The organism is Shinella sp. Sh6, from assembly GCF_055392685.1.
The window spans coordinates 824,900-932,684 of the sequence record NZ_AP044005.1 but is presented as its reverse complement, the minus strand read 5'-3'; the positions used below and the strand labels follow the sequence as shown (position 1 = coordinate 932,684).

The window sequence follows — 107,785 nt, the reverse complement described above, 5'->3', positions numbered from 1 at the left end:
CGCGGTGAGGAAGGCGACCTCGCGCTTGGCGACGCGCAGCCGCGTCATCAGCGCAGCCTCCGTCACCTCCCCCTCCTCCGTCCGCCATGCGGCGCGGGCGCGGGCGATCGCCGCCTCGATGGCCGGCAGGATCGGCTCCTCCAGCGCCCGGGCGAGAAGGCCGGGATCGATGCGGGCGGTATCGCGGAGATACGGCGAGAGCGAGAAGGCCGCGACGATGAAGTCCTTCAGCGGGCCTTCCTCGCCAAGAAGCCGGGCGATGGCGGCGTGGTCCCGGCCCCAGTCCTTGAGGTCGGAAAGGACCGATTTGGCCTCCGTCTGGCTCAGGGGCCGGATCGGGCTGGCCGAAAGATCGGAAAACCGCGTCGCTTCCGTCACGCTCATGATGTCTCCTCGCCGTGTCGGCGAAAAGGTGTATCAGTCCGGAAGCACGGGGAAAACCATCCTCACGGTCAGCCCCCGATTGTTTTCCCGCCCGGGATGGGTGGCATCCAGCTCCAGCCGGCCGTGATGCATTTCCATGACGGCGCCGACGAGGGAAAGGCCGAGGCCCGTGCCGGGCTTGGAGCGGCTGGCATCGAGCCGCACGAAGCGCTTGACCACCTCCTCGCGCTTGTCGTCCGGCACGCCGGGGCCGCTGTCGGCAACGGAGAGGACGACGTCGCCGCCGCGTCTTGCAAGCGAGACGCGGATTTCCGGCTCGCCGCCGCTGCCCTCGGCATATTTGATCGCGTTGTCGATGAGGTTGCCGAGCGCCTGGCCGACGAGCTCGCGGTTGCCCTTGATCTCGATGCCGTCCGCAATCTCCGTGACGAGGCCGAGGCCGGCATCTTCCGTGACGGGCTCGTAAAGCTCGGCGCTGTCATGGGCGATGCCGCTGATATCGACCGCGCTCATTTCCGCCGGCGCCTGCCCGGCCTCGACGCGCGAGATCATCAGCAGCGCGTTGAAGGTGCGGATGAGCTGGTCGGATTCGCCGATCATCTCCTCCAGCGCCGTGCGGTGCTCGGCAACATCGCCCGCCGCAAGCGCGGCCTCGGCCTTGTTGCGCAGGCGCGTCAGCGGTGTCTTCAGGTCATGCGCGATGTTGTCGGAGACCTGTTTCAGCCCCTCGTTCAGCTTCTCGATGCGGCCGAGCATGGTGTTGAGCGATTCCGACAGGCGGTCGAACTCGTCGCCCGAGCCGCTCGTCGGCAGGCGTTGCGAGAGGTCGCCGGCCATGATGCGCTGGCTGGCGTCCGACATACGGTCCATGCGCTTCAAGGCGTTGCGGCCGATGAGATACCAGATGGCGAGCGCCCCGACGCCCATCACGCCGAGCGCCACCATCAGCGCCTGGCGCACGAGGTTGCGGAACGTCTCAGGTTCCCCGAGGTCGCGGCCGACGAGGACGCGCAGTCCGTTGGAGAGCACGATCACCTGTGCATAGGCCATGGGGCGGCTGGTGCCGCGCGCCTCCTCCTGGTAGCGCTGGTAGCGGAAGGGCGTGTCCGTCCAGCCTTCCGTGTCGAGCACGCCGGGCTGGATGGCGGCGACGTTGCCGGCCAGCACTTCGCCGCTCGGGCTTGCGATGATGTAGAGGTTGGCGCCCGGCTGGCGGGCGCGGCGCTCCAGCGTGCGCAGGAGGCCGTTCATGCCGCTGTTGTCGAAGATGCGCTCGATCTGGCCGGCCTCCTGCGCCACCGCCTCGTGCATCTGCTGCTGCAGCAGCCGTTCCGACATGGAGGAGACGTAGAAGACGAGGAAGGCCGCGCAGGCGGCGAAGAGGAGGAGATAAACCGCCGAAAGACGCACCGCCGTGGTGCGGTAGAGGGCGGTCAGCCGGCCGAGCAATCGCTGCATGGGTTCAGCCCGCCGCCTCGTCCTTCATCATGTAGCCCGCCCCGCGCACGGTGCGCAGCAGCGGCTGGTCGAAGTCCTTCTCGATCTTCGAGCGCAGCCGCGAGACATGGACGTCGATGACGTTGGTCTGCGGGTCGAAATGATAGTCCCAGACGTTTTCGAGCAGCATGGTGCGCGTCACCACCTGCCCCGCATTCTTCATGAGATATTCGAGCAGGCGGAATTCGCGCGGCTGGAGGAGGATTTCCTTTCCGGCGCGCTTGACGGTGTGGGAGAGGCGGTCGAGCTCCAGGTCGCCGACCCGGTAGACCATGTCCTGCTCGGGCGTGCCCTTGCGCCGGCCGAGCACCTCGATGCGGGCGAGAAGCTCGCTGAAGGCGTAGGGCTTGGGAAGATAATCGTCGCCGCCGGCGCGAAGGCCGGTCACGCGGTCGTCCACCTGGCCGAGGGCGGAGAGGATGAGGACGGGGGTGTGGATGTTGCGCCGGCGCAGCTCGGTGATCAGCGACAGGCCGTCGCGGCGCGGCAGCATGCGGTCTATGACCAGCACGTCGTAGCTGTTCTCGGTGGCAAGGAACAGGCCGCTTTCGCCGTCGCTCGCATGGTCGAGCACGATGCCCGCCTCGCGGAAAGCCTTCGACAGATAGGCCGCCGCCTCCAGATCGTCTTCAACAATCAATATCTTCATGGCCTCAACCCTAGCGCATGATGCCCCGAGTCGGAACGGGACCGTTTTAAAGGGCGAACCTGCCCCTCACCTGCCTGCCGGCATCCTCTCCCCGCAAGCGGGGCGAGGAAGGAAAGCCTCGCCGTTTTCCCCCTTCTCCCCGCCTGCGGGGAGAAGGTCCCGGCAGGGGGATGAGGGGCAGGCCTGATACGGCAACGCCGCGAAACCTTCCGGTCCCGCGGCGCCGCACGCAGTCATCGAGCCGATCAGCCCTGGTCGATCGGCAGCGCCAGGAAGCGGCTGCCGTCCTTGGTCTCGATCTGGAACAGCGCCTTGGAGCGGCCGTCCTTGCGGGCGCCCTCGATCACCTTCATCACGTCGTCGGCCGACTTGACGGCCTGGTTGTTGACGGAGGTGATGCGGTCGCCTTCCTTGAGGCCGCGGTCGCTGGCGTCGGAGTCCGGATCGACGGAGGAGACCGTCAGGCCGTCGTCGCCGGGCGTCACCGAGATGCCGAGGTCGGCGAGCGCCTGTTCGCTGTTCTCCTCGGCAGGTGCAGCCTCGTCGGTGCTCGTCGAAGCCTGGATCTGCTCGCCGGCAAGCGTGCCGATCTCGACCGGGACGTTCTGGGACTTGCCGTCGCGCCACAGCGTGACGTCGACCTTCGTGCCGGGGGCGATGTCGGCCACGCGGCGGGCGAGGTCACGCGGGTCCTTGACCGGCTCGCCGTCGAGCGCCGTGATCACGTCGCCCTTCTTGATGCCTGCCTTGGCGCCGGGGGAATCGGCCTGCGGCTCGACGACGAGGGCACCGGCGGCGTCGGCAAGGCCGAGCGAGTCGGCGATGTCGCGGCTCACCGGCTGGATCTGCACGCCGAGCCAGCCGCGATCGACCTTGCCGTCCTTCATCAGGTCGGCGACGACGCCCTTGGCGACGGTGGAGGGAATAGCGAAGGCGATGCCGACATTGCCGCCCGACGGCGAGAAGATCGCGGTGTTGATGCCGACGACCTGGCCGTTGAGGTTGAAGGTCGGGCCGCCCGAATTGCCGCGGTTCACGGCGGCGTCCACCTGGAGGTAGTCGTCATAGGGGCCGGAGCCGATGTCGCGGCCGCGGGCCGAGATGATGCCGGCCGTCACCGTGCCGCCGAGGCCGAACGGGTTGCCGACGGCCACGACCCAGTCGCCGACGCGGATCTGGCTGTCGTCGGCAAAGCTCACATAGGTGAACTTGCGCTTGTCCTTCTCGTCGACCTTGAGGACCGCGAGGTCCGTGCGGGTGTCCTTGCCGACGAGCTTGGCGTCGAGCTCGGTGCCGTCGTTCATCACGACGGTGAAGGCCGCGCCGTCCTTGACGACGTGGTTGTTGGTGACGATGTAGCCGTCCTCGGAGATGAAGAAGCCGGAGCCCTGCGCGGTCGGGCGCAGATGCGGCTTGTGGCCGGGGCCGCGGCGGTCGCCGAAGCGGCGATCCGGGCCGCGGTCGCCGTGCGGATCGTCCTGGCCGCCGAATTCACGGAAGAAGCGCTTCAGCGGATGGTCGTCGGGAAGCTCGTCGAAGCCGCGGCCGCCGAAGTTGAAGGAGAAATTGCTCTCGTCGTTGGCCGGCTTCACGTCGGACTGGACGCGGACGGAAACGACGGCGGGGGAAACGGCCTGCACGACATCGGCGAAGCTCGCGACCTGCGGAGCCTGGACGGAAACGGGATCGGCGAAACTCTGGTTGATGCGCGCGGGAATGCCGGTGGCCAGCATGACGGCCGCAAGGCCGGCGACCGTGGAGGCCTTCAGCGCGGTCTTGAGGCCCGGACGGAATGCGGAGATCTTTGACATTCTTGCACCTTTTCTCTTGTCTCGTGGCTGCGTTCGGCAACCGATGGAAAAGAGATAGGCCGGGACACATTACGGTGCACTATCCGCGGCATGAATTTTTCGTAATGTTGGGAAAAACCTAGTCGCCGCGCAGGGCGTGTTCCAGCTCGGCCTTTTCCGTCTCGGAAAGCGGCGTTCCGGTCGGCTTGCCGCCGCGCCGGCGGGCGAAGAGCAGCATGGCCGTCGCCCCGGCGAGCGCCAGCACGACCGGCGCGCCCCATAAAAGCAGCGTCTCGCCGCGAAGGCGCGGCTTCAAAAGCACGAACTCGCCGTAGCGCGAGACGACATAGTCGATCACCGCCTCGTCGCTGTCGCCGTTCTTCAGCCGCTCGCGCACGAGAAGGCGAAGGTCGCGGGCAAGGTCGGCGTTGGAATCGTCGATGGACTGGTTCTGGCAGACCATGCAGCGAAGCTCGGCCGAAAGCGCACGCGCACGCGCCTCCAGCGCCGGGTCGGCCAGCACCTCGTCCGGATTGACGGCGAAGGCGGAGGGGAGCGCAGAGAGGAAGAAGACGGCGGCAAGGACGAGGCGGCGCATCATTCGGCCGCCTCCAGCACGGGCTTGACCTTGCGCACCTTCTGCGGCGCGCCGACGCGCAGCCGCCGGTCGAAGAGCGAGACCGCGCCCCCCGCCATCATGATCAGCGCGCCGATCCAGATGCACAGGATCATCGGCTTCCACCAGACGCGCACGACCATGCCGCCGTCGGCCATCGCGTCGCCGAGCGAGACATAGAGCTGGCTGAGGCCGAAGGTGCGGATGCCGGCCTCCGTCGTCGGCATGCGCCGCGCCATGTAGAGGCGCTTCGAGGACCAGATGTCGGTGACGGTCACGCCGCCGCGCATGACGTTGAAGTGGCCGGATTCTTCCGTGTAGTTCGGCCCCTGCCCCTGCCGCATGCCTTCGAAGACGAGCGTATAGCCGCCCGATTCCACCTGCATGCCCGGCTTCATCTCCACGACATGTTCCGTCTGGAAGGCCGTCGCGGCGACGATGCCGATCACCGTCACGCCGATGCCGATATGGGCGAGCGTCGTGCCGAAGGCCGAGCCCGGCAGGCCGATGAGCCGGCGGAAGGCGACGCTGCCCTTGACCTTGCCGATCCCGGCGCGAAGCCACAGGTCCGTCACCGCGCCGGCGATCATGTAGAAGCCGATGGCGAGGCCGAAATAGGCGAGCACCGGCCCGCCGCTATGGATGTAGAGGACGACGGCCGCCAGCACGAGGCCAACGCCGACGGCCGCGAAGAGCCGCTGGCCGGCCGCGAACACGTCGCCGCGCTTCCAGGCGAGCAGCGGGCCGAACGGCACCGCAAGCAAAAGCGGCAGGATGAGGCCGCCGAAGGTGAGGTTGAAGAAGGGCGGGCCGACGGAGATCTTCTCGCCCGTCAGCGCTTCCAGCACCAGTGGATAAAGCGTGCCGGTCAGCACGGTCGCCGCCGCGGTCGTCAGGATCAGGTTGTTGAGGACGAGCGCGCCCTCGCGCGAGATCGGCGCGAAGAGACCGCCGGCCTTCAGCGTCGCGGCCCGGAAGGCGAAGAGCGACAGCGCCCCGCCGATGAAGAAGACGAGGATGCCGAGGATGAAGACGCCGCGCGTCGGGTCCGTCGCGAAGGCATGCACCGAGGTCAGCACCCCGGAGCGCACGAGGAAGGTGCCGAGCAGCGACATGGAGAAGGTGAGGATCGCCAGCAGCACGGTCCAGATCTTCAGCGCCTCGCGCTTTTCCATGACGAGCGCGGAGTGGAGGAGCGCCGTGCCGGCAAGCCACGGAATGAACGAGGCGTTCTCCACCGGATCCCAGAACCACCAGCCGCCCCAGCCGAGCTCGTAATAGGCCCAGTAGGAGCCCATGGCGATGCCGGCGGTCAGGAAGCTCCAGGCGGCGAGCGCCCAGGGCCTGACCCAGCGCGCCCAGGCGGCATCGATGCGCCCGTCGATCAGCGCGGCGATGGCGAAGGAGAAGCAGACGGAGAAGCCGACATAGCCGAGATAGAGGAGCGGCGGGTGGATCGCGAGGCCGATGTCCTGCAGCACCGGATTGAGGTCCCGCCCCTCGGCCGGAGCCGGTGCAAGGCGCAGGAACGGATTGGAGGTGAGCAGGATGAAGAGCGCGAAGGCGACGGAGATGAGGCCCTGCACCGCCAGCACGTTGGCGCGCAGCCGTTCCGGCAGGTTGGCGCCGAAGGTCGCGACCAGCGCGCTGAAGAAGGACAGGATGAGCAGCCACAGCATCATCGAGCCCTCGTGGTTCCCCCACACGCCCGAGATCTTGTAGATCAGCGGCTTCAGCGAATGCGAGTTCTCCCAGACATTGGCCACCGAGAAGTCGGAGACGACATAGGCGAAGGTCAGCACGGAGAAGGAGAAGAGCACGAGGAAGAAGCCGGCGAGCGCCGCGGCGGGCGCCACGGCCATCAGCGCGCGGTCGCCGCGCGCCGTGCCGATCACCGGCAGCACGAACTGGACGATCACCGTCGCCAGCGCCAGAACGAGGGCATAATGTCCGAGCTCGATGATCATTTGATCGTTTCCTTGCCGGAAAGTTCGACGCCCTGCGCCTTGAGGCGGTCGGCCACGTCCTTGGGCATATAGGTCTCGTCATGCTTGGCGAGTACCGTGTCGGCGACGAAAAGCCCGTCCGTGCCGAAGGCGCCCTCGGCCACCACGCCCTGCCCCTCGCGGAAGAGATCCGGCAGGATGCCCGTATAGGTCACCGGCACCGTCGCCAGCGTATCGGTCACCGTGAAGGTGATGGTCGAGCCTTCGCCGCGCCTGACCGTGCCGTTCTCCACGAGCCCGCCGAGGCGGATGCGCGTTCCGGGCGCGACATTGGCCTTGGCGAGGTCGCCCGGCACATAGAAATAGGCGATCGACTGGCTGAAGGCGAACATGACGAGCAGCACCGCCGCCACGAGGAAGGCGACGCCGCCGCCGATAACCGCCAGACGTTTCTGCTTGCGTGTCATTGTCCGCTACCCTCGGCCGAAATCGACAGGTCCCGGGCGAGCGCCAGGAGCTGTTTTCCGTTTTCGCTGTCCGCCGGGAAGGTTTTCAGCGCCGTCCTTAGCGCCGCCTGCGCCTTCGGTTTTTGATTTAACACAACATAGGAACGGATGACGCGCATCCATCCCTCGAAATTGTCGGGATTTTCCTCAAGCTTCGCCGCAAGCCCCTCGACCATGCCGGCGATCATCTGCTGGCGGTCGCCGGCCGACATGTCCTCGGCCGCCGCCACGTCGTCGGCGGTCGGGTTGCCGGGCGCGCCGTCCGTCTGCGTGGCGGCCTTTCCGTCGAGCGCCGCGATATGGGTCTCGACGAGCGGCAGCCAGGCGGCGTCCTTCGGCGAATCCTTCACCAGCGCCTCGAAGGCGGCGCGCGCTTCGGGGCGCTTGCCCTCCTGCTCCAGTGCAAGCGCGAGATAGTAGCGGGCGCGCGGATTGTCCGGCTTCAGCTTCAGCGATTCCTCCAGCCGGGCGCGCGCATCCGTCGTCACGATGCCGTTCGAGAGCGCGATCAGCGCCTCCGCATAGCCGTCGAGCCGGTCGGTGGTCGGGCCGAGAAGGCGGATCGCCTGCTGGAAGGCGTTCGCCGAATCCTCCATCCGCCCGCTGCGATAGTAGATCGGCGCGAGAAGGTCCCAGCCCTCCCCGTCGTCGGGATTGGCCGCCAGATGGGTCTCGGCCTTCGCAACGAGGATGCTGATATCGCTGCCCGGATGAGCGAGGCGCTCGGCGAGCGGCTGGGCCGGAAGGCCCGGCTGGCCGGTCGCGAGATAGAGACAGAGACCGATGGCCGGCAGCGCGACGATGATGAAGGCCTGCGCCAGCCGGTTGCGCCGTGCCGGCGCGTCGCGGCGGCTTTTCTCCGCCTTCGTCGCCGTGATCAGCCGGCGCGCGACTTCCGCGCGGGCAAGCTCGGCCTCGCCGGCGGCGATGAGCCCGGTCGCCTCGTCGCGCTTCAGCTCCTCGAGCTGGTCGCGGTAGACCTCGACGTCATGGCCGGTGTCGTCCGCCGCCGCCCCGGGGCGCCGCAGAAGAGGAAGAAGCAGGATGGCGGCGACGGCCGCCGTCAGGAAGGCGACGAGAATCCAGAACAGCATGACCGTTCAAATACTGGAAGCGCAGGACGTTTCCAATTCCCAAGGGAACAATGACGCAAAATTGAGGCGTTTCGCCGCAACGGCCCGCGATTGTCAGGAAAGCGGCGTCCACGCACCGTCCGCATTGCGGCAGGCCGCCCCGCGCGTCGTCGTCTCGCGGCCGGAGACGGTCAGCGTATGGCTGTACTGCCGGCAGTTCTGCGAACCGACCTGATAGGGCGCCGCCGCCACGACCGAGCCGCTGACGCCGCTTCCCTGCCAGGTCACGGGCTGGCCGCCGGGGGCGGCCTCCAGCGCGCGGTACTCCGCTTCGAGCGCGCGCTGCGTATCCGCCTTGGAAAGCTGGGCAGCCGTATTGCGGCTGACGAGCCCGCCCTGCAAGGCCGTGATATAGACCGCCGGCCCCTCGGGCTTCCTGGAAAGAAGGCCGCCACCGCCCGCCGGGCCGCTGCCCGACGTCGTTGCGCATCCCGAAACCGAAACTGCCAGAAGGAGGGGGAAAAAGGCGCCGCGCAAACCCGTCTTCATCCGCTGGGACCGTCTCTCTCATGCCGGGGCGGACAGGCCGCGCCGTGGTTCCGTCATCCCGCGGTCCTCATTCCCGCGGGCCTTATCCTTTTTGCATTGTCCGCCGCCTCAGGCAACATCCTTTGTGACGGCGGGCAGGACGAGCCGCGCCATCAGCCCGCCGCCGGCCCCCCGGGAAAGCCCGAAGGTCCCCTGGTATTCGGAGGCGATCTCGCTGACGATGGAAAGGCCGAGGCCCGTGCCGGGCTTGCTCTCGTCGAGCCGCTTGCCCCGCTTCATCGCCTCGCCGATCTCCTCCGGCTCGAGGCCCGGCCCGTCGTCCTCCACCTCGATGACGATCCAGCCCTTGCGCGCATCGTCGCTGCCGCGCGTGTCGGCGGGCGCGGCGAAGGCGCGGGTCGTGACGGTCGTGCGGGCATGGCGCGCGGCGTTTTCGAGGAGGTTGCCGACGGTCTCCTCGATATCCTGCTGCTCCATCGCCAGCACCAGCCCCGGCGGATCGACGCTGAGCGGAAACTGCTTGTCGGCGTTCAGCCGCCGCATCACCCGCACCAGCCGCTCCAGCACCGGCTGCGTCTCGGTGCGGGCAAGCACGGATTCGCGCTGGGCGGCGATGCGCGCGCGGTTGAGGTAGGATTGCACCTGGCTCTGCATCGCCTCGGCCTGCGTCTTCACGAGCTCGCCCTGCGGGGCGGATATGAGGCGCGATTCGTTGAGCAGTACGGCGATCGGCGTCTTCAGCGAATGGGCAAGGTTGCCGACCTGCATGCGCGCGCGCTCGACGATGCGGCGGTTGCTGTCGATCAATGCATTCACTTCGCTCGCCAAAGGCAGGATTTCCCTCGGGAAATCGCCGTCGAGCTGTTCGCTCTCCCCCGCCCGGATCTTCTCCAGCGCCTTGCGCGCCCGGTCGAGCGGCTTGAGGCCGATGAGGATGGCCGCCGCGTTGAGCAGCAGGCTGCCGAAGCCGAAGCCGGCGAGCGCGAGATAGAGGCTGCCGGAAAAGTCCTTGATGTCCGCCTCCAGCACGTCCCGGTTGCCGACGACGCGGAAGCGCGCCGTGCGGCCCTCGTCGTCGAGCACCACTTCCGTCTCGCCGACCTCCACCTCGTTGCCGAAGGAATCGACGGTCGTGTAGAAGCGCTCGTAGCGCGTATCGAAGGGAATGCTGTCCGTGTCGGGAATGGGAATGCTGCCGCTGCCGAGCGAGGAGGACGTCAGCGCCTCGCCCTCCAGCGCCCCGCCGATGGGCTCGACGATCCAGTACCAGCCCGATTGCGGCTGGAAGAAGCGCAGGTCCCCGAGCTGCGGCGTGCCGGCAAGCCGCGTGTTCTCGCCCGCCGAAACCGAGTTGATGACGTTGTAGAGCTGCGCGCGCAAAAGATCGCGAAAGCTCTTCTCCGCGCTCTGCCGGTAGAGCGTCGAGATGACGACGGCGATGACGACGAGCGCCACCGCGGCCCAGAGGGAGGCGAGGAAGAGGACGCGGAAGGTGAGCGAGCGGGAGCGCCTGGCCTTATTTTCCATTGGCCGGCGCTTGCATCCGGTAGCCGAGGCCGCGCACGGTCTCGATCAGGTCGACGCCGATCTTCTTGCGCAGGCGTCCGACGAAGACCTCGATGGTGTTGGAATCGCGGTCGAAATCCTGGTCGTACATGTGCTCGACCAGCTCGGTGCGCGAGACCACCTCGCCCATGTGGTGCATGAGGTAGGAGAGAAGGCGATATTCGTGGGAGGTGAGCTTCAGCGTCTCGCCGTTGACGGTCGCCTTGGAGCCCTTGGTGTCGAGCCGCACCGGCCCGCAGACGATGTCGGGGCTCGCATGGCCGGCCGCCCGGCGGATGAGCGCCCTTATGCGCGCCAGCACCTCCTCGACATGGAAGGGCTTTGCCACATAGTCGTCGGCCCCGGCGTCGATGCCGGCCACCTTGTCGCTCCAGCGGTCGCGCGCCGTCAGGATCAGCACGGGCATGCCCTTGCCGTCGGCGCGCCATTTTTCGAGAACGGTGATGCCGTCCATTTCCGGAAGGCCGATGTCGAGGATGATGGCGTCATAGGGCTCGGTGTCGCCGAGATAGTGACCTTCCTCGCCGTCGAGGGCCTGGTCCACCACGTAGCCGGCTTCCTTCAGGGCCTCGCTGAGCTGACGGTTCAGGTTGACGTCGTCCTCGACCACCAGAATGCGCATTCGCCCTCTTCCTATCCCCTGTTACACGCCTTGCCCTGCGGCCTTACATCGGCACGCGAACGGTCACCTTGCGCGGCCGCGCATTGCCGTTGCCGGGCACCAGTACGGTCACCACGCAGCTGTCGCCGTCCGGCTTGGCGGAAAGAAGCTCACCGCCGGTCTGCGCCACCACACGCTGCGCCGCATTGCTGCAATCGCCGCCCACGCGCACGACGTTCCGCGCAGCGCCCATCTCCATGGGGGCCGGAAGCATCAGGCTGGCCGCAAGCGCGGATATGAGAAGTGGCGAGGCCATGAACATACTTTCAGGTGCGGATCACTATGATGCAAGCAATAAACGATCCACGCTGAATGGCAAATGAATGCGGCCGCCGGCCGCCCGAAGAAGGTAGCCGGCGGCGGATCGTGCATTGAATTCAGGGAATTACGAGGCCCCCCGCACAGTCCGATTCAAGGATGCGGCCCTCACATCACCCGGTGGCGCGCCGAAATCCGCCCGAAAAGGGCGACGAGGCCGCCGACGGTGCCCACCGCCGCGACGATGAGGTCGGCAAGGTCGCCCTCGTCGCCCGCGGACATCTCGAAGCCCGCCACCTTGGCGAGCGAAGCGAGGATGGCGATGAGGGCGCCCCAGACGGTACGGGACTGATACCAGGCTTTCATGTCGGTCATCGGCTTTCCTTTCCTAGAGCGGGAGAATGGCCTGCGCCGGCAGGCCGAGCGGGATTGCCCGGCCAAGCTGGCGCACGCGGATGGCAAGGCTCGTCTGCGGCGCGCCGAAATCGGCAAGCTCCTCGGCGGCCGCATAGAGATGGGAGGGCGCGGCGGTCTCGACCGTGCGCACCGCCGTCGCGCCCGAGAGGATTTCCAGGCGGTAGGCTTCGTTCGGCTCGTCGAGCGGGATCTCCGTGGCGAGCCAGCTGTCCGAATCGATCCGGCCGCGACGGATCCATGTGAGGAGGATCGCCCCGTCCGCCCCGCGACGGGCGCGCAGGTGCACCGGCGAGAGCGGCGTCAGCGCCCGCTCCCCGCCGGCAAAGGCGAAGGGGCCGGCCTGCCCCGGCGGCGTTCCGATGGCGTCGACGAGCCAGTTGGATTGCCGTCCCACCTCCTCCACGTCGAGCCCCAGCGGGCGCACGGCATCGTCGAGCAGCACCGCCGTCGCGCCGACGGCATGCCCCGCGGCCATCGCGTCCTCCGTGCCGCAAAGTGCGCGCAGCAGGCCGGAAAGCCGCCAGCGCCCCGGCGCGATCTCGCTCGCCTCGCGGAAGCCGACGATCTCGAAGGCGCCGTTTGCGGCAAGGACCGCGATGCGGTTCGCCCCGTTCAGCACCGCCAGCGTGTCGACCGAGGCAAGCCCGCCGGCCGGAAGGTCGATTACCAGCGGCCGGTTCACGTCGAAGCGTCCGACGACGCCCGGCTCCAGCGCTTCCGCAAGCGTGCCGATGCGCGCCGGCCGGTCGAGCCGGGTGCGCACGCGATACCCCTCGCTGCTGTCCGAGCTGGAGACGACCATGGCGCGCCAGGGCTGCGCATAGGCCGCGACGCGCGCGAAATCCTGCGGGCCGCCCGAGCCCAGCACCGGCAGGTCGAGGAAGACGACCTCCGGCGCGAAGGCATCGCCCGGCCCCGCCCCGTTGACGGGCTGCTTTTCCTCGCCGTCCGGGGCCGGCGCGCCGCTGTCGCCCGCCGCGATGGCGCGCGCCTCCACCTCGCGCATCAGCCCGTCCGTGATTTCCGTGATAAGAAAGCGCCCCGCCGGCCCATCCTTCAGGCGCACCACGTCGCCGGGCGTGAAGGAAAGCGCGGTCGGCGGCAGGCGGAAGGTGACGCTCCGCTGGCCGGAACGATTGTCGCGCAGCGCCGTCTCGACGCTCGCCGCCGCGGCCCCCGCATGCAGCACCGCCGGAAGCGAAAGGCGCAGCACCCGGTCCGTGTCGCCGGCCATGCGGCGCGAGCGGGCGGTCACATGCGCATAGGCGTCCGTATCGTCGAAATGATCGAGGATCGCTTCGCCGGCAAGATCGCTGATATGCGCGCGGGTCTCCTCGAAGAGCGTCTCGTCCGGCCGCTCGGCGAGCACGTCGAGCGTTGCCGGCGGCAGCGCCGATTTCAGCCGCGAGCGGAAGTGGATCCTGCCGTCCGCCTCCAGCGCGTCGATCTGGAAGGCCTGCATGATCGGCTCGATCAGCCCGCGTGCCGAGGCCTGCTCGGCCTGCACGAAGCCCGGCAGGTCGCCGGCAACGCCCGAGACGTCGAAATCGGTGAAACCGTGGTCGGTGAGGATGGCGGCGATGACGTCCGCCGCCGTGCCCGCGCCGAGCCGGCCGGTCAGCCAGTGCCCGCGCTGCCAGTTGCCGCCGTCCGCCCAGAGGCCGGCATTCTCCGGGAAGGCCGGATAGGGCCGCGCGTCCCAGGTCCACAGGAAGATGCGGCCGGGATCGACCATGCCCGGCTCCGGCCCGTCGCCCTGCCACCAGGCATGATGGGCGTCGAGGAAGCGCCGCTGCACGCCGTCGCTGCGCGCCCCGCCGGAATGGTAGGGCAGCGCATTCTCCGCGCTCTTCGGGTCGACGAAGACGTTCGGCTGGTTCGCGCCCTTGTCGACCGCCGGGCAGCCGAGCTCGGTGAACCAGACCGGCTTGGAGCGCGGCACCCAGGCGGTCGGCGCGGAAAGCTCCGCCCCGCCCGGCGCCCGCTCGTAATGCGGCTTCGTCCACCAGTTCCGGAGGTCCTTGTAGCGGAACACCCAGGGCTTTCCCGCCGCCCCGTCGGCGATCGGCGTGCGGATGCGCGCCTGCCGGTCGGCCGCGCTCGCATAGTACCAGTCGAAGCCCTCCCCGCCCGCAATGAGGCTGCGCATCGCCGCCGCGTCCTCCGGATGGCGGAAGCCGTCCGGATTGCCGGCGACGATATCGCCGTCCTGCCAGTCGGAGAGCGGCATGTAGTTGTCGATGCCGACGGCCGAGATGGCGGAGGAGGCCCAGAGCGGGTCGAGATGGTAGCGCACCTCGCCGCTGCCGTCCGCCGGCTGGAAGCCGAAATACTCGCTCCAGTCCGCCGCATAGGTGATCTTGGTGCCTGGCCTGAGGATCGCCCTTACATCGGCCGCGAGCGTGACGAGCCCGTCGACGAAGGGAAACGTCCCCGCCGCGTCGCGCAGCCACGTCAGCCCGCGCATCTCCGAGCCGATGAGGAAGCCGTCGACCCCGCCGGCCGCCTCGGCGAGCAGCGCATAATGCAGGATCAGCCGGCGGAACCCGTCGTCGCCCGAAGGCCCGTTGACGGTCTCGCCGGAAACGGTGAACTGGCTCCTCTGCGCGCTGCCGAGGAAAGCCTGGACCTGCGTGCGCGCCGCGCTCGTCCCGTCGGCGCTTGCCGGATGGCAGGTGATGCGCCCGCGCCAGGGATAGGCCGCCTGCCGCGTGCCGCCATAGGGGTCGGGCAGGCCGTTGCCCGCCGGCACGTCCATCAGCAGGAAGGGATAGAGATAGACCTCGATGCCGCGGGCCTTGAGGTTCCTGATGGCCGCGATCACGCTGTCGTCGGAGGGCGTGCCGCCATAGGCGGGCTTGCCGTTGCTGCGGCTCACCACATGGGCGCCGCCGCGCGCGATGCCCGAGACGCGCCACGGCCGGCTCTCGACGCCGCGCGCGGCGGTCTCCACACCGGGCAGGACGCGGCAGGCGCCGGCCCGAAGGTCCGTGCCGAACCAGCCGACGACGAGCCCGACGCGTTCGAGATTGGGGCAGAGGCGCTGCAGTTCGCCGATCGAGGCCTGCCAGTCGGTCGCCGCCACCAGCATGTTGCGGTTGGTGTTGCGCGCCGAACCCGAGCCGAGCCGTTCCGTGACCAGCCGCGGATCGTAGCCGTGCTCGCTGGAGCCCGGAATGACGGTGACGGCGCGGATGGCGCCTTCCAGCGTGCCGACCGGCCGCACCACCTCGAACTGCAGCACGGGGATGCGGTTGCCGTAGGTGTCGAGCGGCAGGTGCTCGAAGACGACATAGGCAAGCCCGCGATAGGCCGGCGTCCTTCCCGCCCCCTGCCTGGCCTCGATCAGCGGATCGGGCGCCTGCGTGCGCGTGCCGCGGTAGATGCGCATCTCGACGGCGGTAAGGTCCATCTCGCGCCCGTCCGCCCACACCCGGCGGATCGAGGCGATGGGCCCGTCGCAGACCCCGACCGCGACATTGGCATAGTAGCGGTAGGTCTCCACGCGCGGGCCCCGCCCCTTGCCGCCGCGCCGCTCGACGGTCACCTCCTCCTCGAAGCGCGTCGCCCAGATCAGCGTGCCGCCGACCCGCGCCGTGCCGTAGACGCGGCTTATCGCCGTGCCCTCCTCGGCGCCCGGCACGCGCCCGTCGGTCAGCCGCGCCCCGGAGATCGTCTGCGTGCCGCTGATCAGCGAGCGGTCGACGATGGAGCCGGCAAGCGCCCCGACGGCCCGGCCGACGATCGCGCCGACGGGACCGAACACGCCGCCGAGCGCAGCGCCCGCAGCCTGGAAGAGAAGTGTCGCCATGGATCAGGAAAGCTCCGGAAAACGGAAGACGCCGGCGATGCGCCGGCGCCAGCAGGGCACGAGCGGCGATTCGATTACCGCCGCCTGCTCGTAGGCATGGATGAAACGCCCGTCCGGCGCGGCGATGCCGGCGTGCTTGGCCGCGACATCCTCCCGCCAGCGGAAGATCAGAAGATCGCCCGGCCGCATTTCCGCGACCGCCAGCGCCGGCCCGCAGTGGCGCAGGGCAGCCTCCAGCAGCCGCTCCTCGCCCGCCCGCTCCGCCCAGTCCGCCGCATAGGGCGCCGGCACCTCCGGCTCCGCCCCGTAAAGCTCCCGCCACACACCGCGCACCAGCCCCAGGCAATCGCAGCCGACGCCTTTCAGCGAGGCCTGATGCCGGTACGGCGTGCCGATGAAGCTGCGCGCGACAGCAAGGACGCGCTCGCCGGTCGTTGTCCGCGGCCCCTCACCCATAAAGCGGCCTCCCGTCGTGCACGGTCTCCCCGTCGGCATAGCCGTAGCTGAAATCGCTGCCCGGCATGTGCGGAAATCCTTGAAAATTGAGCCCGTTGGCGAACTTCGAGCGACAGGTGGAGAAGCGCTTGTCGCAGCCTGCCGTCACCTCCAGCGTGTCGCCGACGGCAATTCCCGTCGCCATCGGCAGCCACAGCGCCAGTTCGTCCGTCCCGTCCGCCCTGCGATGGTCCTCGATATCGGCCGAAAGCCCCGCCGCCGCGCCGCTCGAAAAGGCGATCACGCCGTGGCGGAAGAAGCGCTCGGCAAAACCGGAAAGCCCGCTCACCGAAAGATGCATGTCGTCCCGCACCGCCGTCACCGTCGCCGTGGCGCGGAAGGCGGCGAGGTTCACCCGGCAGCGCCCGTCCCCCAGCACGGCATCGCACTGGCGCCCGTAGATGCGCCCGCGCACCTGGTCGAGCCGGTGCGTCAGCCGCCGCAACTCGGCGCGGAACTGCCCGCCCTCGCGCCGCACCTCGCCAAGCTCGGCCGTGCGCAGCAGGAGCCGCTCGGCCGGATCCTGCCAGTTGACCGTATAGACCTCGACCTTCGCCCCGTCGTAGCGCCCGGCCGAAAGATCCTCGGCGCGGATCGCCTCGGCGGAAAAGCCGCCGGAAAGGTCGCCGCCCTCGGCCGAGAGCCCGTTGCCGTCCTCGCTCTCGCTCGCGGAAAAACCGCTCGCCGCAAGGAAGGCGAGGCCGTCGAAGGCAAGGTCGCGGTCGTGGTCGGTGAAACCCATCGCCACGCCGTCGCGCCGCGTCACCTTCCAGCAATGGCAGAGCGTCGTCGCCTCGCCGTCGAGATGGGCCTGGAGCGCCTCCGGGATCGTCCTCATGGCCGAACCTCCACCAGCGGAATGGACGGGATGCGCCCCGCATCGAACTGGGCAAGGTCGATATCGATGCGGTCCGTGTCGAAGCGCACCGGCACGTCGAATTCGAAGCCGGCCCGCACCGCGCCGGAAACCGGAACCTTGCCCGCCACGAAAGTGACGGTCCCCGTCGCCGCATCGACGGTATAATCTGCCGCCGGCACGAGGCTCCCCGCCACCGAGACGACGACGCTGCCGGCCACCGGCTTTTCGATCAGCCGCACCGTCTCCCCGCCCGCATCCGCATAGCGCTTGACGAGCCGGAAGGCCGCCGTCTCGCCGTCGCCGTTGCCGAGAAGCTGGTCGGTCGCGGAAACCGCCGCGCCGGGCGCGCACGATTTATGGTCCACCGGATCGCGGAAGCGGAACCCGAAGAACTGCCCCGCCCGCGCCTCGAAGAAGGCGAGCACGGCATAGAGATCGTCGAGCGAGCGCACGCCCGAGCCCGCATCGTAGCGCCGCCGGGCATCCTGCCAGCGGCGGTTGCGGTTCTCCCGCCCGTTGGAAAGACTGACGATATCCGTCCGCCGCACCGGCCCCCCGCTGGTGCCAAGCGCGACGCGCAGCGGAAACCGCACCTCATGAAATCCTGCCATCCGATGTCTCCGTAAAATATGCCGCCCCCGCCCCTCATCCCCCTGCCGGGACCTTCTCCCCGCAAGCGGGGAGAAGGAGGAGAAGGCAAGGCCTTCCCGAACGATGGTCGCTGGTGATGCAGGAAACCCGCGCAGCCTGCCCCTTCGCCCCGCTTGCGGGGAGAAGGTCGCGGCAGCGGGATGAGGGGCAATCACCACACGGCCCCTCACAAACTCCGCTGCCCCCGCCCCACCGCGCGGGTCAGCATGGCGGCGATCTGGCCTTCCGACTTGCGGAAGCTCGCCGCGTCCTGCGCCGTCACGTTGAAGACGATCTGCGCCCCGCCGCCGCCACCGCCCGCCGCGACGCCCAGCGCCCCGTCCGGCCCGCGCTTCAGCGGCAGGATCGCCTCCGCCCCCGCCTCACCCATCAGGCCGAGCCCGCCGGCGCTGCCGAAATAGGTCGGCGCGGAAACCACCCCGCCCTTGGCAAACGGCGTCACGCCGCCGAGAACGCTGGAGATGCCGGAGGAAAGCAGCCCCTCCAGCGGCTTCAGCCCGGCGGAGAGCGCGATGTCGCTCATGCGCAGCGCAAGCCCGCGCAGCACGCTTTCCAGTCCCTTGCCGTCCACCACCGCGCCCTTCAGCGCGCCGGTCAGCGCATGGCCGAAGGAGCGCGAGCGCGCCTCGAGGTCGTCGAAGACGTCCGAAAGCGCCTCCGCCTCCTCCCGCGCGCCGGCAAGGGCGCCCGGGGTGATTTCGTCATCGGAATTCGCCATGGTTCACTCCGTCCCGTCGGGAAAGGCCAGCATCAGCGCGGCAAGCGCCGCCCGGCCCGGCACCGCCGGCGAGGGCCGCAGCAGCCCGAGCGCAAAGCCGAGCTCGCGCGGCGTCATCGCCCAGAAATCCTTCGCGGAAAGCCGCATGCGGCAGAGCCCGGCATGAAGCGCCGCCTCCCAGGGAAAGGCAGGCGCCTCATCGGGCGCGCCGGATGCGGCGCTCAAGGGTGCGGCGAAGCCGCCTCCCTGCCCGGCCCGAAGGTCGCGTGCAGCAGTTCGGCGGCGATGCGCGCGAAGCCCGCGAGCCCGTCCGCCACCGCCATGCCCGCCACGTCCTCGTCGGAGAAAAGGTTGCCCGCCCCGCGCAGCCCCGCGCCGATGATGCGGATGAGGTCGTCCGCCCTCAGCCTTCCGGAGGAAAAGCGCTCCGCCAGCCCCGTCAGGCTGTCGACCGCAAATGCCGTCTCCAGCTCGGCGAGCGCGCCGAGCGTCAGGCACAGCACCCTCGTCTCGCCGTCGAGATGGGCCTCGATCTCGCCGCGATGGCGGTTCGCCCGCGCGCCCATCACAGCGCCTCGAAGGTCAGCGCGCCGGCCGATTCCAGCGCGATCTCGAAGGCCACCTCGCCGTCATGCGCGCCGGAATATTCGAGCGCGGCGATCTGGAACGGCCCGGCGACCGTGCCGAAATCCGGTATGACCACCTGCCAGCCGGCAATGGTTCCGGCGAAGAACAGCGAGCGCACCAGCGCGTCGGACGCCTGGTCCTTGAAGATGCCGCTGCCGGAGACGGCCGCGCGCTGCACACCGGCCCCGCCGAGCAATTCGCGCCAGCGCCCGGCCGATTCCGCATCCGTCACGTCGACGAGCTGGGCATTGAAGGCGAGGCGCTTGGAGCGCAGCCCCGCCGCGGTGACGAAGCCTGCGCCGTTGTCGATCTTGAGCAGGAGGTCCCGCCCCTTCTGTGCCGTCATTGCCAGGGTCCTTTCCTAAAAACCGTGGTTCAGCTTTCCGGTTCCGTCACCGCGCGAAACCGCAGCTCCGCCCGGTGGAAGCGGGATTTTTCCGCGCGCCGCAGCCGCGTGTCGCGGTGGAGGAGCAGCACGAGAGAATGTCCGTCGAGAATGAGCGGCGCGTCGTGCAGCGCGTCCCGCACCAGGGCGGCGATCACCTGCGCCTCGCGGTGCCCGCCCGCGCCGGACCAGACCTCCAGCGTCACGGAATGCGCCTCGCCCGCCTCGCTGGCGGTCGAATGGTCGGCGCTGTCGATGCCGGCGATCACCACCAGCGGCGAAGCCGGTGCGTCGATCCGCCGGTCCGTGATGCCGTTCGCGCCGACGAAGGCCGCCAGTGCCGCGTCGCCCGAAAGCCGGGCGAAGATCGCCTTCTGCAGGGCCGATGCCGCGCTCATGGCTTTTCCTCCTCGCAGTCGCAGACGAGGTAACGCCCCGTCTCGTCCGGGTCGCGAAAGGTAAGAACCGTGAAAATCCGCTCGCCCTTGCGAAAACGCATGCCGCCCGCAAGGTCGGCGCGATGGCGCAGCCAGATGCGGTGCGTCACCGTCACCGGCAGCGTCCCCGCCACCTCTGCGGCACGCGCCGAAACCGGCTCGATGCGTCCCCAGACCGTCGTAAGCGCGGCAAAGCTCCGCTCCACCCCGCCCTGCCCGTCCGGCGCCTCCTCCGGCCGCTCCAGCACCAGCCGCGCGGCAAGCGCGCCGGGATCGATCGCCCGCATCACAGCCTCCGCATCCGGTAGGGTGCGACCAGCCGGTCGTAGCCGGCGGGCACCGCCCCCGGCTGGTCGCCGGGGGAGACCGCGCCGCGCAGCTCGAACATGGCGGCGACATGCAAGAGCAGCGCCCGCTTCAGCATGTCCGGCACCTCCGCGCCCGTCTCGCCGAAACCGGCGGTGAAATCGATCTCGATGCCGTTCAGCGCCCGTTCGGTCGCAGGCTTTTCCGCAAGGACCAGCCGGGCCGGCCGCGCCGTCCCGTCGAGCACATGGCCGCTGGCATCCACCTCGACCGGCGCGCCCTCGGCGTCGTAAACCGTCACCAGATCAATGGTTTGCACCGGCCCTCTTACGATCTGAATCACCCGCCCCTCCGGCCAGTCGTCGAGATAGAGGCGCAGCGGCCGCGCAATGAGGCAAAGCCCGGTCGCGGCCTCCAGGTACTCGCGCGCGGCGCGGATGAGCGCTGAGACCAGCGCGTCCTCCTCATCCGTATCGAGGCGCAGATGCGCCTTCGCCTCGGCAAGCGTGATCGGCTCCGCCGCGGGCGGCAACAGTTCGGCAATGGTCATGATCGGCCTTTTCGCTGAAGGAGGGATGCGGGCGCGGCCGGGAGGCAAACCGCGCCCGCGGCACCGGCGGCAGGGAGCCGCCGGTGCGAGAGAATTCCGAAAGAGGAAAACAGAGCCGCGCAGTCCCTTCGCCCCGCTTGCGGGGAGAAGGTGCCGGCAGGCGGATGAGGGGCGACCGGCACGGCCGACGCCGCAGGATAGCCCCTCACCCCGGCCCTCTCCCCGCAGGCGGGGAGAGGGAGAAGATCGGCGTCAGCTCACGGCGAACTTCACCAGCTTGATCGCCTCGAAGTTCTGCACCCCGCCGCCGACGCGCTTGGTGGTGTAGAACAGCACATAGGGCTTGGCGGAATAGGGATCGCGCAGCACGCGCACGCCCGTGCGGTCGACGACGAGGTAGCCGGCGCGGAAGTCGCCGAAGGCGATGGAGAAGCTGTCGGCGGCGATGTCCGGCATGTCCTCCGCCTCGGCGATGGCAAAGCCCATCAGCGAGGCGGCCTGCCCGGCGGAAGCCGGCGGGCGCCAGAGATAGTTGCCGTCCGCATCCTTGAACTTGCGGATCGCTCCTTGCGTCTTGCGGTTCATCACGAAGGTGGCGTTCTGCCGGTGCCCGGCCTTCAGCGCGTAGATCGTGTCGATCAGCGCGTCGGAGGGATTGGAGGCCTTGAAGCCGCCCGCCGCCCCGGTGGCGACATAGCCGAGATTGCCCCAGCTCCAGCTCGCATCGGCGACCGCCGTGTAGCTGAGGAAGCCCGTCGGCTTGTTGGTGCCGTCGCCGGAGACGAAGGCGGTGCCCTCCTGCTCGGCGAAGACCATGTCGACCTCCGAAGCGATCCAGCTCTCCACGTCCACCGCCGCGTCGTCGAGCAGCGCCGGCGTCGCCGCCGGCATGGCGTAGAGCTCCATGGTCGGGAAGGAGAGTTCGGCAAGCTGGGCATTGCCGGTCTGCGGGCGGGATGCCGTCTCCGCCACCCAGCCGGCCGCCATGCCGGAGGTCGCGAAGGGCTTCTTCAGCACCGCGCCGGAGACCTGGCGCACGGTCGCCAGCGCACGGATCGGCGAGGCGGCGGAAAGCCGGCGGCCGATATCGGTATCCGTCTCGGGCGGCACGAGATAGCCGCCGTCCGCCGCCGAGCCGACGGACATCGCCTTCTCCTCCAGCGCCCTCAGCGCGCTGTCGTCGCCGCGGCGCATATAGGCGGAGAAGGCCGCCTTGTGCTCGGCCGCCTCGAAGCTCGTCTCGCCGCCGCCGAGCGCCGGGCGTGCCTTCTTCAGCGCGAGCTGGTCGAGCGCGCGCTTGTGCTCGTCCATGGCGCGGTTGATGCGGTCGACCTTCTCGCGCGTCACGACGTCGGCCGTCAGCTTCTGCTCGATCTCGCCGAGCCGCCGGTCGTTCGTCTCCTTGAAGGCCTCGAAGGCCTCCATGAAGTCGTCGAAGGCGGCGGTCATGGTTTCCGGCACGGCCTTGGTCTCCGGCGCGGTCTTCTGCAAATCGCTCATGCGTTCTCTCCGTTAGCGTTTCATCATCCGGGCCGCCCGGCGCATGGTGCGCACGAGCTCCGTTTCCCTGTCGCGGAACCACCGCGCATTCTTCACGTTCGACACCCGCGCCGAGGGCAGCATCGGGAAGGTGACGATCGAGATCTCCCAGAGGTCGGCCTCCAGGATCCGGCGCACGCCGCTTGCCCGCTCCGTCCGCGAACGCACCGTCTGGAAGCCGATGGAAAGCCCGTCGAGCGCGCCGGATTTCATGAGGCTCAGCACCTCGCGCGCCCGCGCCACGCCCGGCGACAGCACGCCCTCGACATAGAGCCCCCGCGCATCCTCGCGGATCGTCCGCCAGCGCCCGATGGGCTCGGCCGGATCGTGCTGGAAGAGCATGCGCACGCCGGAGGGCCCGCGCTTTTCCAGCGAGCGCACGAAGGCCCCGGGCGCAATCGCGTCCTTGCCGAGGTCCACCTCGCCGAAGAGGCTCGCATAGCCGGAAAACACCCCGTCGCCGGAAACGCCCGCAAGCGTCAGATCGGCATATTTCTTCGTCCGCCAGACCGGCAGGTCGTCGGTTGTCATTGGTCTCTCCGATGATGTGATTGAAAGCGCGCGGAAGCGGCCGCTATTCCCGAAGCCGCTCTGCCAGCCGCGCCAGCACGCCGAGCCCCCACCAGGCCGAAAGGCTCGCCGCCGCCGATCCCGCCAGCAGCATTTCCGAGGGCCCGAGATAGGCGGCGATGCCGAGCCTGACGCCGATCCACAGCCCCGCCGGCCCGCCGAAGACGAGCCCGCAGGCCAGCCCCGTGAAGAACCGGCACCCCGCCTCGCGGCGCGTCTTGGGCAGAAGATAGATCAGCGAGACCGCCGCCCCCGCGGACGCCCCGATGAACCGGGCCGTCCAAAGCCCGCCGTCATTGCCGAAGTCAGCCATTGTTAAGCCTTTCGGATTATTATGGAAAACAGCAAGAAGCGGCCGCACGGACCGCAAACCTGCCCCCTCACGCGGAGTCGGGCAGCGGAAATTCACGAGTCTTCCGAATCCCTTGCGAAGATTTCCTCGAATTTCGATTCAACGCGTTCAGGCGAAGAATCCGCAGGACGGCAAAGTGATTCAAGGCGTCAAGCCAATCGCCTGATTTCCTACAGAAATCGCCCCTCACCCTACCCCACCAAAGTTCATTGTTTGAGGAAACCAGCCCGGCATACCCCTTCGCCCCGCCTGCGGGGAGAAGGTCGCGGCAGCGGGATGAAGGGCAGCGCCCCAACGACACCCCCCTCTGCCCTGCCGGGCATCTCCCCCACAAGGGGGGAGATTGGCAAGACGCCTGCTCTTTGTTCCTCTTTTGATGGGAAGGAAGCCAGCTCTCCATCCAATCTCCCTCCTTGTGGGGGAGATGCCCGGCAGGGCAGAGGGGGGTGAAAGCCACACCCGCCCCACTCCCTCAATACCCCACCGCCCGCCGCTTTTCCTCGTCCGTCAAGAACCCCGCCGCCGCCACCCGCGTCCAGAGCTCGGAGCGCTCGGCGACGAGCCCGCTCACCTGGTCGAGGTCCGGCACCAGCCGCAGCCCCGCGCCCTCCCCGTCCAGCCATGCCGCGAAAGACGCCGCCGTGCGCTGCACCAGCGGCAGCACCGTCAGCCGCCAGAACGCCCGGTTGGCCTCCTGATAATTGGCATAGGTCGCGTCCCCCGGAATGCCGATCAGCATGGGCGGCACGCCGAAGGCGAGCGCGATGTCGCGCGCCGCGCCGTTCTTCGCCTCGACGAAATCCATCTCGCGGGGCGAAAGCCCCATCGCCTTCCAGTCGAGCCCGCCTTCCAGCAGCATCGGTCTTCCGGCACGCGCGGCGCCCGAATAGCCTTCCTCCAGCTCGCCCTTCAGCCGGTCGTACTGGTCGGGCGAAAGGTTGCCGCCCTCCTTCGGCTGGTAGACCAGCGCGCCGGAAGGCCGCGCCGAATTGTCGAGCAGCGCCTTGTTCCAGACGGCCGCCGCGTTGGAAAGGTCGAGCGCCATGGAGGCCGCCTCCAGCGGCGCGAAGCCGAGCCGGTCGTCGAGCGGGTGGAAGAGCCGCAGATGCAGGATCGCCTCCCCCTCGCCCGCCGCATGCCGGCGCACATTCGTGCCCGTGCGGTATTCATAGGCGACCGGCCACCCGTCCCGTCCCTCGACGATCTGCACCCGGTCGGGCCGCAGCAGATGCAACTCCCGCAAGTCCCCGCCGAGCCGCACGCCCTCGACGAAGGCGTTGCCGGAAAGGAGCAGGTGCCCGTAGAGCGTCTCGAAGAAATCCGTGCCCGCCATGCGCCCGTTCGGGCGGGCAAGCAGCGCGAGGCGCGGGTCCTCCGGCCGCTCCGCCTCGCCCTCATAGGCAAGCCAGGGCACCGAGGCCGCCGCCTCCGCGATCATCCGCACCGCCCGGTGCGCGACCGGGTTCTTCATGAACCCCTCGCGCGACAGCGAGGCATAGGACCGGCTCGACCAGTGCGCCCGCCCCTCGCTCGTCAGCGTGAAGAAGCCCGACGCCTTGGTCTCCGCCGCCCCGCGGCGGCGCGTGAGGAAGGAAGGTAGCTTCATGATGGTCCTCGATCGTGTGAATTGATTGAAGCGCCGTGCCGGATGGGTGGATCCTCGGGTCAAGCCCGAGGATGACGGAGGGGAGGAGAGGTCAACCGTCCATCGAGCGGCAGGGCACATGGAGCCGTTGTGACTATCCGCCATCCTTCTCGTCTTCCGTCATCCTCGGGCTTGACCCGAGGATCCACCCACCCGGCACGCCCCTACCCGCCGAGCGCCACAAAAAACGCCCGCCCGTATCCCGCGACCAGCTCCGCCCGGTCCAGCCCGTTGACGATCCGCCGCGCGCCGACCCAGTCGGCCTCGCCTACAAAAAAATGTTCCGCCAGCCGCCGCCCGGTAAAGGCCCCAGCCAGCATTCCGGCGAACAGGATCTCCACCGCCGGCCCCGTCTCCATCGCCAGCTCCGGCCGCGTGAGGAGGTCGAGTCCCGTCAGCGCCGCCAGTTTTTCATAATTCCGCCGATGCGTGATCTGCACCAGCCCGCGCCCGAGCCAGCTATGGCCCGTCTCGTCGCGCCGCCAGTAGGGCGCGGAGACCTGCGGCAGGCGCCCCGCCGCGAAGGCCGCGTCGAGCCGCGCGATGGCAACATCGTCGGTGGCGGCGAAGGTCTCGCGCACCGGCCGCATGCGCCCGCCCGTCTCGTGGTGGGCCGTCGCCAGCATATAGGCGAGGAAGCGCCGGTCGGCCGTCCTCCCGTCCCGCTCGAAGCGGTCGAGGAGCGCCGTCATGCCGGCCACCTGCCCGCGCGACAGACGCCCGCCGTAGAGCGGCCCGCGCACGGCGCCGAAGAAGGCCCTGCGGTCGATGCCCATCGTCATATCCCCCGCACCCGCGGCTCGCCCAGCCGGTCGAGCACCAGCGCCGTCAGCGCCCAGACGAGGGCGTCGAGCCTATCCGGCGAGCGGCCGGCGGAAAGCCCGTCCGGGCCGAAATCGCACATCTGGTCCTCCAGTTCCGCGAAGGCGCCGGCATGGGCGACGCGCCCCTGCTCGTAGAGCGCGGCCACCGGCTCGGCGCGCAGGAATTTCCCGCGCGTCGCCCGCACGGTCGAGACCGGCAGGCCCGCGTCCACGCTTTTCAGCATCGCCGTCACCATGTCGCCGCCCTGGTTCACCTCGGCCACAACCCGGTCGGCGTCGAACCGCCGGAAGGCGCGCACCACCGCGCCCGCCCAGCCGGCGGGGCTCGCCCCCGTCACCGAGCAATCGGCCAGCACCACCGCACGGCCCGCGCCGTCCAGCCCCGCGACGACAATGCCGCAGACGGAAGCAGCGGATGCCGTCGCCGGCGGGTCGACCGCCACGACGATGCGCGAGAGCGGCCCCGGCGCCTTCAGGCGGATCGCCTCCAGCCGCGAACGCGCCCACAGCGCGTCCTCGCGGTCGGCGATCAGCTCGCCGTCCAGTTCCTGCCGCCCCAGCCGCGTGCCGCCGTAGCGGTCCGCCATCGCCGCGATGAAGCCGGGCGAAAGATTCCTGGCATTATCGGAGGTCGCGATGCGCCGCACCGCCGTCCGCCCGTCGCCGGCCAGCGCCCGCAAAAGCGGCACCGGCCGCGGCGTCGTCGTCACCAGCACGCGCGGGTCGTCGCCGAGGCGCAGGCCGAATTGCAGCATGTCCCAGGTCTCCTGCGCGTGTTTCCATTTCCCGAGCTCGTCGCACCAGGCGAAGTGGAACTGCGGCCCGCGCAGGCTTTCGGGGTCTTCCGACGAGAAAATCTGTGCGATGGAGCCGTTCGGCCAGACGAGCCGGCGGCGCGAGGCCTCGAATTCCGGCCGCGCCCGCCCGGCGATGCGGCAGATGCCGGAAACGCCGTCGATCATCACCTCGCGCGCATCGCCCAGCGTCTCGGCGACGAGCGCGATGCGCAGCTCCGGTCGCGACAGCGCCAGCGCCTGCACCCATTCCGCCCCCGCCCGCGTCTTGCCCGACCCGCGCCCGCCCATCAAAAGCCACACCCGCCAGTCGCCCGGCGGCGGCATCTGCGCGAGCCGGCGGGTGAAATGCCACCGCCGCAACTGCCGCGCATCACGAAGCCGAGCCGCCGCAACGGAGCCACAAGGAGCATGGGCGGGAAACCCTCGCCCCCCGCCGATCTCCCCCCTTGAGGGGGAGATGCCCGGCAGGGCAGAGGGGGGTACCCCACCCACCTGCCCTCCCGAAAGAACCGCGCTGGCCGTGCCGTCGCCACCCCCCTCTGTCGGCTTCGCCGACATCTCCCCCTCAAGGGGGGAGATCGGCGGCGTCCGTGGCAACGTATCCGGTTCCCTGCCGCGCTGCGAAAATCCGCCCTCCAGCGCATCCGTCCGTTCCAGCAAATCGGCCCGCCGGCCTTCGATTTTGCTCAAGCCCGCCGCCATCTTGTCCATCTGCTTGTCGAATGCCTTGCGAACCGCCTGCAAGCCCCGCCGCCCCTTACGGTCCGGCGCGCGCGTCGGCGGCAGCAGCGCCGCCAGCCCCGTCTTCCCGCAGCCACTCTTCCTTCGCCGCATCCAGCCGCTCCTTCACCCGCGCCTCGACGAGCCGGTCGAACTCCTCGGCCAGCGCCGCCTCGTCCTCCGGCAGGCCGGCGGCTGCTTCCGCCTCCACCCGCTCGGCGATCAGCGTGCGCTGCAGGCTGTCGATCTTCTCCAGCGTGCGCACGATCAGCGAGACGGCCTCAATGGCGGCCTTGGCGTCGGTCTGCGCCAGCTTGCGGGCGGCCTCGTCCTCGGCCGCGCCAGCATCCCGCTCGGCCAGCGCCTTCTGGCTCTGGAAGCGCTGGAAGCGCTCGCGCAGTTCCTTGGTCATCTCCAACAGCATGGCCTGCATGTCGAGGAAGGGATCGCAGGGCGCCTCGGCCTTGGTATCGAGCAGCAGCGCCGCCCCGCCCGCAAGGTCCGCCCCGCAACCGCGAAACCCGTCATAATCCGCTTGCGGCTCCACACCGAACAGCGCCAGATCCTCATCCATCGCAAAGCCCCAAACGAAAAAGCGCCCGGACCCAATGGGCCGAGCGCCTGTCAAAACCTATCTCAAAGCCGGCCGCGGGCGGAAACCGCCAACCCCTTCCAGCCTCCGGAAAGCCCGGCGATCCCTTCCGCCCGCACCTTTCCGACTATGCCATAACCCTATCAGATGACCGTGACGCCGTCAAGGACTATTTTCCTATATTTTTATCAGAGGCCCGCCGCCTTGCGCAGATCGTCGTTCATGCGCGCCTGCCAGCCTTTGCCGGTCGCCTTGTAGTGCCTGATGATATCGGGGTCGAGGCGAACCGAGATCTGCTGCTTCGGGTTATCCATTGCCGGGCGTCCGCGCTTGGCCTTCGCGCGATCGATCGCCGCGGCAAGCTCCGGCAATGCCTCGCGGAAGGGCCTTGCCTTGCGAAAATCGTCTTCGGTCCATTCGGGACTCTCCGGATCCTCGGCAATGCCCTTGCGGATATGATCTTCCTCCGCATCGGAAATGTCATGGGGACGTTTTGCGATAGTGCTCATAGAGCCTCCTCTCGTTCCGGCTTGCCGCCCGCATGGAGATCAGCGAAACGGCCTCGTGGCCGAGCGTGGCGAAGACGACGACAAGCGTGCCGTCGCGAAAGAAGCCGATCGCCTTCCACCGCCCCGAATGGGCGGGAACGATCAGCGCATCCTCGAAGAAATCCATCTCCAGCACGGCGAAATCGTGGCCGTGCTTTTCAATATTGCCGAGCCGCTTCACGTCGTCATAGAGGATTTCCATAGATTTCCTGTATCACATTTAATCCTCGCATGGAAGATATAGGATGAAAATCCTATTTCCCCTCGCCCACTTCCAGCGGCCAGGTCACGAGGTAATCCTCGTAGTCCTCGATATCGATGCCCTCTTCGCTCACCGTGCGGCCGCGGGCGGAGATGCCGGCCTGGTGCACGGTGTCGGGATCGCCCGAGACGAGCGGGTGCCACCAGTAAAGGTCGTGGCCGTCGCGGATGAGGCGGTAGCCGCAGGTCGGCGGCAGCCAGGAGATTTCCGCGACGCTCTCCACGGTGAGGCGGATGCAGTCCGGCACGGTCGCCTGCCGGTTCTCGTAGTCCTTGCAGCGACAGCTTTCCCCGTCGAGCAGCACGCAGCGGATGGAGGTCCAGGCGATCTCGCCGGTCTCCCAGTCCTCCAGCTTGTTGAGGCAACAGAGCCCGCAGCCGTCGCACAGGCTCTCCCACTCGCCGTCGGTCATCTCGGCGAGCGCCTTGGTCTTCCAGAACGGCAGGTCGTCCGTCTTTGCGGCATCGTTCGTCGTCATGCCCGACCCCTGGACCCCTCGGGCGCAAAGGTCAAGAGCGGGCGGCGGTAACCCTTCCCCGCAAAATCCGTTCTGCTGCCGTCAAAAGCCTGATATCGTACTAGAATAAACCGATGGTGACAGGACGTTAACCGGCAGGCCGTCAGTGTCACGGCGCGAGGGACGAGAAGCAAGAGACCGCGATCGTGGAAGACGACGACCAGGAGAAGACGAAACCGCGCCGCCGCCGGCGGCACATCTTCCTGCGCATCGATTCCTGGATCGATTCGGCAGTATGGAACGCCGGTTTCCGCGCGGGCGAGATCTGGGAGGAGATCACCATCTTCTCCCGCCGCTTCCATGCCAAGGGCTGGAAGAAGGCGGTCTTCGAGGTCGCCGGCGAGGCGATGAACCTCGGCACCGCCGGCTTCATCCTCCTGCTCGCGCTCGCTCTTCCCGCCTTCGAGGAGACCAAGGGCGACTGGCGCGCCCAGAGCGATTTCGCCGTCACCTTCCTCGATCGCTACGGCAACGAGATCGGCCACCGCGGCATCATCCACGAGGATTCCGTGCCGATCGACGAGTTGCCCGATAGCCTCATCAAGGCGGTGCTGGCGACGGAGGACCGCCGTTTCTTCAGCCATTTCGGCATCGATTTCCTCGGCCTTGCCCGCGCCATGAACGAGAACGCGCGGGCCGGCGGCGTCGTACAGGGCGGCTCCACGCTCACCCAGCAGCTCGCCAAGAACCTGTTCCTGTCCAACGAGCGCACCATCGAGCGCAAGATCAAGGAAGCCTTCCTCGCCCTCTGGCTGGAGGCGAACCTCTCCAAGAAGGAGATCCTGCGGCTTTATCTCGACCGCGCCTATATGGGCGGCGGCACCTTCGGCGTGGCGGCGGCCGCGCAGTTCTATTTCGGCAAGAACGTGACGGACGTGAACCTTGCCGAATCCGCCATGCTCGCCGGCCTCTTCAAGGCCCCGGCGCGCTACGCCCCGCACGTCAACCTGCCGGCCGCCCGCGCGCGCGCCAACGAGGTGCTGACCAACCTCGTCCAGGGCGGGCTGATGACGGAAGGCCAGGTCATCGCCGCGCGGCGCAACCCCGCCAGCGTCGTCGACCGGGCGGAAAAGACCGCGCCCGATTTCTTCCTCGACTGGGCCTTCGACGAGGTGCAGCGCATCGCCAGGCCCTTCCACCAGCATTCGCTCATCGTGCGCACCACCATCGACATGGGCCTGCAGGCCGCCGCCGAGGAGGCCATCGAGACGGGCCTTCGCCAGTACGGCGAGAGCTACCGCGTCAAGCAGGGCGCGCTGGTGATGATGGAGAACGGCGGGGCCGTGCGCGCCATGGTCGGCGGGCGGGATTACGGCGAGAGCCAGTTCAACCGCGCCACGCGCGCGCTTCGCCAGCCGGGCTCCTCCTTCAAGGCCTATACCTATGCCGCCGCGATGGAGGCCGGCATGAAGCCCGAGACCACCATCGTCGACGCGCCGATCAGTTGGGGCGGCTGGTCGCCGCAGAACTACGGCCGCAGCTATGCCGGCCGCATCACGCTGATGACGGCGATGGCGAAATCGATCAACACCGTGCCGGTGCGCCTTGCCAAGGAGAAGCTCGGCACCAAGCCCATCGCCGCGCTCGCGAAAGCCATGGGTGTCGAGACGCCGATCCGCACCGACAAGACCATGCCGCTCGGCACCTCGGAGGTGACGGTGCTCGACCAGGCGACGGCCTACGGCGTCTTCCCGGCGGACGGCCTGCAGTCGCGCCGCCACGGCATCAGCCAGATCATCGACTACGACGGCGACATCCTCTACGACTTTTCCCGCGACGAGCCGCCGGCAAAGCGGATCCTCTCCGAGGAGGCGACCTCGTCGATGAACCACATCTTCGTCACCATCCCCGTCAACGGCACGGCGCGGCGCGGCGCGCTCGACCACGGCATCGTCTCGGGCGGCAAGACGGGCACCACGCAGGCCTACCGCGACGCCTGGTATGTCGGCTTCACCGGCAACTACACGACCGCCGTCTGGTACGGCAACGACGACTACACCTCGACCAACAACATGACCGGCGGGTCTCTCCCCGCCATGACCTTCAAGCGCCTGATGGACTATGCCCACCAGGGTATCGAGCTTCGCCCCATCCCCGGCATCGACAACCCGCTGCCCGACGGATCGAAGGCGAAGGAGGTCGCCAAGGCGACCGACGAGAACGCCCTGCCGGCGCTTGTGCGCCCGCGCTCGCTCTCGTCCGATGTCACGAAGCTGCTGAAGGATATCGCCCGCCATTTCCAGGAGGCGGCGCCCCTCAAGGCCGATGGCCGCGTGGCCGCGCTCGACGGGGCGCTTGACCTTGCTCCGGCGAACCGGACAGAGTGACGCAACGCTGATTCCAACGGTCGACCGCCTTGTTCCGAACCCCTCTCGTCATCGCCACCGCGCTCGCCGTCGCCTTCGGCCTCGGCATCCTGAGCTCGATCTATGCGCTGAGGGCGACGGTCGGCTTCGGCGCCATCGCGCTCGGGCCGTGGACGGCCTTTCCCGCCGCCCAGACGGTGGATGCGGACCCTTACGCCAAGGCCCACCGCGCGCGTGACGGCAAGCTCCTGCTCGGCGGGGCCGAGGGCCTTGCCTTCACCGCCGCCAGCGACAGCGAGGGCCGCACGCTGGTGGAAAACTGCCGCTACAGCATCTCCGGCATCACGCCGCCCGCGCGCCTGTGGACGCTGCATGCGGCCGACCGCAGCGGCAATCCGCTCGGCGGCATCCGCAAGGGGCTTCCTTCCGGCCTCAACGCCTGGTCGGTGCTGCGCGCGGCCGACAGCAGCTTCACCATCCGCATCTCCGCCGCCGCGTCTGCGGGCAACTGGCTGGCGGTGCCGGAGGGCAAGGCGCCCTTTCTCCTCGTCATGACCCTTCTCGACACGCCGACCGCCGGCAGCTCCGGCGTCATCGACCTTGCCATGCCCGGCATCGAGCGGCTGGATTGTGCCGATGCGTAGCTTCCTCTACGCCATCGCGATCGGCCTCATCGGCGCGGCGCTGCTCCACATCGTCATCATCCTCTCGCTGCCGAGCTTCACCGGGCGCGACGCCTATACGCGCGTTTCCAGCCTCGGCGAGGCGAACCGCTTCTTTGCGCTCGGCGATGCCGGCGATACGCTCGCCCCCGTCAACGACGATCCGGCGATGAAGACCGCCGTATGCACCTTCTCCGTGGAAGACGGCCCCGTGCGCCTCTTTGCCGAGGGCGACGTGCCCTTCTGGTCGCTCGCCGTCTACGACAGCGCCTCCAACGAGGTCTTCAGCATGAACGACCGCACCTCCGTCACCGGCGCGCTCGATACGCTGGTGGCGACGCCCATCCAGCTCATCGCCATCCGCAAGCAGGTGCCGCAGGAGCTGGAACAGTCGATCCTCGTGGAAATGCGGGGGGATGAGGGCTATGCGGTGCTGCGCACCTTCGTGCCGACGGAAAGCCGGCTGCCGGCCGCAACGGCGTTCCTCGCCAATGCCGGCTGCGAGCCCTTCGCGCCGGATCAGTGATAAAAGCGTCGCCCGTCAGGGCCGGCGGGCGGTGTCCGGCGCGCCGTGCTTTGCCGCCTTGCCGCGCGAGGCGAGCATGGCTGGGGTCAGGCGCTCGTAGCGCACGCCCGTGAAAAGAAGGATCCGGGCCGGGCTTTCCGGCCGTGCAGTCTCGCGCCGCGGCATCCGCTCGCGCCATTCCGTCAATCGTACCACGTCTGCCATTCTCGCCTCCAAAAGAAGAATCGAGACGGATGAAGTACCTCTACAATCTCACCCTGCCCGTCTCAACGGGCCGGTGCATCCGGTTCCGTCCACCGGATGCGGCATCGGGTATCCTCGTCAACCCTGCCGCATACGGGCGGAAACGGCGATACGGGACCAGAAGTTTCCCTTTCACGGGAATGTGTCTGGTGACCGCCCGGCATCCGGAACATCGCACCTTTCCCCTGCGAGGCGGCGGCGCCCGAAAGCGAACCGCCGCGTCCATGGTGGAATCATAACACGTCCGTCGCAACAGACGAGCCGATCCATGTCCCTAAAACTAGCGACCACCGGGTTAACAGGCTGTTAATCTAACCCGAGAGTGCGAAACGGGCTGTTTCCTGCGGAACAGGAGGCGTATTATCTTTTGCAATACACAGGAGTATTACAAATGGCGAAGCCGAGTTTCAGTACACTACCAAGCACGCGCGTTGACCCCGACATACGAGATCAGTTTCTGAAGGCCGCGCAGCAAAACCATCAGACTCCGAGCGAGGCGATGCGTGAAGCCGCACTTCAATATATCAAGCGATCCCGCAATGCCGAACTGGCACGTCAGGCAGCAAATATCAGGGCAAACCGGGAGGATGAAGAAGACGTGATGCGCTGGATCGAGGCTCATAGCGTGGTGATCACGGATGATTGAGCGCGGTTCCATTTACACGGCTGCTGCCAAAGGCCCTTACACGAGCAAGCCAAGGCCGGTAATCGTGATCCAGAACGAGAAAGTGCTATTCGACAGCATCGTTGTTATCCCGACGACGACGTCGTGGATCGATGCTCCCTGGATTCGCATCGCAATCGATCCGACTGAAGAAAACGGTCTGAACGAGCGCACGTATGCCATGTCCGACAAGATCGTGACTTTTCCGAAAGCGAATCTCGGGAAAAAGATCGGCGAACTCGATGAAGGCCATATGAGACTTCTGGAACTGGCAATCCGGGAAGTCCTCGGGCTCTAGATGCGAACGGACATGTATTGTCCAGCTGCTCGACGGGAAGACCAATTCGGATTTGTCCTTTACCCGCCGTTAATCATAAACGCCCTAAGATCGAAACCTGCGGCATGCAATGTGCCGGCGCATCGAAATTTAGAGAAAACCCTTTGTTGCAAGGCACTTGCAAAGAGTGCGCGGCACGACGGCAGACAAGCGTTTCCTCTGATTTTCATGAATGACAACAGGATCGCCAAGGGGCTGGCGGTCGGGACGACAGGTGTTTCGTGGCGGACAGGTTTCGCGAACTGGAGAGACCGCAAGCCGGGCGGCCGAAGGACATCGTGCTGATGGCCACGGTCTCCAGCTTCGAGAGCCTGCGTTTTCCAAGGAAATCCGACCTCTACCAGTTCGGCGAACTCTTCGAGCCGCTCTATTCGGCTTCCAGCGACGAGGCGCGCCGGCAAGCGGTCGCCGCGCTCTCGCGCTGCCCGCAGGTGCCGGAGGAGACGGCCTTCTTCATCGCCTGCCAGCCGATCGACATCGCCGCCATCTTCCTCATGGGCTCGAAAGCCATCGCCGACCGGACGCTGCTGCGTGTCCTGCGCGCGGCCGGACCCGAACACGCCCGCGCCATCGGCCGGCGGGAGGATCTTTCCCCCGTCGTCGTCGAGGCGCTGGTCGGCACGCATCAGGATCAGGCGAGCCGCCGCACCGGCGAGGAGCGCGAGGCCGCCATGCGGGAAGCCGCACGGCTGGAGCGGGAAGAGGCTATTCGTGACGAATTGCGCGCCCTCGTGCGCGCCGCAACGCCTCCGGTGGAGGCACCCGTCCGCCTGGAGCCGGCGACGGCGACCCATCAGGCCCTCCTCGTGCGCTTCGCGCGCACCGGCGAGGTCGGCATGATCGCCGTCACGCTCGCCGACGCCCTCGCCTCCAGCCAATGGCTGTCCGAGCGCATCCTTCTCGATGTCTCGGGGCGGCAGCTTGCCGAGACGCTGCTGGCGCTCGCCATGCCGGAGGCCGACGGCCGCTTCCTGCTGGAATGCATCTATCCGCACCTTGCCGGCGGCGGCGCGGAGGCGCTGCTTGCGGAGATCGACGCCGAAGACGCGATCCGCCGCGTCGAAAGCTGGCAGCGCGCCGACAGCTATACCAGCGGCGCGCCGAAGGCTGCCAATGGCGAGGAAACCGCGGCGCCGGGCGAGACCCGCCGCGCCGCCGCCGGCTGAGCCGTCATCAGAGAACCTTCCTTTCCGCACGAAGCGCGGCCAGCATGGTCGCGACGAACATTCCCGAAATCAGCAATGCAAGGGCAGGCAGCACGATAAACACGGGCGTTCCTCCAGGGTGAAGCACAGGCCGTTGCCTGTGTGTTCGCCTTCTCCCATGCTGCGCAGCACGGCGCTGTTCCCAGCGGAACAGTCCTACCGCCGGAAAAACCCGTCGTCCTGCGGCTCCGCCCCGGCGAAATCGATGAGCCCGGAAAGATCGTCCGCCTCGATGGAGACCACCCAGAGATCGCCGTCGAAGCGCCGCTCGCGGGCGATGGCCTCGGCGACCGCATCCGCATCCGCGCGCTCCAGCCGTGTCTCGAAAAGCCGCCGGCCGTCGTCGTCCTCCTCGAAGAAGCTCTGCGGGGCCGGCGCATGGAGGCTTTCCGTGCCGTTGCGGAACACCTGCCGCACGAACACCGCCCCCGCCTCTTCCGCCCCCTTCGCCTCCACGGCCGCGAAATCGCCGCGGGCGAACACGCGGCGCATCAGGGCGGAAACGAAGATATCGGTACGAAGACGCATCACGGCGGCATACACGCCGGCGCGCAAGCGGGCAATGGGCGCGCTACACCCGGATCGCCAGCCTCAGCCCGCCCCAGTGCCGGCCGTCCACGACGATGGGGGCGGAGATGTCCTTCATCAGCACGAACTGCCCGCCGCCCATGTCGCGCCGGTAGGTCTGGAGGAGGAACGGCTCGGTGTTGCGGCCGGCCGCCAGCCCCACGCGGTCGTTGAAGATGCGGCGGTTGCGGCAGTTGGCGGTGTTCCAGGCCGGATCGCCCGGGCGCTGCGGCTCGGAGAATTTGCGGTTGTGCGTCGGCAGGTAGCCGTTCTCGTCCACGGCGGCGCAGAAGGCGATGCGGTCGTCGGCGGCCACCGCCGGCTCCTGGATCGCCGGCAGCACGCGGTCGGTGAAATCGATAAAGCGCGTCGTCATCTGCACCGGGTCCGTGCCGGGAACCGGCCGGTACTGCCGGTCGAACAGCGCGTCAAGGCCGATCTCGCCGCTGCGCACCGCCGCCGAAAACCGGCGGGAGACTTCTGCGGAAAGCTGCTGCACGAGGCGGATATAGGGCGTGTCCGGCGTCTCGATGCCGGCGCTCGCCGTCGCCTGGATGATGCGCTCGGAGATCGCCACCACCTCGCCGACCTTGCCGGAGGCGCCCTGCAGCACCTCGCTGGAACGGATGATCTCCGCCGAGGCCGCGCCGATGGAGCGGGCGAATTCGCTGCATTCGCGGTCCACCGCACCGGTGGTCGCGGCCAGGGTCGAGGCGCTGTCGAGGATCTTCGACATCACCGCCTCCACGCCGGAAAACGAGCCCTGCACGCCGGAGGCCGTCGCCTTCACGCCCTCGGCCGAAACGCGCGCCCCCTCGCCCGCCGCCTCCAGCCGGTCGATGCGCGCGCGCAGTTCCTGCAGCGTCTTCTGGATCGAGGCGGTCGTGTTGGAGGTCTCCAGCGAGAGCGCCCGCACCTCCGCCGCCACCACGGCAAAGCCCTTGCCCGCCTCGCCCGCGCGGGCGGCCTCGATGGCGGCGTTGAGCGCCAGGAGGTTCGTCTGGCGCGCGATGGTGCCGATGGCGTCCGCCAGCCGGCCGACATCGGCAAGCGCCCCGGAAAAGGCGGAGATCTCCGTGCCGATCTCGTTGGAGGCGGTCACCATGTGGTCGATGGCGGCAATGGAACCGTCGAGACGCGCCGCCTGCTCGCCCAGCACCGTGCGGGCGCTGGCGGCAAGCTGGTCGGTCTCGCCGAGGGCGCGGGCGATGTCGCCGTTCGCCCCGGCGATCGCCGTTGCCGATTGCGTCAGCCGCGTGAAGAGGCCGGCATGCTCGCGCGACTGCGCGGCCGTGTCCTGGATGGACCCGGCGATGTCGACGAGGTGCAGGCCGAGGTCGGAGGCCTCGGCGGCGAGCGCCGCGACGACCGCGCGCAGCGCCCCGGCATCGGCCGGTTCGTCCTCCTCAAGCGGTTCGGCAGTCTCATGCAGGGCAGCAGCAGGCATGGCTCGACGATCCTCCGGTCATCGAAGGATCATCCGGCAGACATGGTTAACGCTTCCTTTAAAAGGCCTGACGCTACGGAAGGTCGTAGGCGTACGACTTTCGTCGTATACGGCGCTATAGCGCGCCGATGTCCTTGAGCTTGTCGAGGACGGCGACATTGGGCTCGCCGGTCACCGGCAGCCGGTAGTGCTTTTCGAAATGGCGGATCGCCGTGCGCGTCTTCTCGCCGATCAGGCCGTCCACCACGACATCCGCATAGGCGATGTTGCTGAGGCCCTTCTGGATCTTCATCACGAGTTCGCTCGGCGCGGGCTTCTCGACGGCGGCGGTGACGCCGGGATCGGTCTCGGCCGCAAGGATCGCCGCGGCGACGGGATCGCCCTCGTCCCCGGCGGCCTGCTTGGCCGCGGGGCGCTTCTCGATGCTCTGCGTCACCTCGTCGAAGGGGCGCTCGGCGGGCGTTACGTCGGCGACGGCGGGAAGGTCGCCCTCCTCGTCCTGACGCTCGATGAGGAAGGTCGTCACGTCCTTCGGCTCGGGCTTCGTGGCCGAGAAGCCGAGAGAGTTTCCGGCAGCGCGGGTGCGCAGGAACGGCGAGGGATGGCCGCCCGGCTGATACCAGAGCGCATTGGCCGCGACGAAGGAGAAGACGACGATGAAGGCGCAGGAGCCCCCCACCACGCTCGGATAGCGCGCGGCAAGCCCGCCGAGCGCGACAAGCCCGGTGATAACGACGTTCGGCCGGCGCTGCGGCTGTCCCCGCCCGCCGGAACGGCCCTTGCGGGCCGGGCCCTTCGGCCCCCGCTCAGGCTGTCTTCTGACGTGCGCGTTCATCTTTCGTGTCCTTGCCATCGTCCGACGGCTGGTAAACGGTCTGCGTGCCGCCCGCAAGGCGCGGCGGGAAATCGACGGTGGACGGCGCGGATGCCCGAAGGTCGCCGTCGCGCGCGATGCCCGAGCCGTCGGCCGGCACGCGCACGGTGATGACCGTGCCTTCGCCCGGCCGGCTTTCCACGGCGAAGCTGCCGCCGTGCAGCGCCACGAGGCCCTTGACGAGCGAGAGGCCGAGCCCGGTGCCCTCGTACTTGCGGGTATATTCGTTCTGCACCTGCATGAAGGGCTGGCCGATCAGCGCCAGCTTGTCGGCGGGAATGCCGATGCCGGTATCGCTGACGGTGAGCAGGAGGTCGCGCCCCTCGCGCGCCGCATCGATGGCGACGATGCCGCCGCGGTCGGTGAACTTGATGGCGTTGCCGACGAGATTGATGAGGACCTGCTGGATCGCCCGCTGGTCGGCCACCGCCTCGCCGATGGCGCGCGGCACGCGGCTCGTGAGCTGGATGCCCTTGTCGCGCGCCTGGAGCCCCAGCATCTGCTCGCAGGCCTTCACGCTGTCGGCGACGGCGAAAGGTTCCGGCAGGAGCTCGTAGCGGCCCGCCTCGATCTTCGAGACGTCCAGCATGGTGTTGACGACGGACAGGAGATGCGAGCCCGACTGGTGGATCAGGGCGACATATTCGCGCTGGCGGTCGTTCTCCAGCTTGCCGAAATACTCGCCGGACAGGATGTCCGAGAAGCCGAGGATGGCGTTGAGCGGCGTGCGCAGCTCGTGGCTGACGGCGGCCAGGAACCGCGTCTTGGCGTCGTTGGCGGTCTCCGCCTCCGCCGCCTTGCGGACGTTCTCGTTGCGGAGCTTGGCTTCTTCGGAAATGTCGCGCGACTGGGCGACGACCGCGGCCAGCGTGCCGTCCGGCCCGGCCAGCGCCGTCATCTCCACGCGCATATGCACGAACTGCTCGACATCGCTTGCAAGGCGCGCCCGGTCGATGCGGATCTCCACGGTCTCGCTGGTCGCGCCCTGGCGCAGGCGGTCGATGGCGGCAAGGAAGCCGATCCGGTCGGAAACGTGGATCTGGTCGAGATAGCCGCGGCCCATCGGCGCGCGCATCCAGGCGAGCATGGCGCTCCTGTCGCGGCCGTGCACGGCGGTCACGAAGCCGCGCGCATCGTGCAGCGTCACGAGGCCGGCGAAGAGATCGTAGGGAGACGCGGCGGGCGGAGCGGCCTCGGCCAGCTCCTCGGCAAAGGTCTTTACCGGCTGCGGCTTCGGCCGGCGCACGCCCGTGGCGGCGGCCGCCAGCAGCGCACCGGCGCCGGCAAGCGCAACACCCGCCGGAAGCGCCGCGGACGCGGGCATGACGGCGGAAAGGGCGAGCGGCAGGCCGGGAACGGCGGCAAGGAGCGCGAGCGTCGTCGCCCGCAGCGGAGCCGATGGGCGCGCATCGGCAGCGCCCGCGCCAGCAACGCCGGTGGCCGCGCCCAGACGGGCCGCCATTCTGTCAGCGATGATGGTCAATTGGCGCAACGCGAAACCCTGCCGTTTTTTGTCTTTTCTGTGCGCTCAAAATCGCATCGGCGACTTAAGGAAACAATAAACGGCGGGGGTGGAAAGCGCGGCAAAAAGGGCCAAAAGTCCCATTTCGGGGCAATCCAAGGGTCATTCGTCCGGCGTGGTTAACGGGGCGTAAGCGCCTCATTTTGCGGCATTTTTCTGTTCGTATTAACTTGTGGGGCAAGGCGGCGCCGGCCCTCCTCCCGGCATTCCGGCGCCTTGGGCACGGTGGCCGCGCCATCATCCTTAACGCGAAACGCTAAAATCCGCCTCAAATGCCCGCAAAGCTGGGAATAGAGACAATTTTACTCAAAACTGGGCAAAACCCGAGCGATTCCGGCAAAGGGGAATTTCCTTCCGGCCCCTATTCTCGCATCAACGGTTCGCCAAGGACCAATCTGCCGAAGGCCGCAAAGAGCCGAGGCGCTAACGAGGATGGCAAGCGATGTGGTTTCTGATCAAGGGAACGTTCTGGTTCTCACTGGTTCTCGTCCTGCTCCCCTTCCTGAATGCGGAATCCTCCGCCAAGCTGGAAAAGGGGCCGACGGTGGCGATCGGCGATACGTTCAGCGCGGCAAGCGAGGCGATCGAGTATGTGAGCGCCATCTGCCTGCAGAAGCCGGACGTCTGCGAGAAGGGTGCCGAGACCTTCGTCGCCCTCGGCCACCGGGCCCGTGAAGGCGCCCGCGTCGCCTACCAGTTCCTCGACACGCAGTTCGCCGACGAAGAGGCCGCCAAGGCCGGCCCGGGCAAGAAGGAAGCGCTGACCCAGCCGCTTCCGGCCGTCGCCAGCGTCGACGCCGACGACGAGGTCATCACCGGCACCATCGCCGTGCCGACCCGCCGTCCCGACCGGAAGGGCTGACCCCTCCGGCATTCAAGTTTCTGCCTGCCTCACTCGTTGCCCCTGCAACCGCCGCACGGACCCGTTCCCTGCGGCGTTTCTTTTTGTCCGGGGCGCTTTTCGGTTCAAATCCCGCGGCCCCTCGCCTATATCAGGGCCAGAAACTTGGACGGACAGACCATGGCCACGCTGCAGGACATCATCGACGACTTCGCCTTCCTCGAGGACTGGGAGGATCGCTACCGCTACGTCATCGAACTCGGCAAGGCGCTGCCGGACCTGCCGGAAGACAAGCGCACGGCGGAGAACAAGGTGCAGGGCTGCGCCAGCCAGGTCTGGCTCGTCAGCCATACCGAAGGCGGCGCCGACCCGGTGATGACCTTCGAGGGCGATTCGGACGCCCATATCGTGCGCGGCCTCGTCGCCATCGTTCTCGCCATCTATTCCGGCCGCCATGCCTCGGACATCGCCGCGACCGACGCCATCGACACCTTCAACGAGATCGGCCTCGTCGAACACCTCTCCTCCCAGCGCGCCAACGGCCTGCGCTCGATGGTCAAGCGCATCCGCGAAGAAGCGGCGACGACGGTGGCGGCATAAGGCCCCTCCCCAACCCCTCCCCACAAGGGGGAGGGACTTAACGCGCGGCACGCTCGGCGTTCAAAAATCGAGGGAAAAGAGAACTGCCAGCCTTTCTCCCCCCTTGTGGGGGAGATGCCGGCAGGCAGAGAGGGTCTTACCTCTCACCCGCCCAACTCCGGCCGATACCCCTCCGCCCCCCAGGCATGCGCCCGGCGGCCCTTCGGCGCGGCCGGGGCATAGTGCCGGGCGAGCGCCATCAGGGCGGCGCGGAGCATCAGCTTGGCGGAGCGGGCCGGCCACTGGCGTTCGCGCTCCACCGTCTCAAGCCCCTTGGCAAAGCAGCAGACGTCGAGCGCGACGCCGGAAAGTTCCGGGCCGATCGCCTCGATGGCGCGGGCGACGCGCAGGCGCGCGGCAAGCGCCGTGTCGGTGATCTCGCGCGCCGCACCCGCCTCGCCCTTCTGGCGGCCGGCGATGCGCGGCTCCCAGGACATGGTCGTGCGCGGCTGGAGCCCGCCGCGGGTGAAATCCGCATGCAGCCGCTCGCCCGCGGCGATCGCGCTTTCCGGCAGGTATGCACCGCCCGTCTTCTCCTTCAGCCGGGCAAGGGCGGCGAGCGGCGATTCGAGCCGGTTCGCCATCGCCGTCTCCCGCGCCCCGTCGCGCAGGACCGTCACCGGCGCCATGTCGCGATGCTGGCCGGCAAAGGGCGTCTGCCCATCGCAGAGCCGGCGCTTCAGGAAGGCCCGCGCCTCCGCCGTGGCCGCAAGCCGGCCGTCGCCCTGCCGGGCGAGGCCGAGGCGCAGCGCCTCGGCCAGGACGCCTTCCGGCAGCGGCATCGTGCGGCCGCCGGCGGCGTGAAGGCCGTCCTCGCGGACAACGGCCTCGCCCGAGGCGAGGAGGAAGCGCAGGAGCCGCGCCAGCCCGTCCGCCGCCGCCCTATTCATGGCTGCCGATCCCTGCCGGGCCGAACACCGAGATCACGAGGCGCTCGATGGCCGAGACGAAGGCGTCGAAGGCCGCGTCGTCGCGCCGGTCCTCCACCACGTTGCAGGCATGGCCCACCGTCGTGCGGTCGCGCCCGAAGGCCGCCCCGATCTCCGACATCGACAGGCGCAGGACGACATGGCAGACATACATGGCGACCTGGCGTCCGTGGCAGGTGGCGCGGCGCCGGTCGCGCCGCCAGAGGGGCCTGTCCCCCGCCATCGCCGTCATTTCCAGGACGAGCTGGCGGACGATGCGGCAGGCGACGCCCGTGGGCACCACGGGCATGGCAAGGCCGCTTTCCGCGGTGCGGGCGCCGCCATCCTCCGGGCGGCCCGCGCCCTTCGTTTCGGGAGCAGGACCGGCAGTACGGCCGGGCGCCGTGCCGGCCCGCCCTTCGGATACGATGAACTGGTGCATGACTGGTCCCTCCGTTGATAGGAATTTATTCATACACCCTAGAGGACGAACGGGGATGAATGAAGCGACAAGCCACAATCATTCGTTGAATTTCCTCAGAAAATCACGATTCCCGTCCCCGACATAGGCTTTTATTCCTCAATTCCGCTCTCAAAGCGCAACGCCGCAACGCAAAAAGGCCGGAACCTTCCGGTCCCGGCCTTTCCATTCCCGCCGTGGATGACGGCGCTTACTTGCCCTTGCGGCGCTGGCCGAGGCCCATTTCCTTGGCGAGGCGCGAGCGGGCCTCTGCATAGGCCGGAGCGACCATCGGGTAATCGGCCGGCAGGTCCCACTTCTCGCGGTACTCTTCCGGGGTCATGCCGTAGTGGGTCATCAGGTGGCGCTTCAGCGACTTGAACTTCTGGCCGTCCTCCAGGCAGATGATGTAGTCGTTCTGCACGGACTTCTTCACCGGCACCGGCGGCTTCGGCTTTTCGGCGGCGACGGGCGCCTCGACGGCGGCCGACGGCTGCGTCGTGTTGTTGAGCGCGGCATGCACATCGGCGATCAGGCCCGGCAGCTCGCCGACCGGCACCACATGGTTGCCGACATAGGCGGCAACGATATCGGCCGTCAGTTCGACAAGCAGGCTGGAGCTGGCGGCGCCAAGGGTTGTTTCAGACATATTCTTCTCCTGTCGGACAATAGGAAGACCGATGGCCCCATCCATCGGCCGGCATTCAATTCCGGTAAAGCGTCTTTTCAGCCGGGCTTGTGGCGAAACATTGCTTATGCGCGCACGAATTTCTAAACCCTGAGAACTCTGGTCAATATAACTTTTTATTACAACGGCCGCCGTTCCCGCCGCATCTTGGCCGGAACATATACCTGGTAATCGTGATCGAAGTGCTTATTCAACTTAAACAGGCAACTTGCAATCGAGCTAAATCAACCGGAATGCTTTACTTCGCCTGAAATATCATTCCGCTATTCAAAGTCCAGAATTATTTTGAAGAATAGTGAATATGCCCACCGGCATCCGAAATGCTTCCGGCTCGACACCGTGGATACTGCCAACTTCCGCACCGAATTATAAACCGAATGTCAACGCTTCTTGCCGGCACACGCCTCGGCCGCGCCAAAGACCACCGCTCCGGTGCCGGATGGACGAAGCCGGCGACCGCGCACGAGGCATTGCGCCTTTCAAGGATGCTGCCGATTGTCTTGCCACAATCGGCGCCTTATCTAAGGGCTCGACAGGAGGACGCCCATGAATGACGTAGCGACTTTGAAGGTCAACAAGACGAAGGACGAGTGGCGGCAGGTCCTGACGCCGGAGCAGTTCCGCATCACGCGCGAACACGGCACGGAGCGCGCCTTCTCCAGCCCCGATTTCGACCTTTCCAAGAAGGGCACCTACCGCTGCATCTGCTGCAACCGGCCGCTCTACCGGTCGGAGGCGAAGTACAATTCGGGCACCGGCTGGCCGAGCTTCACGCAGCCGATCGAGCCCGGCGCGGTGACGGACCACACGGACCATTCCTACGGCATGACGCGCACGGAAATCCGCTGCGCCGACTGCGACGCCCATCTCGGCCATGTCTTCCCCGACGGCCCGCCGCCGACGGGCCTGCGCTACTGCATGAACGGCGTCGCGCTCGGCTTCGATCCGGATTGATCAGCGCTTCGGCACCTTCAGTTCCATGCAGGTGAGGTCCAGCCAGCGGCCGAACTTGATGCCGACCTCGCTGAACCGCCCGACGATGCGGAAACCCAGCTTCTCGTGCAGCTTGATCGAGGCAAGGTTCTCCGCCTCGATGCCGGCGATCATGACATGGACGCCGTTGAAGCTCGCCCGGTCGATCAGCGCCGTCATCAGGCGCTTTCCCGTGCCCGTGCCGCGCGCGTCGCCCCGCACGTAGACGGAATGCTCCACCGTGTGGCGATAGCCGTCGAAGGCGCGCCAGTCGCCGTAGGAGGCGTAGCCGAGGACCTCCTTGCCGCGCAGGGCGGCAAGGACCGGGAAGCCGCGTTCGCGGCGCGCGGCAAGCCACGCCCTGCGGTTGTCGAGATCGACGACGGTGTCGTTCCAGATCGCCGTCGTGTTGGCCACGGCATCGTTGTAGATGGCCATGATCGCCGGGAGGTCCGCCTCCACGGCATCGCGTATCGTCAGGTCCATTGTGCCCCCCGGTTTTCCTGATGGCATACAGGAGGAGCGGGAAGGCTGTCCAGCGTTCCCGCGAGGGCTCAGAGGCCCGAAACGACGCTCGTGACGACCGCCGAATAGTGGACGGCGGCGGCGGCGACGACGAAGCCGTGCCAGATGGCGTTCTGGAAGCGCAGCCTCTCCCAGACATGGAAGACGACGCCGACCGAATAGAGGACGCCGCCGGCGACGATGAGGGCGAGCGTGGCGGTGGAAAGATGCGTCGCCAGCGGCCCGGCGGCAAAGACGCCGCTCCAGCCCATGGCGAGGTAGACAAGGATGGCGAGCCTGTCGTAGCGGCCGGGGAAGAGGAACTTCAGCGCCACGCCCGCCGCCGCCATCAGCCAGATGAACACCAGCATGCCGGCGAGGAACGGATCCTCGATACCGCGCTGCAGGAAGGGGGTGTAGGTGGCGGCGATCAGCACGAAGATCGCCGAATGGTCGAAGCGGCGCAGGTGCCACTTCACCACCGAGACCGGCCAGAGATTGTAGGCGAAGGAGGTGGAAAGCGCGAGGACCAGCCCGACGCCGTAGACCCAGGCGGCGGCGAGCTGCCCGCTCGTCGCCCACACGGTGGCGTAGAAGATGAGCGCCGTCACGCCGACGAGGGCCAGCACCACGCCGACACCGTGCACGATGCCGTCGGCGATCACCTCGTAGCGGTCATAGTTCCATTTGACGCCCTTGATTTCCATGGATGGCCCTGTTCTTCCTCCCGCCCCCATGGTGGCAAGTTCGGGCCGCGCGGGCAAGACCGCCCGCGCCCCGGCCGGATCACGAAAGTTTGCCGCCCGACATGTGCGGCCGACTGTTGAACGATAGCGGACGGAACCGGCATTTACCGCCTCACCGTCAACATTCCATTGACAGTAAATCGCCGATTTGCCGCCTTCCGTGAACAGCCGCACTCGGCCATATTTCCCGGCAGCAGAACGGTTCCGTGGGAACCGACGGGAAACCAACCATGACGGACCTAGACAGACGGACATTCCTCGGCGCCGCCGCCGCAGGTATCGCCGCAGGCAAGGCCGGCCCCATCCGCGCGGAGACCGCCCCCATGACCGAAGAGAGCGCCAACACCAACCATGCCGTCGAGATGCCGGCCTTCGTCGACCATGCCCGCCTCCGCGTGGTCGACCTGCCGATGGTCTCAGCCTTCTACCAGAAGGTCATGGGCCTTTCCGTGCTGGAACGCTCGGCCTTTGGCGAGACGCTCGGCGTTGCCGGCCGCCGCCTTCTCACGCTGACGACGGAGGGCGGAACCATCCGCGCGCCGCGCAATGCGCCGGGCCTCTTCCACACCGCTTTCCTCGTGCCGAACCGCGAGGAGCTCGGCCGCTGGCTCGTCCATGCCGCCCACAACGACGTGCCGCTCACCGGCGCTTCAGACCACCTCGTCAGCGAGGCGATCTATCTCGACGACCCGGAAGGCAACGGCATCGAGATCTACCGCGACCGCGACCGTTCCGAATGGACCTACGTGCCGGACGGCACGGTGAAGATGGCGACGCACCGGCTCGACCTGCAGGCGCTCTACGACGAGGCCCCGAAGGGCGGATGGGACGGCCAGGAGGCCGGCACGGCGATCGGCCACATCCACCTCCAGGTCTCCGATATCCCGCAGGCCGACGCCTTCTTCCGCGACGTGCTGGGCCTCGACATCATGGCGCGCTATCCGGGGGCGAGCTTCTTCGCCACCGGCAAGTACCACCACCACGTCGCCGCCAATGTCTGGAATTCGGCCGGCCGGCCGAAGCGCGAGGCCGGCATGAGCGGGCTTGCGGACTATGCGATCCGCTTCAGGGATCCCGCACGGCTTGCCGCCGCGGCGGACCGGATCGAGGCGCTTTCCCTGCCCGCCGCCCGCTCGGGCGATGCGATCGCGCTGGTCGATCCGTGGGGCATCGGCCTCACGCTTTCCGCCTGAGGCGCCTCAATTGTAGAGGTAGTGCTCTTCCCAGTCCTCGTGCGGCACGACCTTGCCGATGCTGTACTTGAAGGCGTTGACCTCCAGGCGGTCGGGGCTCGCCTCGCATTTGTAGGACAGCCGGTACCATTCGCCGCGGCTGCGGAACACGGCCCCCTTCGTCTTGAAGGTCGTGCCATTGAGCTTGGGATCGCCGAAGGCATAGGCGATCACCTTGTCCGGGCGGAAGCCGCCCTTGGCCTTGCTGATCTGGTCCATCGCCTCGATATCGCAGCGCTGTTCCAGGCGTTCTTCAGGCGTCAGCTTCTGGAGCTGGGTGCGGATGCGTGCGTCTATGGCGAGCGCGGGGGACGCGACAAGCGGCACAAGGGCAAGGCCAAATAGGGCGTTCCGCAGCCCTTTCGGGTCGAGTTTCAACGGTTTGCCTCCTCTTCGCGGCGTCATTCATCCTGACGTCTAAATTCGGGGTTGGGTCGCAATATGTCGATTTGGCGGCGGCTGGCAACCCTTCGACGCTTTCGCGGGCATTTTCCGGGAACTTCCACCACGCCCGTGCGTTCATCGGCGCGAACGGGGCAGAGGGGAAAAACCATGCACGACGTGTCGGGACAACCCGCCGAACGGCGGCTTCTGAAAGGCAGCCTCGACCTGGAGGCGGACCCGGCCGAACCACGGCAGAAACGCTACGGCCTCGACATCGCCGCCGCCTGGGCGGCCATCGGCATCTTCGCCATCATGGCGATGGGCGTCGTCTATCTCATGGCGCCGATCCTCATCCCGCTTTCCCTCGCCATCGTCACCGGGCTCATCCTCGGCGTCGCCGCGGAAAAGCTGCACGAGCTCGGCATTCCCCCGCTGCCGACCGCGCTGCTGCTCGCCGGCGCCTTCGGCTTCGGCCTCTTCCTCGCCGCCGGCCTTCTCGCCGAGCCGATCACCCAGCTTGCAGCCAACGCGCCGGAGCTCGTGCGCGGGGCCTACGACCGCATCACGCCGCTCATTTCCCGCCTCGGCTGGCTGAACATCCGCCCGGAGACCTTCGAGACGGGGCAGATGTCGATGGAGAAGGTGCTGGAGAACACCGGCAGCATCCTCTCCATCCTCTCGGCAAGCCTGACGCCGGCGCTGCTGCAGGCGATGATCTTCTTCGCCGCGCTCGTCCTCTTCCTCTCGGCGCGGCTGAGATTGCGGCAGATGATCATCATGGCCTTTCCCCGCCGCGGCCAGCGCCTCGCCACCATCCGCATCATGAACGCCATCGACAGCGCGCTCGGCTATTATTTCGCCACCGCCGCGCTGGTCTACGGCGCGCTCGGCATCGTCACCACGCTCATCACCTGGGGCGGCGGGCTCGCCATGCCGGCGCTCTGGGGGCTCTTCGCCTTCCTCTCCAGCTTCGTGCCCTTCCTCGGCGTCACGCTGATGACCATCGCGCTGACGGCGGCGGGGCTCCTGACGCACGACACGCTGCTGATGGGCCTCCTGCCGGCGCTCGCCTTCTTCCTCGTGCACCTGACGATGGAAAACCTCATCATGCCGGCGGTGATGGGCAAGCGACTGGAGGTCGACGCCTTCATCATCTTCACCGCCATCCTCTTCTGGACCTGGATGTGGGGCGCCGCCGGCGCCATGCTGGCCCTCCCCCTCTCCATCATCGGCATGACCATCGCCGACGAACTGCGCCCCGCCAAGCGCAAGGCGAAGCGGAGCCTGCCGGGGTAGCAGAGCGTAGGGAACACCCCCCTCTGCCCTGCCGGGCATCTCCCCCACAAGGGGGGAGATCGACTTGGGGCAAGGCGGTGCCACGATCCAATCTCCCCACCTGTGGGGGAGATGCCCGACAGGGCAGAGGGGGGTGAACCTCACCCGCAAACGCTCCCCACCCGAAAACCCCCGCTTGATGCAAGCGCCCCGGCTCTCTATCTCTCAGGTCCCGCCTGTCGATTTGCCGGAGTGAACCCTTGTCCGTCTTCAAAAACCTTCCCGCCGCCCCCGTTGCCGCCAAGGAGCCGGTGTCCGACACCCGCCACGGCATCACCCGCACCGACGACTATGCCTGGTTCCGCGACGAGAACTGGCAGGCGATGTTCAAGGATCCCTCCATTCTCAAGCCGGAGATCCGCAAGCATCTCGAAGCCGAGAACGCCTATATGGCGGCCGCCATGGCCGATACCGAGGCGCTGCAGAAGACGCTGTTTGCCGAGATGCGCGGGCGCATCAAGGAGGACGACAGCTCCGTGCCGGTGAAGGACGGCCCCTTCGCCTACGGCACGGCCTATGTCACCGGCGGCGAGCAGCCGCGCTATTTCCGCGAGAAGCGCGAGGGCGGCGAGCGCAAGCTGCTGCTCGACGGCGACAGCGAGGCCGCCGGCAAGGACTATTTCCGCCTTTCCGGCATCGACCATTCCACCGACCATTCGCTCGGCATCTGGGGCTATGACGACAAGGGCTCGGAATATTTCACGCTGAAGGTGCGCGACCTTGCGAGCGGCAAGGACCATGCCGACGAGATCGTCAATACGGGCGGCGGCGGGGTCTGGGCGCCCGATGCGAAGAGCTTCTTCTACACCGCGCTCGACGAGAACCACCGCCCCTCGAAGATCTTCCACCACATCCTCGGCGAGCGGCAGGAAAACGACCGGCTGGTCTACGAGGAGAAGGACCCCGGCTTCTTCATGTCGGTCGGCGGCTCGCTGATCGACGATTTCATCTATGTCGACATCCACGACCACGAGACGAGCGAATACCGCCTCATCCCGACGAAGGACCTTCTGGCCACCCCCGCCGTCGTCGCCCCGCGCCAGACGGGCCTCGAATATGCGATGACGGAGGGCGGCGACGTCTTCTACATCCTGACGAATGCCGACGGCGCGAAGGACTTCAAGATCATGCAGGCGCCGGTGACGGCGCCGGGCCGCGAGAACTGGACGGAGGTGGTGCCGCACCGCCCCGGCACGCTGATCCTCAGCCACATGGCGTTTGCCCGCCACCTCGTCTGGCTGGAGCGCCACGAGGGCCTGCCGCGCATCGTCGTGCGCGACCGCAGGACCGGCGAGGAACACGCCATCGCCTTCGCCGAGGAGGCCTATTCGCTCGGCCTGTCGGGCGCAGCGGAATACGACACGGACGTCATCCGCTTCTCCTATTCCTCGATGACGACGCCCTCGCAGCTCTTCGAGTACGACATGGCGACGCGCGAACGCACGCTTTTGAAGACGCAGGAAGTGCCCTCCGGCCACAACCCGGACGACTACGTCACCCGCCGCGTCTTCGCCCCCGCATCGGACGGCGAGAGCGTGCCGGTCACCCTCCTCTATCGCAAGGATACGCCGCTCGACGGCTCCGCGCCGTGCCTGCTCTACGGCTACGGCGCCTACGGCATCACCATACCGGCGTCCTTCAACACCAACTGCCTGTCGCTCGTCGACCGCGGCTTCGTCTACGCCATCGCCCATATCCGCGGCGGCAAGGACAAGGGCTTCGCCTGGTACGAGAACGGCAAGATGGACAAGAAGACCAATACCTTCAAGGACTTCATCGCCGCGGCCGACTATCTGAATCAAGAGAAGTTCACGTCCTACGCAAAGATCGTCGCGGAAGGCGGATCGGCCGGCGGCATGCTGATGGGGGCGATCGCCAACATGGCGCCGGAAAAGTTCGGCGGCATCATCGCGGCCGTGCCCTTCGTCGACGTGCTCAACACCATGCTCGACGACACGCTGCCGCTCACCCCGCCGGAATGGCCCGAATGGGGCAACCCCATCGAGAGCAAGGATTTCTACCAGCTCATGGCAAGATACTCGCCCTATGACAACGTGGCGGAAAAGCCCTACCCCGCCGTCCTTGCCCTGTCCGGCCTCACCGACCCGCGCGTCACCTACTGGGAGCCGACCAAGTGGGTGGCGAAGCTGCGCGAGAAGACGACGGGGTCCGAACCCATCCTCCTCAAGACCAACATGGGCGCCGGCCACGGCGGCGCCTCGGGCCGCTTCCAGCGGCTGGAGGAGATCGCGTTCGAATATGCGTTCGCGATCAAGGTGGCGGGGAAGATGTAGGGGCAGAGCCTTCTACGCCGGCGCCAGAATTACCCCCCTCTGGCCTGCCGGCCATCTCCCCCACAGGTGGGGAGATTGAATCGTGGCACCGCCTTGCCCCAAGCCAATCTCCCCCCTTGTGGGGGAGATGCCCGGCAGGGCAGAGGGGGGTGTCACCGCCCCCTACCGGAACGCCCCCACGCAGTCCTGCAAATCCCCCAGCATGGCGCTGGAGCCCTTGAGGCTGGTGCGCACGTCGCCGATGCGCAGGAACCGGCCGCGCTTCAGGGCGTCGATCACCGCACGGTCGCTGCCGAGGTCGTAGGCGATCTCCTGCCGGCCATAGGCCCTGCCGGCCACGTCGTAGCCCCGGCCGTCGTCGATCCAGTAGGTGCCGTCCTTCGCATAGCCGTCGGCATAGTCGTAGGCCGCGTCCTGGAAGCCGAAGGTCAGGTGGCCGTTGGCATACCAGCGGAAGGCGGCGGAGCGGCCGCCGTCGCGGCGCACGGCGCTGCAGTTGAGGAAGCGCCGGCTGCCGTCGAAATCCGCGACTACGTCCCAGCCGCCGACCGTGCGCACCGCCCGGTAGGGATCGGCATCCGCGCCGTAGTCGTCATCCTCATGGCCGGAGGCGCCGGCATCCGGATAGCTCTCCGTGGCGGCCGCCTGGACCGTATGATCCTCCTCGGCCGGGAAGTCGCGCAGCGCGTCGCGGTAGCGGTCGAAATAGCCGAGGCGCCGCACGTCGACGAACGCGAACTCGTAATCCTCCAGCGTGCGCACGGAATTGTCGCGGAAGCGCACGAGGCCGCGGAAGCGCAGGCACCCATCGCCGCAGTCGACCGTATCGACATATTCGCGGGCATTGTCGTCCGGCGTCTTCACCGCGATGCCGAAGCCGTGGCGGCGCGCGTCGTCGATGGCACGGAACATCAGCGATTGCGCATAGCCGCGGCGGTCCTCGTCGAAATAATCGTAGATCGAGCGCTCCTCGCTGGGGCTGAGGTCGTCCTGGCCGGAGACGTAGATCCGCCGCTCGGGAATGCTCGCGGCGGTGATGACATTGCGCAGCCGCTCATGCGAATAGACGGTCGTGAAATAGGAGAGATCCTCGCAGCTTTCCGGCGGCGCCCAGAAGCGGATGTCGATCAGAACGAGCTGGCCGTCCTTGTAGACGTCGGAGAGGCGCCGGTCGCGGTCGTTGCCGGAAAAGACCATGCGCCCGCAGGGATCGTGCCGGTCGTTGGAAAGCGTCAGGTACGGCAGGTTGCCGATATCCTCGTGCGTATCCTCGAAGCGCTTGCCGAGCAGTTCCACCTTACGCTCGGCGACGGCGGAAAAGATGCCGTCCGGGTAGCGGCTGAGGTAACGGTCGTAAGCCTCGCGATTGTCGGAGAGCGAGGCGAAGTCGTAGAAGGCGATCTCAGCCGCGTCGACCTTGCCGTCCTTCGGGCTGAGGGCGAAGCCGCCGTAGTCGTCGTCGCTCTGCCAGATCGCCTGCCGGCCCTGGCTGCGTTCCGTGACGATGTCGCCGACCTTGCGGAAGACCTCTTCCAGCGGCAGGCCCGGAATGCTCGCCGCGTCGGCGAAGGCCGAGGCGAAGGGGCTGATCGGCGTGCCGTCATAGTCATAGGCCGTGCCGGGGGCCGCCGCATAGGCATAGTGGATGCCGCCGGCGTTCTTCGGCTCGGCGAGCCCGTCGCGGATATCGCGCAGCGTGAGGAAGGGGTTTTCGTGCGGGGCATCGAACAGCACGACCTTGAGGCCCGTGCCGAGCCGGCGCAGCGCATCGGCGACCTCCGAGACGGCGAGCGAGCGGTTGCGCAGGCCCGTCAGCGTACGGCCGGACGCATCCGTCGGCAGAAGGTAGTTCTCGCCGTCGATCTCCACCGCATAGCCGGAGAAATAGACGAAGAGCACCGGGTTCTCCGCCTTCTCCGCCGCGCGCGTGAAATTGTTGAGCGCGGAGAGCATGCCGAGATGGTCGGCGTCGGTGGCGCGTGTCACGTCGAAATCGGCCCGCTCCAGCACCTCGCCGACGAGGTCGACATCGTTCAGCGGGTTTTCCAGCGGCTCGGCATCCTCGTAGTCGCCGTTGCCGATGAGGAGCGCATAGCGCTCGGCGGCGAAGGCCGCGGGCGCCGCAAGCAAGAGAAGACAGGCGGCAAGCGCCCCGACCAGCCGATGGACATTGCGCTGCACGACACCCTCCAGAAAACGGCCGGCCGCACGGCCGGGACCCCGAAACGCAGCTTTCATGCTGCAAGAGGAAACGGCCCGCCCCCGCCGCTTATTCAGCAGGCGGTGAAATTCCATTGCGTCGTGCCCGCAAGGGCGGGCAATCGCATGTGGAGCAAAGGCCCCTCCCCAACCCCTCCCCACAAGGGGGGATTGTTCATCTTGGACTCGCGAGGCGCTTTCTTGCGATGAAGATGTCGATTGTGATCTGAAGCATTTCGAGTGACTTGGAGGCCCGCTTTGTTTTTCGATTGAAGCGGGCCAGCATGTCGCGGAACGAGGCGTTCGAGGACTCGATGAGATGGGTCTGCGCCTTGGTCTGCCGATGCGGCTCGGTCGCCTTGATCCGCTCGAAGGCCAGATGATGGCAGGAGTTGGCGTCGGTGAAGATGGCGCTGATCTGGCCGACGGCGGCCTTGGCCAGATCGTAGATGGCGATGGCGCTGCGCACGCCCTGGTCGCCGATATGGTATGCGACGACCCGGCGTTGGCGACGGCTATAGGCCGTCCAGATCACCGCCCGCCGCTGTTTTTTTGGACATAGGTGTAGATCTCGTCCATCTCGATGACATCGGGTATCCCGGTGTCGGTCGGCTCGGCCTGGGCCAGCTTGTGCTGCAGGACCGCATGCTCCTTGCGGATCCAGTTCAGCACCGTCGCGGGCGAAGCACGAAGCACCCGGCCGATCGCCCGAATGCCCATGCTGTTCATGTACATCTCGATCGCCATGGCCTTGGTCTGGGCGCTGAATTTGGGCGGGCTGTCGGTGCTATAGCGCCCGCAGGCGCGGCATCGGTAGCGTTGATGCCCGGCCTTGCTGCCGCGCTTGATCAGATCTGTGCCGCCACAGCTTGGGCAATCCATCGTGGGCCTCCCCGCAAATCACCTCTATAACAGAATCCAAAAAGCGGTCCGGGTAAACAGTCCCCCACAAGGGGGAGAGACTTAACGCGCGGCGCCCTTAGCGCGAAAAATGGAAAGAAGCGCAAGCGTCTAGCCTTTCTCCCCCCTTGTGGGGGAGATGCCGGCAGGCAGAGAGGGTCTTCCCGCCCGCACGGCAAGCCTTTCACTCCTGCGCCCAAGGCCCTATCTAGAAGGCAGGCGACAGAAGGACGAAGACCATGAGCGGCGCAACGACGGCAGCAGCGGCGGAGACCTCCCCCGTCCTTCCCTTCGACAACAGCTATGCGCGCCTGCCGGAGGCCTTCTTCGCGCCGGTCGAGCCGACGCCGGTGGCGGCCCCCCGGCTCGTCAGGTTCAACCGGCCGCTCGCAGAAGAGCTCGGCCTCGACGCCGATGCGCTGGAGCGGCACGGCGCGGCCTATTTCTCCGGCAACGTGCCGCTGCCCGGCTCCCTGCCGCTCGCCATGGCCTATGCCGGCCACCAGTTCGGCCAGTTCGTGCCGCAGCTCGGCGACGGGCGGGCGATCCTGCTCGGCGAGGTGATCGACCGTGAGGGCCGTCGCCGCGACATTCAGCTCAAGGGCGCCGGCCCGACGCCGTTCTCCCGGCGCGGCGACGGGCGGGCGGCGCTCGGCCCGGTGCTGCGCGAATATATTATCAGCGAGGCCATGCATGCGCTCGGCGTGCCGACGACGCGGGCGCTTGCGGCCGTTTCTACCGGCCAGCCGGTCTATCGCGAGCGCGTGCTGCCCGGCGCGGTCTTCACGCGCGTCGCGGCAAGCCATGTGCGCGTCGGCACCTTTCAGTTCTTCGCCGCGCGGGGCGACAAGGCGAACCTGCGCGTCCTCGCCGATCACGTCATCGGCCGGCACTATCCGGAGCTGGAGGGCGCTGAACAGTCCTATCTCGCCCTGCTCGACGCGGTGGCGGAGCGGCAGGCGGGGCTGATCGCGAAATGGCTCGGCGTCGGCTTCATCCACGGCGTCATGAACACCGACAACATGACGATCTCGGGCGAGACCATCGACTTCGGCCCCTGCGCCTTTATGGACCGCTACGATCCGCGTACCGTCTATTCCTCCATCGACCGCGGCGGGCGCTATGCCTTCGGCAACCAGCCGATGATCGGCCAGTGGAACATCGCGCGCCTTGCCGAGGCGTTGCTGCCCATCCTCGACGACGACGAGGACAAGGCGCTGGAGGCGGCCAACGCCGCCGTCGCCCGTTTCATGGACCGCTTCCAGGAGCACTGGAAGGCGGTGATCCGCGCCAAGCTCGGCCTCGGCGAAACGGAGGAGGAGGCCGACCAGGAGCTGATCCGCGACCTCCTCGTGACGCTCTACGAAGGAAAGGCCGACTACACGCTCGCCTTCCGCCGGCTTGCCGACGCGGCCGAAAGCCCGGAGGCCGACGCCGCGCTCGGCGCGCTCCTCGAAGACGGGGACGCCTTGACGCCATGGCTTGCCGCATGGCGCGCAAGGCTCTCCCGCGATGAAACGGTGCCAACCGCCCGCGCGGCGGCGATGCGCCGCGTCAACCCAGCCTTCATCCCGCGCAACCACAAGGTCGAGAAAGCGCTGGCGGCCGCCGTCGACCACGGCGATTTCTCGCTGTTTATCGCACTGAACGACGTGCTGGCGAAGCCCTATGAGGACCAGCCCCGCTTTGCCGCCTACGCCGAGCCGCCGAAGCCGGGCGAGGAGATTACCGCGACGTTCTGCGGGACGTGATGGCGCGGGAAAGCGCGCGCCGCATATGGAGCCCGCCCCTCATCCCCCTGCCGGGACCTTCTCCCCGCAAGCGGGGCGAAGGGGATGTGCCGCGCCCGCTTCCTCAAACAATATCCGTTGGTGGGGCATGTCCCCTCTCCCCGCTTGCGGGGAGAGGGTTAGGGTGAGGGGCACGCTCCCTATGCGGCGCATCATCAAAGCATGGCTAAAAAGCATAACTTCTTCTCCCCGCCCTTCCCCGGCATTGAAGCCTCCTCGCCCCTGCCCTAGTTTCCTCCACGTCCCTCCTTGAGCCGGACGTCATGTCGGCCCTTCCCGGCCTGCATCACCAACGGAGACCATCATGTTGCTCACGCTGACCGCCGCCCTCATCGCCATCATCGGACTGGTGCTGACGGGCGGAGGGGGATGGTTGCTGTCGCTGGGCGGCAGTCCCTATTACCTCGTCACGGGCATCGCCTTCCTCGCCACGGCCGTGCTGCTGTTCCGCCGCTCGGCGGCGGCCCTCTGGCTCTACGCGCTGATCGTCCTCGGCTCGCTCGCCTGGGCTATATGGGAAGTCGGCTTCGACTGGTGGCAGCTCGGCCCGCGCGGCGGGGTCATCGTGCTTGTCGGCCTGTGGCTGATGCTGCCGGCGATCCGCCGGCCGCTCGGCTTTGCCAGCCCCACAGGCACCGCCTATCCCGCCTCAGCCCTGCCGCTCGCCGTCGCGGTCGTCGTCGCCATCGCCGTCGCCGGCTATTCGATGACGCAGGATCCGCACGACCTCGCCGGCACCCTGCCGACGAAGATCGCCAACGCCTCCCCCGCCCTCGGCGGCAACGTGCCGGCCGGCGAATGGCACCAGTACGGCCGCACACCCTTCGGCCAGCGCTATTCGCCGCTCGACCAGATCAACACGGACAACGTTTCCACGCTCAAGGTCGCCTGGCAGTACCAGACGGGCGACGTGAAGAAGCCCGACGACGTCGGCGAGACCACCTACCAGGTGACGCCGCTGAAGGTGGGCGACACGCTCTACATGTGCACGCCGCACAACATCGCCATCGCGCTCGACGCGGCGAGCGGCAAGGAGAAATGGCGCTACGATTCCAATCCCGGCATGAACCCGGACCGCCAGCACCAGACCTGCCGCGGCGTGACCTACTACGCCGACCCGGCCGCGACCACCGGCACGACCTGCGCGGCGCGCGTCTACCTTCCGACCTCCGACGCCCGGCTGATCGCGCTCGACGCGGAAACCGGCGACGTCTGCACGGGCTTTGCCGAGAACGGCGTGCTGCATCTCGAAAAGGGCATGCCCTACAACCCGGCCGGCTACTACTATTCCACCTCGCCGCCCGTCATCACCGACGGCAAGATCATCATCGGCGGCGCGGTGAACGACAACTATTCGACCAAGGAGCAGTCCGGCGTCATCCGCGCCTTCGACGTCAATTCCGGGGCCCTCATCTGGAACTGGGATTCGGGCAATCCGGACGTCACCACGCCGCTGCCGGAAGGTGACGTCTACACGGTCAACTCGCCGAACTCCTGGTCGGTCTTCAGCTATGACGACGCCCTCGGCCTCGTCTACGTGCCGCTCGGCAACCAGGTGCCGGACCAGCTCGGCATGGGCCGCAGCGAGAATGTCGAGAAATACTCCTCCTCCATCGTCGCGCTCGACATCGGGACGGGTGCCGTGCGCTGGGTGCGCCAGACGGTCCACCACGATCTCTGGGACATGGACGTGCCGGCCCAGCCGGTACTGATCGACATCACCAAGGACGGCGCCACCATTCCCGCCCTCGTCGGCCCCACCAAGCAGGGCGACATCTACGTGCTCGACCGGCGCACCGGCGAGCCGATCGTCCCGGTCAAGGAAGTGCCGGCGCCGACGGGCGCGATCCCGGAGGACTTCACCTCGCCGACGCAGCCCCTCTCCGACCTCACCTTCACGCCGCCGCCGCTGACGGAGAAGAACATGTGGGGCATCACCATGTTCGACCAGATGATGTGCCGCATCGATTTCCTGTCGATGAAGTACGAGGGCCGCTACACGCCGCCCTCGCTTCAGGGCACCATCGTCTATCCCGGCAATTTCGGCACGTTCAACTGGGGCTCGGTGGCGGTCGATCCCGAGCGGCAGGTCATGTTCGGCATGCCGACCTACCTCGCCTTCACCTCCCGCCTCGTGCCGCGCGACCAGATCCCGCCGAAGGGGCAGGACGAAAAGGGCTCCGAACAGGGCCTCAACCGCAACGACGGCGCGCCCTACGGCGTCTATATGGGTCCGTTCCTCGGGCCCCTCGGCATTCCCTGCCAGGCCCCGCCATGGGGCTATGTCGCGGGCGCCGACCTTGCCACCGGCAAGATCGCCTGGAAGCACAAGAACGGCACGGTGCGCGACATGACGCCGCTGCCGCTGCCCTTCAAGGTGGGCGTGCCCGGCATCGGCGGGCCGATCGTCACCAAGGGCGGCGTCGCCTTCCTCGGCGCCGCGGTCGACGACTATATCCGCGCCTACGACGTGACGAGCGGGCGCCAGCTCTGGGAGGGCCGCCTTCCGGCCGGCGGGCAGGCAACGCCCATGACCTATACGGTCGGCGACAAGCAGTACGTGCTGATCGTCGCCGGCGGCCACGGCTCGGTCGGGACGAAGCCCGGCGACTACGTCATCGCCTATACGCTGCCGTAGCACGGCCGGATTCCAGTCTCGCAAAAGCTGCAACCGCTAATGGTTCCCTGAAGTTGTTTCAGGGAGCCATTGTCATGAAGATCGACGGCAGCACGCTTTCCGCCTATGCGCTCTCCCGCCAGCGCACGGCGACGGCCGACAACAGCCTTTCCGGCGGCACGGGCGGCGGCAGTTCTTCATCGGGGCGCAACATCCCGACCGTCGAGCCCACCGCCGCGATGCCCTCCGGCCTTGCCAACGCGCTCTGGCTGACGACGGCCAAGCTGGAGAAATCCGGCAGCGAAAGCGACGACCTCCTCTCCGAATTCATGGACCTTGCGAAGATGACGCCCATCGAGCGGCTGCGCAAGGAGCTCCTCGAGAAGATGGGCCTCACCGAGGACAGCCTCGCGCAGATGCCGGAGGAGCAGCGCGCGGCCATCGAGGAAGAGATCCGCCGCGCCGTCAAGGAACGCCTCGGCATCGACGACACGCAACACGCCGGCGCCATGGAAGGGCAATCCACCGCCGGCACGCCGGAAGCGGAGGCCTGACCAGCCTTCGCTTTCCTGCTACCGGATGCCAGGCCCCTCATCCGCCTGCCGGCACCTTCTCCCCGCAAGCGGGGCGAAGGGATGTGCCGCGCCGGCTTCCCCAAGCAATATCTGTTGGCGGGGCAAGTCCCCTCTCCCCGCCTGCGGGGAGAGGGTTAGGGTGAGGGGCAAACTCCACACGCATTTTCCGCAACAGACCCGATTGACAATCGCCGCGAAAGAGAGAATATCGCGTCCATGATCAAGAGCACGCACATCGCCGCAACGTATTTTTGGCTGTTCCGATAGGAGCGGCTGTTCGATCATGTCAACAAGCCGCCATCAGGGCGGCTTTGTTGTTTTAAGGGCACCTGATGGCAGAAAAACCAAGGAGCCCGAAATGCAAAATACCGTCATCAAGCTCGAACCCCTGCCCGTCGAACGCCCGCCGGTGCTGACTATCCGCGCCGCGCGCCAGGGCGACCTGCAGCAGATCCTCGACATGATCGCGCTGCATGCCGAATGCCACGGCGACACGGCGAAACTCACGGCCGCCGACCTCGACCGCGACCTCTTCGGCGCCCATCCCTGGATCACCGCGCTGGTGGCCGAAGCCGGCGGGCGGCTGATCGGCTACGCCCTGCTCGTGCCGATGTACCGCGCCGCCGAGGGCCTGCGCGGCATGGATCTGCACCAGATCTTCGTGCGCGAGGGCCATCGCGGCAACGGCATCGGCCACCATCTCGTCTCGCGCGCCCGCGAGCATGCCCGCATCGCCGGCTGCGGCTACCTCTCGGTGAGCGCGGCGACCGGCAACTTCAACGCCCACCGCTTCTACGAGCAGATGAATTTCCGCGCCGGCCCCGTCACCGGCATGCGCTACGTGCAGGCCCTCGGCTGACCGCCCCCTTCAAGGAGACCACCATGGCAAAGCGTCTGGCAATCGTGCTCACCGAGGGCTACGCGGACTGGGAATGCGCGCTGCTGATGGCAACGGCGCGCGGGGATTGCGGGGCCGAGACCGTCGTCCTGACACCGGGCGGGGCCGACGTCACCTCGCTCGGCGGCCTCACCGTGCGCTCCGCCGGCCGGGCCGAGGAGGCCGCGCCCGGCGATTTCGACATCCTGGTGATCTGCGGCGGCACGATCTGGCAATCCGGCAAGGCGCCGGACCTTGCCGCGCCCGTCCGCCACTTCCTGAATGCCGGAAAGCCGGTGGCGGGGATCTGCGACGCGACGCTGGAGCTCGGCCGCCTCGGCGTGCTCGACGAACGGGCGCATACCGGCAACTACCGCAGCCAGCTTGCGGACAAGGTGCCCGCCTATCGCGGCGCCGCACTCTACCGCGACCAGCCGCAGGCGGTGAACGACCGCGGCGTCATCACGGCCTCGGGCGCCGCACCCGTCACCTTCGCGAAGGAAGCGCTGGAGGCGATCGGCCTCGGCTCGCCCGACCTCCTCGACTATCTGCGCCTTTACGGCGACGAGCACCGCCCGGCTTCCGCCTGACGCCGCACCTATTCCTGCCCGGCATCGTCCACCGTCTTGTCATCGCCCGTCTCGGCGCGCTTTGCGGCGGCGGCCGCGCGCTCGCTCTCGCGCACCACATGCAGGAACTCGGCGGCGATCGGCGGGGAGACTTCTACCGTCTTCTTCTCTTTGTCGTAGATGCAGACATAGGTGATCTGGCTCTTGGCCTCCGGCGAAAGCCCCTCGACGGCGGCGATGCCGAAGGATTGGGTCCCCGTCGGCTCGACGAAGACGGTGGGCGTTCCGAGCGCCTCGGGAAGGCTTGCAAGGCAGCTCTTCTCCACGTCCGCGCGGAATTCCTCCCAGGCATCGGGCGAGGAGGCATGCGCCGCCGGGGCGGCAAGGGCGAGGGAAAGGACGGCAAGGGGATGAACGCGCATCGAAAGGCTCCGTGTTGCATGAACTTCGGGCGAAATGTCCTTGATCGGATCTCGTTCCGCCCGCCCTTGATCTGACAGGGGAAACGGGAATGATTTTGTCGCCTGTCAGGAAAATTTGGAAGCCGGGCGGTTGCCTCTTCCGGTTGCCGCTCCTATGTTCCGGTCACGGATTTCATTCATAAAATCCCGTCGCCAAGAGGAGACACCACCATGGCTTTCGAACTTCCGCCGCTTCCCTACGATTACGACGCGCTTTCGCCCTTCATGTCGCGCGAAACGCTCGAATATCACCACGACAAGCACCACAAGGCCTATGTCGACAACGGCAACAAGCTGGCGGAGGAAGCCGGCCTTGCGAACCTCTCGCTCGAGGAGATCGTCAAGAAGTCCTACGGCACCAACCAGGGCCTCTTCAACAATGCGGGCCAGCACTACAACCACCTGCACTTCTGGAACTGGATGAAGAAGGGCGGCGGCGGCAAGAGCCTGCCGGGCGCGCTCCAGAAGGCCATCGACAGCGACCTCGGCGGCTATGACAAGTTCAAGGCCGATTTCGTCGCCGCCGGCACCACGCAGTTCGGCTCCGGCTGGGCCTGGCTCTCCGTCAAGGACGGCAAGCTCGCCATCTCCAAGACCCCGAACGGCGAGAACCCGCTGGTCCACGGCGCTCAGCCGATCCTCGGCGTCGACGTGTGGGAACACTCCTACTACATCGACTACCGCAACGCCCGCCCGAAGTACCTCGAAGCCTTCGTCGACAGCCTGATCAACTGGGACTACGTCCTGGAACGCTACGAAGCCGCCACGAAGTAGTCCTTTTGCGGTTTTTCTGCTTTACGGAACCCCGGCTGGAAACGGCCGGGGTTTTTCCTTGGCCGGCAACACCCCCTCCTTCGTCATGCTCGGGCTTGACCCGAGCATCCACGCGGCACCCACGGCATGGATGGTCGGGTCAAGCCCGACCATGACGGAGGAGAGGTTCGGCAAATTGCGACACAGTGCTCTGGCTAGAAATGGCCCGAGTTTTCTTTTGTCGGCAACATCACCCCCACACCCCGTCATCCTCGGGCTTGCCCCGAGGATCCAGTCGGCACCCGCGGCATGGATGGTCGGGTCGAGCCCGACCATGACGAAGGAGAGGTTCAGCGGGTTGCGGCTCCGGCTTGTTTGGTCGGCGGACACCCACCACCAGACTTTCCTTTATCCTGTCGCTCCCTCGCCCATCGTGCTAACATGTACACAAAGACACACGAGGCCACCATGAGCAGCACCACGATGACGATCCGGGTCAGCACGGACCTCAAGGAAAAGCTCGACAGGCTTGCCGCCGATACGCGCCGCAGCCGCTCCTTTCTCGCAGCCGAGGCCGTTTCGGATTATGTGGCGCGGGAGCTTGCCATCGTCGAGGGCGTCAACCGCGGCCTCGAAGACGTGGCAAAGGGGCGGACGGTTCCGCATGACGAGGCCATGGCCGAGCTCGCCGCCGCCATCGACGCGGCCAAACCGTGAAGCGGCCCGTCCGGTGGTCCCGCTCGGCACTGGACGACCTGAAGGAACAGGTTCGCCACATCGCCGGCGATGACCCTGCCGCCGCGCGCTCGATCGCCGACCGGATCGGCGCGGCCGCCCTCCTCCTCGGCGAACGCGCGGTCGGGCGACCCGGTCGGGTCGGCGGAACCTATGAGAAATCCGTGAGCGGCCTTCCCTATGTCATTGCCTATCGCATCGAGATGGCGAACGGGCGCGAGACCGTCTTCATTCTGCGGGTAATCCATACGGCGCGCGACTGGCCGGCAGGCGGCTGGCCGCGCTAGGGCCTCTCCGCCCACCCCGAAATCCACAATTGCCGCAACCCGTCGCCTTCGCCGCGGAAATGACCGCCGGTCGCCTCGCAGGTCTCCACGCGGTCGGCGCGGAAGTTGCGGAGGGCGCGGCGCAGCTCGCACCAGGCGACGATATTGGCGTTTTCCGAATAATAGATCAGGGCGATGGGACGGATGGTGCGCTCGGTGGGGCGCGCCTGTTCGTCGCGGTAGCGGATCGACAGCGTCTCCTCGTCGCGGATCGCCCGGCGCACGCCCGCAAGGTCGATGCCCTCCGGCTGGCGTGGCGCCGAGCCCCAGGCATGCAGCGCGCGGGCCGAAAGCGTCTGGCGCAGCGGCGGCGGCACGGCGCCGGCGATCTTCTCGCCGACGCGGCGGGCGGCGGCCTTGAGTTCGGCATCCCCTGTGCGCTCCAGCAGCGCGAGCGCCAGCACCACCGCCTCCGTCTCCTCGATGGAGAACATCAGCGGCGGCAGGTCGAAGCCGGGCCGCAGGATATAGCCGATGCCGCGCTCGCCCTCCACCGGCACGCGCATCGCCTGGAGGGCCGCGATGTCGCGGTAGATCGAGCGCACCGTCACCTCCAGCCGCAAGGCGATCTCCGCCGCCGTTATCGGGTGGCGGGCGAGCCGCAGGATCTGGATGATCTCGAAAAGCCGCGATGCCTTGCGCATGCCCCCATCACAACTGACACATCCCTGTCAGTTGCCTTTCGCTAAAGAACGCCCCAAGCGCTTGAAACTGAACGCATCATAGGCCCTTCGCGCGGGGTCCGGCAATGGACAGCTGACATGACCTACAGCGAAAACCTCTGGCTCTTCTTCCTCCTCGTCGCCGGCATCATCGTCGTGCCGGGCATGGACATGGTCTTCGTGCTGGCAAGCTCGCTTTCGGGCGGGCGCAGGGCCGGCCTCTCGGCGACCTTCGGCATCATGGCGGGCGGGCTCGTCCACACGCTCTACGGCGCGCTCGGCGTCGGCCTGCTCCTCCATTTCGCGCCGAAACTCTTCGACGTGCTGCTGGTCGCGGGCGCGGCCTATGTCGCCTATATCGGCTGGCAGCTCTTCCGCAGCTCCATCGTGATCAAGGCGGTGGACGGGCTCGACCGGCGCGGCCTCCTCACCCGCTTCCGCCAGGGCGCGCTGACGAGCCTCATGAACCCCAAGGCCTATCTCTTCATGCTCGCCGTCTTCCCGCAGTTCCTGAGGCCCGAGTTCGGCCCGGTCTGGCGGCAGGCGGCGGTGATGGTGCTGGTGATCTGGGCGACGCAGCTTGCCGTCTACGGCGGCCTCGCGCTCGCCGCCAGCCGCAGCCGCTCCGCCCTTCTCGGCAGCCCCGCCGCCACCCGCTTCATCGGCCGCGCCGCCGGCGTGCTGCTGATCGCGATCGCGGCGTTTACGGTGTGGCGGGGCTGGGGGAGCCTGTGAGGGCGCAAACAGGTTCCCGCCCGCGGCATCAAAAAGATTTTACTGTCCGGATTCGTTCAAAATGCAATCATGCGGTCGCATCGTAAACCGGCGGCGCGTGGAGCGGCCGCCAGAATCGGGAGACCTCGATGAAGTTCAGGACTTTGGCGGTCGCGGCCGCGCTTGCGGTCATCGGCGCGGGCGTCGTCGCAGCGGCGGACGAGCCGCAGGTCGTGCGTCAGGGCATGATGAAGAAGATGGGCGGTGCCGCCGGGGCACTCGCCGGCATCGCGAAGGGCGAGAAGCCCTATGACGCGGAGATCGTCAAGGCATCGCTTTCCACCATGGTGGAGGTGGCCAAGACCTTCCCCGACCAGTTCCCCGCCGGCTCGGAGACCGGCCACGAGACCGAGGCGAGCCCGAAGATCTGGGAAGCCATGGACGACTTCAAGGCGCATGCCGCCAAGCTCGGCGCGGACGCCGAGGCCGCCCTTGCCGACCTTCCGGCGGACCAGGCGGCGGTCGGCGCGGCGCTCAAGACCATCGGTGCCGATTGCGGCAGCTGTCACGAGGTCTACCGCATCAAGAAATAAGCGGTGGACCGGCCTTCCCGAAGCTGCGCGCCGCCCGGCCCTTCCTGCCGGGCCGGCGCCTTTCGGTCCGGATGCGTCACAGGAGGCCCGCATGGCACTTCGCAAATTCCTCGGCGGCATCGTCCTCCTCGCGGCGGCGGGCGCGGGGGCATTCTATTTCATCACCGCGCCGCAGCGCCTTCCCGCGCAGACCTGGGCCTCGGCCGGCGAACCGGACCTTGCCAACGGCGAGCGCATCTTCAATGCCGGCGGCTGCGCAAGCTGCCATGCCGCGCCGGGCGCTACGGATGCAGACCGGCTGGTGCTTGCCGGCGGCCTTGCGCTGAAGAGCCCGTTCGGCACCTTCCATGCGCCGAACATCTCGCCGGACGAGACGGCGGGCATCGGCGGCTGGACGCTGGCCGAGTTCGGCGATGCGATGAAGCGCGGAACGGGACGACGGGGCGAGCATCTCTACCCCGCCTTCCCCTATGCCTCCTATGCGCGCATGACCGTCAAGGATATCGGCGATCTCTACGGCTACCTGAAGACGCTGCCGAAAAGCGCCAGCGTGCCGCCGGGGCACGACCTGCCCTTCCCCTTCAACATGCGCCTGCTGCTCGGCGGCTGGAAGTTCCTCTATCTCAACGAGGCGCCGCGCGTGGTGCTCGCCGATGCCGACGAGACGGTGAAACACGGCCAGTATCTCGTGGAAGGCCCCGGCCATTGCGGCGAATGCCACACGCCGCGCGACGTGCTGGGCGGGCTGAGGACGGACGCGTGGCTTGCCGGCGGGCCGAACCCGGAGGGCGAAGGCCGCATTCCGGACATCACGCCCGTCGAGGGCAAGTTCGGCGACTGGAGCGCGGGGGATATCGCCGGCTATCTCGAAACCGGCTTCACGCCGGACTTCGACAGTGTCGGCGGGGCGATGGTCGCCGTGCAGAAGAACATGGCGCGCCTGCCGAAGGAGGACCGCGAGGCGATCGCGGCGTATCTGAAGGCGGTGCCGGCGCGGTGATGTGAGCGCCGCCCCTCATCCGGCTGCCGCCACCTTCTCCCCGCAAGCGGGGCGAAGGGGTATGCCGGACCGGTTTCCCCAACCAAAGCTCCTTCGTGAGGCAAGTCCCCTCTCCCCGCTTGCGGGGAGAGGGTTAGGGTGAGGGGCAAAGAGCCAATCTCCCCAGCTAATATTACGCATCCCCGCCGGAATGGGCCCAGTCGAAATAGAGGTCCCGCGCCTTGGCGGTGACGGGGCCGGCCTGGAGGTCGCGGTCGTCGAGGCGGGTGACGGGGACGACCTTGGAATAGTTGCCGGAGGTGAATATCTCGTCGGCGCCGGCGAAATCGGCGACCGTCAGCGTCGTCTCGACCACCTCGAAGCCGGCCTCGCGCAGGAGGCCGATGACGCGGCTGCGGGTGATGCCGGCAAGGAAGGTGCGGTTGGCGGCGGGCGTGAAGACGACGCCGTCCTTGACCATGAAGACGTTGGACGAGGCCGTCTCGGCGACGTTGCCCAGCATGTCGCGCACCAGCGCGTTGTCGAAGCCGCGCTTCCTCGCCTCCACCAGCATGCGGGCGTTGTTGGGGTAGAGGCAACCGGCCTTGGCGTCCGTCGGCATGCATTCCACCGTCGGGCGGCGGAAGGGCGAAAGGGTGAGCGAGGAGCCGGCCTTGGCGTCGCCCATCGAGGCCTCGAAGAGGCAGAGCGCGAAGCGGGTCGATTCCGGATCGGGCGCGACGACGCTGAAGGAGCCGTGCTCGGCCCAGTACATCGGCTTGATGTAGATCGCCGTTTTCCCGTCGAATTTCTTCACGCCCTCCCAGGCGAGCGCCTCGATTTCCTCGGCCGCCATCGTCGCCTTGAGGCCGAGCGCCTCGGCGGAGCGGTTGACGCGCCGGCAATGCAGGTCGAGGTCCGGCGAGATGCCGTCGAACCAGCGCCCGCCGTCGAACACGGTCGAGCCCAGCCACATGGCATGGGAGGTGGGGCCGATGAGCGGCGGATTGCCCGAAATCCATTCGCCGTCCACGAAGGTAAAGGTCGCGGAACGCGGTGCGGTATCGACTGGCATCTTGAAAACTCCTTTCACCGTTCTGGGCCGGGCCGGCGGGCCGGTCCGTTCGCAAATGCCTTCCGCCAGCAGGGCCGGCTTGTCCATTCAAGATGTTGAATGGGTGTATCAGGTCTTATCATGAATGGCGTTCTGGCGGGGCCCCGTCCCGCCATGCGATAGAAGGGCAAAGGGAGGCCAGCATGCGCGCGATGTATTACGAAGCCTTCGGGGCGGTGCCGGAAATCCGCACCCTGCCCGATCCGACGCCGGGCGAGGACGGCGTCGTCATCAAGGTGGAGGCGACGGGGCTCTGCCGCAGCGACTGGCACGGCTGGATGGGGCACGACCCCGATATCCGCCTGCCGCATGTGCCGGGGCACGAGCTTGCCGGCCGCGTGGTGGCGAAGGGCAAGGCGGTGCGGCGCTTTTGCGAGGGCGAGCGGGTGACGGTGCCCTTCGTCTCGGGCTGCGGCCATTGCGGCGAGTGCCGCTCGGGCAACCAACAGGTCTGCGAGGCGCAGTTCCAGCCGGGCTTCACCCATTGGGGCTCGTTTGCCGAATATGTCGCCATCGACCATGCCGATCACAATCTCGTGCATCTGCCCGAGGCGATCGATTTCCCCACCGCCGCCAGCCTTGGCTGCCGCTTCGCCACGTCGTTCCGCGCGGTGGTCGATCAGGCGCGGGTGACGGGCGGGGAATGGGTGGCGGTGCATGGCTGCGGCGGCGTCGGCCTCTCCGCCATCATGATCGCCGCCGCGCTCGGGGCCAATCCGATCGCTATCGACATTTCGGCCGAGAAGCTGGATTTCGCCCGGAAGATGGGTGCCGTCGCGACGGTCGATGCCCGAGCCGTGGCGGATGTCGCCGAGGCCGTACGCGAAATCACCGGCGGGGGCGCGCATGCCTCCATCGACGCGCTCGGCTCGCCCGCCACCTGCTTCAACTCGATCAGGAACCTGCGCCGGCGCGGGCGGCATGTGCAGGTCGGGCTGATGCTGGCGGACCACGCGACGCCGCAAATCCCCATGGCGCAGGTCATCGGCCACGAACTGGAGATCTACGGCAGCCACGGCATGCAGGCCTGGCGCTACGACGCGATGCTTTCGATGATGGAAAGCGGCAGGCTCGCGCCGCAGAAGCTGATCGGGCGGCATATCGGGCTGGAGGAGGCCGTGCCGGCGCTGATGGCGATGGATCGGGCGACGGATCTGGGGATCAGCGTGATTACGCGGTTTTGAGGGGGTGACTGCCCCTCATCCCGCTGCCGCGACCTTCTCCCCGCAAGCGGGGAGAAGGGGGTTGGGGTTGACGTTTTCCCTGAAGGCCTGCGTCCTTTCCTTGGGAGGCCCTTGCATCCCGTCCTTCTCCCCGCTTGCGGGGAGAAGGTGCCGGCAGGCGGATGAGGGGCAAACACCCGATTGACATTCCCGCCCCGATACCCGCCAATCGCGGGCGCCACCAGAGGAGAATACCCCCGCCATGTCCCATGCCGCCTATGTCTTCGACGCCTACGGCACGCTGTTCGACGTGCATGCGGCCGTGCGCCGCCATGCGGGGGATGTGGGGCCGAACTACCAGATCTTCTCCGAGATGTGGCGCGCCAAGCAGCTCGAATATTCCTGGACACGGGCGCTGATGGGCGCCTACGCGGATTTCTGGCAGCTTACCGAACAGGCGCTCGACTATACGTTCCAGCATATCGGCGGCGTCGATCCGGCGCTGAGGCAAAAACTGCTCGACGCCTACTGGAAGCTCGACTGCTACCCGGAGGTGCCGGCCGTGCTGAAGGCGCTGAAGAGCCGCGGCGCGCATATCGCGATCCTCTCCAACGGCTCGCCCGCCATGCTCGCCTCGGCGGTGAGGAACGCCGCGCTCGACACGGTCATCGACGACATCTTCTCCGTCGACGCGCTGAAGACCTACAAGACCGCCCCCGCCGTCTACGACCTCGTGACGACGAGTTACCGGCTCTATCCGAATGCCGTGTCCTTCCAGTCCTCCAACCGCTGGGACGTGGCGGGCGCGACGAAGTTCGGCTTCCGCACCGTCTGGATCAACCGCGGCAACATGCCGGATGAATATTTCGATCTCGGGCCGGCGCTGATCCTGCCCTCGCTGGAGAGTCTGTAAATGGCCTGGTCTGCCGCGCAATACCTGAAATTCGAAGACGAACGCACGCGGCCGGCCCGCGACCTCCTCGCCCAGGTGCCGGACGACCTCGTCGCCGGCACGGTCTACGACCTCGGCTGCGGGCCGGGCAATTCGACGGAACTGCTGGTCAGGCGCTTTCCCGGCCGGGGCGTGCGCGGCGTCGACAGTGCGGCCGACATGCTGCGCGCGGCCCGCGAGCGCCTGCCGGGCGTCGATTTCGTCGAATGCGACCTTGCCCGCTGGAACCCGCCGGAGCCCGCCGCCCTGCTCTTCGCCAACGCCGTCTTCCAGTGGCTGCCGGACCATGTGGCGCTGCTCGCGCGGCTGATGGACGGCCTTCGCCCCGGCGGCGTGCTCGCCGTGCAGATGCCGGACAATCTGAACGAGCCCTCCCACCTCATGATGGAGGAAAGCGCGCTCGCCGGAAATTGGCGCGGGGCCTTTTCCGAGGGGACGCCGCGGCGCAAGACCCTCCCCGCCCCCGCCGCCTATTTCGACGCGCTCGGGCCGAAGGCGGCGCGCGTCGACGTCTGGCACACATCCTACAACCACCCGATGGCCGATGCCGGCGCCATCGTCGAATGGGTCAAGGGCACGGGCCTTCGCCCCTATCTCGACCGCATCCCGGCCGAGGAGCGCGACGGCTTTGCCGCCGACTACGAACGCCGCCTCGCCGCCGCCTATCCGCCGATGGCCGACGGACGGCGCCTGCTGCGCTTCCCGCGGCTGTTCATCGTCGCCGTGAAGGCGTGAAGGCCCCTCCCTAAATCCCTCCCCTCAAGGGGGAGGGACTTACAGTGCGGCACTCTCAGCATTAGAGAATTGATGGAAAGACCGGCAGGCAGAGAGGGTCTTTTTAGCCCTCTACCGCCGCAAACTTCCGAGGATGCCGCGCACAAGGGCGCGGCCGAGGGAGGAGGCGACGGTGCGGGCGACGGACTTCATCGCGGCTTCGGCGATCGTCTCGCGCTGGTAGCTGGAGCGGGCCTTGGGCTTTGCGGCGGAAGGCGATGCCGGCTCCTCGTCGCCGAAGCCGGGCAAGGTCCAGCGGCTGCCGCCGGAGGACGGCTGGCTCGCCTCCTGCTTTGCGGCCTCCTGCGCGGCGACGGCTTCGGCCGCCTTCTTGGCGCGCGCCGTCAGGATTTCGTAGGCCGATTCCCGGTCGACATCCTCGTCATAGAGGCCGGCGACGGGGCTGACGCCCATGATCTCCTTGCGCTCGGCATCCGTGACCGGGCCGAGGCGCGAGGACGGCGGACGGATCAGCGTGCGCTCGACCATGGAGGGCGAGCCCTTGCCTTCGAGCGTGGAGACCAGCGCCTCGCCGGTGCCGAGATTGGTGATGACCGTGGCGCAGTCGAAATCCGGGTTGGGGCGGAAGGTATCGGCCGCCGTCTTCACCGCCTTCTGCTCGCGCGGCGTATAGGCGCGAAGCGCGTGCTGCACGCGGTTGCCGAGCTGGGCCAGCACCGTTTCCGGCACGTCGAGCGGGTTCTGCGTGACGAAATAGACGCCGACGCCCTTGGACCGGATGAGGCGCACGACCTGCTCGACGCGCTCGGTGAGGACCTTGGGCGCGTCGTTGAAGAGCAGATGCGCCTCATCGAAGAAGAAGACGAGCTTCGGCTTGTCGGGATCGCCCACTTCCGGCAGCACCTCGAAGAGCTCGGAAAGCATCCAGAGCAGGAAGGTGCCGTAAAGGCGCGGGTTCATCATCAGCTTGTCGGCGGCCAGCACCGAGATCGCCCCGCGCCCATCGTTCGTCGTGCGCATGATGTCGGAAATCTTCAGCGCCGGCTCGCCGAAGAACTGCTCGGCGCCCTGCTGCTCGAGGATCAGGAGTTCGCGCTGGATGGAGCCGACCGAGGCCTTGGAGATGAAGCCGAACTGGCTGGAGAGCGCCCCGGCATTCTCGCCCATATAGTTGAGCAGCGCCTGGAAATCCTTGAGGTCGAGCAGCGGCAGGCCGCCCTGGTCGGCGATCTTGAAGGCGATGTTGATGACGCCTTCCTGCGCGTCCGTCGCGTTCATCAGGCGCGAGAGGAGGAGCGGGCCCATCTCGGAGATGGTGGTGCGCACCCGATGGCCCTTCTCGCCGTAGAGATCCCAGAAGATCACCGGGAACTGCTGGAACTCGTAAGGGGTGAGGCCGATCTGGTCGGCGCGCTTCTGAAGGAAATCCTTCGCCTCGCCGATGGCGCCGATGCCGGAAAGGTCGCCCTTCACGTCGGCGCAGAACACCGGCACGCCGGCATTGGAAAACCCTTCGGCGAGGATCTGCAGCGTCACCGTCTTGCCGGTGCCGGTCGCGCCCGTGACGAGGCCGTGCCGGTTGCCGAACTTCAGCTCGAGATATTCGGGCTTGTTGTTCGTGTCGTCCGGCTTGCGGCTCGTGCCGATATAGAGCTTTCCGTCCTGAAGAATGGGTTCCGCCACGTTGAAACTCCTTGGCTGCCGGTCCCTTCACGATTCGCGGCCGGTTGTCGCCCCGGCCATGTTTTCATTGAATCGTCTCACGCAGGTTATAAGGATAGTCCGGCGGGCAAACAACACGCTTTCAGGGCCTTGCGGATGAGGCCGCCCGCGTGCCGCACCCGCTTGAGTTTGCCGGGGATTTCATTTACCTTGACGTTAACGTCAATTCGTTCGGAGGATTTTGCATGAACGATCTCGTCACCCGCGTTGCCGATGCCGTCGGCATCGAGCCGGCACTCGCCGAAAAGGCCATCGGCATGATGCTCGGCTTTCTCCAGCGGGAAGCTGCCGACGGCCCGGTCGCCAAGATGATCGAGGCCATTCCCGGCGCGTCCGATCTCGTCGCGCAGTATAACGGCGAAGGTGCGGGCGGCGGCCTTCTCGGCGGCCTGATGAACGCCATCGGCGGCGGCGGCGTGATGGCGCTCGGCCAGCAGCTCATGAGCCAGGGCCTCGGCATGGGCGAGATCACCGGCCTTGCCAAGGAAACCATGGCCGTCGCCCGCGAACATGCCGGGCCCGACGTGGTCGACGAGGTCGTGGCCTCGGTGCCGGGGCTCAGCCAGTTCGTCTGATCGGGTGGGGCCGTGCGACAACGGCCCCTCATCCCGCTGCCGCGACCTTCTCCCCGCAAGCGGGGCGAAGGGGTAGGACGCACCGTTTTCCTCAAGCAATACCCGTTCGTGGGGCAAGTCCCCTCTCCCCGCTTGCGGGGAGAGGGTTAGGGTGAGGGGCAAACCATTGATCTTCTTGCCTACCGCCGCCGCGCAAACACCAGCGCGGCGGTGAAAACGGCAAGGCCGAGGCCGACGGAGAGCGGGCCTGCGGTCGGCCCGCCCGCCTCCATGATGGCGCCCGTCAGGCCCGAGCCGGTGGCGCTTCCCGCCGCATAGACGAGCGCGAAGGCGGCCGAGCCCGCGACCAGCATGGCGCCGCTGTAGCGTTCGCCGAGCATGGTCAGCGCGCAGGTATAGAGCGAGAAGACGGCCGCGCCCATCACGGCGAACACCACCAGGATCGCGATTTCCGAGGTCAGCATCGGCAGGACGAGGTAGCTTGCGGCAGCGGTGCCGACGGCGGCGAGCGCCACCCGTTCGCGCGGCAGCCGGTCGAGCAGCACGCCGATGAAGGGCTGGGCAAGCGCCGTGGGCAGCGCCAGCACCGTCACGCTGACGGCGGCGAAGGCCTCGCTGTAGCCCATCTTCACGAAATAGACGGGCATGGCGGAGATTGCCGCGATATCGGCGAAGCCGAAGACGAAGACCATGCCGACGAGAAGCGGCGCCGCCTTGAAGAAGCGGAAGACGTCGGCCGTGGAGGACGGCTCCGGCACCGTCTTGGTGGAGAACATCAGCATGCCCGTCGCGAAGGCGACGATGGCGAGATAGACCGCCGTCAGCGCGAAGCCGAGCCCGCCGGCGCTGCCGAAGAGCGGAATGGCGAGCGGCCCGGCGGCGAAGCCCGCGCAGATGCCCATGCCGTAGAGGCCGGAGACGCGGCCGCGCAGCCGGTCCGGGCAAGCGGCGTTGAGCCAGGCTTCGCCGAGCATGAAGATGACGCTGGCGAAGAAGCCGAGCAGGAAGCGCGCAAGGCTCCAGACGGTGAACGAGGCCGAAGCCGCGAAGGTGGCAAGGCAGAGCGAGCAGATGGCGAGGCTGGCGATGATGAGCCGGTCGGCGCGCCAGCGCGCGGTGAGCCCGCCGATGAGCAGCGTCGAGGCCCCCATGCCGGCGGCATAGGCGATGGCGTTGACGCCGATCATCGAGGAGGAGTAGCCGCGCGCCTCCAGCGTCAGCGAGACGAGCGGATAGGTGAGCCCCTGCGCCACGGAAAAGGCGGTCGCGCCGAGCACGACGGCGACAATGGCCGGCCAGTCCGGCGAAAGGACGGTCGAAGACGAGGTCTGCATGAAGGGCTCCCTGCCGCATCGCAAGGCGGCGCGCGACCATATCCGCAGGAACGCCCCGTGGGAAGCGCCCTCCCCGCGCTAGGCGATGCGCGGATCGGCGCGGAAATCCTCGCGGGAAAAGCCGATGCGGCGCGGCGGGTGATCGCACAGCGCCTGCATGCCGAGGGCGGAGAGCCGGATGCGCCAGGTCTGGCGCTCCACCGGCTTCGGCGCGGCGAAGGCCTTCGCCGTCAGCAGCGCCATGTTGGCGCCGCCGGCCGGGTCGCGCACCGAGCGGTAGAGGATGGCGGCAAGGCCTGCCGCGCGCGCACCGTCGGCGAGCGACTGGCAGGCGGCGTAGTCGGTCGGGTGGGTCCACAGGCCCGCATCCCGGTCGAGCGGCGGGCGGGTGAGGTCGAGCGCGCTTTCCGTCGCGGCCGCGGCGGAAAAGGCGGTGTAGTCGGCGGCGTTGGCCGGCAGCGGGGTTGCGGGCGATTCGGCAAAGAAGAGCAGCCGGTAGAAGGCCATCTCGGCCAGCGCCGTCTCCACCGAGAGCGCCGCATAGTAGACGCCGAGGGTGCGCCCTGCCCGGCGGAAGCGCGAGCCGTGCGGATAGGCTGCGCCGTAGCGGAAGGGCGTGGCGAGCAGGTGGTCGAGCCCGGCGCATTCGGGCGGCAGCACGGGCTTGCTCTCTTCGAGGATGTCCTCCAGCAGCGCCTGCTCGTCCAGCGTATCGACGAGCTTCAGCGTCGAGACGCGGTGCTGCGCCTCGACGAAGCGCCAGACCGGACCCGAAAAGGGCCGCGCCTCAGACGAGAGCGCGGCGGGCGTCCAGATAGGCAAGGACATCGACAAGGCCGGAAATGGAAACGATGCGGTCGACGGGACGCGCGCCAAGCGCGCTGTTGTCCGCCGTCATCCAGGCGCGCGCGACCGTCTCGTCGCCGCCGGCAATGGCATCGAGCGAGCGGAAGAGCCGCACCAGCAGCACCGCGAGTTCGAAGGGCTTCGTGCCGCGCTCCAGCAGCACGTCCTGCCGCTTCAGCCGCGACACCGTCGCCTCCGACACGCCGATGACCGCCGAGAGGATGCGCGCCGTCAACCCCAGCCGCTCCGCCGCATTGACGGCCGCCTTGGTGAGGACGGTGCCTTCGTCGATTTGGGGTGCGGGTTTGCGGTGCATGGGGACGCTCCTTTCATGAGAAAGAATATAGGATCTATTTTTCTAATGACAAGAGCTTGACCGTGAAGGCAAGGAGGGGAGAAGCGGGCAAAAGCGGCACCGCCGAATGCCGCCACGTCAAACATGCCACAGCACCTGATGGAGGGGAATCCTTCTCCTCCCCTCCGTCATCCTCGGGCTTGACCCGAGGATCCACGCCCCACGGCACGCCAAAAAACCCCGGACGCAGGCAGCATCCGGGGCTTCGGGGAGGTCGGCGCTGGGCGTTACCGGCAGACCTTGATCTTCCTGACGATCACGTTGCCGTAGTAATCGTAGGACTTCACCTTCTTGATGAAGCAGTGCGGCTTGTAGCCGTAGCTGTAGTAGCCGGCTTCGGAGGGCGCGGCGAAGGAAACGGCGGCGATGGCGGCAATGGCGGCGGAAACGATGATCTTGCGCATGGGTCTCTCCTGATCTCTTGAGGATGAGCCTCTCTCATCCGGTGATCGGAATGTCCCATATCGCCCCGCCCCGCGCTGTTCCTTGAGGAACAAGGCCGCCGGGAATGCCGGCGGCCCTGCGGAACGGTCAGGCGATCGTCGTCTTGACGTCGAGGTTGCCGCGCGTGGCGTGGCTGTAGGGGCAGACGACGTGGGCCTTCTTCACGAGGTCTTCAAGGACGGCCTTGTCGACGCCCGGCGCGGAGACTTCCAGCGAAGCCTCGATGCCGAAGCCGCCGCCGTCCTCGCGCGGGCCGATGCCGACGGTCGCCGTCACCTTGGCCTCGTCCGGGATCTTCACCTTCTCCTTGCCGGCGACGAACTTCAGCGCGCCGAGGAAGCAGGCGGAATAGCCGACCGCGAAGAGCTTTTCCGGGTTGGCGCCCGTCGCGCCGTCGCCGCCGAGTTCCTTCGGCACGGTCAGCGTCACGTCGACGGTGCCGTCCTCGGTTGCGCCGTGGCCGGCGCGCCCGCCGGTTGCATGAGCCTTGGTCCTGTAGAGAATGGGCATGGATGTCTCCTTCCGTTCCGTCGTTGATGATGATGGCAGTTCAATAGCGTAAAATTAGATTGCGCGCAATATGATTTTGCAAATTGCAATTTTGCGCCTTTCCTGCGATAATAACAGGATGAACGACAAACGTGACGAAGCTGAGACGAACGACATTTCCGCCGGCCTGCTGGCGCTCGACCAGCAGCTCTGCTTTGCCGTCTATGCCGCGGCCCATGCGCTCAACCGCACCTACAAGCCGCTGCTCGATCCCTACGGCCTTACCTACCCGCAATATATCGTGCTGATGACGCTGTGGGAGGAGGACGGGCGCACGGTGAAAGCGCTGGGCGCGACGCTGGGGCTCGATTCCGGCACGCTCTCCCCTCTCCTCAAGCGGCTGGAGGCGGCCGGCTTCATCCACCGCGCCCGCGACAGGAGCGACGAGCGGCAGGTGCTGGTGACCCTAACCGACAAGGGCCGCGCCATGCGGCACGAGGCCCTTTCCATCCGCATGGAGATCGGCAAGGCGACCGGCTGCTCCGTCGAGGCCCTCACGGCGCTGACGGCGGAGCTCCAGACCCTGACGCGGCGGCTGGAGACGGGCGAGGCGCACGACGACGCGGCCTGACGGATTTCTTGCCGGCATCACCTTACGGGACCTGTTCGCGATTCAACCTTCGCGCTAGAGTGCGCGCGGCGGGAGGGAACGCCGCGGGGGCCGGATGAACAGGGAATGGTCGTGGAAGAAGGCGAATATCATGGCGGGCCTGTGGTGCCTTGCCGTGGGCCTCGCCATGATGGCGCTGTGGCTCGCCAAACCGGCGGAGCTCGCCGCCGACCATCCCGCCGTCTTCGGCATGAAGTTCAACGCGGCGCTCGCCTTTTCCGTCATGGGCGTCGCGCTCCTGCTTGCCGCGCGTGAATTCCACCGCCTGCCGGCGCTGATGCTGGCGCTCGTCTTCCTCTACGGCGCGGCGGCCCTGTCGCAGCACCTCTTCGGCATCGACACGGGCATCGACACGGCGCTGAACGCGCCCTTCGTCGACATCGGCACCAGCGTGCCGGGGCGCATCGCGCCCAACACGGCGCTGTGCTTCATGCTGACGAGCCTTGCGCTCGGCCTGCGCGCGCTGCAGCGGCGCAACGGCCTCGTGCCGGTGGGACTGGGCTTCGCCACCTTCGTCATCGCCGCCGTCGCGCTGCTCGGCTATGTGATCGCGCTGGATTTCGCGCATGACTGGATCCGCTTCACGCGCATGTCGCTGCAGAGCGCGAGCTGTTTCTTCATCCTCGCCATCGCCATCATCTTTTCCGGCAAGGAGCCGGCGGGCTACCACCGGGCGGTGCTGGCCGGCGCCCTCGGCGCGCTCAGCTACCTCCTCCTGCTCGCCATGACCTATTTCGAGCTGGCGCGCTACGAATCCTCCTTCGGCATCACGTTTTCCAGCGGGGGAACGAACGCCCGCTCGACGCTCTCCTCGCTGGTGCTGATTTCCGCTGCGCTCTACGGCGGCCTGATGGTGCACCTCTACCTCTCCTCGCGCCGCTCGCGGGCGATGGCGGCGGACCTCGCCGCCCACCGCATCCGCCTTGCCGCCATCATCGCCAACGCGGTGGACGGCATCATCACCATCGACGAGCGCGGCGTCGTCCTGTCGGTCAACCCCGCCTCGGAGCGCATCTTCGGCTACGGCGCGGAGGAGATGGTGGGCCGCAACGTCAAGATGCTGATGCCCGAGCCCTATCGCAGCGAGCACGACCGCTACATCGCCAACTACCAGCGCGGCGGCGAGGCGAAGGTCATCGGCATCGGCCGCGAGGTGGAGGGCCGGCGCAAGGACGGCTCGACCTTCCCGCTCGACCTTGCCGTCGCCAAGCTGGAGCTCGGCGACACCGTGCTCTACAGCGGCACCGTGCGCGACATCTCCGAGCGCAAGGCGAGCGAGCAGGCGCTGCTCGACGCCAATGCGGAGCTGGAGGAATTCGCCTACCGCACCTCGCACGACCTGCGCTCGCCGATCGCCTCCTCGCTCGGCCTCCTCGGCATCTCGCGCGACATGCTGGCGGAGGGCGACCTTCCCGCGCTCGGCCAGACGCTCCAGCGCATGGAGGGCAATTTCCGCCGCCTCGACCATCTCATCCAGAACATCATCACCATCACGCGCAACCGGCTGATGGAAGAGGACACGCAGCCGATCGACCTTCGCGCGCTCGTCGCCGAATCGATCGACGCCCTCTCCCACCTCGACGAGTTCAAGCGGATCCGCATCGAAAATCATGTGCCGGCGGAATTGACAATCGAAAGCAAGCCATCGAAATTCCAGGTCATCGTCGGCAACATGCTCTCCAACGCGGTCAAGTATCACGACCCGAAGGAGGCCGAGCCGGCGATCGACGTCCGCGCCGTCCGCCATGCCGGCAGGGTGCGGCTGTCGGTGGAGGACAACGGCCTGGGCGTTCCGCCCGCCAGCCGCCATTTGTTGTTCAAGATGTTCAAACGGCTGCACCCCAACCGATCCTTCGGCAGCGGGCTCGGCCTCTACATATTGAGAAAGAGTGCGGAATCCCTCGGCGGGACCGCCCTTTACGAAGCAAAAGACAAGGGCAGCCGGTTCATCATCGAACTGCCCGACGGGGACCATAATGAAAATCCACTCGATCCTGGTCGTCGATGACGACGAGAACGACCAGTTCATCTGCGAATACACGATCCGCAAGTTCGATCCGTCGATCCGCGTGATCAAGGCCTTCGACGGCACCGAAGCGCTCGACGTGCTGCGCCGCGAGACGCCGGACGCCATCATCCTCGACATCAACATGCCGGTGATGAACGGCTTCGAGTTTCTCGACCGCTATGCCGAGGAATTCGAGGTGCACGCCCCCGTCGTCGCCATGCTCACCAGTTCCCACCTCGGCAAGGACCGCGAGCGGGCCATGCAATACGCTTTCGTCAAGAGCTACTTCGAAAAGCCGCTGCAGGCGGATCACCTGCGTGTGATGGCGGAGCTGCTGGAGTAATTGACGCTTCGGGGTGAAGCCACCCCCCTCTGGCCTGCCGGCCATCTCCCCCACAAGGGGGGAGATTGAATCGTGGCACCGCCTTGCCCCAAGCCGATCTCCCCCTTGTGGGGGAGATGGCCGGCAGGCCAGAGGGGGGTGCAAGGGCACGCCGCCCAAAATTTCATCACCCGCCACGCTTTCCCTCTCCCTTTCCGCAAAACCTCCGCCATAGTGCCGCGATGTCGACGCTTCGCCCGCTGATTCCCCTTCTCGTCACCGCTGGCATCCTGATCGGGGGCAACGGGCTGCAGGGCACGTTCATTGCGCTCAGGGCCTCGCAGGAGGGGTTCTCCACCGCGCTGATCGGCCTCCTTGGCGCCGGCTACAGCATCGGTTTCGCCATCGGCTGCATCTATGTGACGCGCGTGCTGCGCGCCATCGGCCATATCCGCACCTTCGCGGCCATGGCGGCCATCGCGTCCGCCTCTGCCATCGCCATGGCGCTCGTCATCGATCCCTTCTTCTGGTTCGCCCTGCGGCTTGTGACCGGCATCTGCATCGCCAGCCTCTTCGCCACCGTCGAAAGCTGGCTGAACGCCGCCGTCACCAATGCCAACCGGGCGCGCACGCTCTCGCTCTACCGCCTCGTCGACCTCGGCTCGGTCACGGCCGCGCAATATGTCATGGCGGGCGTCGGCATCGGCGGCTTCGACCTCTTCGCCATCATCGCCATGGCGCTCTCGCTCTCGCTGGTGCCGATCTCGCTGGCGGACCGCTCCAGCCCCACCGTGCCGGAAGCCATCCGCTTCGACGTGAAGAAGCTCTGGAACATCTCGCCGCTCGCCACCATCGGCTGCATCGTCGTCGGCCTCACCAACGCCGCCTTCCGCAATCTCGGGCCGATCTACGCGCACGACATCGGCCTTTCGGTGACGGCCATCGCCAGCTTCATGAGCGCCGGCATCGTCGGCGGCGTGGTGCTGCAATATCCGCTCGGCATCTATTCCGACCGGCTGGACCGGCGCCTCGTCATCCTCGTCGCCACGCTCGGCTCGACGCTCGCCGCCCTCTACCTCGCCTTCCTTGCCGGCGGCAACGAATGGAAGAACATGGTCGGCATCTTCGTCTTCGGCGCCTTTGCCATGCCGCTCTATTCGCTCTGTTCGGCCCATGCCAACGACCATGCGGGCGCAGGCGAGCATGCGCTGGTCTCGGCCGGGCTGCTGTTCTTCTGGTCCTGCGGGGCGATCATCGGCCCGCTCTTCGCCTCCATCCTGCTGGAGGCATTCGGCCCGTCGGCGCTCTTCCTCTACACCGCCGTCGTGCTCGTCGCCTTCATGGCCTATACGGGGCTGCGCATGGGCGCGCGGCCGCCCGTGCCCGCCGGCCCGCGGCGCAGCCGCTTCCGCGCGCTCCTGCGCACCTCGCTCTTCTTCAACAAGCTCGCCGCGCCCGACCGGGAGACGTAAACTGCGGCAATCCGCGTGGCCGCCGCTTATTGCTGAGCGGCCGTCTCAGGTTTAGAAGCGGGGCGAGCACCGGAGGGATTGCCATGCTGACACGCCGCACGCTGATGAAGGGCGCACTCGTTGCCGGGGCCTATGCCGGCGGGATCGGCCTTGCCGGCAATCTCGGCGGTTCTGCGCGCGCAAAAGCCGCGACCAGCCTTGCCGCCCGCCGCACCGAGGCGATGCTGACCGAGCACGGGCCGACGAAGGGCGCGATGACCTACGGCGACGGCGAGGTGCCGCCGGTGCTGCGCCTTCGCCGGGGGGACCCCTTCGCGCTCCGGCTCGACAACCGGCTGGACGAGCCGACCACCATCCACTGGCACGGCCTTCGCATCGACAACAGGATGGACGGCGTGCCCTTCCTCACCCAGCCCTATGTCTACGGCGGCGACGGCTTCGACTATGCCTTCACCCCGCCCGATGCCGGCACCTACTGGTATCACCCCCATTGCAACACGCTCACGCAGATGGGCCGCGGCCTTGCCGGCGTCCTCGTGGTGGAAGACCCGTCCGATCCCGCCTTCGACGCGGAGATCGTGCTGAACCTTCGCGACTGGCGGCTCGGCGGCGACGGGCAGTTCATCGCCCAGTTCCGCCCACGCGATGCCGCGCGCGCCGGCACCTTCGGCACGGTGCGCACCGCCAACTGGCGCCAGTCGCCGCAATACGACGCGCCGGCGGGCGGGCTGGTGCGCCTGCGCCTTGCCGCGACCGACGTCACCCGCATCCTCGCCCTTTCCGTCGAGGGAGCGGAGGCCACGGTGATCGCCCGCGACGGCAATCCCGTCGAGGAGCGCTTCGCGCTCGACCACCTGATGATCGGCCCCGGCCAGCGGCTCGACCTTGCCCTGCGCATGCCCGATGCGGAAGGTACGGTCGCCGTGCTGAGGGACCTGCGCGGCACGAAGCCGGCGGCGCTCGCCAGCTTCCGGGCCGTCGGCGCCTCCCTGAAGCGCGACGTGCGCGACCTGGCGGCGCTGGCGGCCAATCCCCTGCCCGAGCCCGACCTTTCCGCCGCAACGCAAATCCCTTTCATCCTCAGCGCGTCTGCCGAGGAGCGTCCGAAGGACGGCATCTGCGGCTCGCTCGGCTACAATTTCTGGGCCATCAACAAGGTGCCGTGGGCGGACGATTCAGGCGACCCGACCGCCCCGCTCGCCGAGATGAAGGCGGGCAGGACCTACATCTTCAACGTCGAGAACCCGACGCCGCAGCTTCACCCGCTGCACCTGCACGGCCTCGTCTTCCGGCCGATGAATTCCAACAAGCAGGCGATCCGCCCGCATTTTTCCGACACCTACCTCATCCAGCCCGACGAAAAGGTGCAGCTCGCCCTCGTCGCCGACAATCCGGGCGACTGGGTGTTCCACTGCCACATCATCGAGCACCAGAAGACCGGCATGACGAGCTATGTGCGGGTGACGTGACGGGCGTGCCGTGCGGCCGTGGATCCTCGGGTCGAGCCCGAGGATGACGGAAGAAAGGGAGGGCTCGACAAAAAGGCCCCCTCTGCATGCCGCATCGCCAGATGGACGGAAACCGTCTCCTCCCCTCCGTCATCCTCGGGCTCGACCCGAGGATCCACGCCCCGCCCGCAGCGCCCGCGACACCCCTTTCCGGTTGCAGGCGGGCAAGTTTTTGATTGTGGCAAAACCGTGGACCGTCTAAAGCTGCCCCATCAAAAACATAAGAAAGTTGCGCCCGAGCCCGCCATGCAGATCATCGAGACAACCGCAGCCCTTCGCGACGCCTGTGAGACGCTCGCCCGTTCCGAGTATCTGACGATCGACACGGAGTTCCTGCGGGAAACGACGTTCTGGCCGGAGCTCTGCCTCATCCAGCTCGCCGGGCCCGAGACCGAGGTGATCGTCGATCCGCTCGCCAAGGGCATCGACCTTGCCCCCTTCTTCGAGCTGATGGCCAACCCCGCCGTGCTGAAGGTGTTCCACGCCGCGCGGCAGGACATCGAGATCATCGTCAACCGCGGCAACCTCATTCCGCACCCGATCTTCGACACGCAGGTCGCCGCCATGGTCTGCGGCTTCGGCGACAGCGTCTCCTACGACCAGCTCGTGCAGAAGATCAAGGGCGTGCATATCGACAAGTCCTCGCGCTTCACCGACTGGAGCCGCCGGCCGCTCACCGAAAAGCAGCTCGAATATGCGCTGGCCGACGTCACGCACCTGCGCGACGTCTATCTCGCGCTCAAGGAGAAGCTGGAAAGCGCCGGCCGCTCGCTGTGGCTGACGGAGGAAATGGCGGTCCTGGAATCGCGCGACACCTACGACCTGCACCCGGACGACGCCTGGAAGCGCCTCAAGATGCGCGTCAAGAAGCCGATGGAACTGGCCGTCCTGCAGAAGGTCGCCGCCTGGCGCGAACGCGAGGCGCGCGCGCGCAACGTGCCGCGCTCGCGCATCCTCAAGGACGACACGATCTACGAGATCGCCCAGCAGCAGCCGGCCGACGCCGAGGCGCTGGCGCGCCTTCGCACCATCCCGAAGGGCTGGGAGCGCTCGCAATCGGGCGCTGCGCTGCTCGAGGCCGTCGGCGAGGCGCTTGCCATCCCGAAGGCCGACCTGCCGCGCCTGCCGCGCCAGAACCATGTGCCGGAGGGCGCGGCCGCCGCCAGCGAGATGCTGAAGGTGCTTTTGAAGATCGTCGCGGAAAAGCAGGGCGTCGCCGCCAAGATCATCGCCAATTCCGACGACCTCGAAAAGATCGCCGTCGACGGCGAGAACGCCGACGTCGCCGCCCTCAGCGGCTGGCGCCGCGACCTCTTCGGCGAAACCGCCCTCAACCTCATCTCCGGCAAGGTGGCGCTGCGCTTCATCGACAAGAAGATCGAGGCGGTGGAGCTTTAACCGAAGGCCCTCTCTGCCTGCCGGCATCTCCCCCACAAGGGGGGAGAAAGGCTAGCAGTCTGCTTTTCCATCGATTTTTGAATGCCGAGCGTGCCGAGGGGTAAGTCCCTCCCCCTTGTGGGGAGGGGTTGGGGAGGGGTCTTCAGCCCATAGAGGGTCTTGGGCGCTACCGCGGATCGACCAGTTGCAGGATGAGCTGGTGGACGTTGCCGCCGTCGCTCATTTCGGCCTTGTCGAAATCGCGGCTACGGGCGCGTTCGGCTTTCGAGAGTTCGCCGAGGCGGGCCTGGAGCCGAGGGCGGATCTTCCTGCAGTCGGGATCGTCCTCGACGCGCATGCCGACGCTCATCGCCTCGATATCGCGCACGAGCTCCTTGATGAAATCGCCGTGCACCTTCTCATGCGCGGTGACGCCGGCGATGAAGGTGTCCCAGCGGTCCTTCACCGGGCCGGAGAGCTTGGTCTTCAGCTTCGGCAGCGTGTAGGTGATGACGAGCTTCGGCCTGTTGACCGTGATGACGCAGGCTCTGCCCTGCCGCTCGTACCTGCGCGTCCAGGTGAGCTTGAAGCCGGTATGGGCGATGACGCGGCCGGCGCCGAGCTTCGGGCCGTTCGCGCCGATCGACCGGTAGATTTCGAGGCCCGTCGTGCCCGTCACCGCATAGGGCACCACCTGCTCGACGGCCTGCCAGTCGGCGGCCGCGGCGCCCGTGGCGAAGAAAAGGCCGGCGGCAAGGAAAAGGCCCCTCATCGCAGGAACTTGAAGGCGAGTTTCTTGCCGGTGAGCCTGGCGAGTTGCTGGAGGCGGCCGTCGAGGCGTTCTCCGGCAAGCTCGGCATAATCCGCCGGCACGGCAAATTCGAGGTCCACGTCCGGCTGGCTCGCCTTGCGGAAGGCAAGGTGCGGCACGACGCCGGGCATGGAGGCGGAGAAGAGGTAGACGACGCGCAGGAGGCCGCCGACGAGCTTGGCGAGCTCGCGAAGGCGGGGCGTCGCGATACCGGCCAGCGAGCTGCTGACGGCGTCGTCGTTCAGACCCTCGAAGCGGTAGTAATTGGTGAGCGCGATGAAGGCACGGCCGGGATGGGTGATGCCGATGAAGGTGCCGTGGGCGATGAGGTTCAGCGCCTGGAGGCCGCGGTAGTCCGGATGGGCGCGCCAGCTTATGTCGGCCAGCAGGCAGGCGGCCTCGCGGTAGCGGCGCTCCTCCTCCGTCTCGGCGATGCCGAAGAGCGGCATCATGCGGCCGGTCCATTCGGCAAGCTCGCGGGCGTGCTCTGGCGAGCGGGCGCGCAGGATGGCAAGCTCGCTCGCCGCGGCGATGAGCGGGTCGCGCGCCTTCTCCCGGTCCGGCAGCAGCGAATAGAGATAGCCTTCGCGCACGCCCTGCGCGGAGAAGAAGACCCGCGCGGGCTTCATGATGGCGATGGTCTCCTGCAGGGCGACGGCGCCGAAGGGCAGGAGATTGCGGCGGCCCTTGGAAATCGCCGAATAGGCCGGGTCCTTCTGGTCCTTGGCCGTGACGATATCCGTCAGGAAGTCCATGGCGTCGGAAAAGCCGAGCTCGTAGCCCTGGATCATGTGCAGCGGATAGTTCTGTATCGCCATGTGCAGGGCGCCGATGGCGCGCCATGTGCCGCCGACGGCGTAGAAGGCGCGGCCGGCGCCGTGCTTGAGGAGGTTGGCGGTGCGCAGGTATTTGCGCGCGACGATGCGGGCCTGCGCGGGCGAGCCGCCGGAGGCTTCCGAAAGCCGGATGCCGCCGAGCGGCAGGGTGATGCCCTTGCCGATGGCGTTGCCGGCCACATCGATGAGTTCCAGCGAGCCGCCGCCGAGGTCGCCGACGATGCCGTCGGGATCATGGAAGCCGCTGACGACGCCGAGGGCGGAGAAATAGGCCTCCTCCTCGCCGGTCAGCACGCGCACCTTCTGGCCGAGGATCGCCTCGGCGCGGCGGATGAAATCGGGCCCGTTCTCCGCCTCGCGCGCGGCGGCGGTCGCCAGCGCGAACATGGTGGAGGTACGGGCCTGCCAGGAAAGGGCCTTGAAGCGGTGCAGGGCGGCCAGCGCCCGCTCGACGCTTGCCGGATCCATGCGGCCGGTCTTGGCAATCCCCTTGCCGAGGCCGCACATGACCTTCTCGTTGAAGAGGATCGCGGGGGCCCGGCTCATGCCCTCGTAGATGACGAGGCGAATCGAGTTGGAACCGATATCCACGACCGACACCGGGGCAATTCCAGGCAAACGCCCCTGGGCTTCAGATTCGACCATGCAGATCCGTTTATTTCTTCCGGCGGCCTTGCCAGCCCGCGATCGCCTTCGGTGCCGAGGACTTCAGGGCCTCGCCCCGGCCGGACAGGCTGGGGTTGGTCATGAAGTAGTGCTGAGCGTTGAACGGCTCGGCGCCGGGCTGCACTTCCATGCGCCGCGACGTTCCGTCCGCAAGAATCTCGTAGCTCTGCTGGTTATCGATGAGATTGCCCAGCATGATCTGCGAAAGAACCTGCTCATGCACCGTCCGGTTGATCAGAGGCACGAGTGTCTCGACCCGCCGGTCCAGATTGCGCGGCATCATGTCCGCCGAGCCTATATAGACCAGCGCCTTGTCGGAGGGAAGACCGTGGCCGTTGCCGAAGCAGAAGATGCGGGAATGCTCGAGGAACCGGCCGACGATGGACTTGACGCGGATGTTCTCCGAAAGGCCGGGAACCTGCGGGCGAAGGCAGCAGATGCCGCGCACGACGAGGTCCACTTCCACGCCCGCCTGGCTCGCGCGGTAGAGCGCATCGATGATCTCGGGATCGACCAGCGAATTCATCTTCATCCAGATCGCCGCCGGCGCGCCGTTCTTCGCATGCGCGATCTCCTCGTCGATGTGACGCAGGATGCGCGGGCGCAGCGTATAGGGCGAGAAGGCGAGCTTCATGCCGGCCTCCGGCTCGCCGTAGCCGGTGATGAAATTGAAGATGTTCGCCATGTCGTTGGCGATGGTGGGATTGCAGGTGAAGAAGGAAAGGTCGGTGTAGATCTTCGCCGTCACCGGATGGTAGTTGCCCGTGCCGAGGTGGCAATAGGTGCGCAGCCTGCCCTCCTCGCGGCGCACGATCAGCGACATCTTGGCGTGGGTCTTCAGCTCGATGAAGCCGAAGACGACCTGCACGCCGGCGCGCTCCAGGTCGCGCGCCCAGCGGATGTTGGCCTCCTCGTCGAAGCGGGCCTTCAGCTCGACCAGCGCCGTCACCGACTTGCCGGCCTCGGCGGCATCGATCAGCGCGCGCACGATGGGGCTGTCGTTGGAGGTGCGGTAGAGCGTCTGCTTTATCGCCAGCACGTCAGGATCGCGCGCAGCCTGGAGAAGGAACTGGACCACCACGTCGAAGCTCTCGTAGGGGTGGTGGACGACCATGTCCTTTTCGCGGATGGCGGCGAGGCAGTCTCCGGCGTGCTCTCGGACGCGTTCGGGAAATCGGGCATTGTAGGGCTCGAACCTCAGGTCCTCGCGCGGGGCCCTGGCGATCTCCGACAGCGTGTTGAGGGCGAGCAGGCCGGGAAGGACCGCGACGCGGTTGTCCGGCACGCCGAGCTCGCCGACCACGAAGCGGCGCAGCGATTCCGGCATCTCGGAATCGGTCTCGATGCGGATCACCGAGCCGCGGCGGCGGCGCTTCAGCGCCGTCTCGAAGAAGCGCACGAGGTCTTCGGCCTCTTCCTCCACTTCGATATCGCTGTCGCGGATGATGCGGAAGGTGCCCGAGCCGCGCACGATATAGCCGGGGAAGAGCCGGCCGATGAAGAGGCCGACGGCATCCTCCAGCGTGATGTAGCGGATCGCCCCGCCGGCATCCGGCAGGCGGATGAAGCGGTCGAGCGCGACCGGCAGGCGCAGGAGCGCCGTCATCGGCTCCTTGCCCATCGTGCTTTCGAGCTGGAGGCCGATGGAGAAGCCGAGGTTCGGGATGAACGGGAAGGGATGGGCCGGATCGATGGAGAGCGGCGTCAGCACCGGGAAGATCGACTGGTTGAACTCCTGCTGGAGCCAGACCTTGTCCTCGCTCGACAGCGCCGTCGGGCGGACGATGAGGATATCTTCCTTGGCGAGGTATTGCTGGAGCACGGCGAGCGAAGCCTGCTGCTCCATCTGGAGATTGTCGATCTCCTTGAGGATATCGTCGAGCTGCTCGGCCGCGGTCTTGCCGTCCGGGCTGCGGATGCCGACGCGCTGGCGCACCTGCCCTTCGAGGCCGGCGACGCGCACCATGAAGAACTCGTCGAGATTGGCCGCCGAGATGGAGAGGAAGCGCACGCGCTCCAGCAGCGGATGGGCGGTGTTCAGCGTCTCCTCGAGGACGCGGCGGTTGAACTGCAGCCAGGAGAATTCGCGGTTGATGAAGCGCTCGGGGCTCGCCATCAGGGCCTCGATGTCGACGCCTGCGCCCTCCGGCGCCGCACGGCCGGCGGGCTTTTCCTGAGCAAGGTCCGAAGTCGCTGTATCCATTTCCATTTCCGCCCGTTGACCGTCACCCGGCTCCTATCCCAGTTTGACGACGGAACTGTGACAGTCAATCCGGGGTGGTGGAATAAGGGGGGCGACGCCGTGAAATACCCCCCTCTGCCCTGCCGGGCATCTCCCCCACAAGGGGGGAGATTGGATGGAGCGAGGTTTCGCCCCTATCCGACGCTGCCGATTGAGTGGGGTTTTCGCCTCTTGCCGATCTCCCCCCTTGTGGGGGAGATGCCCGGCAGGGCAGAGGGGGGTACTCCGGGATACGCCCCTACTCCTCCCCGCCGACCATTTCGCCCAGCACCTCCTGCGCGAGCGCGCGGGTGATGCGGCTGCCGCGGGAAAGGGCGAGGCGGTCGAGGCGGTCCACCAGCGTCTGGGCGGCCTCCAGCGAGCGCTCCATGCGCGCGACGATATAGGCGACCAGCTTGTCGTCGACGAAGAGCTGGCGGTCGGCGAAGAGCTTGACGATGACCTGCGAGAGGAGTTCGTCGTCCGGCTCGCCGATCTCCACCACGGTCGCGGCCTTGAGGCGCGAGCGCAGGTCCGCAAGCTCGACCGGCCAGGACATCGGCCACAGCCGGCTGGTCATCAGCAGCGTGTGACCGTGCTGGCGCACGTTGTTGATGACGTGGAAGAGCGTGCGGTCGTCGAAGCCGGCGCGGTCGGCATCCTCGATGAGGACGGGGCCGCGCTCGGCGGCCGCCTCAGCGCCCTCGCCCGGCCGGACTGACACCAGCGCCGCGCCGGCCTTCTCGCGCCAGATGGCGGCAAGATGCGATTTTCCCGAGCCGACGGGGCCGGCGATGACCACGACGGGCGCCGGCCAGTGCGGCCAGGCGTCGATCATCGCCACGGCCGCGTCCACCGGCTTTGCGAGCAAAAGGTCGTCGCGCCCCGTCGCGGGGTCGTGCCCGAAGGCCAGCGGCAACTGTTCGGCGGTCTTGCGCGGGGTCATGGTCTTACTCGGATACACGTTTGCGGCCCGTTATTCTTCCGGCGTGCTCTCTTCGAGGAGAACGGGCTTGCTGGCCCCGTAATAGAGGTCGCTGTCAAGGTAGCGGCTGAGGCCGAAGCGGACAAGCACGCCCACGGCCGCGGCCGCCGGCACCGCGATCATCAGCCCGACGAAGCCGAACAGCGCGCCGAAGGCGACCAGCGCGAACATCAGCCAGACCGGATGCAGCCCGACCCGCGAGCCGACGAGCTTCGGCTGGAGGATGTTGCCCTCGATGAACTGGCCTGAGAAGAAGATGACGACGATGAGCGCGACCATCCAGTAATCCGGCCAGAACTGCACGACGGCGACGCCGATGGCCAGCACCAGACCGACCAGCGAGCCGACATAGGGGATGAAGCTGATGACGCCGGCGAAAAGGCCGATCAAAAGGCCGAAATTCAGCCCCGCGAAGGAGAGCCCGATGCCGTAGTAGAGGCCGAGGATGATGCAGATGGAGCCCTGCCCGCGCACGAAGCCGGCGATCGCCGCATCCATCTCGGAGGCGATCTGGCGGACATTGTCGACATAGTCGCGCGGCACCCAGCTGTCGACCTTGGCGATCATGTGGTCCCAGTCGAGCAGCAGATAGAAGGCGACGACGGGGGTGACGACCAGAAGCGAGACGATGTTGACCAGCGCCATGCCGGAATTCCAGAGCTGCTTCATCACCGTGCCGAGGAAGCCCGCGCCCTCTGCGAGGATGGAGGAGAAGCTCTCCTTGATCGTGCCCATCTGGCTGCCGATCCATTTCGGCAGCAGGTCCGGGTTGAAGCTCGCCACGAGCTGCTGGAGCTGGGTGACGTAGCCCGGCAGCTTTTCCAGGAAATCGGCGGCCTGGGTTGCCAATAGCGGGATGACGATCATCAGCGACAGGGCGAAGAGCACGACGAAGGTGATGAGGATCACCACCGTCGCCATCATGCGCGAAAGGCCGATGCGCTCCAGCCGGTCGGCCACCGGATCGAGGAAATAGGCGAGTGCCATGCCGGCGATGAACGGCAGCAGGATATCGGAAAAGATAAGGAGGAAGAGCACGAAGAAGGCGAGCGCGATGAGCCAGAAGATCGCCTGCCGCTTCAGTCCCGCGCCGCTGATATGGGCTGCCATCGCGCTTTTCCCGTGTTTGCCGTTTGCATGAGGAGATAGGATGCGCGCCTGAGAAAGGTCAAGGCTGGGCGGGGAAATGGTCTCGTGGGGCCATGTTTTCCTCGGTTTCCCCATTGTGCGCGGTGCCTTGCGGTTCACCCCCCTCTGCCCTGCCGGGCATCTCCCCCACAAGGAGGGAAATCGGCAAGAAGCGAGCACCCCGCTCAACTTGCGACGTGAAAGATGGGCGAAACGCCCCTCCATCCAATCTCCCCCCTTGTGGGGGAGATGCCCGGCAGGGCAGAGGGGGGTGTCGCCGCCGCGCCGCCGATCCCCGCAATCCAGTGAAAAAATCCCCGCAATACCGGCATTCTCCTTGCACTTGCCGCCCCGCCATGCCAATCGGGCGCGAGCAGCCCCCAAGCCGGAGACGAGAGCATGAGCCAGTCGGGAAAGAACGGTCTGACCTATAGCGATGCGGGCGTCGACATCGACGCGGGCAACCTGATGGTCGAGAAGATCAAGCCGGCGGTGCGCTCCACCCGCCGCCCGGGCGCCGACGGCGAGATCGGCGGCTTCGGCGGGCTCTTCGACCTCAAGGCGGCCGGCTTTTCCGATCCGGTCCTCGTTGCGGCCAACGACGGCGTCGGCACCAAGCTGAAGATCGCCATCGACGCGGACCGGCACGACACGGTCGGCATCGATCTCGTCGCCATGTGCGTCAACGACCTCGTGGTTCAGGGCGCCGAACCCCTCTTCTTCCTCGACTATTTCGCGACCGGCAAGCTCGATCCCGAGCAGGGCGCGGCCATCGTCGAGGGCATCGCGGAAGGCTGCCGGCAGGCGGGCTGCGCCCTCATCGGCGGCGAAACGGCCGAAATGCCCGGCATGTATTCGCATGGCGACTACGACCTTGCCGGCTTTGCCGTCGGCGCGGCAGAACGCGGCCAACTGCTGCCGGCGGGCGACATTTCCGAAGGCGACGTCATCCTCGGCCTTGCCTCCTCGGGCGTCCATTCCAACGGCTATTCGCTGGTGCGGAAGATCGTCACGCTCTCGGGCCTTGCCTGGGACGCGCCGGCCCCCTTCGAGGCCGGCAGGACGCTCGGCGAGGCGCTGCTGACGCCGACGAAGATCTATGTGAAGCCGCTGCTGAAAGCGATCCGCGAGACGGGCGCGATCAAGGCGCTGGCGCATATCACCGGCGGCGGCTTCCCGGAGAACATTCCGCGCGTGCTGCCAAAACACCTTGCCGCCGAGATCGACCTTGCCGCCGTCAGGGCGCCGGCCGTGTTCTCCTGGCTTGCGAAGACCGGCGGCGTGGAAGCGACGGAAATGCTGCGCACCTTCAACTGCGGCGTCGGCATGATCGCCGTGGTGCCGGAGGACAAGGCCGACGCGGTTGCCGCCGTGCTTACCCGCGAGGGCGAAAGCGTCTTCCGCCTCGGCCGCATGGTCGCCCGCGTGGAAGGCGCTGCCGGCACGATCTACAAGGGCACGCTCGCCCTATGAGCGGCGCCCGCAAGCGCGTCGTCGCCTTCATCTCCGGCGGCGGCTCCAACATGCTGGCGCTGGCCAAAGCCTGCGCGGCGGCGGATTTTCCGGCGGAGATCGTCGCGGTCTTCTCCGACAAGGCGGAGGCCGGCGGGCTTGCGAAGGCCGAGGCGCTCGGCATTGCGACCCGCACCTTCCTGCGCCGGGATTTTCCGAGCAAGGAAGCGCACGAGGCGGCGATCCTCGATGCGCTCGATACGCTTTCGCCGGATATCGTCTGCCTTGCCGGCTACATGCGCCTTCTCTCCGGCGCTTTCATCCAGCGCCACGAAGGCCGCATCCTCAACATCCACCCGTCCCTGCTGCCGCTCTTTCCCGGCCTCCACACGCATCAGCGCGCCATCGACGCGGGCATGCGGATCGCCGGCTGCACGGTGCATTTCGTGACGGAGGGCATGGACGAGGGCCCGGCGATCGTGCAGGCCGCCGTGCCGGTGCTGTCCGCCGACACCGCCGACACGCTCGCCGCGCGCGTGCTGACGGTCGAGCACCGGAGCTACCCGCTGGCGCTGCGTCTCGTCGCGGAAGGCAAGGTGCGGATGGAGGGGGGCAAGGCGGTCGCGGCGGGGGATTTGCCGGCCGTGGACGGCGCGTGCCTGATTTCGCCGGCGGCGGGTTAGGAAACAAGGCCCTCTCTGGCCTGCCGGCCATCTCCCCCACAAGGGGGGAGAAAAGCTAGCAGCTTGCTTTTCCTTGAAATTTACCGCTGAGAGTGCCGCACGTTAAGTCCCTCCCCCTTGTGGGGAGGGATTTAGGGAGGGGTCTTTCTTCCCCTCAGATCACCAGGATCGGCGCCTTGCCCTTCACGCGGTCGTAGAGATCGATGACATCCTGGTTGAGCATGCGCACGCAGCCGGAAGAGACGGCCTTGCCGATGGATTTCCACTCCGGCGAGCCGTGCAGGCGGTAGAGCGTGTCCTTGCCGTTCTGGAAGATGTAGAGCGCGCGGGCGCCGAGCGGGTTGTTGAGGCCGCCGGGCATGCCGCCGTTGGCGCTCGAATATTTGATGAGTTCCGGCTGGCGCGCGACCATCTCGTCCGGCGGCGTCCATTTCGGCCAGGTCTGCTTCCACTGGATGACGCCGCGGCCCGACCAGGCGAAGCCCTCGCGGCCGATGCCGACGCCGTAGCGCATGGCCCGGCCGTTCGGCAGGATGAGATAGAGGAAGCGGTTACCCGTATCGACGATGATCGTGCCCGGCTTTTCGGCGAAGGGGCTTTCGACCTCCTGCCGGTAGAAGCGCGGGTCGATCTGCTGGTAGGGCACGGCCGGCACCTGGAAGCCGCCGTCGCTCACCGGGCCGTAGATCGAGGCGTATTGCGAGGATTCGGGCAGAAGGCCGGAGGGCGGCGTCTGGCCGTAGAGGCCGATCGGCCCCCTGTTGTCGATATATTCCGGCCGGCCTTCCAGCGCGGAATTGCGGAAATAGGGCCGCGTCTCGTAGCGGAAGCGATCGGTGTTCATGGAGGAGGTGCAGCCGGCAAGGCCGCCTGCCATGGCAAGGCCGGTGAACTGCAGGAAGCGGCGGCGGGAGAGCGCGGTGTCGGTCATGAAGAGCGTCGATATCCGTTTTGCGGAAGGAGAAAATGAAGGCGAGAGCTGAATCACTAACTAACGAGGCGCCAATTAGGTCCACAATCCTGCCCCAAATGTGGCATTTGCGGCTGACCTGTGGCTTGCGGGCATCATTTTTCGGCGTCCCGCCGCTTTGTGAACGCTGTGTCAAACGGCGGCGCGATTGCCCTTCGCACGCGCGGGGAATACTTCAGGGGACACGACGAAAGGAAGGTGCGCGATGCTCGTCAACGGCAAGTGGACGCAAGACTGGCAGCCAGTTCAGGCGATCGACGCCAAGGGCGGCTTCGTGCGGCAGGTCTCCAGTTTCCGCAACTGGGTGACGCCGGACGGCAGCGCCGGCCCGACCGGCCAAGGCGGCTTTGCCGCCGCCAAGGGCCGCTATCACCTCTATGTCGCCTATATCTGCCCCTGGGCCTCGCGCACGCTGATCGCCCGCAAATTGAAGAAGCTGGAGGACGTCGTTTCCGTCTCGGTCGTCGAGCCGGTGCTGTCCGACGAGGGCTGGCGCTTCGGCGACTATCCGGGATCGAACCGCGACGACCTCAACGGCGCGACCTATCTCCACGAACTCTATTCCCGCGCCGAGCCCACCTTCACCGGCCGGGCCACCGTGCCCGTGCTGTGGGACAGGGAAAGGAAGACCATCGTCAACAACGAATCCGCCGATATCGTGCGCATGCTGAACAGCGGCTTCGGCGCGCTTTCGGACGAGAGCGTCGACCTCTATCCCGAGGCGCTGCGCGGCGAGATCGACGGGTTGAACGAACGCATCTATCCCGCCCTCAACAACGGCGTCTACCGCGCGGGCTTCGCCACCACGCAGGTCGCCTACGAGGAGGCCTATCAGGGCGTCTTCGCCATGCTGGACGAGCTGGAGGCCCGCCTTGGCGACGGACGGGCTTTCCTGACGGGCGAGAGCTTCACCGAGGCCGATATCCGGCTCTTCGTCACGCTCATCCGCTTCGATGCGGCCTATTACGGCCTCTTCAAGTGCAACCGCCGGCGCCTTGCCGACTATCCGGCGCTTTCGGCCTATACGCGGCGCGTACTCGATCTGCCCGGCGTGCGCGGGACGGTGAACATCGACCATATCAAGCAGGGCTATTATTCGATCAAGGCGCTCAACCCGAACCGCATCGTGCCGCTGGGGCCGGATCTTTCGGCGCTGGGGTTCTGATCGGTTCGCTGTAAACGCCCCTCATCCGGCCTGCCGGCCACCTTCTCCCCGCAAGCGGGGCGAAGGGATATGCCGCGCCGGTTTCCTCTCCCAATGTCCGCTCGTGGGGCAAGTCCCCTCGCCCCGCTTGCGGGGAGAGGGTTAGGGTGAGGGGCAATCTCCCGCGAGCCCCCTACCCCTCCTTCGCCTCCACCATCGCCATCAGCGTCTCCAGCCGGTCGGCATCGGCCGGCAGCTTGTCCTCTCTCAGCCGCGCGATGCGGGGGAAGCGCATGGCGACGCCGGATTTGTGGCGGGTGGAGCGGTTGATGCCCTCGAAGGCGACTTCCAGCACGAAGCCGAAGCCCGGCTCGGCGCGCACCGCCCGCACGGGGCCGAAGCGGTCCGTCGTGTTGTTGCGCACGAAGCGGTCGAGCACTTCCAGTTCCGCATCGGTGAAGCCGAAATAGGCCTTGCCCACCGGCACCAGCACGTCGCCGCCCTCGCCTTGCGTCCACACGCCGAAGGTGAAATCGGAATAGTAGCTGGAGCGCTTGCCGTGGCCGCGCTGGGCATACATCATCACCGCGTCGATATTGTAGGGATCGCGCTTCCACTTGAACCACGGCCCCTTGAGGCGGCCGGCCTGGTAGGGGCTGTCGAGCCGCTTGATCATCACCCCCTCGATCACCGGGTCGGGCGGCTCGCGGCGCAGCGCCTCCAGTTCTCCCCAGTTCGAGAATGGCACGAGCGGCGAGAGATCGAAACGGTCGTGCGGGGCCTTGCCGATGAGGCCGGAAAGCCGGGCGCGGCGGGCGGTGAAGGGGTTCGGCCGCACGTCCTCCTCGCCGTCGAAGAGCACGTCGTAGGCGCGCACGAAGGCGGGATAGTCCTCCAGCATCCTGCCAGTCACGGTCTTGCGGTTGAGGCGCTGCTGGAGATCGGAGAAGGTGCGCGTCGGGCTGTTGGTGCGCGCCGTGCCACCGACCAGCAGCTCGCCGTCGATGACCCCCTCGAAGCCGACGGCCTCCAGCACGTCGGGGAAGGCGGCGGAGATGTCGTCGCCCGAGCGCGAATAGAGCCGGCGCGTCGTGCCGGCGGCGGAGAGCTGCACGCGGATGCCGTCCCATTTCCATTCGGCGGCGAAATCGGCGGGGTCGAGCGCGTCGAGGTCGCCCTCGCCCACCGGGTTTGCCAGCATGACGGAATGGAAGATGGCGGGCGTCGCCAGCACCGGGCGTTCCGCGCGGCCCTCCAGCCAGGCGAAGAGCGGCTCGTAGGGCGGCGCGAGGCCGTGCCACAGCGTCTCGATCTCCGCGACGTCCTTGCCGGAGAAATCGGCAAGCGCCTGCTTGGCAAGGCGCGCCGAGACGCCGATGCGCAGCCCCCCGGTCGCGAGCTTCAGGAAGGCGAAGCGGGCGGAAGGGTCGAGCCGGTCGAGAAGATCGCGCACGGCGGCGCGCACCTCCGTGCGGCCGAGCGAATTCATGCGGGCGACGACCGCGCCGAGCCGCGGTTCGTCCGCCTCCGGCGGCAGGTCCTTCCCCTCCTCGCTCCAGACGAGCGCGATGGTCTCGGCAAGGTCGCCGACATAGTCGTAGGAATAGCGGAACAGCACCTCGTCCATGCGCTCCAGCACGAGCTCGCGCAGCAGCGCGGGCTTGACGCCCTTCAAGTCCAGCGTGCCGGCGATGGCGGCAAGGCCGTAGCCGCGGTCGGGATCGGGCGTATCGCGGAAATAATCGGCGAGCAGCTTCAGCTTGCCGTTGCGCGCGGGGGTGAGGACGAGGCGGTCGAGGAGGGTTGCGAAGGCTTTCATGGGCGGGCGCCTCCGATAGGGCACCGTGGCGGATGGGACACCCCCCTCTGCCCTGCCGGGCATCTCCCCCACAGGTGGGGAGATTGAATCGTGGCACCGCTTCGCCCCAAGCCGATCTCCCCCCTTGTGGGGGAGATGCCCGGCAGGGCAGAGGGGGGTAAGCCACGCCCGCATCGCTCAACCCGGAAAGACGAAATCATTCAATCCCCCTCATCCTCATAGCCCACCAGATGCAGCGGCCGTGCGGGCACGCCGGCAAGCTCGCACCAGCGCACCAGCGCCTCCTCGCGGCCGTGCGTTACCCAGACCTCGCTGGGCGCGAGCTCGCGGATCGTGGCGGTGAGTTCCGGCCAGTCGCAATGGTCGGAGATGACGAGCGGCAGTTCAACGCCGCCCTGTTTCGCCCGCTGGCGCACCATCATCCAGCCGGAGGCGAAGGCGACGAGCGGCTCGTTGAAGCGGCGCGCCCAGCGGTCGGCGAAGGCCGAGGGCGGGCCGACGACAACGGCGCCGCGGAAATCGGCGGGGCTGCTCTTTTCGAGCGTTGCGGGGCGAAGCTCGCCGAGGTCGATTCCGCGGCCGACATAGTAGTCGCACAGCCGCGCCAGCGAGCCGTGGATATGGATCGGCGCGTCATGGCCGCAATCGCGCAAAAGGCGGATGACGCGCTGCGCCTTGCCGAGCGAATAGGCGCCGACGAGATGGGTGCGCTCGGGAAATTGCCTCAGCGACGTGAGGAGCTTGCCGATCTCGGCCCTCGGGTCCGGGTGGTGGAAGACCGGCAGGCCGAAGGTCGCCTCGGTGATGAAGACGTCGCAGGGGACCGGCTCGTAGGGCGCGCAGGTCGGATCGGTGCCGCGCTTGTAGTCGCCCGAGGCGACGATGGTGAGGCCGCTCTTCTCCACGGCGATCTGCGCGGAGCCGAGCACATGGCCGGCCGGGTGGAAGGAGACGGCGACGCCGGAAAGGTCGATGCGCTCGCCGAGGGCGGCGGCCTGCATGGTGCCGCAAAAGTCCTCGCCGTAGCGGATCGCCATGATGTCCAGCGTCTCGCGCGTCGCCAGCACCGCGCCGTGGCCGGCCCGGGCATGGTCGGCATGGCCGTGGGTGATCAGCGCCCTTGCGACGGGGCGCACCGGGTCGACGTAGAAATCGCCGGCCGGGCAATAGAGGCCGGCGGGCGCCGGGCGGAGGAGCTGGTCTGGCTTCATGGCGGGGAAGATAGCGGCTTTCGCGCCGGCTTCCAGTGGGGGAATGGTGGATGGCGTGCCCGGCGGGTGGATCCTCGGGTCAAGCCCGAGGATGACGACAGAAGAGAGGAAGGGAACTCACGCAAGCGTTCCGGATGCCGCACCGTTCAAGGGGAGCGCAGCAATCCCCTCCCCTCCGTCATCCTTATCTGTGTATTGCGCGAGAATATTGTATGTTCGCGTTGCGGCAGCGTACCTTGTCATCCCAGGTCGCCAGAGACCGTGTCCGAGCACGGTACGCTGCCGTTTTGCATGCTTCACCCGAACAGTTGACCGGGAGGCCGTAGACGCGGCGATCCCGCAGGATAAGGCCGGGCATCATGACGATAGCATCTTGTTTCATCGGGATCGACGTTTCCAAGGGCTGGCTGGATTGCTACATCCATCCGCAGGCACGACGGTACCGCCTTGCCAATGACGCCAAGGGGCATGCGGCGCTTGTCGAGCTGCTGGAGCGGCAGGGCGGCTTGTGCGTGCTTGAGGCGACGGGCCCTTATGACCGGGCGCTGCGGCTTCACCTGCATGGTGCGGGCCAGCGGTTCCACCGTGCCAACCCGCGCAAGGCCCGCCAGTTCGCAAGGTCTGCCGGCTTCCTGGCCAAGACGGACCGGGTCGATGCGATGATGCTGGCCCGCTACGGTGCGGCGATGCCCTTGCCGGACGAGGAACCGTGCGAACCGGAACGGCAGGAACTGCGTGTGCTCATGGACCGGCGCGACCAGCTGGTGGAGATGCGCAAGAGCGAGCGCATCCGTCTGGCCGAGCCCCATGCCGATTGGATGAAGGCAAGCCTCCTGCAGGTGATCGACATGCTCGACCGCCAGATCGCTGCCCTGCAGGCGCGCATGGACGCGCTCCTGGCATCGGCGCACACCCTTTTGCAGGAGGAGGCCATCCTACGCTCGGCACCGGGCATCGGGCCTGTCACGGCAAGGGTCCTGCTTGCCCACATGCCGGAACTGGGCAAGCGGAACCGGCGGGCCATCAGCGCCCTTGCCGGGCTGGCGCCGATCGCCTGCGATTCAGGCAACCTGCGGGGCAGGCGCTGTATCTGGGGCGGGCGGAAGCGGGTTCGCGACGCTCTCTACATGGCAGCCCTGGCCGCTTGCCGCTCGGGTCCCTTCCAGGCGATCGCCAAGGCCATGCGCGAAAAGGGAAAGCCCGCCAAACTCGTCCTCATCGCAATAGCAAGGCGCCTGCTCGTCACGCTCAATGCCGCTATCAGGGACAACAAACCAGTGCGTACTTGACATCACAAACACAGTTGCTCGGGCTTGTGTGGATGAGATGTGGTTTACCTGCCTGCATCGGCCGGGATGCGCATCCCGGCCGATGCAGGCAGGTGGCCGTTCCCTCGGGTTGGCTTTGAAGGCCGCGGTCGAGCAAGGCCCTGCCTGCTCCCTTTGACCCCGAACGGTTGCTCGGGCTTTCGCCCGCACCACAAGCCTGGGAGCAAGGCCATGATACATGATCTCCCCTTCGTCGGCATCGACGTGTGCAAGACCCGCTTCGATGTCTTTGTCCATCCGGCAGGCACGCGGTTTTCCTGTCCCGCCTCGCAAGACGGCATCGGCGCCCTCGTGCAGCGCCTGGCCGGCCTCGGGCGGTGTGCCGTCGCGGTGGAAGCCTCCGGCGGCTATGAGCGCAAGCTGATCGCACCGCTCCATGCGGCCGGCATGACGGTGTACGTCGTGGCGCCGGCCCGCGTGCGCCAGCTGGCGGGTGCGCTCGGCCAGCTGGCCAAGACCGACGCCATCGACGCAGCCATGATCGCCCGCTACCTGGCCGTCGCGCAGGAGAACCTGACACCCTGGCGCCCCGATGCCGCCCGCCAGCGGCTCAGCGCCGTCCTGGCCCATCGCCGCAGGCTGGTGGCAGAAAGAAGCGGACTTGCCAGCCTGCTCGACACCGAGGACGAGCCGCTGGTGCGTTCCCTCGTCCAGGAACGGCTGGATGCCATCGCCCGGGATATCGAGCAGCTCGACAGGGCCGTGCGCGTGCTCCTCGTCGAGCACACCCATCTGCGGCAGCGCTATGACAGGCTTCGTGACGTCAAGGGCGTCGGCCCGGTTCTGGCCAGCACCCTGCTGGCAGACCTGCCCGAGCTGGGCTTCGTTTCGGCCAAGGCAATCGCCGCGCTTGTCGGCGTCGCGCCCCATGCGCGCCAATCCGGGGCCTCCAATCGGTCGGGGCGATGCTCGGGCGGCCGAAAACATCTGCGCGACATCGCCTACATGGCGGTCCTCAGTGCCATCAAGGCAAAGGACCCTGTCCTGGCAGGCTTCTATCAGCGCCTGCGCGGCAGGGGAAAACCATTCAAGCTCGCAATGGTCGCAACCATTCGAAAGCTCATGACAATCCTCAATGCAATCGCCCGATCCCAAACAGCCCTCTCTCAATGACTCCACGGTTGCTTGACCCGAGGATCCACCGAAATGGCACGCCTCAGGCAATCGCCATCATCCCCGTCCGCAGCGTGTTCATGTCGACGGCGGAGAGCTCGGCGTCGAGTTTGGCGTGGGTGTCCTGCCAGATGGGGAAGGCCTCGGTCAGCAGGCGGCGGCCTTCCCGCGTGAGGCGCAGCAGGCGGCCGCGGCGGTCGCGCGGGTCGGGCTCGACGCAGACGAGGCCGCGCCGTTCGAGGGGCTTCAGCGCCGCCGTCAGCGTCGTGCGGTCCATGGCGAGCACGGCGGCGACCGGGCCCATCGGCGGCGGCTCGGGACGGTTCAGCGCCATCAGCAGCGAGAACTGGCCGTTGGTGAGGCCGAGCGGGCGCAGCGCATCGTCGAAGCGGCGGGCGAGCGCCCGCGCCGCGCGCTGCGCATGCAGGCACAGGCAATGGTCGCGCACGAAGAGCGTGGTGTCGTAGGGAATCAGGGCCTCATCCGTCATGCCGGCAATTGTTGATATCAACATAACAATGTCAAGAGACCGCCGGGCGGCGGGCGGTCAGAGGTTGGGGATGCAGAGGATCGCCTGCAGGGCGCGCGCGTCGATGGGGCGGCTGAGATAGTAGCCCTGGATTTCGTCGCAGCCGGCCGCGCGCAGGAAATCGATCTGCTCGCGCGTCTCCACGCCCTCGGCGATGACGCGGAGCTGGAGCGAATGGGCAAGCGAGATGACGGCCCTGGCGATCGCCGCGTCGTCGGTATCGGCGGGCAGGTCCTTGACGAAGGAGCGGTCGATCTTGAGGCGGTCGACGGGAAAGCGCTTGAGGGCGCTGAGGCTGGAATAGCCGGTGCCGAAATCGTCGATGGCGAGATGCACGCCGAGCTGCTCCAGCCGGTGCATGGTCTCCACCGCCTGCTGCACGTCCTCCATGATCATGCTCTCGGTGAGCTCCAGTTCGAGATAGCGCGCCTCCAGCCCGCTTTCCTCCAGCGCCTCGGCGACGCGCTCCACCCAGTCCTTCTCCTGGAACTGGCGGGCCGAGACATTGACGCTGACGACGATGGGCGGCAGGCCGGAGACCTGCCAGGCCTTGTTCTGCCGGCAGGCCGCGCGCAGCGTCCAGTCGCCGATGGGGCCGATGAGGCCCGTTTCCTCGGCAAGCGGGATGAAATCGCCCGGCGGCACGAGGCCGCGCTCGGGATGGCGCCAGCGGATCAGCGCCTCCACGGCGAAGATGCGGCCGGTGGTGAGGTCCATCTGCGGCTGGTACTGCAGGAAGAGCTCGGAGCGGGCGAGCGCGCGACGCAGCTCCTCCTGCTTCTGCAGCTTCTCGTGGGCGCGGTTGGCGAGCTCGGCGGTGAAGACCTGCATGGCGTCGCGGCCGATCTCCTTGGCGCGGTACATGGCGGCGTCGGCGCGCGCGAGCAGTTCCGTGACGTTGCGGCCGTGCTCGGGATAGGCGGCGACGCCCATCGAGGCCGTGACCTGGAAGGAGCGGCCCTCGATCATCACCGGCTCGGCGATGGACTGGCGCACGGCGTTGAGCCTGTCCTCCACCGTCTCGCCCCGGCGCAGCGCGCCGATGATGAGCACGACGAACTCGTCACCGCCGAGGCGCACGATGCTGTCGGAGGGACGCACGCATTTGAGCATGCGCGCGGCGACGATCTTCAGGAGCTCGTCGCCGGCATGGTGGCCGAGGCTGTCGTTGACCAGCTTGAAATTGTCGAGGTCGATGAAGGCGAGCGTCATCGCCCCGCCGCCGTCGTCCGCCGCCTCGATGGCCGAGGCGACGCGCTCGTCGAGCATGGAGCGGTTCGGCAAGCCCGTCAGCGTATCGTGATGGGCCATGAACTGGATGCTGTCCTCGGCCTCCTTGCGCTCGATGGCGATGCCGGCGATGTGGGTCGCCATGCCGACGAGCTTGAGGCATTCGGCCGTGGGCTCGCCCGGCTTTTGCGAATAGAGCGCGAAGGTGCCGAGCGCCTTGCCCTGGTAGGAAAGGATCGGCGAGGACCAGCAGGCGCGAAAACCGAAGGGCGCGGCGAGCGCCCTGTAGGCCGCCCAGAGCGGATCGGTCTCGATATCCGCGACGATGACGGGCTCGCTGCGCCAGATCGCCGTTCCGCAGGAGCCGGCCGCCGGGCCGATCTCGATGCCGTCGACCAGCGCGCAATAGGCCGGATCGAGGTTGGGCGCCGCACCGTTGACGAGGTGCCGCCCGTCCGGGGTGAGCAGCAGGATCGAGCCCGTGACATCCGGCACATGCGCCTCGATGAGCAGGATCAGCGAGGAGAAGACCTCGACCAGCGGCGCGCCGAGCGCGATCATCTTGAGAAGGTGCGCCTGGCCGACATGCAGGCTTTCCGAACGCTTGCGCTCGGTGATGTCGCGCGCGGTGCCGACCATGCCGATCACCGTGCCGTTCGCGTCGCGCACCGGCAGCTTGGAGGAGAGCATCCATTTCAGGTTGCCCCGGGCATCGTGGATCAGCTCTTCCATGTCGAGCATGGGCACGCCCGTGCGCATGATCTCCTGCTCGGTCTTGAAGAAGCCGCGGGCGACATGCTCGGGGTGGATATCGAAATCGGACAGGCCCTCCAGGCTCTCCAGTCCCTCGCGCCGGTTGTCGTTGAGGATGGCGCGATTGGTGACGACGAAGCGGCTGTTGCGGTCCTTGAAGTAGAGATAGTCCGGCACCTCGTCGATCATGGCCTCGAGCCAGAGGGTGCGCTCGTTCTGCGCGGTGGCAAGCGGGAAGAGCCGCTCCGCCTCGCTCATGAGGCGCCGGCTGGCCGAGATCAGGCGCGCCGTCGGGTCGGCCTCGTCATTGCCAAGCTGAGACAGATTCGTCGACATGAGCCCCTGCAATTTCCAAACGCAGGCCGGAAGGCGCCGGCCGCTCCTCCCTGCCCGGACAGCGAAAACTACACCGCAAGTCGTTATCCAACCCTAAAGGAAACCGGAGAAATGCCGCGGAACCGGGCCTTGCACCCACAAAAAACAACCCTTGCGGGCAGCAGCCGGACTGTCCCGTTCCGGCACAGATCCGTTTGGCACGCTTCCTGCTCTGCGGGGAGGCAAGGAGTTTTCATGGTTACCAGACGGTTGTTTCTCTCAGGCCTCGGTCTTGGCGCCGCCGGCGCGGCTGCAACCGCCCCGGCCGCCCTTGCGCAGACGGGCCGCCTGCCGGTCGTCGACGTCGATCTTCGCGGCAGCATCGATGCCTCGGCGCACGGCGTGCGCCCGGGAGCGGACGACCGCAAGAGCAAGGCCTTCTCCCGCCTGCTGAGGGAGGCTGCGGGAAAGAACATGCCCGTCTTCCTGCCGCCCGGCGACTATACCGTTTCCAACGTCACCCTGCCCGACAACACGCGGCTCACCGGCGTTGCCGGCGCCACGCGCATCCTCTACGGCGGCGACGGCCATCTCTTCGCCGCCGACGGGGCAAAACGCATCGAGCTTTCCAATCTCGTCATCGACGGGGCGAACCGCTGGCTGGACGACACCGTGCAGGGCCTCGTCGCGATGAGCGGCATCGCCGAGGTCGTCATCGAGAACTGCGAGATCAAGGGCGCGGGAAAGACCGCGCTCTTCCTGGAGCGCTGCGGCGGGCTCATTACGCGCAACCGGATTTCCGGCGCGGCGGAACATGCGCTCTATGCCGTCGAAAGCCGCGACCTCTCCGTCTGCGCGAACCACGTCTTCGACTGCGGCGACGGCGGCATCCTCGTCCACCGCTGGCAGAAGGGCCGCGACGGCACGATCGTTACCGGCAACCGCATCGCCCGGATAGGCGCGCGCAGCGGCGGCACCGGGCAATACGGCAACGGCATCAACATCTTCCGCGCAGACGACGTGATGATCTCGGGCAACCATATCTCGGACTGCGCCTTCTCCGCCATCCGTTCCAATGCCGGTTCGAACGTGCAGATCTCCGGCAATACGTGCCTTGGCAGCGGCGAGACGGCGATCTACTCCGAATTCGGCTTCGAGGGCGCCGTCGTCAACGGCAACCTGATCGACGGGGCGGCCAACGGCATCCTCATCGTCAACTTCAACGAGGGCGGGCGGCTTGCCAGCGTCACCGGCAATGTGGTGCGCAACCTGCGCCTCGAAGGCCCCTATGTGCACGACGGCGCCGGCTTCGGCTTCGGCATCGCGGTGGAGGCCGACACGGTCGTCTCCGGCAACACGGTGGAGAACGCGCCGAAATGGGGCCTCGTGCTCGGCTGGGGTCCTTACATGCGCGGCCTCGTCGCCACCGGCAACCTCGTGCGCCGGAGCCCCGTCGGCTGCGCCGTCAGCGTGGTGGAGGACGCGGGCTCGGCCCTCGTCTCCGGCAACATCTTCGAGGAGACCCCCGAGGCCGCCATCGCCGGCTACCGCTGGAACGAGCGCGCGACGGGCGATCTCGCACAGGAGGGCTCGACCTACGCGCACCTGACGATCGAACGGAACCGGACGGGCTGAACCCGTTCCCCGCATGCGCCTTTCCCTTTTGCCCGAATGGAAAGGCGGCATGGCGGATGAGGGGGCAGCCTTCCGCACCGCCCCCTCATCCGCTTTTTCATCGGTTCTTGCGGATTCGCGCAGCCGGACTTATCTTGGCTAGACAGTCTAGCCAGGAGGCAGCCACATGGAATGGCAGCTACAGGACGCGAAGAACCAGTTCTCCAAGGTCGTGCAGAAGGCGCGGACCGAAGGGCCGCAGATGGTGACGCTGCGCGGCGAGCAGGCCGCCGTCGTCCTGTCGATCGAGGACTACAGAGCGCTCAGGGCGGAAGGACCGAATTTCGTCGACGACCTGCTCGCCGGCCCCGTCTGGGACGAGGCGATGATCGAGGCGGTGGAAAGCCGTCCCGACTGGCCGAGATGCGACGTGGAACTCTGATGTACCTGCTCGACACGAACGTGCTTTCGGAGGCGCGGCGCGGCTCGCCGCAGGCGCTCGGCTGGATGCGCTCCGTCGATCCGGACCGGCTCCATCTCAGCGTCATCACGCTCGGCGAGATCATGCGCGGCATCGCCCTCAAGGAGCGTTCCGATCCGCAGGCTGCCGCGCATCTTTCCGCCTGGCTCACACGCCTCCGGCACGACCACGCCGCCCGCATCCTGCCGGTCACCGACCGGGTCGCCGTGGAATGGGGGCGGCTTTCCGCCCTGCGTCCCCGCGGCGGGGCGGACGGGCTGATCGCCGCCACCGCCATCGTGCACGACCTCGTCGTCGTCACGCGCAATGTCGCCGACTTCGCCGACAGCGGTGCGGCCTGCCTCAATCCGTGGGATGCCTAGCAGGCCGCGCGACTGAGGACGTCAGCCGCCGTGAGCCTCGTGGCTGGCACCGGGTTTGGCGGCTTCGATCTTGAAGTCGACGTCGAGCTTGCCGGCCTTCTCGAAATTCAGCGTCGCCTTGAAGCTCTCGCCTTCCTTGAAGGGATGCTTGATCTTCATGAACATGACGTGGAGGCCGCCGGGCTTCAGCTCCACGGTGGCGCCGGCGGGGATTTCGATGCCGTCCGGCAGGTGACGCATCTTCATCACGTCGTTTTCCATCGCCATTTCGTGCAGCTGCACGTCGTCGGAGACATCCGGCGCGGTGATGGAGACGAGGCGGTCGGCCTCCGCGCCCTTGTTGGTGACGGTGAGGAACCCGCCGCCGACGGGCTGGCCGGGCAGCGTCGCCCTGGAGGCGGGGTGATGGATCTCGAGATTGCCGAGCGTGAAATCGTGGGCGAAGGCGATCCCGGCGGAAAAGGCCAGCGCGAGAGCGGTTGCGAGAATGCGTTTCATGGAAAAACCCTTTCGGTTTCCTCTATCGAAGAAAAGGCGATGCAGGCTGCATCGGCCGCGTATCGGGAAAGATCAGGCGGCGAGGAAAGGCGGTGCGCGCGGCGGGGCGCCGGGGCGTTCGCGCCGCGAGGGCAGCGCCTCTTCCATGGGCGGAAGAAGCGCGATGCGGCGGACGGTCAGGACCGTGCCGGCACGATCGGCGGGCGCGGGCAGCAGCGTGGCGCCGGCGATGCGGCAGGCCTCGCACTTCGCCCCCGGCGCGGGCTTTATCTTGTTGTCGACCGTGTCGTTGATGCAGAGGTCGGCCATCGAGCCGTCCGGCAGGACGTAGGCGGCAAGCTCGGCGGGGCCGGGCCCTGCGGCGACGGCCGGCCTATGGGCGAAAGCGACGAACAGCAGGCCGACCGCGCAAAGGATGCGCAGGCAAAGGGCCCAGCCTGTCGTGCGTTTCGTCATCATCGGTGTCGTCCGGTTGCCCCGTCCTTATTCCGCTCCCCGCGCGGCAGGTCAATGCGATAAAGCAAACTGCGGTGCGATCACGAGAATTCATCGACGGATCACGCGATCGCTCTACCTCCGCCGCCCTCGCCCGCCTAATGTGCCGGCGAACCAGGAGGACCCCATGCTCACCATCTACGGCGTCTATCGCTCGCGCGCCTCGCGCAACTACTGGCTTGCCGGCGAACTCGGCCTGCCCTTCGTCTCGGTGCCCGTCGTCCAGGCGCGCCGGCTCGACGATCCGCTGGCGGTGGACGCGCCGCTCAACACGCGCTCGCCCGATTTCCTCTCCGTCAATCCGACCGGCCTCATTCCCTGCATCGACGACGGCGGCTTCGTGATGACGGAATCGCTCGCCATCAACCTCTATCTCGCGCGCAAGCACGGCGGGCCGCTTGCCGGCCGCACGCTGACGGAAGAGGCCGAGATGCTGCAATGGACGATGTGGGCGGCGACCGAGGTGGAGCCGCATGCCGTGAAGATCGTCCTGACATTCGACGCCAACGCCGCCGGGAGCGAACAGGGCCGCCTCACCATCCGCGCCGCCGCCAAGGCGTTGAAGACCTCCTTCAGGCGGCTCGACCAGCACCTTGCCGCGACCGGCCATGTCGTCGGCGACCGCTTCACCGTCGCCGACCTCAACCTTGCGGAGGTCTTCCGCTATGCGATGGGCCAGCCGGCGCTGTTCGAGGACGCGCCGCACGTCAAGGCCTGGCTGGAGCGCTGCCAGGCGCGACCGGCCTTCAGGGCGATGATGGAGACGCGGCAGCTGGAGCTGGAATGACGGCGCCGGCAAAGCCGTCCTCGTCCTCGGCCAGCGCCTCGCGCAGCCAGCGCTTGAACAGCGTGACCTTGCGCGGCTCCGGCACGCCGGGGGCCGTCACGAAATAATAGCGCATGCCGGTCTCAACCCGGATGGGGAACGGGGCGACGAGCCGCCCCTCCTTCAGCGCCCAGGAGGCGAGCACCGGATAGGCGAGCAGCACCCCCTGCCCGGCCAGCGCCGCATCGAGGCAGAGCGAGGCATCGGAAAAGACGTGGCGGGCCTTCGGCGCCGGCACGTCGAAACCGGCCGCGTCAAGCCAGCGCTCCCAGGTGAAGGCGTCGTTGCCGTCGACCACCGCCGGCTGGGCGGAAAGATCCTGCGGTGTCGCGATCCTCTCCGCCAGCGCCGGCGCGCAGACCGGGAAGACCACCTGCGGCAGCAGGAATTCCGCCGAAACGCCCGGCCAGCCGCCCGGGCCGACGCGGATGGCGAGATCCACGTCGGAGCGCGCGAGATCGACCAGCGCCATCGTCGCCTCGATGCGCAGTCCGATATCGGGATGGGCGGCCGTGAAGCGGTCGATGCGGTGGATGAGCCAGCGCGAGGCGAAGATCGGCGCGACCGAAATGGTGAGGATGGCGTCGTCCCGCCGCCGCGTCGTGGCGACCGCCTCGGAAAGCTGGCGGAAACCGTCCGAAAGGCGCGCGAGGAAGGGGGCGCCGAAGGCCGTGGGACGCAGGCCCCGCGCCGTGCGCTCGAAGATCGCCCGGCCGAGCTGCTCTTCCGCCTTGATGACCTGCTGGCTGACCGCCCCGACCGTCACGCCGAGTTCCTCCGCCGCCGCCTGCAAGGCGCCGAGCCGGCCCACCGCTTCCAGCGCGCGCAGGCCGTTGAGATGGACGAGGTTGAGGTTGCGCATATAGTTTTTCTAAAATCCTGTCGCGAACTACTCGATTGCCGCCGCCCCTTGTCCGCGCGATTATCAGCCGTCTTCGATGATAATCAACAGCAAGGAGAAGGCAATGTTCAAGATTTTCTCAAGAGTAGCCGAGGTGCTCGCCGACAGGGCGGAGACGCCGGTCTGGGTGCGCGACCCGCTGTCCCATCCGGATATCGCGGCAATGGACGCCCGCAGCCTCGGCGACCTGCCCTTCGGCCTCTTCCGCCCGCAGGCCGACGCGGAACCGGCCGCGCCGCGCCGTCAACGGGAATTCGCAGGCTGCTACCGCGCCCTCGTTCCCGCGACCGTGAAGGTGGCGGCAAGGTGAATATGAAGACCCTCTCTGCCTGCCGGCATCTCCCCCACAAGGGGGGGAGAAAGGCTGGCAGCACCCTTTTCCCTCGATTTTTGAATGCCGAGTGTGCCGAGGGTTAAGTCCCTCCCCCTTGTGGGGAGGGGTTGGGGAGGGGTCCTGCCGCCGTACGCGAAGGATCAGCCGCCCATCTGGTCCATGTGCATGAATTCCCAGACGTTGCCGCTGATATCCTGGAAGGAGCAGCCGTACATCGGGCCGAACTCGATGTTCGGCTTCCATTCGCGCCCGCCGGCGGCGAGTGCCTTGGCCTTGATGTCGTCGACCTCCTGGCGGCTTGCGGCGGAAAGGCAGGTCAGCACCTGCGTCTGCTGTTCCGGGTCGCCGACCTTGCCGTTGACGAACTGGGCGAATTTTTCCTCCGTCAGGTGCATGACGAAGATGTTCTCGTCCACCACCATGCAGACGGCGGTGTCGTCGCTGAACTGCTCGTTGAAGGAATAGCCGAGCGCGCCGAAGAAGCGGCGGGTGGCGGGCAGGTCCTTGACGGGAAGGTTGACGAAGATCATGCGCATGAAAGGCCTCCTGGTTTTCGGTTGCGAAGCGGGGCGCCGCCGGCGGCGGATCGTCCCGTCCTGCCACAAGGACGTAGCCGCCCGCCCCGTCCCGACAAGCCCCCGCGAAAAAATCGGCCGTCAGGCGGCGAAGGCGTCCGTCACGCGGACATCGCCGACATGGATGCCGTTCCAGTTGGACATGGAATGGTTCGCCATGGCCATCAGCGCGCCGTGAATGGCGGGCTCATTGGCG

The 107,785-nt window shown here is 67.4% G+C and carries 115 protein-coding genes and 1 pseudogene (2 of these 116 cut by a window edge); 44 read left to right on the top strand and 72 right to left on the bottom strand.

Going from position 1 to position 107,785, the window contains the following annotated elements; genetic code table 11:
- The 34 genes from ACZ5TO_RS04500 to ACZ5TO_RS04335 form a co-directional block, all read right to left on the bottom strand.
- Positions 1-384 carry the 5' end (the start) of a bifunctional [glutamine synthetase] adenylyltransferase/[glutamine synthetase]-adenylyl-L-tyrosine phosphorylase gene (locus tag ACZ5TO_RS04500; RefSeq protein WP_464799701.1) on the bottom strand. The gene continues 2,568 nt to the left of window position 1, outside the view, so the window shows 384 of its 2,952 coding nt (coding positions 1-384); it begins with the start codon at positions 382-384; the stop codon falls past the left edge of the window.
- A gap of 33 nt (positions 385-417) precedes the next feature.
- Entirely contained in the window at positions 418-1,842 is a 1,425-nt protein-coding gene (locus ACZ5TO_RS04495) for a sensor histidine kinase (protein WP_464799700.1), read from the bottom strand.
- A 4-nt stretch (positions 1,843-1,846) separates the two neighbouring features.
- Positions 1,847-2,530, bottom strand: coding sequence for a response regulator transcription factor (locus tag ACZ5TO_RS04490; RefSeq protein WP_184147005.1), 684 nt, complete (start codon positions 2,528-2,530; stop codon positions 1,847-1,849).
- A 245-nt stretch (positions 2,531-2,775) separates the two neighbouring features.
- Entirely contained in the window at positions 2,776-4,341 is a 1,566-nt protein-coding gene (locus ACZ5TO_RS04485) for a Do family serine endopeptidase (protein ID WP_464799699.1), read from the bottom strand.
- Positions 4,342-4,459: 118 nt separating this feature from the next.
- A complete protein-coding gene (locus ACZ5TO_RS04480; protein WP_464799698.1) occupies positions 4,460-4,921 on the bottom strand; it encodes a cytochrome c-type biogenesis protein in 462 nt (153 codons plus the stop codon).
- Positions 4,918-6,903 carry a heme lyase CcmF/NrfE family subunit gene (locus ACZ5TO_RS04475; protein ID WP_464799697.1) on the bottom strand — a complete coding sequence of 662 codons (1,986 nt, stop codon included), beginning with the start codon at positions 6,901-6,903 and terminating at the stop codon, positions 4,918-4,920. The genes ACZ5TO_RS04480 and ACZ5TO_RS04475 overlap by 4 nt, the downstream gene beginning before the upstream one ends.
- Positions 6,900-7,349 carry a cytochrome c maturation protein CcmE gene (gene ccmE, locus ACZ5TO_RS04470; RefSeq protein ID WP_184146997.1) on the bottom strand — a complete coding sequence of 150 codons (450 nt, stop codon included), beginning with the start codon at positions 7,347-7,349 and terminating at the stop codon, positions 6,900-6,902. Before ccmE ends, ACZ5TO_RS04475 begins: the two co-directional genes overlap by 4 nt.
- Entirely contained in the window at positions 7,346-8,482 is a 1,137-nt protein-coding gene (ccmI, locus tag ACZ5TO_RS04465; protein ID WP_464799696.1) for a c-type cytochrome biogenesis protein CcmI, read from the bottom strand. The genes ccmE and ccmI overlap by 4 nt, the downstream gene beginning before the upstream one ends.
- A 93-nt stretch (positions 8,483-8,575) precedes the next feature.
- A complete protein-coding gene (locus tag ACZ5TO_RS04460) occupies positions 8,576-9,010 on the bottom strand; it encodes a hypothetical protein (RefSeq protein ID WP_464799695.1) in 435 nt (144 codons plus the stop codon).
- Positions 9,011-9,118: 108 nt separating this feature from the next.
- Positions 9,119-10,537 carry an ATP-binding protein gene (locus ACZ5TO_RS04455; RefSeq protein ID WP_184146991.1) on the bottom strand — a complete coding sequence of 473 codons (1,419 nt, stop codon included), beginning with the start codon at positions 10,535-10,537 and terminating at the stop codon, positions 9,119-9,121.
- The gene (locus tag ACZ5TO_RS04450) at positions 10,527-11,198 is read right to left on the bottom strand and encodes a response regulator transcription factor (RefSeq protein WP_184146988.1); all 672 of its coding nucleotides are present in this window, start codon (positions 11,196-11,198) and stop codon (positions 10,527-10,529) included. The genes ACZ5TO_RS04455 and ACZ5TO_RS04450 overlap by 11 nt, the downstream gene beginning before the upstream one ends.
- A gap of 43 nt (positions 11,199-11,241) precedes the next feature.
- Positions 11,242-11,493: a hypothetical protein gene (locus ACZ5TO_RS04445; RefSeq protein ID WP_464799694.1), complete on the bottom strand. Its 252-nt coding sequence runs from the start codon at positions 11,491-11,493 to the stop codon at positions 11,242-11,244.
- 170 nt (positions 11,494-11,663) lie between these two features.
- On the bottom strand, positions 11,664-11,870 hold the full coding sequence (locus tag ACZ5TO_RS04440) for a hypothetical protein (protein WP_184146984.1): 207 nt from the start codon (positions 11,868-11,870) through the stop codon (positions 11,664-11,666).
- Between the two features lie 13 nt (positions 11,871-11,883).
- Positions 11,884-15,723, bottom strand: a complete 3,840-nt coding sequence (locus ACZ5TO_RS04435) for a baseplate multidomain protein megatron (RefSeq protein ID WP_464799693.1) — start codon at positions 15,721-15,723, stop codon at positions 11,884-11,886.
- Between the two features lie 3 nt (positions 15,724-15,726).
- Positions 15,727-16,179, bottom strand: a complete 453-nt coding sequence (locus tag ACZ5TO_RS04430; RefSeq protein ID WP_184146980.1) for an NlpC/P60 family protein — start codon at positions 16,177-16,179, stop codon at positions 15,727-15,729.
- Positions 16,172-17,056, bottom strand: a complete 885-nt coding sequence (locus ACZ5TO_RS04425) for a DUF2163 domain-containing protein (protein WP_464799692.1) — start codon at positions 17,054-17,056, stop codon at positions 16,172-16,174. The genes ACZ5TO_RS04430 and ACZ5TO_RS04425 overlap by 8 nt, the downstream gene beginning before the upstream one ends.
- Positions 17,053-17,688, bottom strand: coding sequence for a phage distal tail protein, Rcc01695 family (locus tag ACZ5TO_RS04420; RefSeq protein ID WP_464799691.1), 636 nt, complete (start codon positions 17,686-17,688; stop codon positions 17,053-17,055). The genes ACZ5TO_RS04425 and ACZ5TO_RS04420 overlap by 4 nt, the downstream gene beginning before the upstream one ends.
- Positions 17,689-17,894: 206 nt before the next feature.
- Positions 17,895-18,446: a phage tail tape measure protein gene (locus ACZ5TO_RS04415; protein WP_464799690.1), complete on the bottom strand. Its 552-nt coding sequence runs from the start codon at positions 18,444-18,446 to the stop codon at positions 17,895-17,897.
- Between the two features lie 3 nt (positions 18,447-18,449).
- The gene (locus ACZ5TO_RS04410) at positions 18,450-18,671 is read right to left on the bottom strand and encodes a rcc01693 family protein (protein ID WP_464799689.1); all 222 of its coding nucleotides are present in this window, start codon (positions 18,669-18,671) and stop codon (positions 18,450-18,452) included.
- Complete coding sequence (locus tag ACZ5TO_RS04405) at positions 18,668-19,012, bottom strand: gene transfer agent family protein (protein WP_464799688.1); 345 nt, start codon at positions 19,010-19,012, stop codon at positions 18,668-18,670. Before ACZ5TO_RS04405 ends, ACZ5TO_RS04410 begins: the two co-directional genes overlap by 4 nt.
- Positions 19,012-19,419, bottom strand: a complete 408-nt coding sequence (locus ACZ5TO_RS04400; RefSeq protein ID WP_464799687.1) for a phage major tail protein, TP901-1 family — start codon at positions 19,417-19,419, stop codon at positions 19,012-19,014. The genes ACZ5TO_RS04405 and ACZ5TO_RS04400 overlap by 1 nt, the downstream gene beginning before the upstream one ends.
- Positions 19,420-19,448: 29 nt before the next feature.
- Entirely contained in the window at positions 19,449-19,856 is a 408-nt protein-coding gene (locus ACZ5TO_RS04395; RefSeq protein ID WP_464799686.1) for a DUF3168 domain-containing protein, read from the bottom strand.
- On the bottom strand, positions 19,853-20,182 hold the full coding sequence (locus tag ACZ5TO_RS04390; protein WP_464799685.1) for a phage head closure protein: 330 nt from the start codon (positions 20,180-20,182) through the stop codon (positions 19,853-19,855). Before ACZ5TO_RS04390 ends, ACZ5TO_RS04395 begins: the two co-directional genes overlap by 4 nt.
- On the bottom strand, positions 20,182-20,751 hold the full coding sequence (locus ACZ5TO_RS04385) for a head-tail connector protein (RefSeq protein WP_464799684.1): 570 nt from the start codon (positions 20,749-20,751) through the stop codon (positions 20,182-20,184). The genes ACZ5TO_RS04390 and ACZ5TO_RS04385 overlap by 1 nt, the downstream gene beginning before the upstream one ends.
- Before the next feature lie 252 nt (positions 20,752-21,003).
- Complete coding sequence (locus tag ACZ5TO_RS04380; RefSeq protein WP_464799683.1) at positions 21,004-22,251, bottom strand: phage major capsid protein; 1,248 nt, start codon at positions 22,249-22,251, stop codon at positions 21,004-21,006.
- Between the two features lie 12 nt (positions 22,252-22,263).
- Complete coding sequence (locus ACZ5TO_RS04375; RefSeq protein ID WP_184145879.1) at positions 22,264-22,821, bottom strand: HK97 family phage prohead protease; 558 nt, start codon at positions 22,819-22,821, stop codon at positions 22,264-22,266.
- 43 nt (positions 22,822-22,864) lie between these two features.
- A complete protein-coding gene (locus ACZ5TO_RS04370) occupies positions 22,865-23,173 on the bottom strand; it encodes a DUF6107 family protein (protein ID WP_184145880.1) in 309 nt (102 codons plus the stop codon).
- Between the two features lie 511 nt (positions 23,174-23,684).
- Entirely contained in the window at positions 23,685-24,818 is a 1,134-nt protein-coding gene (locus ACZ5TO_RS04365) for a phage portal protein (RefSeq protein WP_464799682.1), read from the bottom strand.
- Between the two features lie 203 nt (positions 24,819-25,021).
- The gene (locus ACZ5TO_RS04360; RefSeq protein WP_464799681.1) at positions 25,022-25,633 is read right to left on the bottom strand and encodes a glycoside hydrolase family 19 protein; all 612 of its coding nucleotides are present in this window, start codon (positions 25,631-25,633) and stop codon (positions 25,022-25,024) included.
- A gap of 2 nt (positions 25,634-25,635) precedes the next feature.
- The gene (locus tag ACZ5TO_RS04355) at positions 25,636-26,838 is read right to left on the bottom strand and encodes a DNA-packaging protein (protein ID WP_464799680.1); all 1,203 of its coding nucleotides are present in this window, start codon (positions 26,836-26,838) and stop codon (positions 25,636-25,638) included.
- 397 nt (positions 26,839-27,235) lie between these two features.
- On the bottom strand, positions 27,236-27,772 hold the full coding sequence (locus tag ACZ5TO_RS04350; RefSeq protein ID WP_464799679.1) for a hypothetical protein: 537 nt from the start codon (positions 27,770-27,772) through the stop codon (positions 27,236-27,238).
- A 206-nt stretch (positions 27,773-27,978) separates the two neighbouring features.
- Positions 27,979-28,299, bottom strand: coding sequence for a BrnA antitoxin family protein (locus tag ACZ5TO_RS04345; protein ID WP_464799678.1), 321 nt, complete (start codon positions 28,297-28,299; stop codon positions 27,979-27,981).
- Entirely contained in the window at positions 28,271-28,540 is a 270-nt protein-coding gene (locus tag ACZ5TO_RS04340) for a BrnT family toxin (protein WP_184145887.1), read from the bottom strand. The genes ACZ5TO_RS04345 and ACZ5TO_RS04340 overlap by 29 nt, the downstream gene beginning before the upstream one ends.
- A gap of 52 nt (positions 28,541-28,592) precedes the next feature.
- Entirely contained in the window at positions 28,593-29,078 is a 486-nt protein-coding gene (locus ACZ5TO_RS04335; RefSeq protein ID WP_464799677.1) for a YcgN family cysteine cluster protein, read from the bottom strand.
- Between the two features lie 185 nt (positions 29,079-29,263).
- On the opposite strand from ACZ5TO_RS04335, the gene ACZ5TO_RS04330 reads away from it, so the two are divergent.
- Genes ACZ5TO_RS04330 through ACZ5TO_RS04320 form a run of 3 tightly spaced genes read left to right on the top strand, consistent with a single transcriptional unit; the run spans position 29,264 to position 32,611 of the window.
- Positions 29,264-31,444 carry a transglycosylase domain-containing protein gene (locus ACZ5TO_RS04330; protein ID WP_464799676.1) on the top strand — a complete coding sequence of 727 codons (2,181 nt, stop codon included), beginning with the start codon at positions 29,264-29,266 and terminating at the stop codon, positions 31,442-31,444.
- 29 nt (positions 31,445-31,473) lie between these two features.
- Positions 31,474-32,067 (top strand): DUF1214 domain-containing protein, encoded by a 594-nt coding sequence (locus ACZ5TO_RS04325; protein ID WP_184145890.1) that lies wholly within the window; start codon positions 31,474-31,476, stop codon positions 32,065-32,067.
- On the top strand, positions 32,060-32,611 hold the full coding sequence (locus ACZ5TO_RS04320; protein WP_464799675.1) for a DUF1254 domain-containing protein: 552 nt from the start codon (positions 32,060-32,062) through the stop codon (positions 32,609-32,611). Before ACZ5TO_RS04325 ends, ACZ5TO_RS04320 begins: the two co-directional genes overlap by 8 nt.
- A 15-nt stretch (positions 32,612-32,626) precedes the next feature.
- Here ACZ5TO_RS04320 and ACZ5TO_RS04315 read toward each other — a convergent pair whose 3' ends face one another.
- The gene (locus tag ACZ5TO_RS04315) at positions 32,627-32,815 is read right to left on the bottom strand and encodes a hypothetical protein (RefSeq protein WP_464799674.1); all 189 of its coding nucleotides are present in this window, start codon (positions 32,813-32,815) and stop codon (positions 32,627-32,629) included.
- A 430-nt stretch (positions 32,816-33,245) separates the two neighbouring features.
- Between ACZ5TO_RS04315 and ACZ5TO_RS04310 the strand changes: the two genes are divergently transcribed.
- The 3 genes from ACZ5TO_RS04310 to ACZ5TO_RS04300 all read left to right on the top strand — a co-directional run bounded on the left by ACZ5TO_RS04310 (position 33,246) and on the right by ACZ5TO_RS04300 (position 35,021).
- Entirely contained in the window at positions 33,246-33,500 is a 255-nt protein-coding gene (locus tag ACZ5TO_RS04310; protein ID WP_464799673.1) for a hypothetical protein, read from the top strand.
- Positions 33,493-33,816, top strand: coding sequence for a type II toxin-antitoxin system PemK/MazF family toxin (locus tag ACZ5TO_RS04305; protein ID WP_464799672.1), 324 nt, complete (start codon positions 33,493-33,495; stop codon positions 33,814-33,816). Before ACZ5TO_RS04310 ends, ACZ5TO_RS04305 begins: the two co-directional genes overlap by 8 nt.
- Before the next feature lie 260 nt (positions 33,817-34,076).
- Positions 34,077-35,021 carry a DUF2336 domain-containing protein gene (locus tag ACZ5TO_RS04300; RefSeq protein ID WP_464799671.1) on the top strand — a complete coding sequence of 315 codons (945 nt, stop codon included), beginning with the start codon at positions 34,077-34,079 and terminating at the stop codon, positions 35,019-35,021.
- Positions 35,022-35,216: 195 nt separating this feature from the next.
- Here ACZ5TO_RS04300 and ACZ5TO_RS04295 read toward each other — a convergent pair whose 3' ends face one another.
- The 4 genes from ACZ5TO_RS04295 to ACZ5TO_RS04280 all read right to left on the bottom strand — a co-directional run bounded on the left by ACZ5TO_RS04295 (position 35,217) and on the right by ACZ5TO_RS04280 (position 39,410).
- On the bottom strand, positions 35,217-35,588 hold the full coding sequence (locus ACZ5TO_RS04295) for a DUF1491 family protein (RefSeq protein WP_464799670.1): 372 nt from the start codon (positions 35,586-35,588) through the stop codon (positions 35,217-35,219).
- Positions 35,589-35,631: 43 nt separating this feature from the next.
- The gene (locus tag ACZ5TO_RS04290; RefSeq protein WP_464799669.1) at positions 35,632-37,074 is read right to left on the bottom strand and encodes a methyl-accepting chemotaxis protein; all 1,443 of its coding nucleotides are present in this window, start codon (positions 37,072-37,074) and stop codon (positions 35,632-35,634) included.
- A gap of 115 nt (positions 37,075-37,189) precedes the next feature.
- Positions 37,190-37,909 carry a peptidoglycan-binding domain-containing protein gene (locus ACZ5TO_RS04285; RefSeq protein WP_464799668.1) on the bottom strand — a complete coding sequence of 240 codons (720 nt, stop codon included), beginning with the start codon at positions 37,907-37,909 and terminating at the stop codon, positions 37,190-37,192.
- Positions 37,881-39,410 (bottom strand): sensor histidine kinase, encoded by a 1,530-nt coding sequence (locus ACZ5TO_RS04280; RefSeq protein ID WP_464799667.1) that lies wholly within the window; start codon positions 39,408-39,410, stop codon positions 37,881-37,883. Before ACZ5TO_RS04280 ends, ACZ5TO_RS04285 begins: the two co-directional genes overlap by 29 nt.
- A gap of 502 nt (positions 39,411-39,912) precedes the next feature.
- On the opposite strand from ACZ5TO_RS04280, the gene ACZ5TO_RS04275 reads away from it, so the two are divergent.
- The gene (locus tag ACZ5TO_RS04275) at positions 39,913-40,332 is read left to right on the top strand and encodes a DUF5330 domain-containing protein (protein WP_184145898.1); all 420 of its coding nucleotides are present in this window, start codon (positions 39,913-39,915) and stop codon (positions 40,330-40,332) included.
- Between the two features lie 159 nt (positions 40,333-40,491).
- Positions 40,492-40,911 (top strand): SufE family protein, encoded by a 420-nt coding sequence (locus ACZ5TO_RS04270; protein ID WP_464799666.1) that lies wholly within the window; start codon positions 40,492-40,494, stop codon positions 40,909-40,911.
- A gap of 143 nt (positions 40,912-41,054) precedes the next feature.
- Here the strand turns inward: ACZ5TO_RS04270 and ACZ5TO_RS04265 are convergent, their stop codons facing one another.
- From ACZ5TO_RS04265 to ACZ5TO_RS04255, 3 genes are all read right to left on the bottom strand, one after another.
- A complete protein-coding gene (locus ACZ5TO_RS04265) occupies positions 41,055-41,840 on the bottom strand; it encodes a DUF6456 domain-containing protein (RefSeq protein ID WP_464799665.1) in 786 nt (261 codons plus the stop codon).
- Positions 41,833-42,300: a helix-turn-helix domain-containing protein gene (locus ACZ5TO_RS04260; RefSeq protein WP_464799664.1), complete on the bottom strand. Its 468-nt coding sequence runs from the start codon at positions 42,298-42,300 to the stop codon at positions 41,833-41,835. The genes ACZ5TO_RS04265 and ACZ5TO_RS04260 overlap by 8 nt, the downstream gene beginning before the upstream one ends.
- A gap of 229 nt (positions 42,301-42,529) precedes the next feature.
- Positions 42,530-42,967: a Ros/MucR family transcriptional regulator gene (locus ACZ5TO_RS04255; RefSeq protein ID WP_184145901.1), complete on the bottom strand. Its 438-nt coding sequence runs from the start codon at positions 42,965-42,967 to the stop codon at positions 42,530-42,532.
- Positions 42,968-43,552: 585 nt separating this feature from the next.
- Between ACZ5TO_RS04255 and msrB the strand changes: the two genes are divergently transcribed.
- Positions 43,553-43,960 carry a peptide-methionine (R)-S-oxide reductase MsrB gene (gene msrB / locus ACZ5TO_RS04250; RefSeq protein ID WP_464799663.1) on the top strand — a complete coding sequence of 136 codons (408 nt, stop codon included), beginning with the start codon at positions 43,553-43,555 and terminating at the stop codon, positions 43,958-43,960.
- Here the strand turns inward: msrB and ACZ5TO_RS04245 are convergent, their stop codons facing one another.
- Complete coding sequence (locus ACZ5TO_RS04245) at positions 43,961-44,464, bottom strand: N-acetyltransferase family protein (RefSeq protein WP_464799662.1); 504 nt, start codon at positions 44,462-44,464, stop codon at positions 43,961-43,963.
- Between the two features lie 68 nt (positions 44,465-44,532).
- Positions 44,533-45,189, bottom strand: coding sequence for a PAQR family membrane homeostasis protein TrhA (gene trhA / locus ACZ5TO_RS04240; protein WP_464799661.1), 657 nt, complete (start codon positions 45,187-45,189; stop codon positions 44,533-44,535).
- Positions 45,190-45,551: 362 nt separating this feature from the next.
- Here trhA and ACZ5TO_RS04235 point away from each other — a divergent pair, with 362 nt between their 5' ends.
- Positions 45,552-46,421, top strand: coding sequence for a VOC family protein (locus tag ACZ5TO_RS04235; RefSeq protein ID WP_464800331.1), 870 nt, complete (start codon positions 45,552-45,554; stop codon positions 46,419-46,421).
- A gap of 6 nt (positions 46,422-46,427) precedes the next feature.
- On the opposite strand, the gene ACZ5TO_RS04230 is transcribed toward ACZ5TO_RS04235, so the two are convergent.
- Positions 46,428-46,838 carry a DUF930 domain-containing protein gene (locus tag ACZ5TO_RS04230; RefSeq protein ID WP_380780563.1) on the bottom strand — a complete coding sequence of 137 codons (411 nt, stop codon included), beginning with the start codon at positions 46,836-46,838 and terminating at the stop codon, positions 46,428-46,430.
- 174 nt (positions 46,839-47,012) lie between these two features.
- Between ACZ5TO_RS04230 and ACZ5TO_RS04225 the strand changes: the two genes are divergently transcribed.
- Together ACZ5TO_RS04225 and ACZ5TO_RS04220 are read left to right on the top strand one after the other, a co-directional pair.
- The gene (locus ACZ5TO_RS04225; protein WP_184145908.1) at positions 47,013-48,140 is read left to right on the top strand and encodes an AI-2E family transporter; all 1,128 of its coding nucleotides are present in this window, start codon (positions 47,013-47,015) and stop codon (positions 48,138-48,140) included.
- A 239-nt stretch (positions 48,141-48,379) separates the two neighbouring features.
- Positions 48,380-50,473, top strand: coding sequence for a S9 family peptidase (locus ACZ5TO_RS04220; RefSeq protein ID WP_464799660.1), 2,094 nt, complete (start codon positions 48,380-48,382; stop codon positions 50,471-50,473).
- 162 nt (positions 50,474-50,635) lie between these two features.
- Here the strand turns inward: ACZ5TO_RS04220 and ACZ5TO_RS04215 are convergent, their stop codons facing one another.
- From ACZ5TO_RS04215 to ACZ5TO_RS04205, 3 genes are all read right to left on the bottom strand, one after another.
- Positions 50,636-52,654: a caspase family protein gene (locus ACZ5TO_RS04215; protein ID WP_464799659.1), complete on the bottom strand. Its 2,019-nt coding sequence runs from the start codon at positions 52,652-52,654 to the stop codon at positions 50,636-50,638.
- A 193-nt stretch (positions 52,655-52,847) separates the two neighbouring features.
- Entirely contained in the window at positions 52,848-53,207 is a 360-nt protein-coding gene (locus ACZ5TO_RS04210; protein WP_464799658.1) for an IS1 family transposase, read from the bottom strand.
- Entirely contained in the window at positions 53,204-53,554 is a 351-nt protein-coding gene (locus ACZ5TO_RS04205; protein ID WP_184140593.1) for an IS1 family transposase, read from the bottom strand. The genes ACZ5TO_RS04210 and ACZ5TO_RS04205 overlap by 4 nt, the downstream gene beginning before the upstream one ends.
- 257 nt (positions 53,555-53,811) lie before the next feature.
- Here ACZ5TO_RS04205 and ACZ5TO_RS04200 point away from each other — a divergent pair, with 257 nt between their 5' ends.
- From ACZ5TO_RS04200 to ACZ5TO_RS04180, 5 genes are all read left to right on the top strand, one after another.
- Entirely contained in the window at positions 53,812-55,323 is a 1,512-nt protein-coding gene (locus ACZ5TO_RS04200) for a protein adenylyltransferase SelO (protein ID WP_464799657.1), read from the top strand.
- A 343-nt stretch (positions 55,324-55,666) separates the two neighbouring features.
- Complete coding sequence (locus ACZ5TO_RS04195; RefSeq protein ID WP_464799656.1) at positions 55,667-58,000, top strand: glucose/quinate/shikimate family membrane-bound PQQ-dependent dehydrogenase; 2,334 nt, start codon at positions 55,667-55,669, stop codon at positions 57,998-58,000.
- A 74-nt stretch (positions 58,001-58,074) separates the two neighbouring features.
- The gene (locus tag ACZ5TO_RS04190) at positions 58,075-58,533 is read left to right on the top strand and encodes a hypothetical protein (protein ID WP_464799655.1); all 459 of its coding nucleotides are present in this window, start codon (positions 58,075-58,077) and stop codon (positions 58,531-58,533) included.
- A 379-nt stretch (positions 58,534-58,912) separates the two neighbouring features.
- The gene (locus ACZ5TO_RS04185) at positions 58,913-59,413 is read left to right on the top strand and encodes an N-acetyltransferase family protein (RefSeq protein ID WP_464799654.1); all 501 of its coding nucleotides are present in this window, start codon (positions 58,913-58,915) and stop codon (positions 59,411-59,413) included.
- A 23-nt stretch (positions 59,414-59,436) separates the two neighbouring features.
- Positions 59,437-60,021, top strand: coding sequence for a DJ-1/PfpI family protein (locus ACZ5TO_RS04180; RefSeq protein ID WP_464799653.1), 585 nt, complete (start codon positions 59,437-59,439; stop codon positions 60,019-60,021).
- 8 nt (positions 60,022-60,029) lie between these two features.
- Here ACZ5TO_RS04180 and ACZ5TO_RS04175 read toward each other — a convergent pair whose 3' ends face one another.
- Complete coding sequence (locus ACZ5TO_RS04175) at positions 60,030-60,422, bottom strand: hypothetical protein (protein WP_184145916.1); 393 nt, start codon at positions 60,420-60,422, stop codon at positions 60,030-60,032.
- Between the two features lie 210 nt (positions 60,423-60,632).
- Here ACZ5TO_RS04175 and ACZ5TO_RS04170 point away from each other — a divergent pair, with 210 nt between their 5' ends.
- From ACZ5TO_RS04170 to ACZ5TO_RS04160, 3 genes are all read left to right on the top strand, one after another.
- Positions 60,633-61,235, top strand: coding sequence for a superoxide dismutase (locus tag ACZ5TO_RS04170; RefSeq protein ID WP_184145917.1), 603 nt, complete (start codon positions 60,633-60,635; stop codon positions 61,233-61,235).
- A 447-nt stretch (positions 61,236-61,682) separates the two neighbouring features.
- Entirely contained in the window at positions 61,683-61,931 is a 249-nt protein-coding gene (locus ACZ5TO_RS04165; protein ID WP_464799652.1) for a CopG family ribbon-helix-helix protein, read from the top strand.
- Entirely contained in the window at positions 61,928-62,236 is a 309-nt protein-coding gene (locus ACZ5TO_RS04160; RefSeq protein ID WP_464799651.1) for a type II toxin-antitoxin system RelE/ParE family toxin, read from the top strand. The genes ACZ5TO_RS04165 and ACZ5TO_RS04160 overlap by 4 nt, the downstream gene beginning before the upstream one ends.
- On the opposite strand, the gene ACZ5TO_RS04155 is transcribed toward ACZ5TO_RS04160, so the two are convergent.
- The gene (locus tag ACZ5TO_RS04155; RefSeq protein WP_464799650.1) at positions 62,233-62,919 is read right to left on the bottom strand and encodes a helix-turn-helix transcriptional regulator; all 687 of its coding nucleotides are present in this window, start codon (positions 62,917-62,919) and stop codon (positions 62,233-62,235) included. The two genes, ACZ5TO_RS04160 and ACZ5TO_RS04155, sit on opposite strands and share 4 nt — an antisense overlap.
- A gap of 117 nt (positions 62,920-63,036) precedes the next feature.
- On the opposite strand from ACZ5TO_RS04155, the gene ACZ5TO_RS04150 reads away from it, so the two are divergent.
- From ACZ5TO_RS04150 to ACZ5TO_RS04140, 3 genes are all read left to right on the top strand, one after another.
- Complete coding sequence (locus ACZ5TO_RS04150) at positions 63,037-63,672, top strand: LysE family translocator (protein WP_464799649.1); 636 nt, start codon at positions 63,037-63,039, stop codon at positions 63,670-63,672.
- A 128-nt stretch (positions 63,673-63,800) separates the two neighbouring features.
- Positions 63,801-64,244, top strand: coding sequence for a c-type cytochrome (locus ACZ5TO_RS04145; RefSeq protein ID WP_464799648.1), 444 nt, complete (start codon positions 63,801-63,803; stop codon positions 64,242-64,244).
- A gap of 91 nt (positions 64,245-64,335) precedes the next feature.
- Positions 64,336-65,244, top strand: coding sequence for a c-type cytochrome (locus ACZ5TO_RS04140; RefSeq protein WP_464799647.1), 909 nt, complete (start codon positions 64,336-64,338; stop codon positions 65,242-65,244).
- Positions 65,245-65,416: 172 nt separating this feature from the next.
- Here the strand turns inward: ACZ5TO_RS04140 and ACZ5TO_RS04135 are convergent, their stop codons facing one another.
- Positions 65,417-66,298, bottom strand: a complete 882-nt coding sequence (locus tag ACZ5TO_RS04135; protein WP_184145924.1) for a branched-chain amino acid aminotransferase — start codon at positions 66,296-66,298, stop codon at positions 65,417-65,419.
- Positions 66,299-66,480: 182 nt separating this feature from the next.
- Here ACZ5TO_RS04135 and ACZ5TO_RS04130 point away from each other — a divergent pair, with 182 nt between their 5' ends.
- The 3 genes from ACZ5TO_RS04130 (at position 66,481) to tam (ending at position 69,187) form a co-directional block, all read left to right on the top strand.
- Positions 66,481-67,521: a zinc-dependent alcohol dehydrogenase family protein gene (locus ACZ5TO_RS04130; RefSeq protein WP_464799646.1), complete on the top strand. Its 1,041-nt coding sequence runs from the start codon at positions 66,481-66,483 to the stop codon at positions 67,519-67,521.
- Positions 67,522-67,762: 241 nt separating this feature from the next.
- Positions 67,763-68,413, top strand: coding sequence for a haloacid dehalogenase type II (locus tag ACZ5TO_RS04125; RefSeq protein ID WP_464799645.1), 651 nt, complete (start codon positions 67,763-67,765; stop codon positions 68,411-68,413).
- Positions 68,414-69,187, top strand: coding sequence for a trans-aconitate 2-methyltransferase (tam, locus tag ACZ5TO_RS04120; protein WP_464799644.1), 774 nt, complete (start codon positions 68,414-68,416; stop codon positions 69,185-69,187).
- 111 nt (positions 69,188-69,298) lie between these two features.
- Here the strand turns inward: tam and ACZ5TO_RS04115 are convergent, their stop codons facing one another.
- Entirely contained in the window at positions 69,299-70,858 is a 1,560-nt protein-coding gene (locus ACZ5TO_RS04115; protein ID WP_464800330.1) for a helicase HerA-like C-terminal domain-containing protein, read from the bottom strand.
- 236 nt (positions 70,859-71,094) lie between these two features.
- Between ACZ5TO_RS04115 and ACZ5TO_RS04110 the strand changes: the two genes are divergently transcribed.
- Positions 71,095-71,484, top strand: a complete 390-nt coding sequence (locus ACZ5TO_RS04110) for a hypothetical protein (protein ID WP_184145928.1) — start codon at positions 71,095-71,097, stop codon at positions 71,482-71,484.
- Positions 71,485-71,663: 179 nt separating this feature from the next.
- Here the strand turns inward: ACZ5TO_RS04110 and ACZ5TO_RS04105 are convergent, their stop codons facing one another.
- The 5 genes from ACZ5TO_RS04105 to ACZ5TO_RS04085 form a co-directional block, all read right to left on the bottom strand.
- Positions 71,664-72,818 carry an MFS transporter gene (locus tag ACZ5TO_RS04105; protein ID WP_464799643.1) on the bottom strand — a complete coding sequence of 385 codons (1,155 nt, stop codon included), beginning with the start codon at positions 72,816-72,818 and terminating at the stop codon, positions 71,664-71,666.
- A 78-nt stretch (positions 72,819-72,896) separates the two neighbouring features.
- The gene (locus tag ACZ5TO_RS04100) at positions 72,897-73,646 is read right to left on the bottom strand and encodes an RES family NAD+ phosphorylase (protein WP_464799642.1); all 750 of its coding nucleotides are present in this window, start codon (positions 73,644-73,646) and stop codon (positions 72,897-72,899) included.
- On the bottom strand, positions 73,606-73,980 hold the full coding sequence (locus ACZ5TO_RS04095; RefSeq protein ID WP_184145931.1) for an MbcA/ParS/Xre antitoxin family protein: 375 nt from the start codon (positions 73,978-73,980) through the stop codon (positions 73,606-73,608). Before ACZ5TO_RS04095 ends, ACZ5TO_RS04100 begins: the two co-directional genes overlap by 41 nt.
- Positions 73,981-74,246: 266 nt before the next feature.
- Positions 74,247-74,423 carry a hypothetical protein gene (locus ACZ5TO_RS04090; RefSeq protein ID WP_184145935.1) on the bottom strand — a complete coding sequence of 59 codons (177 nt, stop codon included), beginning with the start codon at positions 74,421-74,423 and terminating at the stop codon, positions 74,247-74,249.
- Between the two features lie 127 nt (positions 74,424-74,550).
- Positions 74,551-74,973 (bottom strand): organic hydroperoxide resistance protein, encoded by a 423-nt coding sequence (locus ACZ5TO_RS04085; RefSeq protein WP_184145937.1) that lies wholly within the window; start codon positions 74,971-74,973, stop codon positions 74,551-74,553.
- 118 nt (positions 74,974-75,091) lie between these two features.
- On the opposite strand from ACZ5TO_RS04085, the gene ACZ5TO_RS04080 reads away from it, so the two are divergent.
- The 6 genes from ACZ5TO_RS04080 to rnd all read left to right on the top strand — a co-directional run bounded on the left by ACZ5TO_RS04080 (position 75,092) and on the right by rnd (position 82,330).
- On the top strand, positions 75,092-75,583 hold the full coding sequence (locus ACZ5TO_RS04080) for a MarR family winged helix-turn-helix transcriptional regulator (protein ID WP_464799641.1): 492 nt from the start codon (positions 75,092-75,094) through the stop codon (positions 75,581-75,583).
- A gap of 94 nt (positions 75,584-75,677) precedes the next feature.
- Positions 75,678-77,630: a PAS domain S-box protein gene (locus tag ACZ5TO_RS04075; RefSeq protein ID WP_464799640.1), complete on the top strand. Its 1,953-nt coding sequence runs from the start codon at positions 75,678-75,680 to the stop codon at positions 77,628-77,630.
- Complete coding sequence (locus ACZ5TO_RS04070; RefSeq protein WP_184145943.1) at positions 77,599-77,973, top strand: response regulator; 375 nt, start codon at positions 77,599-77,601, stop codon at positions 77,971-77,973. Before ACZ5TO_RS04075 ends, ACZ5TO_RS04070 begins: the two co-directional genes overlap by 32 nt.
- A 221-nt stretch (positions 77,974-78,194) precedes the next feature.
- Positions 78,195-79,424 carry an MFS transporter gene (locus ACZ5TO_RS04065; RefSeq protein WP_464799639.1) on the top strand — a complete coding sequence of 410 codons (1,230 nt, stop codon included), beginning with the start codon at positions 78,195-78,197 and terminating at the stop codon, positions 79,422-79,424.
- A 77-nt stretch (positions 79,425-79,501) separates the two neighbouring features.
- Complete coding sequence (locus ACZ5TO_RS04060) at positions 79,502-80,893, top strand: multicopper oxidase family protein (RefSeq protein WP_464800329.1); 1,392 nt, start codon at positions 79,502-79,504, stop codon at positions 80,891-80,893.
- 291 nt (positions 80,894-81,184) lie between these two features.
- Positions 81,185-82,330, top strand: coding sequence for a ribonuclease D (gene rnd / locus ACZ5TO_RS04055; protein WP_464800328.1), 1,146 nt, complete (start codon positions 81,185-81,187; stop codon positions 82,328-82,330).
- A 166-nt stretch (positions 82,331-82,496) separates the two neighbouring features.
- Here the strand turns inward: rnd and ACZ5TO_RS04050 are convergent, their stop codons facing one another.
- The 5 genes from ACZ5TO_RS04050 to ACZ5TO_RS04030 form a co-directional block, all read right to left on the bottom strand.
- Positions 82,497-83,081: a DUF922 domain-containing Zn-dependent protease gene (locus ACZ5TO_RS04050; RefSeq protein ID WP_464799638.1), complete on the bottom strand. Its 585-nt coding sequence runs from the start codon at positions 83,079-83,081 to the stop codon at positions 82,497-82,499.
- Positions 83,078-84,601 (bottom strand): Ppx/GppA family phosphatase, encoded by a 1,524-nt coding sequence (locus ACZ5TO_RS04045; RefSeq protein WP_184145949.1) that lies wholly within the window; start codon positions 84,599-84,601, stop codon positions 83,078-83,080. Before ACZ5TO_RS04045 ends, ACZ5TO_RS04050 begins: the two co-directional genes overlap by 4 nt.
- 10 nt (positions 84,602-84,611) lie before the next feature.
- The gene (locus ACZ5TO_RS04040; RefSeq protein ID WP_343059575.1) at positions 84,612-86,831 is read right to left on the bottom strand and encodes an RNA degradosome polyphosphate kinase; all 2,220 of its coding nucleotides are present in this window, start codon (positions 86,829-86,831) and stop codon (positions 84,612-84,614) included.
- A 271-nt stretch (positions 86,832-87,102) separates the two neighbouring features.
- A complete protein-coding gene (gene hdaA / locus ACZ5TO_RS04035; protein ID WP_464799637.1) occupies positions 87,103-87,789 on the bottom strand; it encodes a DnaA regulatory inactivator HdaA in 687 nt (228 codons plus the stop codon).
- A gap of 30 nt (positions 87,790-87,819) precedes the next feature.
- Positions 87,820-88,938 (bottom strand): AI-2E family transporter, encoded by a 1,119-nt coding sequence (locus ACZ5TO_RS04030; RefSeq protein WP_464799636.1) that lies wholly within the window; start codon positions 88,936-88,938, stop codon positions 87,820-87,822.
- Positions 88,939-89,042: 104 nt separating this feature from the next.
- Between ACZ5TO_RS04030 and ACZ5TO_RS04025 the strand changes: the two are divergent.
- The 3 genes and pseudogenes from ACZ5TO_RS04025 to purN form a co-directional block, all read left to right on the top strand.
- Positions 89,043-89,235: pseudogene (locus ACZ5TO_RS04025) on the top strand (bifunctional diaminohydroxyphosphoribosylaminopyrimidine deaminase/5-amino-6-(5-phosphoribosylamino)uracil reductase RibD); the annotation flags it as partial.
- A 120-nt stretch (positions 89,236-89,355) separates the two neighbouring features.
- Positions 89,356-90,429, top strand: coding sequence for a phosphoribosylformylglycinamidine cyclo-ligase (gene purM, locus ACZ5TO_RS04020; protein WP_464799635.1), 1,074 nt, complete (start codon positions 89,356-89,358; stop codon positions 90,427-90,429).
- Positions 90,426-91,091, top strand: a complete 666-nt coding sequence (purN, locus tag ACZ5TO_RS04015; RefSeq protein ID WP_464799634.1) for a phosphoribosylglycinamide formyltransferase — start codon at positions 90,426-90,428, stop codon at positions 91,089-91,091. Before purM ends, purN begins: the two co-directional genes overlap by 4 nt.
- Before the next feature lie 154 nt (positions 91,092-91,245).
- Here the strand turns inward: purN and ACZ5TO_RS04010 are convergent, their stop codons facing one another.
- Positions 91,246-92,022 carry a L,D-transpeptidase gene (locus ACZ5TO_RS04010; protein WP_184145960.1) on the bottom strand — a complete coding sequence of 259 codons (777 nt, stop codon included), beginning with the start codon at positions 92,020-92,022 and terminating at the stop codon, positions 91,246-91,248.
- Positions 92,023-92,266: 244 nt separating this feature from the next.
- Here ACZ5TO_RS04010 and ACZ5TO_RS04005 point away from each other — a divergent pair, with 244 nt between their 5' ends.
- A complete protein-coding gene (locus ACZ5TO_RS04005) occupies positions 92,267-93,226 on the top strand; it encodes a glutathione S-transferase family protein (RefSeq protein WP_464799633.1) in 960 nt (319 codons plus the stop codon).
- A 172-nt stretch (positions 93,227-93,398) separates the two neighbouring features.
- Here ACZ5TO_RS04005 and ACZ5TO_RS04000 read toward each other — a convergent pair whose 3' ends face one another.
- Together ACZ5TO_RS04000 and ACZ5TO_RS03995 are read right to left on the bottom strand one after the other, a co-directional pair.
- Positions 93,399-95,024, bottom strand: coding sequence for a cisplatin damage response ATP-dependent DNA ligase (locus ACZ5TO_RS04000; RefSeq protein WP_464799632.1), 1,626 nt, complete (start codon positions 95,022-95,024; stop codon positions 93,399-93,401).
- A gap of 200 nt (positions 95,025-95,224) precedes the next feature.
- Entirely contained in the window at positions 95,225-96,235 is a 1,011-nt protein-coding gene (locus ACZ5TO_RS03995) for a ligase-associated DNA damage response exonuclease (protein WP_464799631.1), read from the bottom strand.
- A 359-nt stretch (positions 96,236-96,594) separates the two neighbouring features.
- On the opposite strand from ACZ5TO_RS03995, the gene ACZ5TO_RS03990 reads away from it, so the two are divergent.
- Together ACZ5TO_RS03990 and ACZ5TO_RS03985 are read left to right on the top strand one after the other, a co-directional pair.
- The gene (locus tag ACZ5TO_RS03990) at positions 96,595-97,524 is read left to right on the top strand and encodes an IS110 family RNA-guided transposase (protein ID WP_464798847.1); all 930 of its coding nucleotides are present in this window, start codon (positions 96,595-96,597) and stop codon (positions 97,522-97,524) included.
- Between the two features lie 210 nt (positions 97,525-97,734).
- A complete protein-coding gene (locus tag ACZ5TO_RS03985) occupies positions 97,735-98,676 on the top strand; it encodes an IS110 family RNA-guided transposase (protein ID WP_464799630.1) in 942 nt (313 codons plus the stop codon).
- Positions 98,677-98,719: 43 nt separating this feature from the next.
- Here ACZ5TO_RS03985 and ACZ5TO_RS03980 read toward each other — a convergent pair whose 3' ends face one another.
- Together ACZ5TO_RS03980 and ACZ5TO_RS03975 are read right to left on the bottom strand one after the other, a co-directional pair.
- Positions 98,720-99,166 (bottom strand): MarR family winged helix-turn-helix transcriptional regulator, encoded by a 447-nt coding sequence (locus ACZ5TO_RS03980; protein ID WP_464799629.1) that lies wholly within the window; start codon positions 99,164-99,166, stop codon positions 98,720-98,722.
- A 57-nt stretch (positions 99,167-99,223) separates the two neighbouring features.
- Positions 99,224-101,524, bottom strand: coding sequence for a putative bifunctional diguanylate cyclase/phosphodiesterase (locus ACZ5TO_RS03975; protein ID WP_464799628.1), 2,301 nt, complete (start codon positions 101,522-101,524; stop codon positions 99,224-99,226).
- Between the two features lie 234 nt (positions 101,525-101,758).
- Between ACZ5TO_RS03975 and ACZ5TO_RS03970 the strand changes: the two genes are divergently transcribed.
- The 3 genes from ACZ5TO_RS03970 to ACZ5TO_RS03960 all read left to right on the top strand — a co-directional run bounded on the left by ACZ5TO_RS03970 (position 101,759) and on the right by ACZ5TO_RS03960 (position 103,960).
- Positions 101,759-103,138, top strand: coding sequence for a TIGR03808 family TAT-translocated repetitive protein (locus ACZ5TO_RS03970; protein WP_464799627.1), 1,380 nt, complete (start codon positions 101,759-101,761; stop codon positions 103,136-103,138).
- Between the two features lie 166 nt (positions 103,139-103,304).
- Positions 103,305-103,559 carry a type II toxin-antitoxin system Phd/YefM family antitoxin gene (locus tag ACZ5TO_RS03965; RefSeq protein WP_464799626.1) on the top strand — a complete coding sequence of 85 codons (255 nt, stop codon included), beginning with the start codon at positions 103,305-103,307 and terminating at the stop codon, positions 103,557-103,559.
- Positions 103,559-103,960: a PIN domain-containing protein gene (locus ACZ5TO_RS03960; RefSeq protein ID WP_464799625.1), complete on the top strand. Its 402-nt coding sequence runs from the start codon at positions 103,559-103,561 to the stop codon at positions 103,958-103,960. The genes ACZ5TO_RS03965 and ACZ5TO_RS03960 overlap by 1 nt, the downstream gene beginning before the upstream one ends.
- A 21-nt stretch (positions 103,961-103,981) precedes the next feature.
- On the opposite strand, the gene ACZ5TO_RS03955 is transcribed toward ACZ5TO_RS03960, so the two are convergent.
- Entirely contained in the window at positions 103,982-104,458 is a 477-nt protein-coding gene (locus tag ACZ5TO_RS03955) for a copper chaperone PCu(A)C (protein WP_464799624.1), read from the bottom strand.
- Positions 104,459-104,530: 72 nt separating this feature from the next.
- A complete protein-coding gene (locus ACZ5TO_RS03950; protein ID WP_464799623.1) occupies positions 104,531-104,917 on the bottom strand; it encodes a hypothetical protein in 387 nt (128 codons plus the stop codon).
- 163 nt (positions 104,918-105,080) lie between these two features.
- Between ACZ5TO_RS03950 and ACZ5TO_RS03945 the strand changes: the two genes are divergently transcribed.
- A complete protein-coding gene (locus ACZ5TO_RS03945; protein WP_464799622.1) occupies positions 105,081-105,740 on the top strand; it encodes a glutathione S-transferase family protein in 660 nt (219 codons plus the stop codon).
- Here ACZ5TO_RS03945 and ACZ5TO_RS03940 read toward each other — a convergent pair.
- Positions 105,700-106,641 carry a LysR substrate-binding domain-containing protein gene (locus ACZ5TO_RS03940; protein ID WP_464799621.1) on the bottom strand — a complete coding sequence of 314 codons (942 nt, stop codon included), beginning with the start codon at positions 106,639-106,641 and terminating at the stop codon, positions 105,700-105,702. The two genes, ACZ5TO_RS03945 and ACZ5TO_RS03940, sit on opposite strands and share 41 nt — an antisense overlap.
- A gap of 103 nt (positions 106,642-106,744) precedes the next feature.
- On the opposite strand from ACZ5TO_RS03940, the gene ACZ5TO_RS03935 reads away from it, so the two are divergent.
- Positions 106,745-106,990, top strand: coding sequence for a hypothetical protein (locus ACZ5TO_RS03935; RefSeq protein WP_464799620.1), 246 nt, complete (start codon positions 106,745-106,747; stop codon positions 106,988-106,990).
- 164 nt (positions 106,991-107,154) lie between these two features.
- Here ACZ5TO_RS03935 and ACZ5TO_RS03930 read toward each other — a convergent pair whose 3' ends face one another.
- Both ACZ5TO_RS03930 and ACZ5TO_RS03925 read right to left on the bottom strand, forming a co-directional pair.
- Positions 107,155-107,550 (bottom strand): VOC family protein, encoded by a 396-nt coding sequence (locus ACZ5TO_RS03930; protein ID WP_184147212.1) that lies wholly within the window; start codon positions 107,548-107,550, stop codon positions 107,155-107,157.
- Between the two features lie 120 nt (positions 107,551-107,670).
- A protein-coding gene (locus tag ACZ5TO_RS03925; protein ID WP_464799619.1) for an asparaginase crosses the window boundary here: on the bottom strand, positions 107,671-107,785 show its final stretch. 893 nt of this gene lie beyond the right edge of the window; the window shows 115 of its 1,008 coding nt (coding positions 894-1,008); its start codon lies off the right edge, out of view; it ends in the stop codon at positions 107,671-107,673.

What these genes read in the sequence shown, in the direction of transcription:
- ACZ5TO_RS04295 (WP_464799670.1), bottom strand. Translation starts at nt 35,588, where the DNA reads ATGCGTCTTCGTACCGATATCTTCGTTTCCGCCCTGATGCGCCGCGTG.
- ACZ5TO_RS04320 (WP_464799675.1), top strand. Translation starts at nt 32,060, where the DNA reads ATGCGTAGCTTCCTCTACGCCATCGCGATCGGCCTCATCGGCGCGGCG.
- ACZ5TO_RS03985 (WP_464799630.1), top strand. Translation starts at nt 97,735, where the DNA reads ATGATACATGATCTCCCCTTCGTCGGCATCGACGTGTGCAAGACCCGC.
- ACZ5TO_RS04155 (WP_464799650.1), bottom strand. Translation starts at nt 62,919, where the DNA reads ATGCGCAAGGCATCGCGGCTTTTCGAGATCATCCAGATCCTGCGGCTC.
- ACZ5TO_RS04380 (WP_464799683.1), bottom strand. Translation starts at nt 22,251, where the DNA reads ATGAGCGATTTGCAGAAGACCGCGCCGGAGACCAAGGCCGTGCCGGAA.
- ACZ5TO_RS04350 (WP_464799679.1), bottom strand. Translation starts at nt 27,772, where the DNA reads ATGGATGAGGATCTGGCGCTGTTCGGTGTGGAGCCGCAAGCGGATTAT.
- ACZ5TO_RS03970 (WP_464799627.1), top strand. Translation starts at nt 101,759, where the DNA reads ATGGTTACCAGACGGTTGTTTCTCTCAGGCCTCGGTCTTGGCGCCGCC.
- ACZ5TO_RS03945 (WP_464799622.1), top strand. Translation starts at nt 105,081, where the DNA reads ATGCTCACCATCTACGGCGTCTATCGCTCGCGCGCCTCGCGCAACTAC.
- ACZ5TO_RS04485 (WP_464799699.1), bottom strand. Translation starts at nt 4,341, where the DNA reads ATGTCAAAGATCTCCGCATTCCGTCCGGGCCTCAAGACCGCGCTGAAG.
- ACZ5TO_RS04235 (WP_464800331.1), top strand. Translation starts at nt 45,552, where the DNA reads ATGACCGAAGAGAGCGCCAACACCAACCATGCCGTCGAGATGCCGGCC.
- ACZ5TO_RS04425 (WP_464799692.1), bottom strand. Translation starts at nt 17,056, where the DNA reads ATGAGGACGATCCCGGAGGCGCTCCAGGCCCATCTCGACGGCGAGGCG.
- ACZ5TO_RS04420 (WP_464799691.1), bottom strand. Translation starts at nt 17,688, where the DNA reads ATGGCAGGATTTCATGAGGTGCGGTTTCCGCTGCGCGTCGCGCTTGGC.
- ACZ5TO_RS04305 (WP_464799672.1), top strand. Translation starts at nt 33,493, where the DNA reads ATGATTGAGCGCGGTTCCATTTACACGGCTGCTGCCAAAGGCCCTTAC.
- ACZ5TO_RS04360 (WP_464799681.1), bottom strand. Translation starts at nt 25,633, where the DNA reads ATGGGCATCGACCGCAGGGCCTTCTTCGGCGCCGTGCGCGGGCCGCTC.
- ACZ5TO_RS04385 (WP_464799684.1), bottom strand. Translation starts at nt 20,751, where the DNA reads ATGACCATTGCCGAACTGTTGCCGCCCGCGGCGGAGCCGATCACGCTT.
- ACZ5TO_RS04050 (WP_464799638.1), bottom strand. Translation starts at nt 83,081, where the DNA reads ATGAGGGGCCTTTTCCTTGCCGCCGGCCTTTTCTTCGCCACGGGCGCC.
- ACZ5TO_RS03930 (WP_184147212.1), bottom strand. Translation starts at nt 107,550, where the DNA reads ATGCGCATGATCTTCGTCAACCTTCCCGTCAAGGACCTGCCCGCCACC.
- ACZ5TO_RS04140 (WP_464799647.1), top strand. Translation starts at nt 64,336, where the DNA reads ATGGCACTTCGCAAATTCCTCGGCGGCATCGTCCTCCTCGCGGCGGCG.
- ACZ5TO_RS04000 (WP_464799632.1), bottom strand. Translation starts at nt 95,024, where the DNA reads ATGAAAGCCTTCGCAACCCTCCTCGACCGCCTCGTCCTCACCCCCGCG.
- ACZ5TO_RS04170 (WP_184145917.1), top strand. Translation starts at nt 60,633, where the DNA reads ATGGCTTTCGAACTTCCGCCGCTTCCCTACGATTACGACGCGCTTTCG.
- hdaA (WP_464799637.1), bottom strand. Translation starts at nt 87,789, where the DNA reads ATGACCCCGCGCAAGACCGCCGAACAGTTGCCGCTGGCCTTCGGGCAC.
- ACZ5TO_RS04365 (WP_464799682.1), bottom strand. Translation starts at nt 24,818, where the DNA reads ATGAAGCTACCTTCCTTCCTCACGCGCCGCCGCGGGGCGGCGGAGACC.
- ACZ5TO_RS04030 (WP_464799636.1), bottom strand. Translation starts at nt 88,938, where the DNA reads ATGGCAGCCCATATCAGCGGCGCGGGACTGAAGCGGCAGGCGATCTTC.
- ACZ5TO_RS04460 (WP_464799695.1), bottom strand. Translation starts at nt 9,010, where the DNA reads ATGAAGACGGGTTTGCGCGGCGCCTTTTTCCCCCTCCTTCTGGCAGTT.
- ACZ5TO_RS04195 (WP_464799656.1), top strand. Translation starts at nt 55,667, where the DNA reads ATGTTGCTCACGCTGACCGCCGCCCTCATCGCCATCATCGGACTGGTG.
- ACZ5TO_RS04415 (WP_464799690.1), bottom strand. Translation starts at nt 18,446, where the DNA reads ATGGCGAATTCCGATGACGAAATCACCCCGGGCGCCCTTGCCGGCGCG.
- ACZ5TO_RS04430 (WP_184146980.1), bottom strand. Translation starts at nt 16,179, where the DNA reads ATGGGTGAGGGGCCGCGGACAACGACCGGCGAGCGCGTCCTTGCTGTC.
- ACZ5TO_RS04150 (WP_464799649.1), top strand. Translation starts at nt 63,037, where the DNA reads ATGACCTACAGCGAAAACCTCTGGCTCTTCTTCCTCCTCGTCGCCGGC.
- ACZ5TO_RS04225 (WP_184145908.1), top strand. Translation starts at nt 47,013, where the DNA reads ATGCACGACGTGTCGGGACAACCCGCCGAACGGCGGCTTCTGAAAGGC.
- ACZ5TO_RS04260 (WP_464799664.1), bottom strand. Translation starts at nt 42,300, where the DNA reads ATGCACCAGTTCATCGTATCCGAAGGGCGGGCCGGCACGGCGCCCGGC.
- ACZ5TO_RS04075 (WP_464799640.1), top strand. Translation starts at nt 75,678, where the DNA reads ATGAACAGGGAATGGTCGTGGAAGAAGGCGAATATCATGGCGGGCCTG.
- msrB (WP_464799663.1), top strand. Translation starts at nt 43,553, where the DNA reads ATGAATGACGTAGCGACTTTGAAGGTCAACAAGACGAAGGACGAGTGG.
- ACZ5TO_RS04440 (WP_184146984.1), bottom strand. Translation starts at nt 11,870, where the DNA reads ATGACCGACATGAAAGCCTGGTATCAGTCCCGTACCGTCTGGGGCGCC.
- ACZ5TO_RS04280 (WP_464799667.1), bottom strand. Translation starts at nt 39,410, where the DNA reads ATGGCGGCCCGTCTGGGCGCGGCCACCGGCGTTGCTGGCGCGGGCGCT.
- ACZ5TO_RS04480 (WP_464799698.1), bottom strand. Translation starts at nt 4,921, where the DNA reads ATGATGCGCCGCCTCGTCCTTGCCGCCGTCTTCTTCCTCTCTGCGCTC.
- ACZ5TO_RS04045 (WP_184145949.1), bottom strand. Translation starts at nt 84,601, where the DNA reads ATGGTCGAATCTGAAGCCCAGGGGCGTTTGCCTGGAATTGCCCCGGTG.
- ACZ5TO_RS04190 (WP_464799655.1), top strand. Translation starts at nt 58,075, where the DNA reads ATGAAGATCGACGGCAGCACGCTTTCCGCCTATGCGCTCTCCCGCCAG.
- ACZ5TO_RS04310 (WP_464799673.1), top strand. Translation starts at nt 33,246, where the DNA reads ATGGCGAAGCCGAGTTTCAGTACACTACCAAGCACGCGCGTTGACCCC.
- trhA (WP_464799661.1), bottom strand. Translation starts at nt 45,189, where the DNA reads ATGGAAATCAAGGGCGTCAAATGGAACTATGACCGCTACGAGGTGATC.
- purM (WP_464799635.1), top strand. Translation starts at nt 89,356, where the DNA reads ATGAGCCAGTCGGGAAAGAACGGTCTGACCTATAGCGATGCGGGCGTC.
- ACZ5TO_RS03935 (WP_464799620.1), top strand. Translation starts at nt 106,745, where the DNA reads ATGTTCAAGATTTTCTCAAGAGTAGCCGAGGTGCTCGCCGACAGGGCG.
- ACZ5TO_RS03955 (WP_464799624.1), bottom strand. Translation starts at nt 104,458, where the DNA reads ATGAAACGCATTCTCGCAACCGCTCTCGCGCTGGCCTTTTCCGCCGGG.
- ACZ5TO_RS04445 (WP_464799694.1), bottom strand. Translation starts at nt 11,493, where the DNA reads ATGGCCTCGCCACTTCTCATATCCGCGCTTGCGGCCAGCCTGATGCTT.
- ACZ5TO_RS04175 (WP_184145916.1), bottom strand. Translation starts at nt 60,422, where the DNA reads ATGCGCGTTCATCCCCTTGCCGTCCTTTCCCTCGCCCTTGCCGCCCCG.
- ACZ5TO_RS04290 (WP_464799669.1), bottom strand. Translation starts at nt 37,074, where the DNA reads ATGCCTGCTGCTGCCCTGCATGAGACTGCCGAACCGCTTGAGGAGGAC.
- ACZ5TO_RS04200 (WP_464799657.1), top strand. Translation starts at nt 53,812, where the DNA reads ATGAGCGGCGCAACGACGGCAGCAGCGGCGGAGACCTCCCCCGTCCTT.
- ACZ5TO_RS04125 (WP_464799645.1), top strand. Translation starts at nt 67,763, where the DNA reads ATGTCCCATGCCGCCTATGTCTTCGACGCCTACGGCACGCTGTTCGAC.
- ACZ5TO_RS04390 (WP_464799685.1), bottom strand. Translation starts at nt 20,182, where the DNA reads ATGCGGGCGATCGATCCCGGCGCGCTTGCCGCGCGGCTGGTGCTGGAG.
- ACZ5TO_RS03980 (WP_464799629.1), bottom strand. Translation starts at nt 99,166, where the DNA reads ATGACGGATGAGGCCCTGATTCCCTACGACACCACGCTCTTCGTGCGC.
- ACZ5TO_RS04340 (WP_184145887.1), bottom strand. Translation starts at nt 28,540, where the DNA reads ATGGAAATCCTCTATGACGACGTGAAGCGGCTCGGCAATATTGAAAAG.
- ACZ5TO_RS04490 (WP_184147005.1), bottom strand. Translation starts at nt 2,530, where the DNA reads ATGAAGATATTGATTGTTGAAGACGATCTGGAGGCGGCGGCCTATCTG.
- ACZ5TO_RS03940 (WP_464799621.1), bottom strand. Translation starts at nt 106,641, where the DNA reads ATGCGCAACCTCAACCTCGTCCATCTCAACGGCCTGCGCGCGCTGGAA.
- ACZ5TO_RS04105 (WP_464799643.1), bottom strand. Translation starts at nt 72,818, where the DNA reads ATGCAGACCTCGTCTTCGACCGTCCTTTCGCCGGACTGGCCGGCCATT.
- ACZ5TO_RS04450 (WP_184146988.1), bottom strand. Translation starts at nt 11,198, where the DNA reads ATGCGCATTCTGGTGGTCGAGGACGACGTCAACCTGAACCGTCAGCTC.
- ACZ5TO_RS04110 (WP_184145928.1), top strand. Translation starts at nt 71,095, where the DNA reads ATGAACGATCTCGTCACCCGCGTTGCCGATGCCGTCGGCATCGAGCCG.
- ACZ5TO_RS04315 (WP_464799674.1), bottom strand. Translation starts at nt 32,815, where the DNA reads ATGGCAGACGTGGTACGATTGACGGAATGGCGCGAGCGGATGCCGCGG.
- ACZ5TO_RS04090 (WP_184145935.1), bottom strand. Translation starts at nt 74,423, where the DNA reads ATGCGCAAGATCATCGTTTCCGCCGCCATTGCCGCCATCGCCGCCGTT.
- ACZ5TO_RS03975 (WP_464799628.1), bottom strand. Translation starts at nt 101,524, where the DNA reads ATGTCGACGAATCTGTCTCAGCTTGGCAATGACGAGGCCGACCCGACG.
- ACZ5TO_RS04065 (WP_464799639.1), top strand. Translation starts at nt 78,195, where the DNA reads ATGTCGACGCTTCGCCCGCTGATTCCCCTTCTCGTCACCGCTGGCATC.
- ACZ5TO_RS04135 (WP_184145924.1), bottom strand. Translation starts at nt 66,298, where the DNA reads ATGCCAGTCGATACCGCACCGCGTTCCGCGACCTTTACCTTCGTGGAC.
- ACZ5TO_RS04435 (WP_464799693.1), bottom strand. Translation starts at nt 15,723, where the DNA reads ATGGCGACACTTCTCTTCCAGGCTGCGGGCGCTGCGCTCGGCGGCGTG.
- ACZ5TO_RS04095 (WP_184145931.1), bottom strand. Translation starts at nt 73,980, where the DNA reads ATGCACCGCAAACCCGCACCCCAAATCGACGAAGGCACCGTCCTCACC.
- ACZ5TO_RS04180 (WP_464799653.1), top strand. Translation starts at nt 59,437, where the DNA reads ATGGCAAAGCGTCTGGCAATCGTGCTCACCGAGGGCTACGCGGACTGG.
- ACZ5TO_RS04145 (WP_464799648.1), top strand. Translation starts at nt 63,801, where the DNA reads ATGAAGTTCAGGACTTTGGCGGTCGCGGCCGCGCTTGCGGTCATCGGC.
- tam (WP_464799644.1), top strand. Translation starts at nt 68,414, where the DNA reads ATGGCCTGGTCTGCCGCGCAATACCTGAAATTCGAAGACGAACGCACG.
- ACZ5TO_RS04400 (WP_464799687.1), bottom strand. Translation starts at nt 19,419, where the DNA reads ATGACGGCACAGAAGGGGCGGGACCTCCTGCTCAAGATCGACAACGGC.
- ACZ5TO_RS04040 (WP_343059575.1), bottom strand. Translation starts at nt 86,831, where the DNA reads ATGGAAATGGATACAGCGACTTCGGACCTTGCTCAGGAAAAGCCCGCC.
- ACZ5TO_RS04085 (WP_184145937.1), bottom strand. Translation starts at nt 74,973, where the DNA reads ATGCCCATTCTCTACAGGACCAAGGCTCATGCAACCGGCGGGCGCGCC.
- ACZ5TO_RS04495 (WP_464799700.1), bottom strand. Translation starts at nt 1,842, where the DNA reads ATGCAGCGATTGCTCGGCCGGCTGACCGCCCTCTACCGCACCACGGCG.
- ACZ5TO_RS04130 (WP_464799646.1), top strand. Translation starts at nt 66,481, where the DNA reads ATGCGCGCGATGTATTACGAAGCCTTCGGGGCGGTGCCGGAAATCCGC.
- ACZ5TO_RS03995 (WP_464799631.1), bottom strand. Translation starts at nt 96,235, where the DNA reads ATGAAGCCAGACCAGCTCCTCCGCCCGGCGCCCGCCGGCCTCTATTGC.
- ACZ5TO_RS03960 (WP_464799625.1), top strand. Translation starts at nt 103,559, where the DNA reads ATGTACCTGCTCGACACGAACGTGCTTTCGGAGGCGCGGCGCGGCTCG.
- ACZ5TO_RS04395 (WP_464799686.1), bottom strand. Translation starts at nt 19,856, where the DNA reads ATGAGCGCGGCATCGGCCCTGCAGAAGGCGATCTTCGCCCGGCTTTCG.
- ACZ5TO_RS04255 (WP_184145901.1), bottom strand. Translation starts at nt 42,967, where the DNA reads ATGTCTGAAACAACCCTTGGCGCCGCCAGCTCCAGCCTGCTTGTCGAA.
- ACZ5TO_RS04370 (WP_184145880.1), bottom strand. Translation starts at nt 23,173, where the DNA reads ATGGCTGACTTCGGCAATGACGGCGGGCTTTGGACGGCCCGGTTCATC.
- ccmE (WP_184146997.1), bottom strand. Translation starts at nt 7,349, where the DNA reads ATGACACGCAAGCAGAAACGTCTGGCGGTTATCGGCGGCGGCGTCGCC.
- ACZ5TO_RS04285 (WP_464799668.1), bottom strand. Translation starts at nt 37,909, where the DNA reads ATGAACGCGCACGTCAGAAGACAGCCTGAGCGGGGGCCGAAGGGCCCG.
- ACZ5TO_RS04375 (WP_184145879.1), bottom strand. Translation starts at nt 22,821, where the DNA reads ATGACAACCGACGACCTGCCGGTCTGGCGGACGAAGAAATATGCCGAT.
- ACZ5TO_RS04080 (WP_464799641.1), top strand. Translation starts at nt 75,092, where the DNA reads ATGAACGACAAACGTGACGAAGCTGAGACGAACGACATTTCCGCCGGC.
- ACZ5TO_RS04275 (WP_184145898.1), top strand. Translation starts at nt 39,913, where the DNA reads ATGTGGTTTCTGATCAAGGGAACGTTCTGGTTCTCACTGGTTCTCGTC.
- ACZ5TO_RS04345 (WP_464799678.1), bottom strand. Translation starts at nt 28,299, where the DNA reads ATGAGCACTATCGCAAAACGTCCCCATGACATTTCCGATGCGGAGGAA.
- ACZ5TO_RS04185 (WP_464799654.1), top strand. Translation starts at nt 58,913, where the DNA reads ATGCAAAATACCGTCATCAAGCTCGAACCCCTGCCCGTCGAACGCCCG.
- ACZ5TO_RS04005 (WP_464799633.1), top strand. Translation starts at nt 92,267, where the DNA reads ATGCTCGTCAACGGCAAGTGGACGCAAGACTGGCAGCCAGTTCAGGCG.
- ACZ5TO_RS04100 (WP_464799642.1), bottom strand. Translation starts at nt 73,646, where the DNA reads ATGTCCTTGCCTATCTGGACGCCCGCCGCGCTCTCGTCTGAGGCGCGG.
- purN (WP_464799634.1), top strand. Translation starts at nt 90,426, where the DNA reads ATGAGCGGCGCCCGCAAGCGCGTCGTCGCCTTCATCTCCGGCGGCGGC.
- ACZ5TO_RS04455 (WP_184146991.1), bottom strand. Translation starts at nt 10,537, where the DNA reads ATGGAAAATAAGGCCAGGCGCTCCCGCTCGCTCACCTTCCGCGTCCTC.
- ACZ5TO_RS03990 (WP_464798847.1), top strand. Translation starts at nt 96,595, where the DNA reads ATGACGATAGCATCTTGTTTCATCGGGATCGACGTTTCCAAGGGCTGG.
- ACZ5TO_RS03950 (WP_464799623.1), bottom strand. Translation starts at nt 104,917, where the DNA reads ATGATGACGAAACGCACGACAGGCTGGGCCCTTTGCCTGCGCATCCTT.
- ACZ5TO_RS04245 (WP_464799662.1), bottom strand. Translation starts at nt 44,464, where the DNA reads ATGGACCTGACGATACGCGATGCCGTGGAGGCGGACCTCCCGGCGATC.
- ACZ5TO_RS04070 (WP_184145943.1), top strand. Translation starts at nt 77,599, where the DNA reads ATGAAAATCCACTCGATCCTGGTCGTCGATGACGACGAGAACGACCAG.
- ccmI (WP_464799696.1), bottom strand. Translation starts at nt 8,482, where the DNA reads ATGCTGTTCTGGATTCTCGTCGCCTTCCTGACGGCGGCCGTCGCCGCC.
- ACZ5TO_RS04335 (WP_464799677.1), bottom strand. Translation starts at nt 29,078, where the DNA reads ATGACGACGAACGATGCCGCAAAGACGGACGACCTGCCGTTCTGGAAG.
- ACZ5TO_RS03965 (WP_464799626.1), top strand. Translation starts at nt 103,305, where the DNA reads ATGGAATGGCAGCTACAGGACGCGAAGAACCAGTTCTCCAAGGTCGTG.
- ACZ5TO_RS04270 (WP_464799666.1), top strand. Translation starts at nt 40,492, where the DNA reads ATGGCCACGCTGCAGGACATCATCGACGACTTCGCCTTCCTCGAGGAC.
- ACZ5TO_RS04405 (WP_464799688.1), bottom strand. Translation starts at nt 19,012, where the DNA reads ATGGGCGCGCGGGCGAACCGCCATCGCGGCGAGATCGAGGCCCATCTC.
- ACZ5TO_RS04010 (WP_184145960.1), bottom strand. Translation starts at nt 92,022, where the DNA reads ATGACCGACACCGCGCTCTCCCGCCGCCGCTTCCTGCAGTTCACCGGC.
- ACZ5TO_RS04205 (WP_184140593.1), bottom strand. Translation starts at nt 53,554, where the DNA reads ATGGATTGCCCAAGCTGTGGCGGCACAGATCTGATCAAGCGCGGCAGC.
- ACZ5TO_RS04475 (WP_464799697.1), bottom strand. Translation starts at nt 6,903, where the DNA reads ATGATCATCGAGCTCGGACATTATGCCCTCGTTCTGGCGCTGGCGACG.
- ACZ5TO_RS04165 (WP_464799652.1), top strand. Translation starts at nt 61,683, where the DNA reads ATGAGCAGCACCACGATGACGATCCGGGTCAGCACGGACCTCAAGGAA.
- ACZ5TO_RS04265 (WP_464799665.1), bottom strand. Translation starts at nt 41,840, where the DNA reads ATGAATAGGGCGGCGGCGGACGGGCTGGCGCGGCTCCTGCGCTTCCTC.